Consider the following 115,343-nt stretch of genomic DNA (forward strand, 5'->3'; position numbering starts at 1 on the left):
CTGCTGACCTCTACACCGTTTTCAATCGTCGGTATTTTTGTGTTATCATCGTAGACGAGCTGTACACCTGCATTAACAGTAATGAACTCATTGACTTTCATAAATAGATTGGCGGTATAGTCGATGTCTACATTCTGTGGATTATCCAGGTAGTTGGAATATAACCGTAAAATATTTTCGAAAGACACATTTTCTACGATTGGTGTTTTATAGTAGGCATCCAATGAAGCACCGAATTCGGTTCTCGATTTTTTGCCGTCATCTAAACCGTACAGGGTTTCATCGATATCGGGATTGGTGACAAAGATGAATCGTGCAGCTGCAGGGGATAAGTTGATCTTGAAGTTGTCGGATTCTTTAAATGCAATACCGGGGCCCAGGCTAAGATAGGCCGGCGCAAATCCCGAAGATGTCAATGTTCCGTTACCATCGCCGTCGTACTTGTAGCCCGGGGTAAATTGGGTGTTGAAATTAAGAAAAAAGGTGTAAAGCCATTTCTTATCCATTTCATAGCCCAAAAGAGAGTTGTAAGCAAAACGATCATCGTTTTTACGCCAGTCTGTCTCTTTCTGAAAGGTTTGTCCATAGGCTGCCAATACTTTATTGTCCCAATTCCATTTGTCTTTTTTGTAATTGAAATCATAGTTGAAGATCAGATTGCCGGCAAATGAATTAACGCCACCTGCAGCCCAGTTTGTAAACGAACTTTGGTTGATCAGAAAGGTATTTTCTCCTGTTATTATCCAGTTTTTTGTGGTGTCCTCTTGAGCTGTTGTCGAAGCCACCGCCAGACACAGCGCAGAAAAAGTAATTAATAGTTGTTTTTTCATGTCGCAAAAATAATAAAGTTTTTTAGCTTTACCCGTGCGATGAAAATTAGTCTTATTTGTATAGGAAAAACAGACGATAAGTTTATTCAGGAAGGAATTGATAAGTACCTGAAGCGGCTTAAGCATTATATCGGTTTTCAGCTGGTCGTATTACCGGACATCAAAAACGTGAAGAACCTTTCTGAAAGTCAGCAGAAAGAGAAAGAGGGGGAGCAGTTTTTTAAATATTTAGGCCCGTCTGATCATGTCGTGTTATTGGACGAAAGAGGGAAGTCCTTGCGGTCAGTCGAATTTGCGGGGTATATCGAACAGAAAATGCTGACGAGCGTGCAACACATTGTTTTTTTGATAGGAGGTCCATATGGTTTTTCAGCAGATGTGATCAAGAGAGCCAACGATACGCTTTCGTTGTCCAAGATGACTTTTTCGCATCAGATGGTTCGCCTCTTTTTTGTGGAGCAGGTATACCGCGCATTTACTATCTTGAAGGGGGAACCTTATCATCATGAGTAATTAATCTGTCCTATTTTTATTAAATTTATGAAGAATTAGCATGAATTTTGCATCATTTAGATAAAAGGAGTACATCATGGATATGAATAAATATAAACGCGATTATAAATATAAAAGTGCAGAAGGGGAGGAAAGCGGAAAGAATTTAAAGTGGTTGATTATTATCACGGCCATCATTATTGGAATCATAGCGTATATTTTCAGGTAAAAAATTAAGGCGAATTCGGAGAGAAATCGCCTTAAAATCACACTAACTATTAATATAAAAAGACCTATGGAACTAGGTGCTTTTCGATCCTAAATTACATTTTTCTTTTGATATTCCAAATAATTTATGTAAAATTAGTAGCAGACAATTATTTCTCAAGTAATTTTTGAAAGGTCTGCCACGCGATCTGATCTGTTTTGAATGTCAGATCGTCAGGACGCAGCACCGAAGTTCCCACCAAACGAAAAGCTTCCTGCTTATCAACAAGTATATCCGCGTTAAAATCAAAAGGCTTGTCTTTGATATCCAATTGTACCGTGTTCAAGGCTTTAACCTGGTAGTAGATCGAGAGTATCTGACTGTTATTGAAGCTGGACTTTTCATAAAAATCAGTGGTATATACATGGGTTACGATGTCGATCTCCATGTTACATTCTTCTAAAAATTCGCGTTTGAGCGCATCTATCAACCCCTCACCGTATTCTAATCCACCCCCGGGGAATTTCGTGAAAGACACATTTTGGGTGCGTTCATCACTAATGAGGACACGATCGTATTCATCAACCAGAATACCATAAACTCTTACATTAAATAAATACATGGAATATATAATAAAGAGAGTAAAGCTACATAATTCCACTGTATAATTTAAAGAGATTAATGAATTTATACTTATATTGTAAAAAGTAATTTTTGTATTTTTGCTAAAATTGATTTCCGATAATGTTAGATACGAATTTGAATGTTTCTGCTGATTTGATACCGTCCCGACTAAGTTTTGAAGATTTCCGCCAGATAATTTTGGAGGATTATAAATTGGCGGTGCAAAGCAGAATCGTGAGTTTGATCGGCAGGAAGGAAGTCTTAACCGGTAAAGCAAAGTTCGGTATTTTCGGTGACGGGAAGGAGGTTGCACAGATTGCCTTATCCAAAGTGTTTAACAAAGGGGACTGGCGATCAGGGTACTACAGAGATCAAACGTTGGCCTTTGCAACGGGGATGAGTTCCGTTTACCACCTGTTTTCACAGCTGTATGCAAATCCCGATCTGGAAGCGGATATATCTTCGGGTGGACGCCAGATGGTGTCTCACTTTTCGACACAACAGGTAGATGAGCAAGGGAACTGGAAAAACCAGACGGAGCAGGTCAACTCCGTATCGGACATCTCGACGACGGGAGGGCAGATGTCACGGTCATTGGGTCTGGGACTGGCTTCTAAGTTATATCGTGAAAATTCAGATCTGTCTTATCTCAACTATTTTTCGAATAACGGTAATGAAGTCGTTTTTTGTACCGTAGGGAATGCGTCGACTTCAGAGGGTGTGTTTTGGGAAACGGTCAATGCGGCCGGTGTCAAACAAATCCCGTTGGTTATTTCCATTTGGGATGATGGGTATGGTATCTCCGTGCCGAATGAGATACAGACGACAAAAGCAGATATATCGGAGGCCTTAAAAGGATTTCAACGCGATGAGAATGGGGAAGGCTTCGAAATATTTAAGGTCCGAGGATGGGACTATCCCGGCCTATGTGAAGCCTATGAAAAGGCCACTAAAATAGCACGTGAGCAACATATTCCATGTATTGTACATGTAACGGAGTTGTCGCAGCCGCTGGGACACTCTTCTTCGGGGTCGCATGAGCGGTATAAGAGTACCGAACGACTGGCGTGGGAGAAGGAGTTCGATTGCAACATGCAGATGCGGAGTTGGTTATTGGATGCGGGTCTTGCTACAGAAGAACAGCTTGTAATCCTAGAGCAGGAAGCGAAAGATTTTGTGAAATCCGAACAACGCAGGGCTTGGTCGGATTATCGGAAAACCATTCAGGTCGATTTGGATGAGGCTATACAGATGCTGGAGCAATTTGATCAGGAAGATGTACAGCTTTCGCTACAAACACTGAAATCGATATCAGAACCTTCATTAAAGGAAATATATTCCACCGTGCGTTTGGTGTTACGTGAGCTACGCTTTGTTGATTCACCAGCAAAAGCACAACTTTTGGAATGGTACCGGACCCGTCAGGAGATCAATACCGGCCGGTATAATGATAGCTTGACTTCTCCGTTTGATGCATCAACCTTAGACCTATCCATTACGCCGGAGTACGGCGAAAATCCGAAGATTGTCGATGGGCGGGAGGTGCTGAATGCTTGTTTTGAAGCGAACTTCCGACAGAATGACCGCTTGTTGGCATTTGGTGAGGATGTGGGTAAGATCGGGGATGTCAATCAGGGGTTTGCCGGATTACAAGATAAATTTGGTGAACAACGTGTTTTCGACACTGGTATTCGGGAGTCGGCTATTATAGGAAAGGGCATGGGCTTGGCTATGCGCGGACTACGGCCTATCGCCGAAATACAATATTTGGATTATTTGATCTATGCACTGCCGGTGCTGAGTGATGATCTGGCTTCCTTGAGCTACCGGACCAAAGGACAACAACGTGCACCTTTGATTATCCGTACGCGAGGTCATCGGCTGGAGGGTATATGGCACTCTGGATCGCCGATGTCGGTCATCTTGGGGAGCCTGCGCGGATTGCACATCTGCGTACCCCGGAATATGACGCAAGCGGCAGGTATGTACAATACTCTGCTGAAAGTGAATGACCCGGCATTGGTCATCGAATGCTTGAATGGTTATCGGCTCAAGGAGAAGTTACCCGAGAATGTGGGCGAGTTTACTGTCCCTATAGGGGTTGCAGAATTAATCCGGGAGGGGCAGGATGTTACCGTCGTATCCTACGGCTCTACCTTACGGGTTGTGCAAGAAGCTGCCTTGGAATTGGAGCGAGTAGGCGTGTCGATCGAGGTGATTGATATTCAGTGCCTTTTGCCGTTCGATAAGGAGCATTTGTGCGCACATTCGTTACGGAAAACCAACCGGCTGCTTGTTGTGGACGAAGATTTGCCGGGTGGTGCATCTGCCTATATTCTACAAAAAATTCTGGAAGAGCAAAGTGGTTATTTCTCGCTGGATAGCCAGCCGAGGACGTTAAGTGCCAAAGCACATCGCCCGCCTTACGGATCAGATGGTGATTATTTCACCAAGCCTTCGGTGGATGATGTCGTAGAGATGGTGTATGAGATTATGAGCGATGGTAATCCACAGCGATATCCTGCTATATTCTAACGTCTACCGCTGGGGATAATATCATGTTTTATCGATAAGCTTGCTGTTTGAGCAGGTGATCTGCAATAACAAGAGCAGCCATAGCCTCGACGATAATCACGGCACGGGGTACTACACAGGGGTCGTGTCTTCCTTTACCTGAGATTGTTGTTTCTTCACCGGCCTGATTCAAGGTCTGCTGATCGCGCATAATGGTGGCCACAGGTTTGAACGCTACCCGAAAAGTAATGTCCATCCCGTTGGATATTCCACCTTGTATGCCCCCCGAATAGTTGGTCCGCGTGATGACTTTATCATCTTCATGTGTGAAGATGTCATTATGCGCGGTACCTCTTAATCTGGATCCTTCAAATCCCGAACCATATTCAAAACCGTGTACCGCATTGATGCTCATCATAGCCTTTGCCAGATCAGCATGTAATTTGTCAAACACCGGTTCGCCCAGTCCTACAGGCACATGACGAATGATAGTCGAGATACGTCCTCCGACGGTATCACCGTCTTTGCGTACGCCATCGATAAAAGCGATCATCTCCTGGGCTGTTGCCGGGTCGGCACAACGCACAATATTGCTTTCACGTGTTTCCAGTAGCGTATTTAAATTTGATGAATCCACATTCGGAGCTTCGATGTCTCCAACACCGGAGACATGTGCGAAAATTTCAATACCGTGTTTTTTCAAAAACAGCTTTGCAACAGCACCCGCAGCTACACGGGCCGCTGTCTCCCTGGCTGATGAACGTCCGCCACCCCGATAATCGCGGATGCCGTACTTCATTTGATAGGTATAATCGGCGTGCGATGGGCGGTATTTATCACTGATATGGGAATAGTCTTTGGAACGTTGGTCTTCGTTGGGAATGATGATAGCTATAGGCGTTCCGGTAGATTTTCCTTCAAAAACCCCCGATAGGATCTGAGCGGTATCACTTTCTTTACGCTGCGTTGTGATCTTCGATTGCCCCGGTCTCCGCTTATCCAGTTCGGACTGAATAAAAGCTTCATCGATTTCGATGTTGGAGGGACACCCATCCAGAATGACTCCTATGGCCTTGCCATGTGATTCGCCAAAGGTGCTGATCTTAAATATATCTCCAAATGTATTTCCTGCCATTTTCTTATTTTTAGTATTGCGATGTGCGTATTTCGTATTGCGATGTGCGCCTGCCTGCGGTAGGCAGGTATTGTGATTTATATGGCGAATTATTGAATTAAAAAACCTTGCTGCTGCAGGTGGTCCCAATAGGCCGGATACGATTTTTCGACGACCTGCGGTTCTTCGATATGAACACGGTCAAAGACTAATGCCAAAGGTGCGAAGGCCATGGCCATACGATGATCTTCATAGGTCGCTATGCTTATATGTTCAGGTTGAAACACTTGACTGCTGTCCAAATGATAAACAGCATTGTCTTCCGTCAAGACTGCTCCGAATTTGCCAATTTCATTTTGCAAAGCCGCAATACGGTCCGTTTCTTTGATCTTTAATGTTTCCAGTCCAGTAAAGGATACGTTTTTTCGTAAGGCTGCCGCAACGACGACAACGGTTTGGGCCAGGTCGGGACATTCTTTAAAGTCAAATAAGGTTTTATCTGATGATGCTTCCGTCTTCTTTAAATAGATGCCTTTTTCTTCAAATACCGTTTCCACACCGAAATGCTGCATGATATCTACAATGGCGATGTCGCCCTGAAGACTGTTTTTTTTCAAGCCCGGCAATCGGATTTCTCCGTTCTCCGACAAAGCAACCATAGCATACCAATACGAAGCTGCGCTCCAGTCCGGTTCGATATAAAGCGTTGCTTCTTTTGCCTTTTGCGGCTGTATCTGTATCTGCTGACCGACCCAGTTGTGTTGTATACCTGCTTCGGCGAGCATATGGAGTGTCATGGTGACGTACGGTCTGGATGTTAGCTCGCCATCGATTTCCAGCGTGAGTCCTTTCTTTAATGAAGCAGCGCTCAGTAGCAAAGACGAAATATATTGGCTGCTGATATTGCCTTTTATCCTGACCGTGTCTTTATGTTGAAACAGCTTGCCTTCAATATGTAAGGGTGGAAAACCGGATTTTTTCTGGTAATGTATATCTGCCCCGATTTCTTTCCAGGCATCGACCAATATACCAATCGGACGCTGCTGCATGCGCTCCGTGCCGGTCAGTATAAAGTCGCCCGGCAATAAGTTGAGGTACGACGTCATAAAACGCATCGCCGTACCCGCCGGACCGATATCAATGACAACCTGTCCTTTCCCGGCTTCGTTGGCTGCCGCGATGGCACGCGTCAATAATACCGTATCATCCGCTTCCGACAGATTGGCAATCTGCACTTTCCCCTCGCTTAAGGCTTGGATAATCAGTGCACGGTTGCTCTCGGATTTCGAACCCGTAAGCTGCACCGTGCCCTTGATCTCCTTTGCAGGATGTGTAAGCTTTATGCTCGTTTGGCTCATTATGTTATGCCTCCGTTGCTGTTTTTTCGTTCATGACCTCATTCTGCTTGCGGATAGACTCATTGTGCAATAGCTCTAAATATTTCACGGTGAAATCTTCGCCCAGGTTCAATGCTTTGGCCAGTTGGACTCTTTTTTGAACAATTTCATCCCAGCGTGAAACTTGAAGGATGGTGACGTTATTGTCGCGTTTATATTCACCGATTTTCTCGGCAATCTTCATGCGGTCACCGATTTGTTTGATGATCTGATCGTCCAATTTATCGATTTGCTTACGGAGCTCGGCCAGTTTATCTTCAAACGCCGGATTGTTTGATTCGGCATGGCGAATGGCCAGATTGTCCAATAATTCGGCTAATGCTGCCGGGGTAACTTGTTGCTTGGCATCGGTCCAGGCTACGGATGGATCAATATGGGATTCGATAATCAAACCTTGCATATCCATATCCATCGCTTTTTGTGTGATGTAAGGAATCAACTCCCGGTTACCACAGATATGGCTAGGGTCATTGATGATCGGTAAATCCGGAGCAATTGTTTTTAATTGGATCGCTAAATCCCACATCGGCTCATTACGGAAGGCTGTTTTCTCGAAAGAAGAGAAGCCCCGGTGAATGGCACCTATTTTCTTGATACCTGCACGGTTGATGCGTTCGAGCGCACCGATCCATAAAGATAGATCAGGGTTGACCGGGTTTTTCACCAAAACAGGAACATCTACACCTTGTAGAGCGTCTGCTATCTCTTGTACGGTAAAAGGATTTGCCGTAGAACGAGCGCCTACCCAAAGGATATCTACACCTGCTGCTAAAGCTTCTTCTACATGCTTTGCGGTAGCCACCTCGGTAGCGGTTAGCAATCCTGTTTCTTCTTTCGCTCTTTTTAACCACTGCAAACCGATGTTGCCGATACCTTCGAATTCACCCGGACGGGTGCGTGGTTTCCAAATACCCGCACGCAGTACGTGAACTTTCCCGGTATTCGCCAGCAAATGAGCCGTCGATACCACTTGCTCTTCGGTCTCTGCACTGCATGGACCCGCTATGATTAAGGGTTGGTCGCCTGTATCTATCCAAGAACTAAGCGGAAGGATTTCTAATGAATGTTTCATATCTTATACTATAAATTTGTAACTCTATAACTACGTAACTCCATAACTGTGTAACTACGTAACTCTGTGACCAATTAAACCTTTTCGTTCTTAATATATTCTCCCATGATGCTGAAGTTGACCGTATGTTTCAATACTTTACGGATAGCGGCATCATAGTCGGATTGCTTTTTCCATTCCACATCGACGTAAAAGTCGTATTCATTCCGACGGCCGACGACCGGCATAGACTGGATCTTGCTCAGGTTTACATTTTGCTCTGCAAAACATTGTAAGACCGTAGCGAGAGCACCCACCGCATTTCCGGTCTGAAAAGATAACGATGCCTTATTGGCATTCTTCTGTTCCACCACTTCGTTGGAAAGGATCAAGAACCGGGTTGCATTTTTCTTATGCGTTTCGATACGTTTCTCCAAAATCTGCAAACCATAGGTTTTGGCAGCATACTCACTGGCAATCGCTGCTGTCGTGGTGAGTTTTTCCTCCATAATCTTTTGGGCACAGCCCGCGGTATCCATTCCTTCCTTAACTTCCCAATCCGGGTGGTCGCTCAAGAACTCGTCACATTGACGGATGGCGATCGGGTGGGATTCCACGGTTTTAATGTCACTCAACTTGACTCCCGGCAGGGCGAGCAGATTCTGTTGGATAATCAGATGCACTTCCCCGATGATGTGAAACCGATAATCACGCAAAAGATTATAATTTGGTAAAATGCTTCCCGCAATAGAATTCTCTATGGCCATGACCACGTAATCGGCTTTGCCTTGCTTGAGCATCTCGCAGGTTTGTTTGAACGAACTGCACTCGATGGTTTCGATATCGTCCCCGAAAAATTTGAATGCTGCTTCTTCATGAAAAGAGGCTTTTACACCTTGTATTGCTATTTTAGTACTCATTTGTCTCGTTTTTAGCCATAAAAAAAGTCCCAGATTTTCATCCGGGACTTTTTGTTTATGTATGTATACAAAACCTATCAATCCCGGCTCTTATTCTTAAAATAAAAGAAACCGAAGTAAAAATATGTCGTGTATTTTTTCATGTCTCGAATATTACAGTCCAAAAGTAAGTCTAATATTTTATATCTGCAAGAATATTTTAAAAAATATTGCTTTTTATCATGTTTTTTTTGGCTTAAAATTACTGGATAAAACAAGTGTTTTTGCGTAAAAAAAATCCTGTTTTTTTAAGTGTTTAAGTTGTAAAATTCGTTTTAATCGGCTTAAATGCATTTTTATATAAAAAAATACTCATATTTTGTTTCGTTTTAATGTGTGTTTTTATGTGGTTTTTTTACGTAAAAATATGCTTGAAATACATCTATATTTATTGCTATTTCTTTATTTATTTTGGTGGATAAATGGAAATGCGCGAAACATTTCGTAGAATTGGGGCTATAATGTGGTATGTATTATTCAGTGTTATCTGCAGTGTGACCGTTTCGGTTATCCTTAAGATGGGTAAGCGAAAGGGATTCAAACATTTGCATCTTATTGTATGGAATTATCCGGTAGCTGCTGCGGCAACTTTCTTTCTGCTGTCTCCGGAATTTCCGGATATACCCGTTCGCGATCTACCATGGGGACTTTATAGTGCACTCGCCGTACTTTTGCCGGTTATATTTATATGTATTGCGTATGCGATTGAATTCAGCGGTATCGTAAAAACCGAAGTAGCACAGCGGCTTTCCTTATTTATTCCTTTAATGGCTGCTTTTTTTATTTTCCATGAAGATATTGGATCAGGCAAATTAATCGGTATAGCCGTGGGGCTGTTGGCCATTGTATGTTCGATCGGTTGGAATAAACAAAGGGATAACACATCATCTTCGGGAAAATGGCTGTTTCCGGCATTGGTATTCGTCGGTATGGGTATCATCGATATCCTGTTCAAGAAAGTGGCGCTTTATCAGGAGACTTCCTATGCGTTTTCGATGTTTGTGATTTTCATTTTAGCGATGTTTGTGGCTACAGGAATGCTGCTGTACAAGGTATGGAGGTACAAAGAAGTGATCAAGAAGGGTACGATGGTATGGGGCATAGCGTTGGGACTATTTAATTTTGGTAATATTCTGTTCTATATGAAGGCACATCGGGCTTTACCCGAAAGCCCTTCTGTTGTATTTACAGGAATGAATATCGGTGTTATAGTTGTAGGAGCGTTGGTCGGGCTGGCTTTCTTTAAGGAGAATCTGACATTGTTGAATAAGGTTGGTTTAGCTTTAGCCCTTGTTGCTGTCTTAATTATCGCCTATCTATGAGTTTATTTGAGGATACGTACTTAACGGTAGAGAAGCCTTCGGAAGGAGTGTTTCGGGATAAGGGAAGTAAATTTATTGCCTATGCCTATCCTTTTAAAGGAGAGGCCGGGCTGAAGGACATTGTGGCAAATGTTAAATCCCAACATCCGAAAGCCAGGCATCATTGCTGGGCATACAGACTGACCACGGATCGCTCGGTGTTTCGGATCAACGACGATGGCGAACCTTCGGGTACGGCAGGCAGGCCTATACTGAACGTCTTGTTATCGAAAGATGTAACGAATATACTTGTCGTAGTGGTTCGTTATTTTGGAGGCACCCTGCTCGGCGTGCCGGGATTGATCCATGCCTACAAGACGGCGACACAAGAGGCATTGGACAGTGCAGCGATTGTAGAAAAAACAGTGAACGATATCTATCGTGTAGATTTTGATTATGTGCAGATGAATGATGTGATGCGTTTGGTGAAGGAGGAAAATTTGTCTATCGTCAAGCAACAATTTGATAATACCTGTGTTATTGAATTCGCTGTGCGGCAACAGTATGTAGAAGCAATACTGAAGAAAATGAGACAGATAGAGAATGCCGATATCCGATATTTATATACGTTGTGACGGTATAGCCATCAGTTGGAAAGTCCCTTTCTTGCAGAGTCGAAGCGAAGCAACAAAAACAATAAGATCGTAAAACTCCATAAGGAGGATCCGCCATAACTGATAAAAGGTAGCGGGATTCCGATAACGGGGACTATGCCAATAGTCATTCCAATGTTGATGAAGAAATGAAAGAATAGGATAGAGGCCACCCCATAGGCATATATGCGGGCAAAGACGGTCCGCTGTCGCTCGGCAATATGGACAATGCGCATCAGTAGTACGAGGTACAGTAGGATGAGGACCACAGAGCCCATAAACCCCCATTCTTCGCCGATCGTACAAAAGATGAAATCCGTACTTTGTTCTGGAACAAAATTATACTTGGTTTGGGTGCCCTGTAAGTAACCTTTTCCGAATAACTTTCCAGATCCTATGGCAATTTTAGACTGATTTAAGTTGTAACCCTGTCCTCGGGGGTCATCCATTTTCCCTAATATAATGTCAATACGGTTACGCTGATGAGGTTGCAGGATATTTTCATAAGCAAAATCCACACATAAAATATAAACTGCCGAAGCAAGGTAAAGGAAAATGATTCGGAGAATGTATTTCCGCTTTCGACGCATGAAATAGGCTGCTGCAGCGCAGAGCAACGTTATCCCCGCCACGAGTAGCCATTGGTTGGGAATAAGCAAAGCGAGAACGAAAAGCAAAATAGCCAGTGCAATGAATATTAAAACCGAGTTGCTTACGTAACCTTCCCGGTAAAAAACAAATATCAGTGAAAAGAAGGCCAGTGCTGAGCCTGTATCCGGCTGTAACATGACAAGAAATACCGGCAAAAGAATAATACAACATCCTACCATTAAGGTATTGAGATTCGGTGTTTTATTGGTTTGGGTGTTGAGGTAATAAGCTAACAGTAAACAAGTTGCCAGCTTACCGAATTCGGAGGGCTGCAGCCGGAAGCTACCGAGGGGTATCCATGCCTGGTTACCTCCCACATTGCGTCCGATAACCAAGACAGCTACCAATAAGAGAATAACAAGTATATAGAAGAATGGGGTAGTGGAGATAAAAAAGCGTTGATCGATGATCAGTATGGCGAATCCGATGATGATGGCCGTAAATATGTAGAGCGACTGTTTTCCATAGTTTGTCTCCAGGCTGAACAATCCTGGATGTGCCGGGTCATAGACAGCTGCCCGAATATTAAACCAGCCTATCACACACAATATAAACCAGAGACAGACAGTCATCCAATCCAGATTACCTAAAAAGTTGCTGTGTCTCATTCTAGTCATATTGGCGTCTTATTTGGCTATGATGTACAAGTAGATTAGGCGTATGATCTGGGGATAAAGTATGTTTGTGATCGCTACGTGTGGATGCTGTAGTGCTTACCTTTGTTTCCTGCGATGGTGGTTTTGACAACGTTTTCGGTAATAGGTCAGCATTATAAATACGGTCCTGAATGTACTTCGGAAGTGAAATCGTGTCGTTGATGTATTTCTCAACGAGCATACTGGCTATAGGTGCAGCCCACACCCCGCCGTAGCCGGCATTTTCAACAAATACAGCAATGGCTATCTTGGGATTGACACGGGGGGCAAAAGCAAAGAATACGGCGTGATTTTCCCCATGTGGGTTTTGCACCGTACCGGTCTTTCCGCACATTTCGATGTCTTTTATTTTTGACCCTGCTGCCGTCCCGCTTGATACGGCTCTGCTCATCCCTTCGATGACGGGCTCATAGTGCTTTTCATCTACACCGGCCCAGATTTTTTCGGTAAATTCTTCTTTTACGATCTGCTTTTCTCCGATACCCTTGATGAGGTGAGGACGGTAATAAAAACCTCTGTTGGCCACTATAGCCATGAGATTGGCCATTTGTAATGGTGTTATTCCCAATTGTCCCTGCCCGATGGAAAGTGAGATCGTAAAGCTGGAGCCCCACTTCTCGTTACCGTAATTTTTGGTGTGATAGCTTGCGCTGGGCAGGAAACCTCCTTTTTCACCGGGTAGATCTATGCCGAGGGGAGCACCCAGACCAAATTTTGTCAACCCTTCCCGCCACAGATCATAAGCCTTAGGGCCCGACATTCCTCTCGAATCGATCATTTTTGCATAGACGTGACCGTAGTACGTATTGCACGACCGTTGGATGGATTTCACTAAATCGGTAGGGCCATCCACATGTGTACAGCGCATGATCGCTCTTCCACCGCCATAACGATAACCACCCGGGCAATTGAATATGGTATGCGGCGTGATCACACCTGCTTGTTGCGCTATCAATGCCGATACGACTTTGAAGACCGATCCGGGTGGATAAGAAGCCTGGATGGGGCGGATGAATAAGGGTTTAGTCGGGTCATGTAGGAGTTCCATGTAATTGTTGCCACGTTCTTTTCCGACCATAAGGTTGGGGTCGTATGCCGGACTGCTTACAAACGTCAGGATTTCACCCGTAGAAGGTTCTATAGCGACGACAGACCCCATTTTGTTCTTCATCAACCTCTCGGCGAGGAGCTGCAGATCTTTATCCAGTGAGGATACCAGTCCTTCACCCGACACGGCCAGTGTATCATACTTACCGTCCATGAAGACACCCTTAGGGCGATTGAGCGCGTCTACCATTAGGTTTTTAACACCTCGATGTCCACGTAATAATTCTTCGTAAGAACGTTCTACACCACTAGCACCAATATAATCGCCCGGACGGTAAAAACCGTTGGAACGCTCAATATCCCTATCATTAACTTCCTGAATATAGCCCAGAAAGTGAGCCGCCAGGCTATCGGGATAGCTGCGAACAGTCCGGTTCTGTACATAGAAACCCTTAAATTTATATTGATGTTCCTGAAATCGAGCATACGTTTCAGTAGAAACCATTTTTTCAAAAGGGGAACTCCTGTAGGGAGAATGCGCACGTGCTTTGTCCATTCTTTCCTGAAAATCGTTCCTATCCATATCTAACAGCTGACATAAAAGGGCAGTATCCAAATCCTTAACCTCCCGGGGGGTGACGAGGATATCATATACCGGTTCATTCTGAACCAAGATCTTCCCATTACGGTCGAGTATAATGCCTCGGGCCGGATATACAGCGATCTTGCGTACCACATTGTTATTGGCCGATAAAAGGTAGGAATCATCGATGATCTGTAGGTAAAATAGCCGCGCAACAATGACGATTGCTATCGTGATAAAAATACCCAGAATAACATATTTTCGTTCAAAAAAGCTATTACCCATCCCCTTCGTTAATTTGCCAAACGCGATTTGCGCCGATATGTAATTACACTGATGATAAAAATTAAGATAATGGTGAAGATACTACTCAAAATTGCACCGAACAAGGTGTATGCAAAATTTCTGAAAGAGAAAACTTCGACCAGAAACAAAACAGTGTGGTGGATTAAAGTGCTGAACACCACATATGTTCCAAACCATTTAAAACCCATGTTACCCCAGGATGGGGTAGAGGATGACTCTTGTGCGTCTATATCTAGTGTGATGCGATGAAAAAATATACGGAACCAGGCCAGCATGACACATGCGGCGGCATGTACACCTATGCTGTCGTAAAAGGCATCGACGGTAAGACCGGTGATAAGGGCGATTACGAATAAGGAAAAATTAGAAATCCCAATAGGTAAAAGCAGAATAAATAAGATATAGGGCAGCGGGATGGCTAAATTATAATAACCCATATTTTTGAATAATCCTACTTGTATTAAAATGAGGATTAGAAAGCGTAAGAGGTTAGAAATAAAATTATTATTCATTTTCTTTATGCGATGCTTCTAGTGAAACCTTCTCTTCAGCCAATTTATCTTTTACAACATATACATGGTGCAGTTTTGCAAAATCAGTTGTCAACAATACCCGTATATCTTTAAAGCTTTCGCCCGACGTTACCTCAGGTTCGACGACATGCCCTACTTTAATTCCCTTTGGAAACAGCGTAGAATAGCCAGAAGTAAATATAGGTTGCCCAATACGAATTTTAACATGATTGGGGATGTCTCTAACCATCGCAAACCGCGAATCGGTATTGCTGCCCCATACCAGCGAACCAAAGGCGTCGCTCACACTATCTAAGCTTACCGAAATCCGGATATCCGGATGTAACAGCGAGCGGACCGTACTGAAATTCTCCGACACCTGTTGTACGATACCCACCACACCATTGGATGTAATGACACCCATATTCGGATGTATACCTTCCCGGCTTCCCTTGTCCAGTGTTATATAATTGCTGCGTTGGTGTATGCTGTTGTTCACGACCGTGGCCACGGTGAATGTGTACCGGTCCTGTTCGATGCTATCCACCAAATGCACATGGACAGTGGTGTCAATTGCCCTGAAGTTTTGTAATTGCTTCCTTAAATGTGCGTTTTCCTCCAATAGTGCTTTATTGTCGTCTGCCAGAGCCAGGTAGGCTTTCCAGGAGTTGATCTTTTCAAAATAGGAACCTACAACTACATTCGATGAATTGATGAAGGAAGCGCGTTGAAAATTGTTGTTGCGGATAACTAAGACAATAGAAAACATGAAAAACAGGATAAACAAAAAAAATGCGTTATATCTGACCAGAAAAAGCCAAAGGTTTCTCATATTAAAACAATATGTCGTTTATTCGATAAAATATACAGTAGAGTAAGCCATACTTTGCTCTACTGTATACGTGAATTTTTGTCGGGGTGCCAGCGCTATTGCATCAGGAACTTAAACCTACCAATGTTTTTCAATGCAATACCTGTCCCGCGGACCACTGCACGTAGCGGATCCTCAGCAACGTGTACAGGGAGTTTCGTTTTTGCCTGAATACGTTTATCTAACCCCCGAAGTAAAGCTCCACCTCCCGTAAGGTAAATACCTGTCTGATAGATGTCGGCCGATAGTTCGGGTGGTGTTATCTCCAAGGCTTTCAATATCGCTTCTTCAATCTTGGAAATAGATTTATCGAGACAATGCGCGATCTCCGTATAAGAGACCGTAATCTGTTTCGGAATACCTGTCATCAGGTCTCTTCCCTGTACAGCGAAGTCCTCTGGTGGATCCTGTAATTCAGGCAATGCTGCACCGACTTCTATTTTAATTTTTTCGGCCGTACGGTCACCGATCATAATGTTGTGCTGGCGACGGATATACTGCACGATATCGGAATCAAAATTGTCACCCGCCACGCGGATAGACTGATCACACACAATACCTGACAGGGCGATGACGGCGATTTCTGTTGTACCTCCACCGATATCGATAATCATATTTCCCACAGGCTCTTCCACATCTATCCCGATTCCCACGGCAGCCGCCATCGGCTCGTGGATCAGATAGACCTCTTTTGCGCCTGCTCTTTCGGCCGAGTCACGGACGGCGCGTTTTTCTACTTCTGTAATGCCCGAAGGAATACATACGACCATTCTTAACGACGGGAAAAACCACGATTTCCCACCGTTTACTAACTTGACCATTCCCCGGATGAGGTGTTCTGCAGCGGTAAAATCTGCAATAACGCCGTCCCGTAGGGGGCGGACGGTCTTTATGTTGTCATGCGTCTTACCTTCCATTTGCATGGCCTGCCGGCCAATGGCAATGACTTTATTTGTTGTACGGTCGAACGCGACGATGGACGGTTCGTCGACAACAACTTTATCGTTATGAATTATTAATGTATTTGCAGTACCTAAGTCTATTGCAATTTCTTTCGTAAACCAATTAAATAACCCCATTTGGTGTGTCCTTGTCTTAGATGTGTATTTTATTGCAAACCTAATGAAAAAAAATCGTTTATGGTAAGGTATAAACACAAAAAAACAAGGGCATACAACAGCAGTAGGATATAGGTAAAGCGTGTGAAAATATAGTTAAATCTATGTCGTTGTATTGAAAAATACAGAAGAATGTTGCATTTTTATCGCATGGATTATTCGAGAAGATCTTTTATCAGATCTAGTAGCATGTTGTTGGGTGGTCTTCCTTTAATTTCTATGCAGGTGGGAGCCATAAACGATAAAACGATCCGAGTAGGATTGGTAGGATGCGGTGGAAGGGGTAACGGTGCAGCTATGCAGGCTCTCGCAGCCGATCCGCAGGTGAAGATTATCGCATTGGGAGACATCTTTCCCGATCAACTCATGCGGAGTTTAACGCTGTTGCAACGAAAAGATACAGCCCGGGTAGATGTTCCCGAAAAACGTCAATTCATCGGTTTTGATGCCTACCGAAAAGTTATCGATTCGGGAGTAGACGTCGTCTTGCTTTGTAGTCCGCCAAACTTCCGGCCCGAGCATCTGGACTACGCGGTGCGGGCAGGAAAACATATTTTTTGTGAGAAACCTGTAGCCGTGGACATCCCCGGATTAAAAAGAGTGATGGCGAGTATAGCGCTGTCCAAAACAAAGGCGATCAATTTGGTGTCCGGTTTTTGCTTTCGCTATTCGCAGCCCAATCGTGAAATTGTATCCCGTATACATCAAGGGACGATTGGTGCTGTCAAATCGATCACCACTTTTCGTTATGGCGGAGAGCTGACCTATAAGGAGCGGGATGATAGCTGGTCCGAGATGGTTTACCAACTGAAGAACTGGTATTACTTCCGACGGTATGCTTCGGATATGATCGTCGAGCAGTCGATACATTCTGTGGATTATATGAATTGGATCATGGGTAATAAACTGCCCCTTTCCATAAGTGCTACCGGCGGCCGACAATCCAGACCTTGGGATGGGGTAGGGAACACCTTCGATCATTTTGCTGTAGAATTTGACTATGGTGAAGGTTTGAAAGGGACACACTTTTGCCGGCAGCAGAATGGCACCGAGCCTCGGAATTCGGTCGAAGTCATGGGAACAGACGGTTATGCGGAGGTCAATATTATGAGGAACTACGATATCAAAGGAGCAACACCCTATAGCTATCGCGACCCCATAAACAATATGTACCAGACACAGCACGATGAGCTGTTTGCGGCTATCCGCGATCGACGTCAGGTAAACGACGGTGATTTTATGATCAATTCTACTTTATTGGCGCTATGGGCGAAGCTGTCGGCGTATTCCGGCAGGAGGCTGACCTTAGAGCAGGTTATGAATTCCACAGAGGAGCTCGGCCCGCTGTCGGATAGCTATCATTGGGATATGGCGCCCGACACATTGCCGATTGCAAAGCCGGGGTTGACATCTTTCATCTAATAAATAATGAAGATTAATAGGACTAAAATTAAAATTTTAGTGGTAGGCTGCGGCAATATGGGTGCCTCACATGCGTACGCTTATCACCATATGGATGATTTTGAAATCGTAGGATTGGTGTCACGGGGCGTGAGTAAACAGACGCTTCAGGAGGAATTGGGGTCAGATTACCCCCTCTTTAACAACTACGAAGACGCTTTAAGAGAAAGCCGGCCCGATGCGGTGTGTATTTCTACTTATCCGGATACACATGAGGAATATGCGATCATGGCGATGGAGCATGGTGCACATGTATTTGTCGAAAAACCTTTAGCGGATACTATCACCGGTGCCCGCCGTGTTGTGGAGACAGCAGTGAGGACCCATAAAAAGCTGGTCGTCGGCTACATCCTTCGGTATCATCCGTCCTGGGTCCAATTTATTGGAGAAGGCAGGAAGCTGGGTCACCCCTTAGTCTTCCGAATGAATCTGAATCAGCAAAGTCAAGGATATATGTGGGATGTACACCGGAGCCTGATGAAGAGCTGTAGCCCGATAGTCGATTGTGGTGTGCATTACATCGATGTGATGTGCCAGATGACGGATGCCAGGCCGATAAGTGTTTCAGCGATAGGTGCCCGGCTTACCGATGACATTCCGCTGGATAATTATAATTACGGTCAATTACAAATACGGTTTGACGACGGGAGTGTGGGGTGGTACGAGGCCGGATGGGGACCGATGGTTAGCGAAACTGCCTTTTTTATTAAGGATGTGTTTGGTCCCCGGGGGGCCGTTTCGATCGTCGCGAAAGAAGCATCGCGGTCGGGGCAATCCGACTCGGTAGAAGCACATACCCGCACGGAAGCCATCCGTATACATCATGCCGATATCGATGCCGACAACAGGTTCACAAGGCCCGATGAATGGATTGATCTGGAAGATGAGCCCGATCACCATGAATTGTGCAAAAGAGAGCAACTCTTTTTCTTAGCCGCTATACAGCAGGATATGGATTTAACCAAGTCCATGCAAGATGCGTTAAATAGTCTGGAGATTGCTTTGGCTTGTGATAAGGCTGTTAAAACTGGACAGGTGATACATTTGGAAGAATGATAAAACATTATTCCAGCCATATTTCATCACAGGCAATCATGACCTTTTTTGTGGGGTGAAATCTCCACGATGGTAATGTTGTCAAAGGAAGGGCATATATGCGTACAGCCTGAATATTTTCTTCAGTTACTACTTTGTACGGTATGTTCGTACACGTAAAATCTTCGGTAAAATCTTCAATTTCCCTGCGCATCCGTTCCTCAAAATGTATACCGTCTTTTGATACAAGGATGCGCACTTCTTTTGGAGGAAAAATCCAATGCCGGGCGTCCTGTAAAAAATTGACTTCTATTGAATCTATCCGTGTAGGCTTCGTTAAGGTTATCGTCACATCCATAGGTGTGCCGTACCACATTAGCCAATTATAACTGAAGTCGAGGTATCCCGGAACATGATCGGTCAACGTGTGTGCGCCATTTGCAGGAAATGAAGGATCAAAAGGGTGTTTAATTGAGACCTCAGCCTCGGCAGCTTTATTGATCCGCATCCCTGTTTTAAAGATACCGCGCCATTCTGCCGCATACGCGTTAGGGGATAAGCCTCCTTCCGATAATTCAACAACGCCTAAGTTGTTTGAGTCCTTTACGAAAACATCAACTTTACGTTTAACTTGCGGCCGTACTACCCACGCATCATCCTGCCGTGTGAAGATTCCGTGTTGACGTGGGCCATAAAATCGGGATTGCAGTAAAAATGTATAATCCAGCCCCCGGCTTACGCTACGGACACGTCGTGCATAAAGCGAATTTCCCTCCACGGCGGCTTCCGCTTTTTCCAATACTGTACTATAGCGATCCATCATTTCGGGGCTTAAGAAGTCCTTCCGGTTATCGATAGGGTTGCCATAGATACTGAGTGCAGACAAACGTTGGGGCAATGCTTGTCTGCGCATGCGCAGATAATCTCTTATGAAAGGGGCGGCCTTTCCGTAATACCCTTGTACGAATTCATCTGTTAGGGCTTCCTCAGATTGTTTTGTATGCCACACCAAATGTGCTAAAACAAAGGCATTTAACTCCGCCATATCACTATAAGTGCTACCGCTTCCTTGTATAAATACGCCGTCCACCCCCGCTGACTTCATATAATCCAAGGTTTTCTGAAAAGTTCCCTGAACGGGAAATGGGGCTAAATAATGTGTAAACTGTGTGACGTAATCCCAGACGAAAACGTGCTTACTTTTCTTTTTCCATTCGGCAAGACGTCTCCTGAATGTTTTTGCGGAGGGCTCACTTCCGATGTCATTTCCCCGAAACGCATCGATGGTGCTCAACATGACATACACATTATCTGCTGTATGCAGTGTTTTTGGTGCGTCAGCAGTCTGTAAATACGCCAATGTCGTGAATTTTTTGTCGGGGAAGGCCACTGCTACCCGGTTGACAAAGTGAATTAAAGAACCTTGCGGTCCGTCTTCCTGATCGTCCAGGTGACTGCACAGTTCGCAAGTACAATGTCCGATATCGTCATTTGGGCTAATGGACCAATAGGTAGCCGAAGGATTTTCACGGATTTTTTCTGCAAAGTAGGCTACAGTATGTTCGAAGACCTCCTCATTCGATAGACAGAGCTGTGTAGGCTGTCGTTTTCCGTTGTATAGCGCATAGTATTCCGGGTGTTTCTTAAAATAGGTCGCAGCCGGCAGAATCTTATTAAAAGTATGTCCCCATTCTCCCCATAACTCTTCCAGGTGGTGCAATCCATACCAGTCTAGGTATTCTTGATCCAATTCTATCGGAAAATAAAGCTCCCGAAAGGCAAAATCAGGCTTTGCATCAAGATAGAAGTCGGTGTCAATCCACAGCGTTTTATAGGTGGGAATCCAAGTGTTTTCCTGTCCAATAAACCATTTCCGACCGCCGATTATCTCCCGTACGAAGCGGTACGCCGCATATACGATGCCTTTTCCATTTCCACGTATATACAGGTTGTTGTTTTTTACCGTTAGGGAGTAGCTATCTGGAGTACTGTGCGTTTCTGCGGTAACCTGTTCAAAAATAATTGCTTTATGGCTTTTGCGATCCGACTGTATCGTTAATGTAACACCGGTGCTTTGTGCGATGTATTGCTGTAGAATATTGGCAGCTTTGAATGCCATTGGCGTATGGCTCTCGACATATATTGTATAATCGGTTTTACCATTCCTTATTAAAGGAATCCTCTCGCTGGCCTGTGTTAGTGTAGTCATTAAGCATAAAATGATAACATACTTCAACATACTAGAAATATTTCTTGAGTGACAAATTCAAATCATATTGATTCAGAAAACGACTCTCTGCCACTTTGTAATAACTCCATCCGCCCATAAAGCCTAAGCTCCAGCGGCCCAACTGGTGTTGCCATCCGGCATGGATAGAACGCGAAAGAAAATTAAACCGGTTGTTCAAAAACTGGTATCTTACCTGGTCATCAGGAGAGGTGCCTATATCACCAATAATCGTGACATAAGAACGAGGCTTCTCTTCGTTATAATAATGTCGAAGTGAGAGGGAATAGGCTTGGTTCCAACGATATTCGTCGTGCAGCAGAAAACTACGAAGATAGACAAATACTGTATTCATAGTGTACCCCGCTGACACTACGGCTCCGTAGTTATCCTGTCGATCACTCGAACGGACATATCGTCCGCCTACATCAAAAAGCCATCGGCCAGCTTCTCGGTATAGGCTGTATGCAGCTCGCCATGTGGGAAATACGGACCCGTCCGCCCATGCGATATGATGATAAGCATACATTTTGCTATCATAATTCAACCAAGCGTCAAGCGCCATTTGATATCCCTTTTCGCCGCGTCGATTTCCGTAGTTGAACTGACCGATAAGCATATCGTTTGTACCTATCTGATGTCCGAATTCCACGCCGGAAATAAAGAAATGACCATGCGGACGATCTTGGGCAATCTGTGTATGGTTTAGACCAACATAAAAGTCGTAAGGTAGATTCTCTCGAAATTTTTTAACCATTTTCGTGAATCGGTAGGTTTGAGGGGATGCTTGTTGAAGTTGAAGGGCATAACGCAACGCTTGGGTATAATCCTTTTGAGCCGCGGCTATATTAGTAAGCTGTTCGGTGATAAATAAGGATGTATCTCCTCTTGCTCGGATGGATTCATAGCTCGCCTTTGCCTCCTCATATTTCTTGCCCTGTGTAAATGCACTCGAGCGGAGATATAAGAGACGGATGTCATCTTTCTGTATCGTTTCCATGCTGTCGCTATAGGCCAGCGCTTTTTCCCAAGCGCCGGAGCTAAGCGTTTTCTTCCCTTCCTTGTACAATTGATCCATACGCCTGTCTCTGGTGTTCAGCATCTCCCTCTGGATAAATTCCTGATATCGCTGGTATAGTTCCTGATCTTGAGGGAATTTTTCTTGCGTGGTTTTCCAGATATGTCTGGCTTTTTCATCTGCTTTGGTTGACTCATATAAGTTAGCCAAGGCGATATAAGCATCCCTATAATTTGCATCTTGTGCGATCACTCGTTCCATATAAGGGATAGACCAATCGGGTTGACCTATCTTTTGGTAACTTAATCCTAAAATATAGCTAAAGTCTACATACGAAGGATATTTAGCAAGCACCGTTCGACTCAACGAGATAGCTTGATCAACGTTCCCCATATGTAAATAACCAATAGCCTTTGAAACCAAACTATCCACATTCTGTGTCCTTCCTTCCCATACCACCTGTCCGTGAACTTGCGTTAAAAGTAAGGTCTGTAAAATAAGCCATGTATATAATCTTCTACCCATTTTTTCTATTATTCGTTATTCCTTTCCTTTCCATTTCCCCCCAAGCATGCTTTTTTCCAAAAAGTTCTTGCACATAGCCTTTTAAAGAGCTATAAACAATAAGTGGATGATATAAAAACGGCTCTAAAAATGCAGTTATGCACAAACGTACAATATCTCGCCGGCGATTGTAATACTTAAACACATAATTATCCAATAATATGGAGAAGCTTGTTAAAAATACAGAAAAGACATATACAAAGCCTAACAAGAGAAGGGCCATCTTCGTGTTGATGTGGCCAATACTGATCAGGTAGATATAAATAAAAATGCCAAGCACTTCGACAATAGGTGCAAGGAACTCAAAAATCGTATTGTAGGGGAACACGATCATACCAAATCTCTTATACTCGGGGTTAAAAAATACTTTTCGGTGTGTTCGGATAATCTGCATAAGCCCTCGCGCCCAGCGTACACGCTGACGGATCAGCATTCGTAAGCTATCTGGTCCCTCCGTCCAGCATAGCGTTTGCGGAATATATTTAACTTCATACTTCTGGTTATTATCGCACATGGTTATACACATTCGGGTAATCATTTCCATATCTTCCCCTAGTGATTTTGGATCATATCCCCCCGAAGCGATTAGGATTTCTTTGTCGAATAAACCAAGTCCTCCAGATACATTCGGAATACAATTCAGATAATTCCAACCCATCTTGCCCAGTAAATATGAGCGGATGTATTCCATTTCTTGGAAGCGAGCTAACAGCGGTTCGGGCAATGCAGCTTCTACCAGCGTTCCAGAATCAATATAACTTGAATTAGACATACGCAATGTGGCGCCGACGGCGATGACCCGATTTTGAGCATCTAGCACCGCTTCCATGAGGCGGGTTAATGTGTCATTAGCCAACACACAATCAACGTCGGTGTTTAAGATGTAAGGAAAAGCCGAGACATTGATCCCGGCATTGACAGCATCCGCCTTGCTGCCTCCATTGACCTTATCGACCACTGTCAACCGTTTATGCGAAATATCCTTCGATTTATAGATGCTCTTGATCTCTTTGCAGGGTACGAGATAATCGACCGCAAAGTCTATCGGTATGAGATCAAATTCGTCGATCAGTTTCTGTAAGGTATCATCTTTACTTCCATCGTTCACGATCACTACCTCGTAGCGTGGATAAAATAAGGTCATTAAGGAACGGACGTTATTAACGATCGTTATAGATTCGTTGTACGCGGGTGCTATTATACTGATTCCGGGCGATATTTCTGATTCGACAAGTGTTTGGGGTCTTCTATAAGCTTTTTTTTGGAGATTCTGTCGGATGGACAATAATGACATCCGAAAGAGCATGAGATAAACCAAGAAGAGTAGCATGCAATATATGCCGAAAAAAATATCTATGGAAAGAACGAACTGCTTCATTTCAAGACAACATTAAATGTAGTGGGTGATAGGATGGCTAACATACCGAGTAAGTTTGAGGTCTTCTGGGCTTAGTCTCTTTTCCATGTCTTTTAAAATGGGGTGACTATAGGGGCGTTGCGATAGTAATGATCGAAAGGCATTTTTTTTCAATAGAATTGACGATTGGTCCTGTTCGAAAATATCTGCCAGAAAATGGAGAGAATGCCCTTGACCGAGCCGCCCGATGGCTTTTAAAATTTCTATTTTAAATTTCTCTTTTTCGCATTCATCATACAAGGTGCGTAATCGGGCTTCGCTTCTATAAGCGAGTAGTTTGCCCAATGTATTTATTGCTTTCAACTGTGTCCGTTCGTCTGTAGATGTGTCGATCAACCACCAAAGTGTTTCCTCGTTAAGCTGTTGGAAATGCACCATTAAATTCATGAACAACTTGTTCACAGCAAAGGTTTTGTGTGTGCCCAACCATTGGTGAAACGCATACTCTCCGACATAATCCGTTGCGATTATGCTTTGATAAATATCGATGCTATCCAGTTCACTAATTCCATGAATCATTTTAAATACACGGTCAAAGGCCGCTTCTCCATATACCTGTAATAAATATTTATAGGTGGCGACGCGTACGTCCGTTTTGGGATCTATGAGTAAGTCTTCTACGATTGTATCTTTGATGTGAACTTGCATTAAGGTGAGATCAGAAAGGGATCTTATCGTGGCTGTGGAGTGCTTTGCTGGATGTCGCAACTCGTATTGAGCCTCTCGGTCAAATCCCATTTCATTAAATAAATTACACATGTTCTTTCCTTTTTCCCCTCCTATATTGAATATAAATTCATGCAGGACGCGTCTTACTACTTTGCGAACTATCGGTTTGTGCCATTCGATATCAAGCTTGTCAATCGGGAAATGGTGCGTTACATTTCCTATCAGTACATTTTCGTACACGAAATCCCGAAGTACAGGATATATCTTCGCGTAATAACGCTTGTATCTATAGTCCTGGTAATAGAAAAATGCGATGCCGAGTAGACACATTAACCAAAAGAAAGCACTGAGAAAAAGTGACAGGTATACCAGTGACGGCAATATTGGATCCATTCCGTTATTCAGCATGACCTATTCTTAACCGTACTCGGAAAATTAATTCTGAAGGTGAGATGGGCTTTCTCACATAGTCATTTGCGCCCACTTCAAAGCCTTCTGCAAGACTGTTATCATCCCGATATCCCGAAATAATGATAATGGGAACATCCTTATTAAGGCTTCCTTTACGAATACTATCAATAATCTCGTAGCCGTTTGCATAGGGAAGTGCCAAGTCTGTAATCACGAGGTCAATACGCTCTTTTTCAGCCAGTGAGAGCCCTTCCTTGCCCGATTTAGCTAGTAGTAGATTATACCCCTCTTTCGCTAGAATAAATTGCATTGTACTAATTAGGATTTCATTATCCTCAATAATTAAAATTCTTTTTTTATCTTTTTTCATATTCAACTTCTCCAATCACTGATAGGGGGTAAGCAATAATTGAGCAAATATTCATTTACGGTGTAGGAAAATACCTACAATCTGAAAAATAGACAGCAAAAGGGGCAAAAACACACGTGTCTGTACAAAAAAAATCCTGAAGCGGGAGCTCCAGGATCTTTTACCAAACCAATTATTAACCTAAATTATGAAATTACCTTTATAACGTCAGATCGGTCTGCGATAGTACAGTGTTGATGTTGTTTTAACATTTTTTAACAAAACGAGCTTATGTTGCGGATTTGATCACGGTGGACACAAGCTCGCTTTCGTTGATCGGTTTTGCGATACGCCCATCAAACGCATATGTTTTATTTCGCTCATCCTCCAGTAGCATAGGTTCTGCCGTACATGCAAAAACTTTGATGCTGGACAATGCTGCGTCCGATTTGATTCGTGATAAGATTTCCCACCCGTCTATTCCCGGCATAATCAGATCTGTAATGATCACATCTACGGTATGGGACTGTATAAATTCCCAGGCTTGCGCACTGCTTTGAAAGAAATGGTTACCTTCTTTCCTGTTCTTGAACATCTGTTGCACAAAGAAGATACTGATTCTGCTGTCGTCAATAATGACGATATTCAGATTTTCGGGAAGATCGGCAATTGTTGCAGCATCTGGCTCTATTTTATCTCGTACGATCTTTTCAGTTACCGGTAGCTCAAAGGTAAATGTCGAGCCTATACCGGGCTTACTGGTAAAACTGATTATGCCGCCGATCTGCTCACTAAGAATTTTGGAAATATACAAACCAAGACCAAAACCTGTTGTTTTACTTTTATTCTGGCCGTCTACTCTATAATATTTTCTGAAAACCTGATCTTTTTTAGAATCACTGATACCAATCCCCGTGTCCGTTATATCGACAATAAGTTTTTCTTTATTATTTGCCGTGGAAAAATACGCACGGATATGAACGGAGCCCTTAGGTGTATATTTAATGGCGTTCGTAATCAGGTTGGAAATGACCTGTTTGATACGGAATGCATTGCAGTAGATCTCGATATCTTGTTGCACCTTGTTCTCGTAGGAATATTTCAATCCTTTTGTTTTTGCCTGATACTGATGTAGATTAATGGTGTCTTCGATCACTTGATAAGGGGAGAAATAATCTTGCTTTATTTCCAGAGAGCCTGCTTCCAATTTGCTTAGATTTAAGATGTCATTTATCGTTGTATTAATGACAGAAATATCATTATCAACGGTTTGGATCATCTCTTTATCGATGGTATTTTCCTTATCCGACTTTTTTAACAACGTAATCAGGCCTTTCAGCGAGTTGAGCGGCGTGCGTATTTCGTGACTGATATTAGCTAGGACACTTGTTTTTTCCTCCGCGATCTTTGCGGCATATTCTTTTTCCAGGAAGAGCTTTTTTTCAAAAGACGCCACTTTGATATGGTAATACACAATGAAAACCACCATCAGAAGCATAATGATCAGGGCGGTTACAAGCTGCCAGCCGAATTGTGCAAAATTAGCACGGTATATCGCAAAATCTCGCTCTTCGATCTTTCTGATCTTATCTGTTTCCAATTGTTTCAGGCGATCGAGGCCTGTTTTGAGGTTGTTGAGCAAGGTGTAGTTTGCCAGGACAAGCTCTCGCTCCTTGCTCTGCATTTTTAAGAACTTTTGTCGTAAATGTCTTAGATTTCGACCATACGATCTTTCATTAGCGAGGATGAATTGTTCGATATTGCGGTGAACGATATCCCTTTGTTGGGTATTTAATATCTCATAGGAATGATCGGAAACCAGCGTATCGTTTTTTGTGTTGAAGATGCGTCTAATAAGCCCTTGTTTTTCTTTGATGATCGTATCACGTACCAGGTCTTTATCCGTCGTATCCTGCATGATTTGCCGTATAAGCGAATCGGCATCCTGTATAGAATACGTCCTTGAAGGGGGGGGCTCGGAACCAGCCAACATCTGCAGCGAATCAGAGGCAAATGTGACGAGGTGATCTATATCCTTTTTTAACACGGCAAACTCCAGTGCAAAGGTCTGGTACGACTCGAGATCGAGGCCTCCCTTTACTAAAGGATTATTTTCTATAGGTAGCGAAGCGATGGAATCGACTATTCCTTTTATGGTGTTTAACTTTTCTTTATAAGCGTCAAAACTTTCTTTATTGAAATCTACTGTGTACATCCGGAATAGATTTTCAGCTTCGCTAAAGGTAGAGAATAGATTATATGCACGTTGCGATCCCGAGTAAGTAGTTGAATAAGCGGCACTAAGGCGATCCTCAATACGTTTATATTGAAAATATTGGTAGAGGAATACACCCATAAAAAATAGAAAACAGAGGATGATACTTAGGATAAGAATCCCTCTTAATTTATATGTGTTTTTTTGTTTTGACGCCACAGTTAATTTTTAAAGGGTTGGATCTGTTGGCAAAGATACAGATTATAGATCATAAAAAAATCATTGCCCGAATGCAAAAAATACATCATCTTTGTATCATGATTATTCCATATGTTAGAATTTGTACGGGAAAGCACCTTTAAGGCCAACGATGTTATTTCCAGGGCTTTGAATATCTTAAAAAAGCATTATTTTTCGGTAGCGGGATTGTGCTTTTTGTTGTTTCTGACCAACAATCTATCCACCTTTCTGGCCGGTTATCTCAGCGATTCGGCCTTCGGTTTTGTCAAGCTACCCTTGTTTGCACTTTTTGTGACACTATTTTTTGGCTTACAACTGGTTTTGATTAAGCGAGCGATACTCTTGGCGCAACATATTGAAAACACCCCCTTTCAAAACTATATCCCTACGCCAAAGCAGTTTTTCAACTTTTTATTGGGACTGATTTTATACTCGGTGCTTACAGGAGTCGTATATCTGTTCTGCTCAGTATTGGCTTTGCCCTTGATCTATTTCGGTGTACAGATCGAGACTATTTCTTACGAAATCAATCCGCTACTGACGGGTTTTGTCATGATGTTGCTCTTAATCCGTATTTCTTTCTTTCCTTTTTTTATTTTGGTCAATAATTTTAATATCTTTCGGGCAGCTCGGCTCAGTATCGCGTTTACCAAAGGAAACATGATCAATCTGTTGGTCCTTATGTTGGCCTTGGCATCCGCTTATATGTTGCAGCTGGCGTTTGAATATTTGGGATATAGTATTTTAGCTGCCATATCAAGTGTGCTGAATACTTTCGTCATCATTCCCTCCGTAAGTGTGGTGTTGGCTATAGCCTATATGGACATGATAAGGGAATATAAAGGAAGCGATGACCCCGAATTGTTTAAGAATATATTATAGAAGAGGACATTGAAGAAAAAGAATATAGCCGTTTTAGGATCGACGGGTAGCGTAGGAAAGCAGGCATTAGATGTGGTACGCGCCTTTCCTGATCGGTTTGAAGTATCGGTTTTGACGGCTCATAGTAACGATGCCTTACTGATTGAACAAGCCATTGCTTTTAAACCGGAGGCTGTCGTTATATTAAATGAAAATTTATATGCCCAAGTCCGGGACGCACTGGCGCCTTGGCCGATCCGTGTTTTGTCGGGCGATGCGGCATTGACCGAAGTGGTTACGTTGGAGCAGATTGACATTGTGCTCAATGCAATTGTAGGTTCAGCAGGACTTCGGCCCACGATACAGGCGATACGGAAAGGTAAAGATATTGCGTTGGCCAATAAGGAAACGCTGGTGGTGGCCGGCGAGTTGGTCATGGGGTTGGCGATGGAGCATGGTGTACGCATTTTACCGGTAGACTCCGAGCACTCGGCCATATTTCAATGTTTGGTCGGCGAGGCAAATGCCATTGAGAAAATTTACCTTACGGCTTCGGGAGGTCCCTTTCGGGGCAAAAGTAAAGCCGACTTGTCGGCCGTGACCAAGGAGCAAGCATTAAAACATCCCAACTGGTCTATGGGGGCCAAAATCACAGTTGATTCGGCTTCGCTGATGAATAAAGGTCTCGAAGTGATTGAGGCAAAATGGCTTTTCGGTTTACAGACGGAACAGATTGATGTCATCATCCATCCACAGTCGATCATCCATTCCCTTGTACAATTTGAGGACGGTTCGTTAAAAGCACAAATGGGCCTTCCTGACATGAAGCTGCCTATACAATATGCGTTGACCTATCCGGAGCGTTATCCGAATACCTTCCCCCGTTTTGATTTTTTAAGCTACAAGGCGTTGACATTCGAACAGCCAGATTTGGACGTCTTCCGAAACCTCCGCTTGGCCTACCGGGCATTGGAGGACGGCGGCAACCGTCCTTGTGTGTTGAATGCGGCCAATGAAGTTGCGGTGGCTGCCTTTTTAAGTGATAAGGTGTCATTTTTGGGAATGAGCGATATCATCGAGGAGACATTATGTCAGATAAATAACGCGTATCACCTGGATTTGGATGATTATATAGCCATTGATGCCGAAAGTAGGAGAGTGGCACGGGATTTAATAAAGTAATTTGATTTTAATTTAATATATGGGAACGTTGGTAATGATTGGTCAGGTGATATTGGCCTTGTCGATATTGATTATACTGCATGAGCTGGGGCATTTCATCGCTGCACGCATGTTTGGTATAAAGGTGGAAAAATTTTATTTGTTCTTCGACGCATGGGGTGCGAAGCTATTCAAATTTAACTATAAAGGATGTGAATATGGTATTGGCTGGCTGCCCTTGGGCGGGTATGTCAAGATTGCCGGTATGGTGGACGAGTCCATGGATATGGAACAGCTGAAAGAGGAACCCAAACCTTGGGAATTCCGCTCGAAACCTGCTTGGCAACGGCTTATTGTCATGTTAGGGGGTATTATCGTGAATGTCATCGTCGGTATTTTCGTTTATTGGATGCTCACATTCGCATATGGCGAGCAGGATATCGATAATACCAAGTTGGTGAACGGAATTGTTCCAGGTATTATCGGTAAAGAAATAGGTTTGCAGGCCGGTGATAAGATATTGGCTATCAACGGTAGAGAGGTAGTCAATTATAAAGAGTTATTCTCTGCGGAAGTCTTGATGGGGGACGCGGTCCTTCAGATTGAACGCGCCGGACAGACCGAGGAAGTGACCGTGCCTTCTGATATATTGAATCAGGTAGCGGATCATAAGAAGAACGAGTTTGTAGAACCCCGTTTGAAAATGATGGGTGTGGATTTTATCCAAGATGGTTCTGAAGCGGAAAAGATGGGGTTGAAGCAAGGGGACAGCATTGTGAATGTGGATGGTAAAGCTATGGTGTATTTCGATCAGTTTAAAGAAGCGGTGCAGGAAAAATCGAATCAGACCATTTCGGTCGGCGTCATTCGGGATGGCGAATCCCTGACCTTTGCCGGACAAGTCTCTGAAAATGGGACATTGGGCTTTGGTATAAAGCCAGATCCTTCTATTGTCATGCTTACGCGGACATATAGCTTAGCACAGGCATTTCCGGTCGGTGCCCATAAAGCATTTTCTATTATTACGGACAATATTAAAGGGTTTAGTAAAATCTTTAAAGGTGAGGTACGTGCCGATAAAGCCTTATCGGGGCCGGTGGGTATCGCCAAAATGTTCGGCACGGAAGTCGACTGGTTTCGTTTCTGGAATCTAGTAGGCATGCTGTCCATGGCATTAGCCTTTATGAACCTACTCCCTATTCCTGCCTTGGATGGTGGTCATGTTGTCTTCTTATTGGTGGAGATGGTACAAGGAAAACCGTTGAGCGAGCGCGTGCTGGAGCGTGCGCAGATGATCGGATTTTTTATTCTTATCGCATTGATGATCTTTACCCTCGGGAATGATATTATTAAGTGGTAGGGGCTTTCGTTGGGTTCACCGTTTGAACTATTAAGCTCAAAAAGCAGATTACTTGATCAGAATAAATAAGCAATAACAGCTCTTATCAGGAGAAGAGAGCAAATAAAAACGCTGTAACGAGATAAACATTGTTACAGCGTTTTTATGTAATACTTAGTGGATGTCTTTATTTGTCGATGGTAAGCTTTGCCGTGATTTCTCCCTTTTCATTTTTAAGTAAGAGCGTATTACTTTCTTTGGTGAAACTTTTTGCGTTGTTCATCACATCAAGAAAATCTTGTTCCACTTTCAGGTTAGGACAAGCCATCTGTGTAGCTGTAATATGAGAAAACGTTATGCCATCGGTACCCTTTAGCTCTACATTGCCGCCAAAACCGTTACATCCCATGTTTCCGGAAACACGGTTTTCCTTGTCAAAAACAAGAAGTGGTTTTTTGGAAAAAGTGCTGTCCAGTACTACTGGCCCTCCGTTGAGTTCAACCAGGTTCCACTCCTTTCCGTAAAGATCTGCTACTAGTGTAGTATCGTTTTTTTGCTCAACTGTATCTGTTGCCGATGCGCCAGAAGAAGTTTTGCTCGTGTTGGAATTACAGGCCGCTGTAAATGTAGCCAACGTAATGATAAAAAGGATTTTTCTCATTTGGTATTTATTTAAAGATTATTATTTGTTCAATTTTGAATATATAACCGCATCAATAAATTTCTCATTATAAAATTCACTTTCTTTGAAATGACTGTGATTATTAACGTTATTTTTTTACCTTTTTTAATGCGTCAAGATACTTTTTCTTCACGCCGTTATCCTCTTCCTTTTCGCAAAGGCTTTCAATTTTAGGTAGCAATTTTTTATTGCTATCTGTCTTTAACTTTAATATTTCGGCCAATGCGTAGGCTGTTGCCCAGCGCACAACCGTTCCTGTATTTTCTGCGTTCGGCAAAAGATTATCAATAGGCTTTTCTAATTGTGCAGGAAAAAGTTTGGCTATGTTTCCTATTACTTTAGCACTTTCCCATTTTACTCTTGGCTCTTCATCTTTTAGTGCTTTCGTTACATAGTTAAGCAAATACTCATCTGCAAGAGTTGGATTTTTTTTGGTTGCATATTCTACTGCTTCTATGCAGGTGGCTTTATTAGTTGCTTTTTGTTTTTCGGCATAGGCCAGTAACTCGTCCACAGGGAGTTCGCTATTTAATAGCCATTCTCCGATTGCAGCAACTTTGCCTTTTGCTTTTATCGCTTTATCTTGAAATATTTCGTCTAATGTCATGTTAAAAATTATTATTAAGAGATAAAATTACAAAAAGATTTTAAACGGCCTAATATGGATTTGACGAACAGCAATAGTACACCATTTTGCATTAGCCCCAATCAGTAAAATGTTTCAGTATTATCTTAAATGTTTCTATTGAACAAATAAAGAAGAGAAAAATCCACCCCCCTTTTGAGCTTGCGTGCAGCGACCATGTCCAGCGCTCCGCCGACGATACCGAGGTACATGAAGATGTGGGAGAGCTGGTTATAGTATTGGCACTTGACGGCATCGTACCGGCTGTCGGTCTCGTCACATATAACGGAATGCTGTAAATATACCCAATTTCTTTTATTCCTGCTCCTTGAACTTCTTATATGAATCTAATATATAGAGGCGCATATCTTCGGGTGAGGCGGTCTGGGCAAACTGCAACGTCGGACGGAAGCGCGTCCTGAAGAGTGCTATTTCGTTGTTGTCCAGCGGCACGACAGAGGCAATGAGCCGCGTGGTAAATATCTTATCAATCTTTCTGTTATTCTGCTCTTCCACTAACAGCGCCAGGTTATTTCGGGCTGTTTTCGCCTTCCGTCCGAACAGTCTGGACGGAGATATCCGGATGCCGCCCCGCTGTTGGCTGACATCTACGGCCTTTCCTTCCTGTTGCGCTTTCGCGATTTCGGCAGCCAGCCGGCTGTCCGTGAGTCTTTTTACCAACACTTCATCGATTACAATCGACCTTTCATCCCGTAACATATAGATGCGCCGTACACCTTCTTCATAAATAAAGGCAGTGTCTGTCTGATATCCGGGTAGGGAAAAAGTAAGGTAGTCGTTCAATGTGGCGGCTAAAGAAAAATTGCCCTCGCGATCGGTTTGGGTTTCCTCTTGGGTACGCAGGTTTTTAACCGTCACATTCCAGAGCGGGGCGCTGCTCGACAATTCGTAGACTATGCCACGAAAAGCCTGCGCGAATATGGGGGTATGTCCCAAGGTACCGCAGAGTACAAGGATATAGGGTAGAAGGGTTTTTAGCTTATTTTGCATGCCAGATGTTGTTTTCGGGATTGCTGTCGGGATACACATCCCTTGGGTCTATTTTTACCTGTGTTAATTTTTCCTTGGAATCCAACCGGAAGGTCCAGGACGTATTTCTTTCCCAGACCTGCACGGGAAGTTTGACCGTTATACGCTTGCCGGATTCGGTCGTTGCTTCTACCTCGATGGGCATAGGGAGTTTCTCCCGGTTTTGGACGGTAATACGGGCCCCTTTGCCGGGATCCATGTCGACATAGCTGACTTCGGTGATGGCCTGGTCCATCTGCCAGTTGTGCTGAAACAGCCCGCGCCAGAACCAGCTTAAGTTTTCGCCGGTTTCGTTTTCGATAGTCCGGAAGAAATCGTCAGGTGTCGGATGTTTGTAAGCCCAGTATTGTATGTATTTTTTGAATGCCGCATCGAAACGCGCTCTGCCGATAATTTCATTCCGCAGGAGGTGGAGGGCATAGGCCGGTTTATAATAGACCAAAGCGCCGATGTTCTTTTCACGCATCGCTTGCGGGCTGCTCATGACCGGCTCCAGGGCAGGATTAAAAAGCACCTGCGTCATGCTGTTTTGCTTCCCGTAGGGGAGGTGATATTCACCCTTGTTGAAGTTTTCCGTCGAGATGTCGTTGATGAAGGTATTGAAACCTTCGTCCATCCATCCATGCAGACGTTCATTGCTGCCCACAATCATGGGAAACCAATTGTGCCCAAATTCATGGTCGGTGACGCCCCACAGGTTGCCGGCCTTGGCCTTGTGTCCACAGAAAGAGATAGCGGGATATTCCATGCCACCTACATTGGATGCGACATTAATGGCCACGGGGTAGGGGTATTCAAACCACTTTTGTGAATAATGCTCAATGGAGGCTTTGGTGTACTCGGTCGACCGCTCCCAGGCATTTCCGCCACGGCTCTCTATCGGGTAGGCCGATATGGCCAAGGCAGTTTGGCCGGAGGGCAAGTTTATTTTTGCGCCGTCAATGATAAAAGCAGGCGAGGAAGCCCATGCGACATCCCGTGCATTGTTGAGCTTGTATTTCCACGTCCGCGTTGCGCTTCCCGATGCGTTGCTTGCTGCCTTGATATCGGCCTCATCGCGTATAAGTACAGTTTTATCGGAAGTTTTGGCACTGTTGTATTTTTTCAATTGTGCAGGAGACCATACTTCGGATGGATTGAGGAGTTCGCCGCCCAATACCACCACATGTGATACCGGTGCAGTGATCTCCACCTGATAGTCGCCATAGGGTAAATAAAATTCACCCGGCCCGGTATAAGGTGTGGTGTTCCATCCCGAGACGTCATCAAACACGGCCATCCGCGGATACCATTGGGCGATACTGTAGATTTTCCCATGTGTGGTGTTCAATATCCCCGTCCGGTCGGCACCGTAGGTGGGAATGGTATATTCAAAGTCCATACGGATGATTACACTACCTCCGTTTGCCTGCAGGGGGGACGGTAGTTCGATACGCATCCGGGTGTCGGTTATCGTATATTTTACGGCGTCGTCTGCATCATTGACTTTAATATTGGATAAGGTATATCCACCTTCAAATGCGTTGTTGGCCTGGCCGTACCGGCTTTTTTCCAAGGGTATGGTTGCCTGGCCGATCGATTGGGCGGTAAATAGGTTTTGATCGAGCTGCAACCAGAGAAAATCTAAGTTCTCAGGGCTGTTATTAGTGTAATGTATATTCACCGAGCCACTGATGCGATCTTTTTTATCGTCAAGATTCGCCTTAATGACATAGCTGGCTGAATTTTGCCAATACTGCGGACCCGGTTTACCGCTGGCCGAACGATAGAGCGTGCCGTTGTGGGTATAAAAACCAGGGGCAAATGCTTCGGTATAGCTGTAATTCGTGGTCTGCGCAGATAGGTACAGACCCGAGTATAGGAAGAGAATGAATAATCCTGCTTTTAACTGAAAATAAATGCGCCTCATTATTTTATACTTTATAAAAGTTTTGATGCATAGAGCTGTTCGTCAAACCCTACAATAATAGTTCCAGAGTCGGATTCGATAACCGGCCGCTTAATCATACTGTTGTTTTCAACAAGGGCAGTATTTGCCGACGGGGCGTCGGTCACCGAAGCCTGTTTGTCTGCGGATAACTTTCGCCATGTCGTTCCTTTTTTGTTAAGCAGCTGTTCCCACGCCACTTTTTTCTCCCACGCTTGCAGCTTTGCTAACGTTGCTGGTTCTTTTTTAAAATCATGAAAGACGTAATCCAATTGATGATCGTCCAACCAATCTATAGCTTTTTTTACCGTGTTGCAGTTTTTTATTCCGTATACATGTAACATACGTTAAAGATAAGCGTTAAAGTTAGGATTACAATTAAAAATAATAGAATTATAGCGATAGGATACATAGTGTATTTTTGACACTATGTTTTTGGAAATAACAATTTTTTCTTACCTTTATAACGAATTAAATAAGATATCACATGAGCCTAAAAGATTTTAAAGGTGTACTAACAGGAGATCAGGTACAAGAGCTATTTGAGATTGCGAAGAAGCATCAGTTTGCTTTGCCTGCTGTAAACATTATAGGAACTAACTCGATCAATGCTGTTATGGAAACAGCTAAAGCTGCAAACTCCCCGGTTATCATTCAGCTGTCCAACGGAGGAGCTCAATTTTATGCGGGTAAGTCGTTGAATAACGATGGTTTGAAAGCCTGTGTTTTGGGTGCTGTATCGGCAGCGCAGCATGTACACCTGCTGGCAGAGCATTATGGTGTAGCTGTAATTTTGCATACGGATCATGCGGCCAAAAAGTTGCTGCCTTGGATCGATGGTCTTTTGGATGCAGGGGAGAAATTCTTTGCACAACATGGTAAGCCTTTGTTCTCTTCACATATGCTGGATCTTTCGGAGGAACCTATCGAGGAGAATATTGAGATGTCGAGTAAATACCTGGCTCGGATGAAGCCACTTGGTATGACGGTAGAGATCGAATTAGGCGTGACCGGAGGGGAAGAGGATGGTGTGGATAATTCAGACGTCGATAGTTCAAAATTATATACACAACCGGAAGAGGTCGCTTATGCCTACGAAGAGCTTTCTAAAGTTTCGGATAAGTTTACCGTAGCGGCTGCTTTTGGGAATGTCCACGGTGTTTACAAGCCGGGCAATGTGAAGCTTCAACCGGTAATCTTGCACAATTCACAGGAATATATCCGTGAGAAATTCAATCTTTCTGCGGAGAAGCCGGTAAACTTTGTATTCCATGGCGGATCGGGTTCTTCACCGGAAGAAATTCGTGAAGCGATTTCTTATGGTGCGATTAAGATGAACATCGATACGGATATGCAATGGGCATTTTGGGATGGGATCCGTGGATATGAGGCGAAAAACCGGGATTATCTGCAAGCGCAGATCGGTAACCCGGAAGGTGCTGATGTTCCGAATAAAAAGTATTACGATCCGCGCGTGTGGTTGCGCAAGGGAGAGGAAGCTTTTGTCACCCGCTTGAAGCAGGCTTTTGAGGAACTCAACGCGGTTGACTCCAATAGCAAGTTGTAAGACAATATATATCTTTATAATGGCCCTTTTGACCGTGTGTTGAAAGGGCCTTTTTTGGTGTCATCTTTTTAGAACCCATTAAAAAAACGAAATCCTGAGACGGGGAGTCCCAGGATTTCTACCAAACCAATTATTAACCTAAATATGAAATTATGAATCCTAATTTCACGTACAATTATAACAAATTATATGCCAAAAAAAAAGAAATATGAATGTAACATTTATGTTTTTTATGGTTTTATTGTGTTTCGATATCATTATTTTGATTCTTTTACAAAAAGAAGAAGAGCAAAAGAAATTCCAACGGGCGGAGCTCGGCTTTGAGTTGTTTGATGGCGCGATAAGAAAGGGTACGGCAGGATTCCACACTGACCTCCATGATAGATGCAATCTCTTCGTAGCTGAAATCCATATAATATTTCAGAAAAAGTACTTCACGCTGGCGCTTGGGTAAAGTCTCTATCTGCGCCTTGACCCGTTGTACATTCATACCATCGTGCTCTTTCTTTATCCATTCCAGTTCTGGGCTGGAGGTCCACAACAGTTCTTCCGGCACTTGTGTGACTTCAAATCGATCTCTTTCGTGCTTGGCGTGTAACAGGCGTCTTCTCAGCGAGGAAAATAAATAGAATTTCACCTGTACATCCTTTGCGATATTGGAATTGTTAAAGAGACTTACAAAAAGGTCGTGAATACAGTCCAGCACGGTCTCCTTGTCCGAATGGTATTTTATACCGAATGCAAAAAGATCATCGATATATTCCCGATATATCGTTTCGAAAGCACGTTCATCACCATGTATAAAATCTATCCAAGACATTGTTATCTATCTATAGAACTATTTGATTGCAATGTATCGCTTTCGTGTTATCTTCATGTTAAGATGCCGTAAAACTATACATCATAATTTAGTTACTCAAAATTAGGTAAAATGCTTCGCAATCACTAATACAGCATGTTAAAAGAGCGCGTATATGCGGTTAAAAATAAACAAAAATGGATAATAATCCATAAAAAAACCTCCCCGAAATAGCGAGGAGGTTTAATGTTTTAAAAAGGTATTGCCGATTTATCAATCGTATTGAAAAATGGCAATTACCGGAAGATGGTCTGATGCATATTGTCCGGTCATGGAAACACCCGATACGAGCGTAAAGGCTTGCTTTGCCAAGGCATTGAAAGCGACAAAGTCAATGGCCTTATTCGGTTTGTTTACCGGAATTGTAAACGGGCAAGGGCCCATACACGAAAGCGAAAACTCTTTCTTGAGTTCGATCATTTCTTCTGAATCCGGTGTTGCGTTGTAATCTCCACCGATAAATAAAGGCTTGTTGATGTTTTTACTCAATTGATTGAGGAACTGGGCCTGCTCGAAACGAATTGCTGCCAAATCAAAATGGGTTGCACCAAATTCAAAGGTCTTTCCATCGGGTAGCGTTACCGTAGCCAAAGCGATACTCCGTTGTTCACCGTCTGGTGCCGGTGCCGCCGGTAGATCAAGTTTACGTTTATTACTCAATGGATATTTACTTAGAATGAGGTTTCCGTATTCACCACCCTTATAGTCTATAGACTTCGAAAAGTAATATTCCATATCCAGAAGCTCGGCCAGCTTCTTTGCCTGATCGATCTGATCTTCTGGGTTGGGCGAACGTGTTGTGTTCACGTCCACCTCCTGTAAGGCAATTACCTCAGCTTTGCTCTGTTTGATCACCGCTGCAATGTTATTGAGGTTGATCACCGACGGAGGTGCGGGGGCCGCTGGATCGGCAGGCGCACCGTGATGTATATTATACGTCAGGAGCGTTATTCTCTTTTTTTGTCCATCCGGTTTGGGATCTTCGCCTGATCCACTGCAGCAGGTAATTACCAAAAGCGCTAGAGCACTTATACTCATTAATCCTTTTCTCATTCTCATATATTTATTCTTCTAGTTTTATTTTAATTTCTGCTGTTGTAGGGAACATACCGAGTGGAGTCTCGGGATCTTTAAATGCTTCCAGGGTTTTTGAGACAATCAACAAATCGTTTGGGTCCTGATAGGTAATATAATCATATGTACCTGTGGGATTAGCTTTAGGTGAATTAAACGCACAACCTGTACTCGCACAAGCGTATTTAAAACTACCTTCTATATAGGTTAAAGCTGCTTGGGGTGCCGTCCACTGTTCATTGAAGTTTCCGACAAAAATAACAGGATCTGTTAATTCCTCCGTCACGCGAAGAATGTCTATGGCTTGTGACCTGCGATCGTCGGCATTCGTTTCCAGTTCGGTGCCCGCGAAATATAGATATAAATCCTCCTCGACTTCCACTTTAATCATGGCTAACATACGTTGTTCTCCTTGCCCCGCTACATAAGTCAGATCCACGCCAAGTTCTTCCGTAATCGGAAACTTAGATAGCACGGCATTACCAAATTGTCCGCCACCATAATCACGGCCTTTGAAGAAGAGGTTCATCCCCAAAGCATCAGCAACCTCTTGTGGTCGATCTACACCGCCGGCACGGGTCGTCTTACTGTCCGCCTGTCTTAAAAACAGCAAGTCCGGATCATACGCTTTGATGACGTCTATCGTGGGTTCTAAAAGATGTCCATTTTGTCGTATTGCAAAATTGACCGACATGACCTTCAATGTTTTGGTAGGCCCAGTATATTCATTCGGATCGAGGAATTCGGTAGGTGTGACATCCCAATCTCCTGCGTCGAACGACTCCCGGCACGAATGCATAAAAAACGTTAATGTAAATATACCAATTATTGCAAAAAATATCTTCTTCATAACTTTAATAGTTAGGGTTTTGTTCCATGTTAGGGTTCGTACTTGTTTCCGTCTCCGGTATAGGCCACAGAGACTCCCGATCGCTGTCGTAGGTACGCATTTGAACCTCCACGATCTCGCCTGTCGTTGGGTTGGTCGCACCATAGACCTGCCCATTCATCACATCTGCGGCTATACCCCAACGACGGATGTCGAAATAACGCCAACCTTCGAAGGCCAGCTCTGCTTGTCTCTCCCGACGGATGAATTGCCGCATACGTTGCTGTGAGTTATAACGAACATCCGCTGCATCTATCAAAGGCATAGCTGCCCGTGAGCGAACCTCGTTGATGGCGTTGAGTGTTTCGGTGTCGCTCCATTCATTGAGCTCGATCTTCGCCTCGGCAAAGGTCAATAATATCTCGGCATAGCGGATAATCATAAAGTCAAGCTCGCCCGATTTTGATTGTTGATCCCGAGAATCGATGTACTTTTTGATCCAGTAGCCTGTGGCTGTGGATTTGGTCAACCCGATTTTGTCGGCAGGACTATAGAAGGGATCAAGGACATATTGGCCCAGGAACTTTTCATTCGGTACAAAGACAGAAGCAGAAAGCCGGGGATCTCTATTGTTCTTGTAATTGGGCTCTTTACGGTAGATCGCCAACGAATCTGGTCCCAGTTCATATATCGTCTTACCTTGCCGTGTTTCCCAATTATCGACTACCGTATTGGTGGGTGAAAGGTAGGTCTCCCCGCCAATGCCGTATGGCGCAAAAGAAGTCCAGGCGTTGGCCGCACCTTGCTCCTTGAAGAAGATACGCTCTTCGTTCAATTCGCCCGTATAGCTGAACAGTTCGCCGTAGCTTGCTGCCATATTGGAGGTGTTTTTCCATAGCTTATATACTTTCGAATCGATAATTTTTTTCGCGGCTGTTTTTGCCAGTTCGTAGTCTTTTTTATACAGACCCAACCGGGATAGTAATGCCCAACAGATGCCGCTGGTAATCCGTGTTCGATCCGCATTGGTATAGGTAGGCGGTAGCAACTCGGCACATAAGGTCAGTTCATCGACGACGAAGTCGTAAACCTGACTTTCCGGTGTCCGGGCTTGGTTGTTCTCTTCCGGATTTAATGAGCTGGTAAGTAAGGGGATATCACCGAATACCATCATGAGTTCCATGTGGTAATAAGCTCGTAATGCACGTGCTTCCAGTTTCATTCTTTCCTTTAATGTTGCATCGGCAAATACCCGGTCAACATTTTCCAAAAACCGGTTGGCACGACGGATACAGATATAATCATCTTGCCACAGGGATTGAGCGACGCCCCATCTACTGGTCGCCAAACCTCGGGTAAAAGCATCGTAATCGCCTTTAAATTCACCGCGCTGTACGGCTTCGTCACTTAACCCTGCATAGTACATGATATTACGGCCCGAAGACCCTCCGGGAATTCCGGCATATACGGTAGCCAACGCGTTATAAGCGTCAGTTTCGGTATTCCACCACTGTTCGTCCGACACACCGGTCGGGCTGTCAATCGTCAGGAATTTTTCGCAGGATACCTGCGTTATTCCTGCTAAAAGGAGACTGTATAGATATATTCTGATTTTATATATTGCTTTCATAACTTTCCGTATTAAAAATTAGCAGTTAACCCAACAGTAAACGTTTTCATGATGCCATATGTCCAGGATCCACCCTGCGATTCGGGATCCGCCATTTTTACGCCGCTGAATAGGAACGGATTTTGAGCATTCAGGTAAATACGGGAACTCTTGATACCATATTTGTTCAACAACGTGTTGTTTAATCGATAACCGGCCTGAATAAATTTCACACGCATATAGCGGGCATTGAACAGCCAATAGTCACTGATAAATACATTTGTTCCCGGTGTAGTTTTGATTCGTGGGTAAATGGCGTCTTGATTGTTTTCACGCCAAGAATTTGCAGCTCTATAGGTGGTCGGAATCCCTCCTGAAGCACTCATATTGAGGGGATGCCAGAGGTAGCCACTGGACTTTCCACCTAAATTCGCGGAATAGTCGTGATTACCTGCGCCCTGTAACAAGACCTCAATATCGAAGTTCTTGTAGTTCACACTGAAGTTGGCGAAGTAGTTGAGTCTTGGTGTGGGATCGCCGATGATCTGCTGGTCATCATCGTTAATCACGCCGTCATCGTTTAGGTCTTTATAGTTGATATCGCCGGGGCCTTGGCTGTCATTGACTAAAAGTACATTAGCTCTGCCGTATTCGTCAAAGTTTGAAAGTTGCAATATGCCGTCTGATACGTAACCATAATAACTACCTAAAGCATAACCCTCGCGTTGCCGGACTATACCGCTTTCTCCGAAGACACCACCTGCCAGTTCAAGGATCTCATTCTTATTGTACGTAATACCCGGTCTTATGGAAAAAGAAAGGTTTGGATTAACCTGCTCGTTGTAGGTAATCTGTGCTTCCAAACCTTTATTGGATATCTTGCCTGCATTTAGCCTGACAGACCCTAATGCACCCGACGGCGGTACCCGAGGTAACATCAGCATATCCGTCGTTAGCTTGTCGTAATAGTCGAAGGTCAAACCAAATTTATTGTTGAAGATGGACAGGTCAAATCCCAAGTCGGTAATACGCACTTTTTCCCAGCTGATATCCGGGTTTCCCCACGCGCTCTCGGTACCATTAGTAGCGCTGATTAAGTTTTGGTATTGGTAATAACCAATGTTTTCATTACCCAGATGACCATAAGATGCTCTAATTTTTAAATTGTTGACAGCTGGTATGTTGAAGAAACTTTCATTATGGATATTCCATCCGACAGCTACGGAAGGAAAATAACCCCATTTTTTATTCGGCCCAAATTTGGACGAACCGTCCGCACGGAAGGCCACTTCGGCAAGATAACGGTCGTCGTAGGAATAATTGATCTTCGTATAGGCGGAAGCTAAAGCCGACATGTCCCAGTAGCCCTCGTTAAATCGCTCCACCGAGAAGCCACCTAAAGCGAATATGTAATGTTTATCCAAGCGTTTGGTGTAATCCAACGCCCCGCTGGCGTACAGGTAGGTGTCCCGTTTGTCGGAATAGGAATTTCGTTGTACGGTCCAAGTTTGAACAAGCTGCTTACTGTAGTAATCAAAAAAGTAGAAATTGTCTCGTTCTTGCCGATACACATCACTATTGAGCCTATAGCTAAACTGTCCACTTAGGTTGAGGTTGTCGGTAACCGTCCATTTAGGTTGCAAGTTGATCGTCGCCTGATCGTATTGATACCCAATATGCCCGCCGACTTCGGCATAGGCGATGGGGTTTACGATGTCGGCATAGCGCCCGTATATGGTCGGCCAACCTTCTTCAGCTGGGTATTTGGGTAAAACGTTAGGCGGAAGCCGATAGAGGTCATCCAACATCCGTATACCGCCGTTACCCAACCCCCGATTAGGGTATAAGGTGTTTCGTCGGATACCCAATACATCCAAATTGACCAAAAATTTCTTGGAAAGTGACACTGTGGTATTCGCCCGCAAGTTAAAGCGATCCATCTTGTTGACGGGCAACATGCCTTTTTGGTACATATAATTTCCGGTTACGGCAAAACGTGCTACATCATTACCACCGCTCAAGGCTAGGGAATGCGAGGTCAAAGGCGCATATTCATCAATCAGTTCCTTCGTCCAATTGGTATTGGGGTAATTGATGGGATCCTCACCGGATTCGGTTTTTCGTATTTGCTCGTCGTCGTAAAGTACCGATCCCCCAGACGCCAGAGAGGCATAGTTATAGGTGCGCATGTAGGTGGGGGCATCGACGAATTCAGGCAATATGGTCGGACTTTGGAAACCGTAATAGCCATCATATAACACATTAATCTGACCGGCCTTACCTCGTTTGGTGGTAATCAGAATAACGCCGTTGGCTGCTCGGGCACCGTATATCGCTGCTGCGGCCGCATCTTTGAGGATCGTCACACTTTCTACGGTCACGGGATCGATGTGGTTCATATCCATGGGAATTCCATCGACCAATACCAGAGGATCGGAGCTATTCATCGTCGATATGCCTCGTATTTTGATGGTAGCGGCATCACCACCGGGTAACCCGGAACCCTGCTGTACGGTCAATCCCGTCACACCTCCTTGTAGGGATTGGGAGAGGTTGGTGATCGGTTTATTCGCAATATTGGAGCTAACGTCCAAACTGGCCACAGAACTGGCGATGTGCTTTTTTTGCATCTCGGTCATCCCCACGACGACAACCTCTTCCACATCAGAGATGTCTTCTTGGAGAGATATCGTCAGATTGCTCTCGTTGCTGTTGACGAATACCTCACGGGAATGATAACCTATCGCGGAAAACACGATATACGCACCTTTAGGAGCAGTCACCGTATAATACCCACCGCTGCCGGTTATGCCTAATGTTGCTCCGCCCTTAAGGGATATATTTACATTTTCCAGCGCTACAGGGGGTTCGGCGACATTAAACACACGCCCCTTAATGGTGATATCCTCCTGGATGTCGACAGTGGGTTTAATGGATTCTTTTTTTATTGCTTTTTTAGGATTGGGAACAATGGTGATCTGACCATTGAATTCCTTAAAGTCTAATTGATGTTTGGGTAGCTCCCGTTCCAAGAGATCCTTTAATTGTATATCTTTCTCATTTACTGATATTCGTTTGTGATTGACAATGTTTTCTGAGAAAAGTAAGGCCACATCGACCTGTTTTTGTAAGGTTTCAAAAAACTCTTTTAAGGGCGCATTTTTCAGTTTGACGGTGACGCGTTGGGGGAAAGCCATCGTCGATATGGACAGAAAAACGCCGGTAAGTAAGACTACTGAAATTCTCATAACATACCTAATTCGTGACAATAACTGTTTCTTAACAAAAAAACATTGTCTTATGTCTCTTATTTTCATATTTTAGATCGATTTTAAATTATGCTAAATGATTTAATCTTGAAAATCAGAAGGGGAGTGGCGACTCCTCTTCTTCTTTTTTTCCTTTGTACATGTGTTATATTTATTCTTTTTGAATGATAGATACCTCCTTTTCTTTTAATATAATAGCGTAGTTTCTTAACTCATATATGCTGCTTAGTGAAGTAGCGATGTCTACACCGACATTCAGGCGTCCGGAATAACCAATATCCATGTTATAGACTTCCTCGTCGGCATTGATCGTTACGTTATATATACGCTCTATGCGCTTGAGCAGGTCACGCATTTTGACGTTTTTCAAAGCCAGTTGCTTTTTCGTCCATAACATGTCGTCGCCTGCGGTGTTTCTGCTGATGTGAACCGTATTATTTTGGGAGTTGACCGCAATACGCTCGCCTGGCTTCATGGTGATGGATTTAAATTTCTTTTGTGGACTGTTCAGTTCTACTTTTCCGCTGAGCAGTTCGATGGAAAAAATAGCATCGTCTTCGTAAGAACTTGTGTTGAAGGAAGTCCCCAATACCATAATATCGGCCTTTGCTGTTCGTGCGGTAAATCGGCTGCCGGTATGTTTAATATTAAAAAAGCCCTCCCCATTAAGATATACTTCGCGGTCGTCTTGAACCATATTGCTGTTGAATGTCAAATAGGAACCGGCGTTCAACCAAACTGTTGAGCCATCTGGAAGTAGGACTTCCTGACGTTTGCCGTAAGGAACATATATGGTAGAATAGTGGCTATCATCACCTTTGGCTTGGATAGATAGCTTGGTGTCTTCCGGTACTTCTTTGGCATATAAAGATTTTAAAGCGAGGCTTTTTTGTGCGATGTCCAATGAGGCAATCTGTATGGTGTTATTTTCGACAAATGCTTCCCGGCTGCGTCGGGCAATTTCCTGAATATCCGGTATGTGGTTCTCATCTGCGCGATGGATAAAGAGGAACGTCAAGCCTAAAAGGAGTACGGCTGCAACGGTAGAGGATCGCCAGAGAAGCCTGAAAACACGCTTACGTCTAACATCCTTCATAATCGCGGTATAGAGCTGTTCTTTTTCAGAAGTAGCTAACGTGGAGTCTCCTCTTATGTCGAAAATATCTTTTAAATTCTTTTTTGATCTGTCCATAACTTGGCGTTGTTATAGATATAGAGCAAAAAAACAGCAGACATAGACATTTTTTTTGCATAAATTTGGGACATGCAAAACCCAGCTGTAAAAGCCGTTTTTTTCGATATTGACGGTACGCTTTTAAGTTTCCAGACACATGAAGTGCCTCCTTCCACCGAAGAGGCTATAGCAGAGCTCCAGGCAAAAGGAATAAAGGTGATCGTGTCGACGGGTCGCTCCATTAATAGTATAGACCATGTCCGGTATTTAAACTTTGACGGGTATATCACCTTCAATGGTGGATATTGTGTAACCAATGCGGGTGAAATCCTTTTGAAGAAAGCCATGGATCCGAGGGATATACAGTCGATACTGGATTACGCCGACCGGCAACCGTTGAGTTTCTCCTTTATGTCGGAAAAGGAAATCACAATACACGACGTCACACCGGAAATCGCGGGCATGTATGCCCATCTCAACTTGCCGGTTCCCAAACTTGTCGATATCAATAACGTCGAGGTAGATAGTATTTTGCAGGCCAATATTTTCTTGGGCCCCGAAGATGAAGAGGAGTTTATGCGGAATGTGATGCCAAACTCTGTAGCATCCCGATGGACACCTTTATTTGCGGATGTCAATCCGGCGGGACAGAGTAAGAAGGTGGGGATTGATATGTTCTGTGATTATTTTGGTGTAGATATTCATGAAACGATGGCTTTTGGCGATGGTGGAAATGATATTACGATGCTACAACATGTACATATAGGCGTCGCTATGGGGAATGCCAACGCCGAGGTCAAGGAAATCGCAGATTTTATCACTGATGATGTAGACAATGACGGTATCTGGAATGCGTTAAAGCATTTCGAGGTGATATAAAAAAAGCGCCATCTCCGAAAGATGGCGCTTTTTTCTCTTATTGTCTTTGTCTTTTATTCGACCACACCTTTGATCGTCAATATCTTTACAGGTGTTTTTGTGTTTGATTTTACAGTGAATGATTTTGTAAATGGTCCTGTTGCTGAAGATGCATTGAACGTTACTTTGATGGTGCCCTCGCCACCTGGTTTTATAGGTGTTTTTGAGTAATCAGCGACCGAGCATCCACACGATGGGGCTACTTCAGACAGGATGATAGGGGCATCTCCGACATTTGTAAATTTAAATTCGTAGGAGGCAGGCTTATTTTGAGGAATCTTGCCAAAATCATGGGTTTCTTTCTCAAATTTAAACTCGCCGATTGCGCTAGACATGGCTGCTAATGTGATAAAAGCAACTAAAACTGTGGCTATGCTTACTAATTTCTTCATTTTATTTTGATTTACGTATGCTATGAATGTTATTCAATATATATGCCAAATGTACTTAAAATCTATTGGTATACTATTTTTTTAGCGAATTGTTCACAAGATTTTTACACTTTGGAGGCTGGAAGCTTTATATAATACCCTCTTTCAACAAGTCCTGAATGTGTATGATCCCTGTATAAGTTCCCTTATTGGTAACCAATAGCTGAGAGATATTATGTTCCCGCATCAGATGTAGGGCATTCACAGCAAGCTCCGATTCTTCTATACTTTTGGGTGCTTTGGACATAATATCACCGGCGGTGAGAGCCACGATTTCTTCGTTGTTTTCCAACATCCGTCGGATATCGCCATCCGTGATAATTCCGACGATTTCTTCGTTGTTTAAGACGGCTGTCGCGCCGAGCCGGAACTTGGTGATGGTGATGATGGTCTGTCGCACCTTATCTTCCGGATGGACATGAGGACGGCCGTTCATCGCGGAGAGGTCGGAGACCTTAAGGTAAAGTTGTTTCCCCAATGCGCCTCCCGGATGGTATAATGCAAAATCTTGATCGGTAAAATGTCGTGCTGTCTGTAAGCATACGGCCAATGCGTCTCCCATGGTCAGTTGCGCTGTGGTACTCGTCGTGGGAGCGAGATTATTGGGACAAGCCTCCCGTTCGACGGAAGTATCCAGGATAAAATCCGCCTGCTGTGCCAGAAAAGATGTTGTATTGCCCACCATGGCGACCAACGTATTTTTGCGTTGTTTAAGAAACGGGACAAGGACTTTTATTTCTGGCGTATTGCCACTTTTGGATAAAGCGATGATGAGATCCTCCTGCTGGATGATACCTAAGTCACCATGGATGGCGTCGGCGGCATGCATAAAGATCGCTGGCGTACCGGTGGAATTTAAAGTAGCCACAATCTTTTGCGCAATGATCGCACTTTTTCCTATACCGGTTACAATAACCCGCCCGTTCAGGTGTAAGATGGATGTAACGACTTCCGCAAAATCGTCTGTCAGTCGGTTGATTAATGCCAGAATAGCTTGGGCTTCTAACCGTAAAACCTCCTCTGCTTCTTTTTTAATGTCCAAATTGCTTTTCACAGAAATTATCCTTATTTTTATATGATATTACAAAAGTAAGTTTTTTGAGTGTTAGATAAGTTAGATTTCTTCCAAATTTTGCCCTTAAACTGATGGAAATAGAGAAAAGTTTGTATGACAACCTTCAGGAATTTTTTGGATTCGATACATTTAAAGGCGATCAAGAAGCAATTATTACCAATATTCTAAATAAGAAGGATACATTTGTTATCATGCCAACTGGGGGAGGGAAGTCGATATGCTACCAGCTTCCGGCGTTAATGAGTGAGGGTATAGCGATCGTTATTTCTCCATTGATCGCTTTGATGAAGAATCAAGTGGATCAATTGCGTGCTTTCGGCGGATCAGATAGTATCGCGCATTTCCTCAACTCTTCGTTGACAAAAAGTGAGATCAGCCGTGTGAAAACAGATGTGACATCCGGTAAGACAAAATTACTATATGTGGCACCGGAATCGCTTGCCAAAGAAGAGAATTTTCAATTTTTGAAAAGCATCAATGTGTCTTTTGTGGCGGTAGATGAAGCGCACTGTATTTCAGAATGGGGACATGATTTCCGTCCGGAATACCGTAAGATCAGGCAGGTCATTAACGGCATAGATCCGAATATCCCGATCATTGCGCTGACAGCAACGGCGACGCTAAAGGTACAGTCTGATATTCGTAAGAATTTACAGATGAACAATGCGACGTTGTTCAAGTCGTCTTTCAACAGATCCAACCTGTATTATGAGGTGAGACCGAAGACGAATGTGGTGAAAGAGATTGTGCGGTTTATTAAAAACCACGCCGGAAAGACAGGGATCATCTATTGCCTGAGCCGCAAGAAAGTAGAAGAGATTGCAGAGGTGTTGAATATTAACGGTATTAAAGCGTTACCTTATCATGCAGGCCTGGATGCCAAGACCCGTGCGGACACACAGGATAAGTTCCTGATGGAAAATGTAGAGGTAATTGTGGCAACTATTGCCTTCGGAATGGGGATCGATAAACCGGACGTCCGGTATGTGATACACCATGATATTCCGAAGTCAATGGAAGGTTATTATCAAGAGACCGGCCGTGCCGGACGTGACGGCGGTGAGGGTATCTGTGTGGCTTTTTATTCCAAAAAGGATATTGAAAAGCTCACTAAGTTTATGAAAGACAAGCCGGTGTCCGAACGGGAGATCGGTACACAGATACTGAAAGAGGTCATTGATTATTCGGAGTCAGCGGTATGTCGACGTAAGCAGATATTGCATTATTTTGGTGAAAAGTTTGACGAGACGGGGTGCAATAATATGTGTGACAATTGCCGGGCAGAAAAAACTTATTTCGATGCAGAAGAATCTTTGCTGAGTGTACTCAACTTTATAAAAAAAGAAGGGCCGAAGTTTGACGATCATCACATTATAAACGTGTTGATCGGACAGAATAATCAGCCTATTTCCTCGTATAAGCACGATACGCATCCTTTATTCGGCAGCGGGAAGGAGGAGGGCGTCAATTACTGGAACTCGTTGATTCGGCAGGCGGAGTTGGCAGGTTTTGTTAAAAAGGATATCGATCATTACGGTCTGTTGCAGTTGACCGATCTCGGTGGGAAATATATAAACAATCCTTACGGCATACGGTTTATTCTGAATAGACCGCTGGAAAGCGATAATGAGGATACAGCCGAAGATGCAGCACAGGGAACGGGAGCATTGGATAACGAGCTGCTGAAAATGCTGAAGGACCTGCGGAAAAAAATAGCTAAACAGAAATCGCTGCCGCCTTTCGTTATTTTTCAGGATCCGTCATTGGAGGAAATGTGTACGCATTATCCGATTACTACGGATGAAATGAAGCAAATCCATGGTGTAGGAGCGGGGAAGGCGTTGAAGTTTGGAGGACCGTTCATTGCGTTGATTAAGACATACGTAGAGGATAATAACATCGATCGTCCGCAGGATATGGTGGTCAAATCAACCGCCAATAAGTCGGCTTTGAAGGTGTCTATCATTCAGAATATTGACCGCAAGATCGGTTTAGAGGATATTGCATCTTCCAAGGGTATTACCTACGAGGATTTACTGAAAGAGGTCGAGTCTATTGTGAATTCAGGAACCAAGTTGAATATCGGATATTTTGTCGATGAGATGATCGATCAGGATCGGCAGGATGAAGTCTATGATTATTTTAAATCGGCAGAAGAAGATTCGATAAAGGCCGCTTTAAGCGAGCTAGGGGAAGAGGATTATACCTATGAAGATATCCAATTGATGCGTATTAAGTTTATGTCTGAATTGGGCAATTAAGGGACACATGATTGATACATATTTATCAAAAATAAAAAACGGAAACTCCGGTCAGTTTTTTCTGATGGCCGGGCCTTGTGCGATAGAGGGTGAGGAGATGGCTCTACGTATCGCCGAGCGCATCGTAAGCATAACGGATAAGCTCCGCATACCTTATATTTTTAAAGGATCTTATCGAAAGGCGAATCGATCTAAGGCGGATTCGTTTACGGGGATAGGGGACGAAAAAGCGCTCCGGATTTTGGAAAAAGTCGGCCGTGAATTTGATATGCCTACGGTTACGGATATACACGAAAGTCAGGAAGCCGCCATGGCAGCAGCCTATGTGGACGTCTTGCAGATTCCAGCTTTTTTATGCCGGCAGACCGATCTGCTTATTGCTGCTGCAAACACGGGGAAGGTGGTGAACATTAAAAAAGGCCAGTTTTTGTCGGCTGAGTCGATGCGGTTTGCTGTCGATAAGGTAAAAGAGGCCGGTAATGAAAAGGTGATATTGACCGATCGGGGCAATACTTTTGGGTACCAGGACCTGATCGTGGACTTCAGGGGAATACCGATAATGCGCTCATTTGCTGTGCCCACGGTGATGGATTGTACGCATTCTTTGCAACAGCCGAATCAAGCTTCTGGGGTTACCGGCGGGAAACCGGCGCTGATCGAGACGATAGCTAAAGCTGCTATCGCTGTGGGGGCGGACGGCTTGTTTATAGAGACACACCCTGATCCAAGTACGGCAAAATCAGATGGGGCAAATATGCTGCATCTGGATTTGTTGGAAGACCTGTTGATGAAGCTTACCCGGGTAAGGGCGGCTATCCACGAATAATCGGTACAGTCAGTTGTATGTTTTATGGTGATAGAACAAGAAAGCAAACCCAGAATTTCCGTTGTATTTATAGCTAAGATCGTTATATTCATTTTGTTGGGGGCGTTGGTTTATTACAGAGATATTCCCAAAGGCAGTCTATTATACCAGATCTTAGTTGGAATAAATTCCTTTTTAGTTCCCAGTTTAATTGTATCTGTCGTGCGTGTTGTTATCATTTCGGTGTACCGGGCACGTCACATCAGAGGGTCCGTCAGGGGGAATTTTGTTTTGGGAATAAACCGTCTGACGGCTATGTTGAACGTTATTTTCCTGATTGTAGGGTTCATGCTGGCCATGGGTGTCAATCCTTTAGATTTCCTGATGAGCCTGACGTTTGTCGCCATGGCTATCGCCGTACTGTTCAGGGACTATATCACGAACATGTTGAGTGGGCTGTTTGTGATGTTTTCGGAACAATTGTCGGTTGGAGATCGCGTGCGCGTAGGAGAGCATGAAGGCCGCATTGTGGATGTTACATTTGCGCATATTGAAATACAAAATGAAGAGGACGATATTGTCATGGTGCCGAACAACCTCGTTTTCAATAATCCCATTGTCAACCTATCGGCCCATCGCTCACATCTGGTTGCGGTAAAATTTGAATTGCCGTTACAATCCAGCCTGACCGTACAGCAGTTGGAAGATGAGGTGCGCAAGGTGCTCAATAACCATCCGCATATCGGTGGGAAAGACGAAATCAATCTGGAGGTCGTGGAAATAGGAAAGGATTATGTGCGGTATAGAGTGGAATTGTATGCCACGCGGAGTAGTAACCGGCAGCATCAGGAATTGGAGAACGAACTGCTGCGGCATATCCTCTTAGTGGAAAAAGAGCAGTTTAAATCCTCCTGACTTTAATATCTTCTACAAAATGGTTAGAACCTTTGTATAATATGAGATCTGCCCGGTATTTGGTAGGGAGGATGTTGTCATGCAGATTGGGTTTGTTAATTTCGTTCCATATCTGATTCGCTTTTATCCGGCTTTCTTCGGTCGATAGATCCGCATACTTGTGGAAGTATGAACTTGGGTTTTGGAATGCGGTAACCCGGAGTGACTCGAACCGATTGATGTACCAGGTTAGTATATTTTTTTCCAAAGCATCCACATAGATCGAGTAATCAAAAAAGTCGGAAACGAACATCTTGTTGCTGTTGGGCGACCGTTGCGAATTGACTTGTAAGACATTGATCCCTTCGATGATTAAAATGTCCGGATTGTGAATGATCAATTTCTTGTTGGGCAGTACATCGTACTCAAGATGAGAATACAAGGGAACACTGAGCGATTTTTTGCCCGATTTTACAGCAGAAAGAAAATGGAGAAGCTTTTTGGTATCATAGCTTTCCGGAAAGCCTTTTTTGTTGAGTAGGCCCCGTTGGACGAGTGTTTTATTGGGATATAGAAATCCGTCTGTTGTTACCAGTTCGACAGTCGGTTTGTAAGGCAACATGGACATAACCCTTCGCAGCACACGTGCGGTGGTGCTTTTTCCAACCGCTACCGAGCCCGCGATGCCGATGATGAAGGGTAATTTTTGTTGGTTTCTCTGAAAAAAAAGATGGCTGTCGTTTCGTAAAGTGTTGTAATTTTTGATATGTAGCGCCAACAGATGGGCTAGCGGAAAATAGATGTCTTCGATTTCGTTGATCGTCAAAGGTTCGTTGAGGGCATGGAGTTGTTCCAGGTCGCGGGGACCAAGATTATGGTTAAAGTGTCCGTTCAGGCTTTTCCATTCTGCTCTGGAGAATCCCTGAAAAGGACTGCTTAGGGTCTGCTCCTCTAATATTGACATCATGCGCGATTGTTAAAGTGCCCCCAAACTTATATAAAATGTGTCGTATTTACGGTAACGTGAAGCAAAAAAATCAATTGTCCAACAGCCCTTCAATGATGAGTGTGCCCGTTGCCGGATTGGTGGCCAAGGGAACATTCCATAAATCGCATATACGCATAAGCATCTGAATATCCGGCTCGTGTGGGTGTTTTCCTAAGGGATCCCGGAAAAAGATAATTCCGTCGACTTTTCCTTCAGCAGCTAATGCTGCGATCTGCGCGTCCCCGCCTTTTGGTCCACTTAATTTTAATTCCACGTCCAGACCTGTTTGTTGAATATAAGACCCGGTTGTACCCGTGGCCAACAGCTTGGCTTTTTTTAAGTATTCCAGATGGTCTTTAACAAAGGCCACCATTTCGGCCTTTTTACCGTCATGTGCAATTAAAGCAATAGTTTTCATCTATATACGTGTATTTATATCAACCAAAAAATAAATAAGCCAGCAATATAGCCGCTATTAATCCGACCAGATCGGCAATCAGACCACAGGTCAGCGCGTATTTTGTGTTTTTAATGCCGACTGAGCCGAAATAAACGGCTAGTACATAAAATGTTGTTTCGGATGAGCCTTGGATAATACTAGCCAGTCTTCCCTGAAAAGAGTCGACGCCATAGGTCTGCATCACATCGACCATCAGGCCACGGGCACCGCCGCCACTGAGTGTTTTCATCAGTCCTACGGGTAATGCCGGTATAAAACGCGTATCCAGTCCGAGAGCTGCCGCGAGGCTGCCGATGCCGTTTACAATATAGTCCATACAGCCTGTGACGCGGAACGCGCCGATAGCCACCAGAATAGCAATGAGAAAAGGTATAATCATGACCGAAGTGGTAAACCCCTCTTTTGCCCCATCAATGAAAGCGTCGTATACATTTATTTTTTTTGCTGCACCGTATGCGATAAAGAGTATGATGATCGAAAAAATAAGCAGCCCGCCGATAAGTCCGGTTATCGTTTGCATTTCGTCCGGTGGAAGTCCCTGTAAACCAAAATACAGCAGACACATCAGCCCTACAAATATCGCGAAGAAGATCAATACAGGCAGCTTCAGGAGGTTGATGCGCTGATAAATAGCGACAGCGATCATACCGGCTGTAAAAGATATAAACGTTCCGATGAGTGAGGGAATAAATATATCCGCCGGGTTTGCAGCCCCGCTGGCCATCCGCAACGCAATTACAGAAGTGGGGATGAGGGTAATCCCTGCGGTATTCAATACCAAAAACATGATTTGTGCGTTCGTAGCCGTGTTTTTGTCGGGGTTAAGCTCTTGAAGCTCCTTCATCGCTTTAAGTCCTACGGGAGTGGCCGCATTATCCAACCCCAACATATTGGCGGAGAAGTTCATAATGATGGAACCGTTGGCCGGATGTCCTTTCGGTACGCCGGGAAATAATTTGCTGAAGAAGGGACTGACTCCTTTAGCAAAAACCGAAATCATACCGGCCCTTTCGCCGATTTTCATAATGCCGAGCCAAAAGGTCATAATGCCGATCAGGCCGAGTGAAAGTTCAGCCCCCGTTTTTGCGCTGTCAAACAGCGTATTAATGAGGTCAGAGAATATTTCAGTGTTTCCAAAGAAGATGAGCTGGACAAGGGCAACGATAAAAGCAATAATAAAAAAGGCTATCCAAACGTAATTTAAAGCCATACAGTTTCCATATATTTTATGTAAATGTAAGATTTATGCCGGATTGTTACAACCTATAGCCGTATTAATGTATGATCTATTTTAATGATTTTTTTGATTATCATTGTTTTTGTTAATATTTCAGAATATCATTATATTTGATGATATAACAACAATGCCATGCATGTCATTATCATAGGAGATGTCGTAAATTCCAGACACGCCGATGCTGACCGTTGGTTGCCGGTTCTGGAAGAAGCCTTAAAACGTTATGCGCAAAAATTTGATATATTCAGAGGCGATAGTTTTCAGGCGGAGCTGCCCGTGGCAGACTGTTTCAAGTTTGTGTTTTATGTGAAAGCGCGCATACGGTCCTTAGCTCCTTTAGACGTGAGGTTAGGGATCGGGATAGGAGGGGTTGAATATGAAGACGACAGTATACGAAAATCGAATGGATCGGCATTTGTATATGCAGGCGAAGCGTTCGACGCGTTGCGTAAAGACCTGGTGATGTTGCGGAGCCCCTGGCCTGAATACAATGAGCCGGTGAATATTATGATGGATCTGGCTATGGAATTGAGTGATAAATGGACGGTCAATATGGCGGAAAGCGTCGCGATAGCATTGGAAAATCCCGAGGCCAGCCAAAAGGAGTTGGCTGATCTGCTGAAGCGCAAATATCAAAGTCAGGTCAGTACCGAGCTGAGCAAAGCCCATTTTGCACAGCTATCGAAAGTCATGGATTACTGTACACAAGAATTAATAAAGCGATGTTAGTCTTATTTCTTAAACTGCTGCTGGCCCACATTGTCGGCGATTTTGTTTTACAAACAAAAAAGCTCGTTATCAAGCGGCGGGAAAATGTATTTTACCTGCTTTTACATGTCTGTATCCATGTTATTCTATTAGGTATCGTGTTTTTCCAGAATCTTTCCGCAAGCTGGCCCTATATGATCTTTATTGGTTTTGCACATCTCGCTATCGATAGCATGAAGATCGTATGTGAAAAGAAATGGCCATCAAATCCGGTTTTATTTTTCCTGGCAGACCAATTTCTACATATGCTGGTTATCCTTACGGTAGTAGGCCATATATATGAGATACCGTTGGAGCGTCTGACAGTTTTTATGTCCGCCAAGTTTTTGGCCTATACGGTAGCTTTACTGCTTACGGTGGTGGTAAGTCCGATATTGCTGCGTGTTTTCTTTAGTAGATGGAGCAAGGAGCATGTATTGCATGGCAAGAAAGAGGAGACGCTCTTGGATGCCGGCTTACTGATAGGTGTGATGGAACGCCTTATTATCGTCTTATTTATTCAGCTTGGTTTTTTGTCCGGCATTGGTTTTTTGTTGGCTGCCAAATCTATTTTTCGGTTTGGAGACCTGAATAATGCGAAAAATACAAAATTTACAGAATATGTGCTGGTGGGAACATTTGCCAGCTTTCTGATCGCCATTATTATAGGGTATGCCTTGCGCCTCACATTAAAATACTGCTAACGGTTGTAGTTACTTAATACGGCCTGCACGGAATATAATCGGGAAATTAACCTTGCGGAATTCTGCTGCTCCCCATGCCTGTTTTAAATCCGCTTCAATATCGTCGATAGGGTTATGTCCTTTTGTGTCCATGAAACTTTTTACGGCAGACCAGGTGTGGAGATAACCGATGAGGCTATCGTAACTCCATAGTTTGATGTTGGTGATTTCGGGTGTTTCCAGCTCCCGGAATGGGAAAGGGATGGTCTGGTACCTGTCCTCGATATATTTTCGCTCAAAACTCCAGTACTCACCGATAATATCGGTATATAGCGCACGTACCACGGCATCCACCTCGGGTGTAATATTATTTAACTCGTAACCTATCAAGGCGATAATACTATTTGGCTTGGCCACACGCCTGACCTCTTCATTGAACTTTTCAAAATCGAACCAGTGGACGGCCTGTGCCACCGTGATCAGATCAAAGCTGTTGTCATCAAAGTTCGTGCTTTCCGCCGGTTGCAGGGAATAAGAGATGTTGTCTGCCGGGTGTGCATGGCGAAGCTGAGATTGGCTGATGTCAGTTGCCTCTACCTGTGAAAAAGTCTGGGCCAACTCGCGTGCAACCTGCCCGTTGCCTGTGCCACAATCCCAAGCCTTTTGTTTTTCCTTTAATAAGGGATAGAGAAAGTCAAAGATAGTTTGCGGATAATCGGGACGAAATCGGGCATATTTGTCGGATATGGTCGAGAAGTAATCTTTCATAACGCAATATCTTTCCATAAAACTAATGAAAAGAAACGAAGCGGCCTAAATAAAATAAAAACTTTTTAGGATATATGTATCTTTATATCAACTAAATCAGGTTGTAGATGTATTGGATTGAGATTCCATCCGCATATTTAGAGAAGGATGCTATTCAGCTGGTAAGCTTACCCGAAAAAACTTTTTGTTTGGTTTTTTATGAGGGGGCCTATGTCGCTTTTTCCCGCAAATGCCCGCATGCAGGAGCACCATTGGCTGAAGGATGGTGTGAAGGTCGGTTTCTTGTCTGTCCGTATCATCGGCAGAAATTTGATCTGGAAACAGGGAAGGGTTTGGCCGGACAAGGCAATTATATCGATATATATCCCACGAAAAAGGATGGAGACAAATGGTATATTGGTGTGAAACCTACTTTTTTACAGCGAATTGCTCACTTATTCTCCAATAAGTCATAGCTTACACACGTTCTGATTTTCATTTATTCCTATTTTTCTTTGTTATATTCTCATATATAACCTTGTTTTGATTATTGTTTTCTAATATTTTGTATTTTTTTATACAAAAATTTCATTTTATTGCTGTAATTTTTATTTATTTGTAATGTTTAATTATAAAATGAATAAAAAAATATGAGTTTGTCTGGAAAAAAATCATTCATTCCTATCATTTTGATGATTGTTGTTGTTTTTATTGCGATGTTTTGTTCTGATTTACCGGAATTGAATGATAATAATGAATATAATGCTGCTGATATTGCCTGGATGTTAGCCTCTACGGCTTTGGTGTTGATTATGACACCGGGTCTGGCCTATTTTTATGGCGGTATGGTGAAAAAGAAAAATGTAATTTCGACCATGTTACAGAGTTTCATCTGTATGGCCGTTGTTGCGGTGGTGTGGGTGGTATTTGGATTTTCTTTGGTGTTTGGCGAATCAATTGGAGGAGTCATAGGAGATCCCACCACGTATTTTATGTTTAACGGCGTTTTGGATGGGAAACCCTGGAGCGGAGCACCCACTATTCCGTTTACGTTGTTTGCTATGTACCAATTGAAGTTTGCCATTATTACGCCGGCGTTGATTACCGGAGCTTTTGCCGAGCGGATACGTTTTACCTCGTACGTGCTTTTTATCTGCCTGTTTTTTGTTTTTATCTATGCGCCCCTGGCACATGCGACCTGGCATCCCGATGGGATTTTATTCCAGATGGGGGTGCTTGATTTTGCGGGCGGAACTGTAGTACATATGTCTGCCGGCCTTACCGCTTTAGCTTCCGCTATCTATCTTAAGCAGGGTAAGGATTTCAAGGAACATACACCTGCCCGGATTACATACGTCTTGCTGGGGACAGGTATGTTGTGGTTTGGATGGTTTGGCTTTAATGCAGGTTCAGCGTTTGGCGCTTCTCAATTGGCAGCTACTGCCTTGGCAACCACATCTACGGCTTCTGGCGCGGCTGCATTGACCTATATCTTCTTTGATGCGGCACGAGGTATCAAGCCCTCCGCTATGGGGGTATGTATAGGTGTTGTCGTCGGTTTGGTAGCGATTACACCCGCTGCGGGTTTTGTCACGGTGCCTCATTCATTGGTCATTGGAGCTGTCGCGGCTGTTATCAGTCGCCTTTTGATCGACTGGCGGACAAAATCGAAGCTGGACGATACACTGGATGTATTTCCGAGCCATGGGGTCGGTGGTATGGTGGGCATGGTGCTCACGGGCGTGTTTGCCCATCATAACATTAATGAAGCAGTAGAGGTGAATGGTTTGTTCTACGGCGAAACACAACTTTTTGTAGCACACCTTATTGGCTTAGTCGGTGCATCGCTGTTTACGCTTGCCATGGCGTTTATCTTACTGAATATTACCGATAAAATATCTACACTACGTGTTACGGAAGAGGATGAAGCGTTAGGGCTGGACCTTTCTCAACATGGAGAAAAGTTGTAAAATGATAGTCGGGTGATTATTATTGTTTAAACAATTTTTGTACCTTTGTGGCATCAATTCAAGCTATGAGTGACGCTATAAAACACGAGTGTGGTATTGCACTTATCCGACTATTAAAACCCCTCTCATATTACCAGGAAAAATATGGCACCCCTTACTACGGTATCAATAAATTGTATCTCCTTATGGAGAAACAGCACAACCGTGGTCAGGATGGGGCGGGTATTGCAACCATAAAATTTGACGTTAAGCCCGGAAACCGATATATCAGCCGTTATCGCGCTATGGGATCTTCTGCTGTTGCCGATATTTTTGAGTATGTGCAGAAGAAATTTGCATCGGTTAATAAGGCTTTTCCCCGGGAGTCAAAAGACACAAAATGGCTGAAAGATAATGTAAGCTTCACGGGAGAAGTACTTTTAGGACACTTACGGTACGGCACGCATGGCAAGAATAGTATTGAAAGCTGCCATCCTTTTCTGAGGCAGAACAATTGGATGACAAGGAACTTGGTTGTAGCAGGTAATTTCAACATGACTAACGTTGATGAGCTGCTGCAACAACTTTATGACCTGGGTCAACATCCCAAGGAACAGGCCGATACGGTCACTGTTCTGGAAAAAATCGGCCACTTTTTGGATGACGAAAATCAAGAGCTGTTTGACCAATTCAAAAACGAAGGTTATTCGAATATCGAAATTTCGGCACAAATAGCCCAAAATCTCGATGTGGCGAAGATATTAACGCGCTCGGCGAAGACATGGGACGGTGGATATACCATTGCCGGAATTTTTGGTCATGGCGATGCTTTTGTCATGCGTGACCCTGCAGGTATCCGTCCGGCATTCTATTATCAGGATGATGAGGTATTAGTGGTGACTTCTGAACGACCTGTTATCCAGACTGCGTTCAATATACCGGTGCGCGCCGTGAAAGAAATCAAGCCCGGACATGCCTTAATCGTAAAGAAAGATGGCACGATTACGGAAGAGATGTTTAGACAGCCCGTGGAACAGAAATCCTGTTCTTTTGAGCGTATTTACTTCTCCCGGGGATCGGATGCCGATATTTACAAGGAACGTAAGTCGCTAGGTCGCCTATTATGTGATCAGGTACTGAAATCGGTCGACCATGATATTGAAAATACTGTTTTTTCTTTCATTCCGAATACGGCGGAGGTATCCTATTACGGTATGATGGAAGGGGTAAGTCAATATGTCCGGGATTATCAGAAAGAGGTATTGCTTAAGCGCGACGAGAAGATATCTGATACAGAACTGGAGAAGGTTTTGAATATTCACCCGCGATTTGAGAAGCTCAATGTGAAGGATGCGAAGTTGCGGACGTTTATTACGCAGGATGCTGACCGCCAGGATATGGTACAGCATGTCTATGATACCACTTATGGGATTGTGCGCAATGATCAGGACACTATTGTCGCCATTGATGATTCGATTGTCAGAGGTACGACATTGAAGCAGTCTATATTGACCATTCTTGATAGACTCCATCCCAAGAAGATCGTTATTGTTTCATCGGCCCCACAGATCCGATATCCGGATTGTTATGGAATTGACATGTCCCGCATGGGCGAATTTGTCGCATTTGAGGCGGCTATCAATCTTTTGAAGCGCCGAGGGATGTCTCATATTATCGATGAGGTTTACCAAAAATGTGTAGCTTCGATCACTAAACCGAAAGACGAGATCGAAAATTACGTGAAAGAAATCTATGCACCTTTCACCGACGATGAAATTTCTGTAGAGATCGCTAATATTGTTCGCCCGCACCATTTAAATGCGGAATTGGAAGTTATATTCCAGACCTTGGACAATCTGCACATTGCTTGTCCAGACCATAAAGGAGACTGGTACTTCTCGGGGAATTACCCCACAGCGGGAGGTAATAAGGTCGTTAACAAAGCCTTTATGAATTGGATGGAAGGTAAGAATGTACGGGCTTATTTCAGTGTCTAAGAACTGGCATTGCCGGCCGGATCATCTTTAGGAATTTCCTCGCTTTCATTTATTTCCTTGTAGGTGACTTCCGTTTGCGGATCGTTATTTTCTACCTTGGTTTTGACATCGACTTGGATTTTCTTTTTATTACGAGGTAGACGTACGATGCCCCATCTCATGAGCAGTTCCTGTGTCGCATTTCGTTTAAGGTGCTCTTTCTCCGGTTCGCCGATCAAGAAGCCAAAGGCCTGCATATTTGGAATGGCGTCGAAAAGAACTTTTAACGTGGCGATAAAAGGTAATGCCAAGATTAGGCCGGCGAGTCCGAAAAGCATACCTCCCAGTAAGATGCCGATAATCGCCATAAGCGGGTTGATGCTAACTTTGCTTCCGACGATGTTCGGGGTAATGATATTTCCCTCCAGAAACTGAACCACCTGAAACCACGCAACGACTCCTATAGCGTACCATGCACTATCTTTGACGGCCAATGCAAATAGGGCAGGCAGGATAGAACCGATAGCAATCCCGATATAAGGTAAAAGCATGAGGAGGGAGGCTAATGTGCCGAAAAACCAGGCATAATCGATGCCCATAGCCATCAGGCCGACGGTATTTAATACGGCAACAATACCCATCACAGTGATCAGTCCGACGAGATAGCTTTGTACCACGTTATATATTTTATTCAATACCTCATTGACTTTTTGCTGGGGTGTCGATTTGAAAGCCCGGAAGAAGAATTCCCGAAAGAAATCGCGGTAATAGAGCATAAAAAAGCTATAGAGCGGTACTAAAATGGCGCTGGCCAACATACTCCCGATAGAGCCGAAAGTTGCTGTGATGACGCTACCTACATTTTCCAGTGATTTATTCCCCTGTTCGCGAAGTTTGTCCAGCACCTGGTTTTTACCTATGCCGAACTTTTCATAGAGCCATTCTTGTCCGCCATCAAGCACGGACAGTACCTTGCTGGTGATCGCTGTCGCATCTTTGCCGATGATAATACTTTGGTGTACAATAAACCATAATATAGCCGAGATGATGGCTATGGCGATCGTCACGGACAACAAGGCTGAAAGCGCTCGGCCTAAGCGTATACGTTCGAAAAACCGCGCCAAGGGAAATAGAGAGATGGAAATCAATGTGGCAAACAACAGGGGTAATAGCACACTCTGCGAAAGATACATCAAAGTCAAAATCAATACCAACGCAAATAAGCTGGAGGCTAGATCAAGTGCATAACTTTTTTTTGGCGATTGTTTTTCCATAACCCAAGTGTTTAAAGGTTTTTTTTACACTCCAATATACGATAAATTTAATAGAACAGAAATCTATAGTTATTACACAAGAAATTTTTGCCGCGCCAGTTCCGAGCAAAATAGGGTAGTAGCCACAGCAACATTCAGCGATTCGGCCTGACCGATACGTGGTATCGTGACTTTATGATCGACTTTCTTCAGCAGGCTTTTACGGATTCCGTTGCCTTCGTTCCCCATGATAATCAGTCCCTCCTTGCCGAAATCCGTAGCATAAATCGACTGCCCGTCCAACAGTGCTGCAAAAACCGGAATATCGATGGTCTGTATAAAGGCTTCAATGTCCATATAGTGTACGCTTACCCGCGCGAGAGAACCCATGGTCGCCTGCACAACTTTGGGGTTGAACACATCGACAGTATTCGTTGAACATATAATCGTGTCGATGCCGAACCATTCTGCTGTCCGGATAATCGTGCCGAGATTCCCGGGATCCTGCACATCATCGAGAACGATGCTGTGGCGACCTTTCAGGTTGGCGCTATCGAGATGTCCGGTCGGAGCGGGGAGCTCGACCAAAGCCAGTGTACCCTGGGGATTTTTCAGGCTGCTCAGTTTGCTGAACGCTGTATCTGAAACGATTTCACATTTTATATTTTGAGGTATTTTATCCAACTTTGTATGCGCCTCAGCGGTCGAAAAAATTTGTTGTACCTTGTAAGCGGAATGTATAAATTCAGCTACTGATTTTATGCCCTCTACGACAAAAAGCCGGTGCTGTGTGCGGAATTTTTTATGCTGTAGGGATTTTATAAGGCTGATTTGAGCTTTTGACAACATAAGATGAATGACTGGATACCGTAGTTTATTATTTTTTACAAGTATAGGGCTTTTCTTGCTGATTTTTACATCATGTCGATCGGCAAAATATGTAGAGGACGATCAATCGCTTGTAACAGATATTGATTTAGAAGGCGTACCTACGGGATTGAAAGAGCAGGTCATGCAGTATGTATCCAACGAGATACGCCCGAACTCGGTATTAAATTTATCCATCTATAATATTTTCAATACGAAGGACGGCCGCTATAAAAAAGAAAAAATCCGTCAGGTAGGCGAGCCGCCTCATATCTTGGATTCGTCTTTAGTTGATCTCTCCAATACCCAGATACAACGGTTTTTGCAAACCAAGGGTTTCTTCAACGCCCAAGTGCAACCTGTTGTCACGACAAAAAAGAAAAAATCGAAGATTACTTTTCAGGCCACCTTGGGCGACCCGTATTATATCGGTACTGTTCACTATAATTTTGAGGATAAAAAGATAGGAACGGTGTATGAGGAGAAAGTGAAGCCTCATACCGCTATCGTCCAAGGCGAGCAGTATGATATGCAAAAGCTACTTATGGAGCGGGAGAACCTTTTTCTATCGGCTAAGAACTTGGGGTATTTTGACTATCTCCGCCAATATATGCGCATCGGTGTGGATACGAACCAGGTTAAGAATCAGGCAGACCTATCCATGACTATTTTGAAACCTGATTCGATAGACCAACAGGTTTATACGATCAATGATGTGTCGCTGACTATTCAAAAGCCGAATACGCTTTCGGGGGCATCCGTGCCGGAATACGATTCGACCGTTCGGGTTAATTTTCAGGATGAAACGGGTCATTTTAGGTTACGGCCTATCGCCCGCTATATGTTCTTACGCTCTGGTGAGCGTTATAGTTTGCGGAATGAAAATATCTCTTATGATCGGCTGTATGAAATGAACGGTTTTCGAAGTGTGCGAATCAACTACGAGAAAGCGGAAGACAATGTGTTGAATGTATCTTACGAATTGATACCCCGATCGGTGATGGCCAATCAGATGGAGGGAGAGTATACTTTCAGTTCGGGTATGAGCGGTTTTAATGTCGGTAATACGTTTTCGCACCGCAATATCTTTGGCGGATCGGAGCTATTGGAAATCAAACTGCGGTACGGTGTTTTGTTCGACCCCCGACTTGAAGGAGACTTGTCCCAAAAGATATTTAACAACGATTTTCAGGTCGGTGTAAATTTGGTGGTACCCCGACTGCTTTTGCCTTTTGGTATGCATAATGCCGGTGAATATGGTCTTCCCCGTACGACATTGTCCTCCAGCCTGCAATTGTTTAACCAGGATCAGACCTATTCCAACCGGTATTTTATTAATACGTTAAACTATTCCTGGTGGCAGTCTCCATCCTTGCAACACAGTTACACGCCATTGGTCCTGGAATATCGCTTGGGCCGCTTGGATGATGCGTTCAAGCAAAGTCTGGAGGATGAAGGGTACACGTTGTACGTCCGGTCGAACGATAGGGAGTATTTTGGATTAGGGTCGCAGTATGCCATGACGTGGAATGCTGCTAAGTTGTTGAAGCTGGAAAATTTCTCTTATTTTAAAGGTTCGGTAGATGTCAGTGGCAATACCTTGGGGGTGTTGAGTAGGCTGTTTAATTTTCCGGAAAACAGCTCCGGTGAGAAGCTGTTGTTTAATGTGCCCTACCTCCAATATGTTAAAGGTGAAGTAGATTACAGGTGGTATCAATATTTTGACGGCCATCGGCAGTTTGTCCTGCGCTTTAACGGAGGGGTAGCTGTACCTTATGGCAACAACTCCAACCTTCTTATTTTTGAAAAGAGCTTTTTTGCCGGCGGAATGAACGGGATACGTGCGTGGCAGGCGCGGACTTTAGGGCCTGGAAATTATAATAGAGAGGTGGTAAGGGAAGAATTGCGGTTGAACTTGCGGAACTTAGATCAGCTGGGGGAGATCAAACTGGAGGCTAATATGGAATATCGGTTCCGGATATTAAATAACTTCTTCGGGGCGAAGATGAATGGAGCAACCTTTGTCGATATGGGCAACGTCTGGCGGCTTAGACCGGACGTGTTGAACCCCAACGGCGAGTTTCAGATCAACCGTCTTTTCAACCAGATTGCGGTAGGCAGTGGCTTCGGATTACGTTTTGATATGGATTACTTTGTGTTGCGGCTGGATGCAGGGGTAAAGATTAAGGATCCGCAGTTCGAAGGTAGTGAACAATGGGTCGCAAAATACTGGTTCCGCTCCAAGGATTTCAAGGCTGACTATTTTCTCAGCCACCGCCCCGATAGGTATAATTTCATCCAATATAATTTCGGTGTAGGGCTGCCTTTTTAACCGATAAAATTTTTGAGCGTATGGAAAGCGCTCTCCAAGAGCTGGGCGAGTGACAGCCCCTTCGAATAAGCGAAATACGCATAAATCAAAGCCAGCACGACAAAGGTCATCAGAAAGCGTTTGAACATATAAGCAACCAGTAAAAGCACAGCCGGAATAAGCAAGAGCAATAATCCGCTGATTTTTATAGGAGTGATCTCTTTGTCGGTTTTGTACAGAAAATAGAACTTGCTTATCGAGGTCTGTTGATTTTTGTGCTTAAAAAAAGCAAATGTTGAACCGTTGATTGGATGTGCAGGTACAGCCACACCGTCGTGAAAAGCCAGGCTTTGTTCAAAGCTGTTTATGCTGAATTTGAACGTTCCGTTGATGTTTTCGTTGACATTTTCTGCCGAATCCACCGCTATGATGGCAATCTTTCCATTGGCCGTCAGATTTTCTTTCACGATAAAGTTTTCAATACGCTGGTATTGTCCCCACGTCAATATAGGGAATGTCCATGTTATAAAATACAGTAGGAATCTTAACCTTGTCATAATTTCTACTGCAAGTATACTAATATTTTATTTTTATACGGCACTATTATAATTGCATATAAAGGGATTTTTCTCTAAGTTTGTGCTATCAATATATATTTTGAATACAATGGAAAATACGATAGTTGAAAGACAGCCCCGCAAGACAGAGAATAATGCTAATCAGACCCATTATTATGTTTCTTTGACGGTCGCGATTGTAATCGGGATAATTGGGGTTTTTATACGCTTTGTGCCGGACTGGTTTCCTGCATTGGATCAATGGACCTTTGCATTTTCGCTTATTGCCAATGTCATGATGATTGTCGGGGCTTTTATGGCTTTTAAGATTGTATTTGCCGTCTTGGGCTTTGGTAAGAAATAATTATACATCCTCAGTATAGATCAGAAAGCATCACAAAAGAAACTGTGATGCTTTTTTAATTAAAATAAATGTCCTGCCATGGCGACACCACAGGAATTTCTAGAACACGTCAAACTAAGTTTGGAAAACGACAGTTTTATTAAATTGTCTCTTGGGAACTATCGGGGTGCCGAAGCAGAATTAAAGAATGTGTATGTCAAACCTGTGCTCATCAAGCGGGAGTTACGGTTGTCTTTTGTCTACCGGTATCAGCGTCGGGATGTGACGAAAAATTATACTGTGTCGGAGGGATTGGCACATATTGACGACCTTCTGCAAACGGATGGTTTTCGCGTAGCTACCTTGTTTGCGGAAGATGAGGATCGGATATGTCAGCACCAGAGCGGTCATAAATGGTCGATATATATCCAAAAGCCTTCGGCAAAGAAACCTCATACCCTCGCTCATGACCATCATAAAGAGCGGAAGATAACATCCACAGAGAAACCTTATCTACATGCCTTGCGGTTGACTGACGCCGAAGGGAAGGTTTATAAAAACGCCCAGGATAAGTGGAAGCAGATTAATCATTATATAGAGATATTGAGTAGCACGCTACAGGAGCTGCCCGCGAAGGACGAACTCCGTGTCGTGGATATGGGGGCGGGGAAAGGCTATCTGACTTTTGCCTTGTACGATTATCTCCATAACCAACTGAATAGACAGGCCCGGGTAGAAGGCGTCGAGTACAGGCAAGATCTGGTCGATCTATGTAATGCCATTGCTGTGGATTCACACTTGGATAAGTTACAGTTTAGTCCGGGTACGATTGAAGACTATGCTGTCGCTGGCGATCTGGATGTTTTGATTGCCCTGCATGCCTGCGACACCGCAACAGATGATGCGATTTACAAAGGTATTACGAATTATGCCGGCCTGATTGTCGTGGCACCCTGTTGCCACAAACAAATCCGGCGTGAGCTGGAGCGGACGAAGGCTAAAAACGATCTGGATTTTATGACAAAATACGGGATATTTTTAGAACGGCATGCCGAGATGCTTACCGATAGTATACGTGCGCTATTGCTCGAATATAGCGGATACCAGACCAAAGTGGTGCAGTTTGTTTCGGATATGCATACGCCCAAAAATGTAATGATTATAGCTGTTAAAAAAAATCCTCCCAGTGATCACCGGAAGGACGAAATTTTAATGAAATTGCAATCCCTAAAAAGCTATTTTGGGATTGGATATCATCATTTGGAAAGATTAATGAAGTTATAGTACGTAATTTTTGCAGACCTTATGAAATATGTAAAGGATATTCTTTTATCAATAGATCAGCAGGAATCTTCAATAAATCACTGAATTTACGGATCATGTTGAGTGATAAAGCTTGTTTATAATTCAGCACCTTGCTTACCGTCCCCTTATCTCCATAGGCTGAAGCGAGTTCTTTTGGATTATAGCCAAATTCCTCCATTCTGATTTTTATGAGCTCTATCGGATCTACTTCTGGTAAAATGGATGTTTTCTCTTCGTAATCGGATATCAATTTAACTAAAAGCTGTAACTCTTTATACTCTTTTGCTCCTTTTTCACTATACTTAATTTCCTCGTATCTCTGCAAAGCATCTTGATATTCTTCTTCCGATTCAATTAAAAACCACATTTTCTTTTTCATAACTATACGTTTCAAATGTACTTAAATTGTTGATGCGTCTATATTATCATATTCACTGTGTGTTCCGATGAAACGAACATCGACCAGCGCCAGATCAAAATTTACTTCGACAATCAATCGGTACTTATTTCCGACAATCTTAAAGCGCGCCCTTTTGCCTTTGATTATTTTCGCTTTCGGAAAGCTATCGAGTATATCTTGATTTTTCTGCCAATGTGCTCGTTTGGTCACGATCTTCCAAGTGGAGACACTTTTGCTGGCATCCGAATGTTTCTTAATAAATATGCTCAGTTTCCTCTCATTGATAATAATCATACATCTACAAAAATACAAAAAAAAGTTGGTGGTTTGCCAACTTTAAAAAATGTTTTACGAATGGTATATTAAGACTGCTTCGATATCCCTTAATAATTATACTTTTCGACCGATTTAATTTGATTATTACCCTCGGTAAAGACCAATGTAGGTTGATAGCTATCCGCTTCTTCCGGTGACATGTTGACGAACGATAAGATATGCACCGTGTCACCGACCTTCGCATGTAATGCTGCGCCACCATTCATGCACACTTCGCCACTACCTCTTTTTCCAGGTATGACGTAAGTCATGATGCGGCTTCCGTTTATCGCGTTGTTAATATATACCTGTTCGTATTTTTTGATACCAGCGGCGTCCAATAAGTCAGCATCGATGGTAATCGAGCCGTTATATTTTACGTTTGCCTCAGTAACCACTACCGTGTGGATTTTTGCTTTTAATAATGTAACTTCCATGGTTTAAGAGTTATTTAAATATTGAGCGGGAGGAATAGAAGCTTCTATTTCCCCGGTCAGGTCCAATTGTTTGAATACATATGTATTTCCGTGTTGCAATATAGTAAAATGCTTGCAGCTAAAATCAGGTGTAAAGGCATAGGATTTGTCCCTGTCAAAATCTTGTGGACACTTGGCTCGTGTCTGATACAGTACCTCTCCGGCAGTCGAATAGCAACTTACGGTCATGTTTTCCGCATTATGCTCCGCATAAAGCCAGACACCTTCACCGATCCCGCCCAACCACTGCGCCTTTGCTGGTAATCCTGAAGGGCGTACAGGTTCGCCCAGATAACCTACAGTATGTTTTCCATCCGTAGGAGAGGATAGCGGTGTTTTCTTAGTACGTAGATTTTCCCGGATAAGATTCCACTGAAATCGTAGCGAAGCCCACCTACCCATCTTCCATTGCGACAGGATTCTTTGTTCGTAACAGTAGATATAGCCATCCGGCGATGCATTGACGATATTACTTGTTGGGCTGGCTTTTACACATTCGGGATACAATATTTTCCGTATTCGGAAATCTTTGGGATCCATCGCATGCGTAAGCGCCTGGGCCACATAGCGGGAACAGCTATTGTTATTTGCTGCGAGCGCACCGTATAGGATCGGGCCTTGCCGTACAATATTTTCCGCATAATCCACTGCTTTTTTGAAGGATATGCCCTGTACCGGAACAAACAGTAGACGTCCGCCTCCGTGTGTGGCTGTTTCCATGCCAGACAATTCCTGTAAAATATCCAAGAGATTTGTAATTTCTCCCGTAGCGGGATCGATATCTGCCCGAATACTTATCCGCAGGCGTGGATCGAAATCTTGCGATCGGGCGCGTCCATATCCACGTGGGCAGATATACCGGCCGAAATCGAAGTAACGTATTTCTCCGGTTTTCCTTTCGATGAGTAAAATAGCCGCATGCCCGACCTTAAAGTGTAGATCTTTCACAATACCACATTTCTGGAGTAAGGACATCCATGCCTCGTCACCGTATGCTGTTTGATCTGGCCAGGCTAAAGGTAGCGCTATGTCGTTATACAATTCCATAGCTTGATTCCGTATGCGGCAGGTCGGGGTATAGCACTTGTTTGTAGCGTTCGCCATGATCGGCAAATAGAAGGACGACTATGGCGTCTTTTCCAAACGTATGTTGTTGTATATGTGTTTCCAGCCCAGCAAGTACAGCAGCACTGGAGAAACCGATAAGCTCCCTTTGCTGCTTATAGTACGATAATGCGTTATGTTTACTTTCCTCGAGGTCGACTTGATAGATCATATCCACATGAGCGGCATCAAATACCTCAGGAACGAATGTACGGCCTATGCCTTCAATTCTTTCCATGGGGATGTCATCGACGGGAAGACAACCGTATTTGAAGTAATGGGAAAGTACCGACCCTTTCGGCTCGATGCCACATATCTTTATTTTCGGAGTTTGCTGTTTTAGGAATTTTCCTGTGCCTGAAATAGTTCCTCCTGTGCCTATACCTGCAAAAAAGTGTGTGATTTTACCCGCGGTCTGTTGCCAGATCTCCGGTCCTGTAGTTTCAAAATGTGCCTGCAGGTTGGCCTGATTGCAATATTGATTGGTATAATAGGCGTTTGTATGCTTCTGTGCATATTCCTGTGCCCGATATTGGGTTGATTGTGGGTCCAACATGCCGTGGGAATTTTCACAGATCTCTATACATGCCCCATATCGCTTTAGCATATCCAGCTTTTCACGTGAACAGTTCTTGGAGACAAAAACTTTCGCTTTATACCCCAGTTCACCCGCCAGACGGGCTATACCGATACCGGTGTTTCCGCTGCTTGCTTCGACAAAGGTACCCCCCGGTTGGATTTTCTTCTGCGCGATGGCTTCTTTTACCATATACCAAGCCGGTCGATCTTTGGACGACTTACTCAGATTGCAGAATTCCTCTTTAATATATATAGTGCATTGGTATTTTTCTGAAAGATAAGTGTTTTTGCGAAGTGGAGTGTTGCCTATAGTTGATAACTTCAAATTTTTCGTTTTTTCGTTCCCGTGTCTACTATTTCTGTCTAATATAGAAAACGTTTTTTTTATTTAAAAATTGTGTTAATCCACTTCCAGTTCGAGGATTTCTTCCGCCAGGGTCTCCCATTGTTCCTGTAAGTGCTCATATTCAGCCTTTTTTGAATTATAGTTCCGTGTGGTTTCCTGTAGTTTGACTGCATCAGAAAAAATTTCCTCCTTTGCCAATTGTAACTCCAATGCTTTGATTTCCGACTTAATATCCGCTATCTGCTGCTCCAGTTGTGCCAGTTCCCTGTTTTTCTTTTGCAGGAGCTTACTTTTATCCGCTGCCGGATCCAGTTTTTCCTTTTTAGGCTCTTCTTTCACCACTTTCTTTACCGGAGCTTCCGTTGGTTTTACGACCCGTTTAGCATTCCAGATCTCATATTCCTCATACGTTCCCGGATACTCCTTGATTTCTCTATTTTCGATAAACCAGATTTTGTTGGCCACATGGTCTAGGAAGTAACGATCGTGCGAAACGACGATAAATGTACCTTCGTATTGCTGCAAAGCCTGTATTAATATATTGACCGAAGCCATGTCCAAGTGGTTGGTCGGCTCATCGAGTACCAGAAAATTGGCGTCTGCCGTCAGCGCTTTCGCTAAGGCTACCCGTGATTTTTCACCACCGGATAATACCTTAATCTTTTTGAACGCATCATCACCGCTGAACAGGAAGCAGCCCAATAGCGATCGGAGCTCCGTTTCCGTATGTTTTGGTGCAAAAGTCTGCAGCTCCTGTAAGATCGTGTTTTCCAGATGCAGCGCTTCCAGCTGGTGCTGGGCAAAAAAGGTCTGGGACACATTATGTCCTTTCGTGTTTTTCCCGTCAAACTCCTTATCCGCATCGGCGATGATCCGCAATAGGGTCGACTTTCCTTTACCGTTGGCCCCGATCAAGGCAATTTTGTCTCCCTTTTCAATCAACCCGTCAGTCTGTTCCAGAATATCCAGATTAGGGTAAGATTTGGATATATTTTCCAGTGTCACCACATGCCGTCCCGAAGGTTTGGAAAACTTGAAGCTGAAGTTGACTTCAGGATTGTCATCATCCACATCATCAACCTTTTCCATACGGTCTAACGCTTTAATGCGCGATTGTACCATCTTGGCCTTTGACGCTTTTGCACGGAAACGTTCAATCAGCCTTTCCTCTTGTTTGATCTTCGCCTGTTGATTTTTAAACTGGTTGCCTTGGATTTCTTCACGGAGTGCCTTTTCCTCTAAATAAAATGAATAGTTTCCCGCATAGAGCGTCAATTTTCCCCGCTTAGACTCCACCGTTTTATTGATGATACGATCCAGGAAATACCTGTCATGCGATACAATTACGATTGCGCCTTCAAACGCCTGTAGGTAGTTTTCCAACCATTTGATAGAAGGTAGATCCAAGTGGTTGGTCGGCTCATCGAGCAACAGGATATCCGGTGTTTGTAATAGTATACGTGCCAACATCACCCGCATACGCCAACCCCCCGAAAATGTCGCCAGAGGACGTTGCTGTTCGTCTTCCGAGAAGCCCAGTCCGGCTAATATTTCATGGGCCCGAAATTCAATATTATAACCATCGAGCGCCTCAAATTCCATCTGTTTATCGCTCAGTTTGTTCAATATTTCGTCCGAATAATCGGTCTCCATTTTTTTTAAAAGATCGTTGATTTCGCTATGCAGCTGATTTTGGCGAGCGAAGGCCTCCATAGCGACATGGAGAATACTCTTGTCCGAGTGGTACGACAAAAGATCTTGGTTGAGGTAACCCAATTTTAAGTCCTTGGCCATAGATATGGTTCCCGATGTGGGGCCATATTCGCCTACAATCAGTTTTAATAAGGTCGATTTTCCCGTACCGTTGGCACCGATCAATCCCACTTTATCACCGGGTTTGATATGCCAGTTTGCTTCGTCGTATAAGGCCCGTGAGCCAATCTCAAATGTTAAATTATTTATCGAAATCATTTCGGTGCAAAAGTAGTAAAATTATTTAGTTGTCGGTAGTCAGCGATCAGTAGTCCGTGATCTCCAAATTATCGTATTAAATCATTTTTAATTTTTGATATCTTTGTTTTTTGATTTTATAAGATGTACAAACTCGTTAAACCGATTTTCTTTTCGATGAATCCTGAGCAGGCCCATCATGTGGTGACAGGAGGAATAAAAGCCCTGACAAAAATATGGGGCGCAAAATCCCTACTGCGGTCTATCTATACTGTAGATGATCCACGATTGACACGTGAAGTTTTTGGTCTGACGTTTAAGAACCCGGTGGGCTTGGCGGCAGGCTTCGATAAGAATGCCGAATATATCGACGATATGGCGAAGTTTGGCTTCGGCTTTATTGAGATCGGTACGGTGACTCCCCGTCCTCAGCCCGGCAACGACAAGCCTCGTATGTTCAGGTTAGTCTCCGATGAGGCACTGATCAATCGGATGGGCTTCAACAACCAAGGCGCCGATGTCGCAGCAGGTCGGCTACAATTCCTGAAAAATAAGGAAGGTGTGATTATCGGCGGAAATATCGGGAAGAACAAGATGACGCCTAACGAGGAGGCGGTGAACGATTATATATATTGTTTTCACGCCCTGTACGACCACGTTGATTATTTCGTCGTGAATGTCAGTTCACCCAACACCCCGGGCTTACGGGATTTGCAGGAGAAGGAACCCTTGATGCATATTCTGCATACCCTTCAAGAGCTCAACCGGGCAAAGCCTACAGCCAAACCTATCTTGTTGAAGATTGCTCCCGACCTGACCGATAGCCAGCTGGACGATATTATCGAAATCGTGACAACGACGCAGATTGCGGGCGTCATCGCGACGAATACCACGATCTCCCGGGATGGGCTACAGAGCGATGCTCATTTGGTTCGCGAAGCCGGAGGTGTCAGCGGTCGACCCTTGACTGCGCGGTCGACCGAAGTGATCCGTTATCTGTCCGAAAAATCCAATAAGGCTTTTCCTATCATCGGGGTGGGAGGTGTACATTCGGCGGAAGATGCCTTAGAGAAGCTTGATGCCGGAGCTGCGTTAATTCAGCTGTATACCGGTTTTATCTATGAAGGGCCTGGGCTGATCGGGGATATATGTAAGGCGATATTAAGGAGGTAAGGGGAAGGGCTCTGTCTATTGGATTTTCAAGATCCAAACAAACCACCTATTTTCCCCGAATCTGGTTTCTGAGGTATAAATAGATCTGTGCCTATCGCTTTATTTAGCCGTTCGATAAAATGTGCAGCAAGGAGGGGCGACTCGACTTCGACATTCTGATGGATAAAGAAATACAGCTGTTGCAGACCCACTTCTTTCCACTCGACAATCCGCTCGATCCAATCTTCCAGCCGCGTATAATCTGTGGGGTGATTGGCACCGACATACCGTACAAAAGCCGTGGGTGTTGTCAGACGCATGTGCATCATATCCCGCCGTCCGGCAGTGTCCACCAGCACATTTGTTTTATTCGTGTCTTCCAACAGCCGATAGTATTTTTCTGCAATCTCTTTATTGGAAAACCATTCTTCATTGCGTACCTCTACGGCAAGCGGATAGCCTTTGGGAAAATGTGTTAAAAAATCCGCCAGACGATCAAAGTAATTGGGTTTGAAGTTGTCGATCATCTGTAGGAATGCCATACCCAGCTGCTCCTCGAAAAGAACGGTGGCATCGACGAATGCATGGACCTTTTCGTCGGTATTCAGCAGTCGGCTATAGTGGCTGATAGACTGGGGTATTTTGGGAAAGAACTTGAAGTCGGCAGGTGTTTTCGATTTCCACGTTTCCACCTGTTGCTTGGAGGGTGAATTGTAAAAAGTGGCGTTGAGCTCAATGGCATTAAACTGCCTGGAATAGTAGCTCAATTCGTCTTTAGTACCTCTTGGGTAAAAACCTTTGAGATCAGTTTTGTTCCACTTGGCGCAACCCACATAGACCTCCATAGACTTATTGTTCTTTTTGCTGCGCAATAATGCTAAGGTCTCCGGTGCTGTTGGCGGAATGCGAAAATCGATTGTTGACGGATCGTCTACTTTTCCAAACTTCATGGTATTACTTTTTTAATCTCCTTTTTTACTTGTACATTTCTTCCCGTTGTGCCTGTACCACTTCTGAGTTGATATACTCGTCGTACGTCATGAGCTTATCGATGATACCGTTTGGAGTCAGCTCGATGATACGGTTGGCTACAGTCTCGGTCAGCTCGTGGTCACGTGAGGTGAACAGGATAGAACCACGAAAGTCTTTCATACCGTTGTTTAGTGCGGTGATCGACTCCAGATCCAAGTGATTGGTCGGCTCATCAAAGATCAAAAAGTTGGCGCCTTGCAACATCATTTTCGAAAACATACAGCGCATCTTCTCTCCACCGGAGAGTACAGACACTTTTTTCATCACTTCATCGCCGGAGAACAACATTTTCCCGAGGAAGCCGCGGATAAACTGCTCATCGGCTTCAGGCTTGGAGGTATAGTTGCGCAACCAATCGATTAAATTTTCGTTGTTACCGTCAAAATATGAAGCGTTTTCGATAGGCATGTCCGTCGGAGTGATGGTAATCCCCCATTTGTAATCCCCCGAAAAATTGGTGTCACGTCCCGTGATGATATCGTAAAATGCAGAGGTGATCAGATTGCTTTGTCCCAGGACGGCAATCTTGTCTCCTTTATTGATCATGAAGGATATATCCTTAAAATATACCTCGCCATTCACCGTTTTGCTCAACCCTTCGACTTGCAAAATCTGGTCGCCCGGTTCTCTGTCCATCTGATTGAACATGATGGCCGGATATTTCCGGTTGGAAGGCTTGATCTCATCGATATTGATTTTGTCCAACGCTTTTTTACGTGAAGTCGCCTGTTTGGACTTGGAAGCATTGGCTGAGAAACGACGGATAAACTCCTGCAGTTCCTTGATTTTGTCTTCCATCTTCTTATTTTGGTCTGTACGTTGTTTTAACGCCAGTTGAGACGACTCATACCAGAACGAATAGTTACCTGTATAGATGGACATCTTGCCAAAATCGATGTCGACAATATGTGTACATACGGCATCGAGGAAGTGACGGTCGTGCGATACGACCAATACAATGGCTTCATAACTGGCAAGGAAATCTTCCAGCCACGCGATGGTGTTGATGTCCAAATCGTTGGTCGGCTCATCGAGGATAAGGATATCGGGGTTGCCAAAAAGAGCCTGCGCTAACAACACGCGGACTTTTTCGTTACCATCCAGCTCTTGAACCAACTTGTAATGTGAATCTTCTTTGATACCGAGGTTGCTTAGTAAGGTCGCAGCGTTGCTCTCAGCGTTCCATCCATCCATTTCGGCAAATAAGCTTTCCAGTTCGCCGGCCCGTTCACCATCTGCATCCGAAAAATCTTCCTTCATGTAGATGGCATCTTTTTCCTTCATGACCTTATAGAGTTCTTGGTTGCCCATCATCACGGTTTCGATAACCGTAAATTCGTCGAATTCGTAGTGATTTTGCTTCAGTACTGACATCCGCTCGCCCGGCGTGAAGGCGACAGACCCAGTAGTGGGATCAATATCTCCCGAAACGATTTTTAAAAAGGTAGACTTACCTGCACCATTGGCGCCGATAATACCATAACAATTGCCTGGAGTAAATTTTAAATTGACGTCTTCGAATAGGACACGTTTGCCAAAACGAAGGGATAGATTGGATACATTAATCATGGCGCAAAGATACGGTTTATTGTCGAAAATGAGAATTGGGGAACAAGACTGCCATGCTTATAAGCTTGACGGCAAAATGACATTAAGTTGAAACGAAGACAGACTATTTTTAAATTTCTGTCGTTATACTTGTAAAATAAACCTGGAAAAAATTAAGTACTGAAATGGGCTTACTTCAAAAGGAATTATTTGGTGCCTGGCGATTACTTTCCTATATCGAAATTCCGATAAATGGAGGGGATTCGTACTTTCCCTATGGGAAATCACCGAAAGGTATTTTATTGTATAATCCCGAGGGATTTATGTCTTTACATATTTCGGCGTCGGAAGAAATCCAACTGCTGACGGAAGGCCACCAGTTGGATCGGGATGAAAATACGCGACGGGGAACACCGGCTTTTGTAGCGTTTAGCGGTGCATATACGGTGGATAGTAAATTGGCTTGTGTCAACTATTTTATCGAAACAGCATTATACCCCGCTTGGGAGGGGACAAAGCAAGTCCGGAAGCTCTCTTTCGAGGGGAATACGCTCTATCAGAAAACGATGGAGCCTGTGATGTCGGAAGGGGAGATGGTGCATGCACACATGACTTGGGAACGTGTAGATCAGGAACAGGGAGAGGAGATCCTGTTAACGAAAATAGGACACGACCTTTCGTTGTCGTATCCTGCTTTCCTGAAGGAAGAGTAAAACTACTTCTTCATGATAAATTTTTGATCTCCTTCGACAATAATATGGATGAGATCTTTTTGCCGCAGGCCTTTTGTTGCTGTATCCCATTTTTTGCCACTCAGGCCGGTACTGTCTTTTATAGCCGTCAGAGAATTTTGTTCTTCGGTCAGCTGTCCTAAGATCAGTTTCTCATCGTCCGTTAATTCTATTGCATTTTCTTTTTTCTCCGGCCGCATCTGCGGGAAGAATAACACTTCTTGGATGGATGCATTGTTGGTCAGGAACATAATCAACCGATCCATGCCGATACCCAATCCGGAGGTCGGTGGCATGCCGTATTCCAACGCGCGCAAGAAGTCCTGATCGATAAACATGGCTTCATCATCGCCTTTTTCGGAGAGACGCAGCTGATCTTCAAAACGCTCACGCTGATCGATGGGATCATTGAGCTCTGAATAGGCGTTGGCAACTTCTTTGCCACAGACCATCAGTTCAAAACGCTCGGTCAGTTCGGGGTTGCTCCGATGTTTTTTAGTCAAAGGCGACATCTCAATCGGGTAGTCGGTAATAAAAGTAGGCTGAATGAAGTTGCCTTCACATTTTTCACTAAAAATCTCGTCGATGAGTTTGCCTTTTCCCATGGTATCGTTGACGTCTATACCCATGCCTTTGGCAGCAAGTCGAATTTCTTCCTCTGATTTTCCCGAAATGTCGAAGCCTGTAAACTGCTTAATGGCTTCTGTCATTGAAATGCGCGGATAGGGGGCCTTAAAGTCTATCTTATGCTCGCCGAATACCGCTTGGGTAGTACCGTTTACAGCGAGGGCACAATGTTCCAACAGGTGCTCGGTAAACTCCATCATCCAATTGTAGTCTTTATACGCCACGTAGATTTCCATGGCGGTAAACTCGGGATTGTGGGTGCGGTCCATTCCTTCATTACGGAAGTTTTTGGAAAACTCATACACACCATCAAAACCACCGACGATCAAACGCTTCAGATAAAGCTCGTTGGCAATCCGTAAATATAGGGGAATATCCAGTGCATTGTGATGCGTCATGAAAGGGCGTGCTGCTGCACCGCCGGGAATAGCTTGCAATACGGGTGTCTCGACCTCCATGTAACCTGCGTTGTTGAAAAACTCACGCATAGCATTGAAGAGCTTTGTCCGTTTGACGAATATCTCTTTGTTGCGGGAATTGACAATGAGGTCGACATAGCGCATTCTGTAACGTTGCTCCGGATCGGTGAACGCATCGAAGGTCTTGCCGTCAGCTTCTTTGACGACAGGCAAGGGGCGCAAGGATTTGGCCAGTACGGTTAGTGTATTGGCGTGAATAGAGATCTCACCGGTCTGCGTCGTGAAGACATAGCCGTCTATGCCGACAATATCGCCGATATCTAATAGCTTTTTGAATATGGTATTGTATAAAGTCTTGTCTTCACCGGGACATAGGTCGTCTCGTTTGATATACACCTGTATACGTCCGGTCGAGTCCTGTAATTCGATGAAAGACGCATTGCCCATGATACGCCTGCTCATAATACGTCCGGCAATACGAATGGCTTTATAGTTTAGCTTGTCTCTTTCGTAATGTTCTAATATGTCGGCAGCCGTGACGTTGACCTCAAATTCGTCGGCAGGGTAAGGGTTGACGCCCAGATCAATGATGTGCTGAAGATTTTGTCTGCGTTGTTGTTCCTGTTCGGATAATACGATACTCATATTGTATATTGATGAATCAAAGTGCAAACTTAAAAAAAAAAGAGGAAAAGTGTAGGGAATGTTTTGGAATATAGCTTTAATAAATTAACTTTGCACCTCGATTGTTGAATATATAGTAATCATAGATAAAATGAAAAAAGATTTGCATCCATCAAACTACAGATTAGTCGTATTTAAGGATATGTCCAATGACTATGCTTTTTTGACAAAATCATGTGTAGACACGAAAGAAACAACGACTTGGGAAGATGGTAATGAATATCCATTGGTAAAACTGGAAATTTCACATACATCGCACCCATTCTATACCGGTAAGATGAAGTTGGTCGATACTGCTGGACGTATCGATAAATTCCGTAGCCGTTATAACAAGAAATAAGACGATAAAAAAAATTATTGTTGAAAGATATCCCGATAACCAGTTTATCGGGATTTTTTGTGGATAGCGTTTTTATTTTATATTTGCTCTTGTATAGAAGATGTTAGTATTTAGATTTTAGCCTGCCTGCGGTAGGCAGGTATTTAGATATTGGATATTTTCTTGTATTGTCGTTATGTATATAAGCGAAATTACAGCCTATACGCCCAAGGTGAAAGAAGCGGTTGACCTCTTTTTAAAACAGCTGGTCAGTCGGGATATCGCCCTCACAGGCACCTTCCTGAAGGAATTAATCGGCTCGCCAAACAGCCGTCTATTTTGTGCTGTAGATACGGGAGGACATTATGTGGGTATGGTTACAGTGGGGACCTACCTGTCGCCAACGGGCAGAAAGGCCTGGATAGAGGATGTGGTGGTCACGGAGGCGAGCCGAGGGCAGGGAATAGGCGAAGCATTAACAAAATACGCTATAGATTTTGCCCGGAAGCAAGGAATACAGGCGCTCATGCTTACGTCAAACCCGACCCGGGTTGCGGCAAATCGTCTGTATCAAAAGTTAGGATTTGAGCGACGGGAAACAAACGTATACCGAATGACTTTTGAGGGGAAGGAAAACTAAACACAAATTAATTGTATTGAGAAACTAAATTTTAAAACATAAATAGTAATCATGAGCCGTAAAAATATTGTAGCAGGCAACTGGAAAATGAATTTGAATTATGAAGAAGGGGTAAGCCTTTTTTCGGAGATTGTGAATATGGTAAACGATGAGGTCGTCGGTAACCAGGAGGTTGTCGTGTGTAGCCCATTTATCCATTTGAACAGTATCACTAAGCTAAGCACAGGTAATAAGGTGTCTGTAGGCGCCCAGAATATACATCAGGCAGCGTCGGGTGCATATACAGGAGAAATCTCTGCCGCACAGGTAAAATCGGTAGGTGCAACGTATGTGATCCTGGGACATTCTGAACGTCGTGCTTATTTTGGGGAGACTGACGAGCTGCTGGCGCAGAAAGTAGACGCTGCATTGGAGCATCAATTGAAACCTATATTCTGTATCGGTGAGACGAAAGAAGAGCGGGAGTCGGGTAGCTTCTTTGCCGTGCTTCAGGCACAGTTGGAAAAAGGTCTGTTTCACTTGGATGCAGCCGAGTTTGCACAGGTTGTATTAGCGTATGAACCGGTGTGGGCCATCGGCACAGGACTTACGGCATCTCCGGAACAAGCGCAGGAGGTACATGCATTTATCCGTGCGACGCTCGCGAAGCACTACGGTGAGGATGTCGCGGAAAGCACAACCATACTCTACGGTGGAAGCTGTAATCCATCCAATGCAAGTACGTTGTTTGCGCAAAAGGATATCGATGGTGGTTTGATCGGCGGCGCTTCGTTGAAATCGCGTGATTTTGTCGATATCGTCAAAGCCTTTAATCAAGCATAAGTATGAAATACTCAGCTGTACATTTTCATACGACAGCTATCGAGGAATGGCAAAAGGATCTTTTAGTGGCTGAACTAGCGCATATAGGTTTTGATACATTTGAAGATACAGAACATGGTTTCGATGCCTATATTCCTTCGGCTAATCTAGATTGGTCTGCGCTGGAGACCGTGTTATTGGCACAGGTGAAAGGCTATCACGTGGAGTATAAGATAGAGGATATCGACGAACAGAACTGGAATGCGTTATGGGAAAGTAACTTCAATCCGATTTTGGTCGACGATACCTGCTATGTGCGAGCAACATTTCATGAACGTAAACCCGAGTATCCTTATGAAATTGTCATCGATCCCAAGATGTCTTTCGGGACGGGGCATCATCAGACGACATCCATGATGTTGTCTTTTATTTTGGAGAATAATTTTCAGGATAAGCGGGTCTTGGATATGGGGTGTGGTACAGGCATATTGGCGATACTGGCCAGTATGCGTGGTGCAGTATCGGTGTTGGCAGTGGATAATGATTCGATATGTGTGGAAAGTGTACAGGAGAACAAGCATCGCAATGCCATTTCTAATATCGAGGAAAAATTGGGCTCCAAAGAAGTCTTGGTGGGGGGACGTTTCGATTCTATTCTGGCAAACATTAACCGGAATATTTTGTTAGACCAAATGGAAACCTATGCAGACTGTCTATCGGGTGGGGGTGAACTGTACATGAGTGGATTTTATGTGGAGCAGGATTTGGATATATTGCGAACAGAATGTGAGCGTGTTGGATTTAGGTATATTGAAAATAAGGTGTTGGACGGTTGGTGTGCGGCAAAGTTTATTAAAGCATAGTAAATGAAAGTTCATTTTATTGCGATAGGTGGTAGTGTGATGAGTAATCTGGCGATCAATTTGGCAAAATTGGGACATCAGGTTACCGGATCGGATGATCAGGTCGTCGAACCGTCGAAGACTAAACTTCAGGAGGCCGGACTGCTACCTGATCCCATCGGTTGGTATCCCGACAAGGTGACTGATGATCTCGATGCTGTCATACTGGGCAAGCATGCCGAAGCAGATAATCCCGAACTGTTAAAAGCCCAGGAGCTGGGGGTCAAGATTTATTCCTTTCCTGAATTTATCTACGAGCAGAGTATTGATAAAATACGGGTCGTGATTGCTGGTACCTATGGGAAGACCACAATCGTTAGCATGATCATGCATGTTCTTAAAAAGCTCGGTCGGGAGTTTGATTATCTGATAGGCTCCAAGCTGGAAGGGTTTGATTCTTTAATTAAACTGACTTCCCGTGCACCCATTATGTTGATCGAGGGAGATGAGTTCTACGCCTCGTCGATAGATAGGCATGCTAAATTCCATTATTATCATCCCAATATCGCATTGATCAGTAATATTCAGTGGGACAACTTTAAAATGGTCATCTCCGAAAAAGAATACCATAAGCAGTTTGAGCGCTTTATTGATACCGTCGTTCCGAAGGGTACGTTGATTTATAATAAAGATGACCAGAATGTCGTAGCCATTGTGGAACAGACAAAGGACTGTAAAATCAACAGGCACGGGTATAAGATGCCACAGTATACCATCAATAAGGGGGTGACGTATATTCATGTCGGCGACGAAGAGGTGCCGCTCCGCATCATCGGAAAACATAACTTATCTAATATCGCTGGCGCGTATACCGTATGCGAATGGTTAGGCGTTAAGCGGAATGATTTTTATGAAGCCATTAGTGATTTTAAGAGTTCCATCCGATATTTGGAGTTTGTAGCGAGTGCCAATGGAAGTGTGGTGTATCAGGACTTTGCACATACACCTTCCAAGTTGAAAGCGAGTATACGTGCGGTCAAAGAACAGTTTCCGACATCAAGCCTGCTCACGATTATAGAGCTTAATCCCTACGAAGTTGTTGAAGAAGAGTTTGTCTCCCGGTATCAGGATAGTATGAATGAATCCGATTGGGCGGTCGTTTTTATGAATAAAAACAGCATCAAGGAAAGAAATATTTCATTGGATCATGTCATTGCTCAGGTGAAGCAGATTTTCAATCATTCGAATATGATGGTTTTGACCGAGATAGATACCTTATATCATTTTTTAGAAAACTTTGATAGTACAGGATTCAATATGCTTTTTATGAGCTCGAATCATTATAGTGAGCTGAATATGCTCACTTTTGCAGACAAATTTTTGCAAGAATATATATAAAATAGCTTAAAAATTTGTTGAAATATTTTTTTTAATTTACTTTTGAAGTAAACAAAAGTTTACCCATGAACGCTTTAGGAAAAAAAATTAGATTATTGAGACACCAAAAAGGTTGGAGTCAAGAAGATGTGGCGAAGCGATTGGATATATCCATTCCTGCATTTTCAAAAATTGAAACAGGTATTACAGATGTAAATCTTTCGAGGTTAAACCAAATTTCAAAATTATTTGGTTTGTCTTTAGTGCAGCTGATGTCTACAACGGATAGTGAAGAGGAGAAAGAAAAAGCTGATGAGCTTGCCGAAATGGCCAAGAGACTGCAATCCCGTGATGCAGAAGTTATCGACTTGCAGAAGAAAGTTATCGATTTGTACGAACAGTTGCACAAAAGATAACACTGCGAAAAAACAACATCAATGTAAAGTACCTCAAGAAGTCTGTCTGAAATGTTTTATTAAAACTTTTGGACAGACCTCTTTGTGCTAAATTTTAGAAATCATCATCGTCGTCGTCGTCATCAAAATCATCAAAACCGTCAAGAGAATCAATTTCTAAATCGAAATCATCATTAAAATCATCATCTGCATCATCCTCAGGGCCGTTGAAATTGATTAATTTTTCATCAATTTCCAACTTTTCAATTGTGGCATCCATTATAATTTCCTTTTCTTTCTATTGTTAATACCTACGTAAAATTAGACAAGAAAATCAATACACAAAACTTTTTTTTAAAATTATTGCTTTGTATCTCAATGAGTTGTGGACAGTTGTCCTATTCTATATTTTCTCCTATCGTATTTTCTTCGTTGATAATGTCTTTGAGCTGAGGCAGATCTTTGACACTATTGATGCCGAAATGATTCATAAACTGTTCGCTCGTGGCATATAGCAGGGGTTTACCTATTGTCTCGGCTTTCCCCACAATCTTAATCAGGTTTTTTTCCAGAAGACGTTGGATGGAGTAATCGCAGTTGACACCTCGTATTTGCTCGACTTCGAGCTTGGTAATGGGCTGGCGATAGGCGATAATGGACAGTGTTTCCAGTGCAGACTGACTTAGTTTCCTTTTGTCCTTGTGGGCCTGCAATTGTCTTACCGCTTCATGATATGTTTCTTTCGTCAGGAACTGATATTTATTGTTGAACTGAGTCAGCGCAAATACCATATCCTCGCTTGCATATTTCGCGTCGATTTTGGCAACGAAGGAAAGGACTTCTTCTTTGTTGATGTGGATAAGTAGTGCATCCTGAAGTACCTGCTTGATTTCTATCGCTGAAATACCGTCTTCGGATGCAAAAATCAGGGCTTCAATATTGAGCTGGATATCTTTCATCTCACACTAATAGTTGATAACTTGTTCGATCATACTCTCGGGTGTTTCTCTAAACTGATACGTCTGTGTACGTAATTGCGGTTCGAACCCAGCCTCTTGTATCGCATCCTGTATAGACTTGGACGTGAACCGATGTGGAGCACCTGCTGCGGAGACCACATTTTCTTCGATCATGATGGACCCGAAATCATTTGCGCCGCTATGTAGACAGAGTTGCGCAACCGCCTTTCCAACGGTGAGCCATGAAGCTTGAATGTTTTTGACATTGGGCAACATGATGCGGCTTAAGGCAATCATCCGGATATATTCATCTCCTGTGACCGTGTTGGAAATGCCACGTAAACGCTTGAGCAAAGTGCCATCATCTTGAAAAGGCCAAGGAATGAAGGCAATAAATCCATAGTGGTCTACAGGTTTCTCACTTTGCACTTCTCTGATCCATACCAAATGCTCGAAGCGTTCTTCGATGGTTTCGATATGTCCAAACATCATCGTAGCGGAGGTAGGTAAGTTGATTTTATGGGCTGCCCGCATGATGTCAAGCCATTCCTGTCCGCCACATTTGCCCTTGGAGATCAACCGCCGGACGCGGTCGTTGAGTATTTCGGCACCAGCACCGGGTAGGGAGTCCATTCCGGCTTCCTTTAGCGTGCGAAGTACATCGATATGAGTCATCCCCTCCAGCTTAGCGATGTGTGCAACTTCGGGAGGGCCTAAAGCATGTAGCTTTAATGTGGGATACAGCTCTTTTAGCTGTTTAAAGAGATTGGCATAGAAAGAAATACCTAAGTCGGGGTGATGCCCACCTTGCAACAACAATTGATCGCCGCCATAGGCGAAAGTTTCCTCTATCTTTTTTTTATAAGTGTCAATGTCGGTGATATAGCTTTCTTCATGCCCCGGACGTCGGAAGAAATTGCAGAACTTACAATTGGCGATACATACGTTCGTGGTATTGACATTCCGATCGATCTGCCAGGTTACTTTTCCGTGGGGCACCTGAATCTTGCGAAGTTCGTTGGCTACATAAGCTAGATCTGCTGTAGCAGCATGGTGATATAGGAAAATGCCTTCTTCTCTCGACAGGAAGTCAAAATTTAGCGCGCGTTCCAATAAAGCATGAGTATCCATTAGGACAAAGATACGTAATTACTAAAAGAAGAACATCAATATCGAAGATATTATCACCAATATCTGAATGATCCGTTTGAAATTTTGCTCGGGAAGTTTTTTAATGACTTTTATGCCGGTGATACCTCCGAGGATAATAAAAGGAATGGCCATAAGATTCAACAGCAGACCTGCCCAGGTGACATTCTCCCAGATGAAGACCTGTAAAGGTATTTTGATATAATTCAATATCATGATAAACCATGCTCCCGTGGCGACGAAGGTAAACTTGTCCATCTTCCGGCTCAGGAGGTAAACAGAGAGTGCCGGGCCGGCTGCATTGCCGATCATGGTTGAAAACCCCATAATAAATCCGAAGATGGGTGCGTACCATTTGCCATTGGATAGCATTTCTCTATGACTGTCCTTTACCCCTTCCATCCAGAACATGATACCAATTCCAAAGAGAATGCAGGATGCCATGATGATTTTGAAAGCTTTATCATCAATAAATTTTCCGACAGCAAGGGCCAGCAACAGTCCCAAAAGAGCGATCGGAAGTAGCTTGAGAACTTCCTTCCAGATCAGTTGCTTGCGGTAATAGATCACACTCATCAAATCGGACATCGCTAATAGAATGAGTACAATACCGGTCGATTCTTTAGCGCCGAAAAGAAAAGCAAATAAGGGAATGGCCAGACTTCCTACATTTTGAATACCTGTCTTGGAGAGGCCCATCAAAAAAGCACAGAAGAAATAAAGTATCCACGCTATCGGAGAATGTAGTAAATGTAGTGCGTCGTGTAACATGAGGACCTTTACTTACAATGTGATAACGCCTTTTTTACGGCCTCGTGCGAGTAAATGCTGTCGGATTGGCCGAACGTGGTAGTAACATACGTTAGTACATAGGCAATATCCAAATCTGTCAACTTGTTGTTTCCGGGCATAGGCTGGTCATATTGCTGTCCGGATACTTCAATCTTTTCATGAAGTCCGTGACGTACAATACAGCTGAGTTTTTCTCTGTGGAGGGCAAAGAAATTATTGTCTGTCAACGGCGGGTAAAGTTTAGCCAACCCTTCGCCTTTGGCGCCATGACAATTCTGGCAATGGTTTCTGTATACCTTCTGGCCGTTGACTGCGTATTGTGCCATTTGTATGTCTACGTTGGATTGACAGGCAGAAAGATAGGACATCGCCCCGATGAGTAAGGCAATTGCGAACAGGCTGTATGCTTTTGGCTTTAGGCTGTAAGCGCTCATTGCTATATTATTTTTCTTTCAAAAGAACAGCAATGTCTTGCAGCAACTGCTGGATGTGTTCTTCATTCGTGCCGTCGTAGGTACCCCGGATATGTTTATTCGCATCGACCAATACCAAAAATCCCGAATGGTCATAGCCGCCGGGGGCATTTTCGTCTTCTGCCGTATAGATCAGATATTTGTCCGATATACCGTAGATATCCGCTTTGCTGCCCGTTACGAACTGCCATTGCTCGTTATCCACGCCAAGGTTGTTCGCATATTTTTTTAGAACTGCCGGTTGATCATACTTAAAGTCAATGCTATGGGACAAGAAGCTGATCCGTTCGTCGTTTTTATATTTTTTATACACTTCCAGTACATTGCGCTGCATCGTAGGGCAGATGCTGGGGCAGTGTGTGAAAAAGAAATTCGCCACGTAGATCTTGTTGTCGAAGAATTTGTCGGTAATCAACACACTATCCTGATTTAAAAACTGAAAACCCGGAATGGTGGGGTAGATAGTGTCCCGGACGGTTTGTCCATCGACGACTTTCTCCACAATATCAGGTTCGCCGATAATAGGTAGTTTTTGCTGTTCAGATTGGCAGGAAGCGAATACTAACCCGATCAGCACCACGAATGCAGCCCTACTTTTTTTTAACATAACGTGAAAGTGTTAGCGTGACGAGGATAGTTTTTTATAATGTTCGGAAGCAGCAACATCTTCAAATTGCTTCTTCATAGCTTTAACCTTGTCGACTTCTGCTTGTTGATAAGCCACATCGGTGCTATCTGCAACATATTCATGCATCCAGGTCATCATGTTATCCGTAGCTTGTTCCAAATCCTGCTTTAATTGTACCAACTCCTCATGTGTTGTCGTTGTATCACGGAGCATGGAGTCTATTTTTACCGTGGCCTGATCAAAACTGGCTATGTGTGGCATGATGTCATCATGTAGTGCAATGGCCTCCTGCGCCAATTGCTGGCCTTTAACAGCCTCTTTTGTTGCGGGAGATTGACATGCCACTGCTATCAAAAGCAAAGAAAGACTACCTGTATAAAATAACTTTTTCATCATATTCTTTATTTACGTTGTTACTGGAGCTAGTTTTTTCTTTCTATTCCGTAGGGAAAAAGTAAGATCCCGGATATAAATCTCGTTGTGTGACAGGGCACACAGTATACCATTCTTGTCAAAGATCTCTGTGATAAAGGTTTTGATTACTTTTCCTTCGTTCAGAATCGTCTGATAGGCTTCTTCAATATCTTTATCACTTAATCGTATGGAAAAATAGAGGTTGGTATGTCCGGGTTTAATGTAATCTATTTTTGCCGATTTTAACCAGGCTACGGTTTTTTTCATTCCCTTGGATTTGAAGATCTGATCCAATAGGATGGGATGAGCTGGATCGAGCGCGGAAAATATCGTGCCGCCGAAGACTGTTTTGTTGGCATTGATATTCAGGGAGCTTTTATGAATCTTAATATCCATTCCCTTAAAACCATCCAACACACGTTTGACCCATATTCGTTGAAAGAAAAAAGGAGGATAAAAACGAAGCGCCCATTTTAAGGCCGTAGGATTAAAATTCATGCCACAAAAGTACAATTTTATTGAAATTAAATGTCGAAAGATTTGTCAATATGTTGTATAAAATGAAAAACTAACTTAAATTGAGCCGATTTTTATTCAAAACCATGGAATCTAAACACTCGAACCGTGCGTGGTTATTGGTCTTTGTAGCCTCTTTAGGATATTTTGTCGATATCTACGATCTGATTATATTTTCAATTGTCCGCATACAATCTTTCCGCGACATTGGCGTACCGGAGGAACTTATGCGTGTAAAGGGTGAATATGTGCTGAATATGCAGATGGGCGGACTGCTGATAGGAGGGGTAATCTGGGGAATACTTGCCGATAAATTCGGGCGTCTGAAAGTGCTGTTCGGTTCTATTCTCTTATATTCCTTGGCTAATATATACAATGGTTTTGTACAAGATGTGACGATGTACGGTGTTATCCGCTTTATAGCCGGCATCGGGCTTGCCGGTGAACTGGGAGCAGGTATTACATTGGTTAGTGAGACAATGGGTAGAGGCAAAAGGGGATATGGAACCATGATTGTTGCCGGAGTGGGCGTGTTAGGAGCTATCTTGGCTTACTATATATCCGAATGGTTTGATTGGCGTACCGCGTATTTTGTAGGAGGAGCTATGGGCCTATTGCTCTTGTTACTCCGCATAGGTACCTTTGAGTCGAAATTGTTTCATCATGTCACACAACAACAGGTTTCCAAAGGTAGTCTCCGTCTGCTTTTTACCAGTAAAAAGAGAATATTACGCTATATCTATTGTTTGTGTATCGGGCTGCCCATCTGGTTTGTGGTCGGGGTTCTGGTGACACAAGCACCTGAAATCGGCAGGGCCCTGGGCGCGGAAACCGTACTCAGTGCGGGCAAGGGGGTAATGTTTACCTATTTAGGTATTTCGTTGGGTGATTTTTTTGCGGGTCTCTTGGCGCAAGTGTTGAAGTCGCGAAAGAAAGTGGTGTTTCTCTGTCAGCTGATGATTGTTATCTCCTCGGTTTGGTACCTCAACAGTACAGGAATCACAGAAACGACGTTCAATTGGCTCGCGTTTTTTATGGGATTGGGTGTCGGATACTGGGCCACCTTTGTAACGATCGCGGCAGAACAGTTTGGTACGAACCTTCGGGCAACCGTAGCGACGACAGCGCCCAACTTTGTGCGCGGAGCGTTAATCCCGTCGACTTTGTTGTATGGTTACCTTGTTCAACAATGGGGGATTATAGAAGCCGCTTTGATTACACTTCTTTTGCTTACAGCTATCGCGGTGTTTGCACTCACGCAGTTGGAAGAAAGCTTTGACAGAGATTTGAATTATCTGGAAGAATAGAAAGAATTATTTGTTGGGGCATTTTTTGCAACGTTTGCCCTTTTTATATTTTTTACAGCATTTTTTCAGTACACAACACGAAAAGCAACCAAACGGATTAACTCCTTTTGGAAGTTCTTGCAACTCATCTACGCCGGGGCAGGACGACCACTCACTTTCCTTCATGGTCACAAAGATAGTTATTTAGAATTAATTCAAATAATAGTGGTGTAAAAATTAAATCACTATTCTTCCAAAGGAGCGCCATAATTGAGTTCGATCAAAAAACGCCGGTCGAGCAGTCCGAGAGTCGTGGCTACCGATTTTGATAGCACGACGATGGCATCATGTGTGTCTTGATTGTCGCCGAACTTGCCGACGACTTTCGCGAACGTCACGCTTTTATTCATCGGATTTGTAATTTTAAGAATGGTTCCTATGGGAGCCGTTTTGTGTAGGGCTAGGCTTGTTTGACCATCGCCTAAGCTATCCATCCAAGTGCCGATGCCACGTTCTTTCCGCTCACGGATACCATATCGATTGGGTTTAAAGTCAGAGAGGTCAATGGACTGATGTTCTTCAATGACCAAGGGTTCAGGCGTAGCGACTTGTTCTACTTCCTGTGGGCTATTATTTGGGATTTTAAGAATTTGACCTTCGCGGAGGTTGTCCGAAGTGAGGTTGTTCGTTTGTTTTATAGCATTTACCGATACATCAAACCGTCGGGAGATGGCAAATAGTGTTTCTTTTTTGCCGACAATATATTCCGTAAAGATATCCTGCTCCACTTGTGGTGTGCTTTGGTTTTCCTGGGGCGTATCGGGCGTCTCCGGAACAGTTAACATAACCGTAGCTACTTTGCCGCGAGGTATTCTGACCGTATCACCAATGCGCAGGTTTTTTTTATTGTTGGCCTGCATAATATCTTTGACCGGAACGCCGTACGTACGGCTAAGCTGATAATATGTTTCCTGAGGAGCCAATTTGTGGATGACAAAGCGATCGTTGTTTATGATTTCGTTGCCGATAGAGTCCGGCGACAATCCGTGTGTCCTATTGTTATCTGAAGCGAGTGAGGTAGCAGTGCCGGAAAAGATGATGCCAAGAACGAAGAAAGAAAAAAGTTGAATAAATTTAATCATAACATGCAATTATACTAAATACGTTATAATTTCCTGTTTAGTATTTGATAAAAAGAAAATATATCGTTCGACTTGGAAAAAGGGCTGAGGGATTAATCGGTTTAAATTTTCAAGAACTACTTTTGTGTCAAGTAGTTCATTTTTAGTGGATAATGATAGAATTAAGTTATATTTATTTGCTGCTGCAAGATGGTACGCCCAGATGTAAACGTCATCCATCGGGAGTAACCAGACCTGGTCAACAAAAGGTATTTCACGTATAAATGCGGGTAGGTTGGCGGTGTAAGCTATGGGATAGTGGATATGGGAAACGGGATAGCTATAGTCGTTCCTTTTGCTTTGTGTAATCTGTCCGGTAGCGATATCAATCTGGAAAACTAATCCACCCGGGATAGAGCGGTGTCTGGCTAAAAGTATGCCTTGATATACTTCCTGCAAGACATACTCCATGGCTGTTACGATCGTTCGGTTTGTTGGATAATGTATAATACAGATACCCGCTTCGATAGGCGAAGAAGCTCCAAATCGCTTTAGGACCAAGAATTCGCCTTGGATAGCTTCCAAAGTCCATTCCTTTTCTTTGGTCGTCACTTCATCATCGCGTATATTGCCATCAAAGTCCAACACGGAAAAATGAGGAATAGTCGTTTCAGGGTCGCGATATTCAATAGCCATACGATTATGCGCACAATCCACTTCTATTTTCCAGATCGGAAAAGGAAAACTTTTCTCAAATGCTTTATTAATCGTATATTTATTCACCATAGCGGATTAGAAATGACTTTATACAAAATTACAAAAACCATTTTATTTTTAGCTCTTGTCATTTTTGCTGGAGAAACGGTTTACGCGCAGCGTATTTATAAAACAGAATTAAAGGAAGATGTGGGCCCCAATGCGTGGCGTGTGCTAAAGAATTCGTACAAAGCTGCCCAAGAGGATAAGGCCGATTATTTTTTCGTCGAGATGAATACTTTTGGCGGGGCCGTTAATTTTGCGGATTCGATTCGCACATTGTTATTGAATGCGGAGATGAAAACGATCGTGTATATCAATAATAATGCGGCTTCTGCGGGAACGTTGATTTCGTTAGCATCGGATTATATTTATATGCATGCAGGATCGTCCATCGGAGCCGCTAGTGTAGTCAATCAGTCGGGAGAAATTATGCCGGAGAAGTACCAGTCGTACATGAGAGGGCTCATGCGGGCGACTGCGGAAGCAAAAGGGCGTGATCCTAAAATGGCTGAGGCTTTTGTTGATCCATCGGTCTCGCTTCCGGCTTATAAAGAAGAGGGGAAGGTATTGACATTTACGGCTTCGGAAGCGGTAAGGGCAAATTTGGCTAAAGCAGAGGTGAAAAGTGAAAGTGAGATATTTGCCGATCTTCAGTTGTTGACACCGACTGTTGTGAAACATGAACTGACATGGGTTGACCATATCATTGCCTTGCTCATCAATCCTATGGTCAGCGGTTTGCTTATTATGGGCATTTTGGGTGGTATTTATTTTGAGTTGCAAACACCGGGTATCGGGTTTGCGCTTGTTGTAGCCCTTGTATCGGCAGCGTTGTTTTTTGCACCCTTGTATTTGCAAGGGTTGGCAGACAATTGGGAAATTTTATTATTTGTCATCGGTGTTTTATTGCTCGCTGCCGAGATTTTTGTGATACCAGGTTTCGGCGTTGCAGGTATACTGGGAATCATATTTGTGCTATGTGGACTGTCATTTTCGATGTTGGCAAATGATTATTTTGATTTTAAACTATCTAAACCGGGCTTATTGATGAATTCCTTTTTAATCGTTATCGGTGCTATGGTGTTGTCCATTGTCCTGATGGTTGTGTTTGGCCGAAATCTAATGCGTTCATCCGCATTCAAAAGATTGGTATTGCAGGATGAGCAACGCTCAGATACCGGCTATACTTCTTCTGTGCCAAAAATTAATCTGTTGAATAAGCAAGGAATTGCCAAGACAGTCTTGCGCCCGTCGGGTAAGATCGAAATTGATGGAGTATGGTATGATGCCGTAGCTTTAGATGGTTTTATCGATGCCGGGGAGCAAATTTATGTGGAGAAGCACGAAAATTATAATTTATTTGTGCGAAAGGTTAGTGACAATTAACCAACAGATAGTAACAGTGTCCGGTTACTGCTGTTGAAGGTGTAAATTTAAAATGGTATTGTTAGTCCTCGACTACCACCAAGTCGTCTCCATCATAAAGCCATTCAGCAATGTCCAGGATGAAGTCTAAATTTACAATTTCTAAATCTTTAATCATTGTATTTCTATTTATACCAAAGGTACACTTCATCTGTTATTTGCATATAAACAGGATGTTAAGTTTGTGTTAAGCACTATGGTGTTAACCGTCGAAACCCGCCACTTCATTAATGCGTGGAATGCTACTTTTTGGCGCCATGTGCTTCAGACGTTTCAATTTCTTTCTCGCACGGATGATGCGCATTGTTCTGGAATCTTTGTATAAATTCCAGTTCATAAGCAATACGGATAACAGAACGATGATGAGCCCGCCTATCTGAATGCCGGTAACCTGATGATCGGTAAAAAGGTGTGCGAGCAACAAGGCAACGATAGGATTGACATATGCATAGGTGCTTACTTCGGTGGCTGGGCGAACCTGCAACAACCAAATATAGCAACTGAATGCCAGGATAGATCCCATAATGACCAGATAAAACATCGCCGCCCAATCGAAAGCATACACTTCTTTGAATTCGAAATGATGATATTCGCCATTGAATAAGGCGATCAACGAAAAAGCTGTACCTGCGGTGACCATTTGCCAGGCCGTCTTGACGATTACATTCAAAGGTTTTCCCTTTTTTTGAACCGTGGACTTTCCTTTTTCCAGTGCATACTTCGCATAGAGAGAACCAAATGTCCAACCGATGGTGCCAATTGTTAATACGCTCATGGCAATAACTTTTTGCGTAGAAGGTGCCGTCGCCTCCGTCCCAAAAATTTGTTCGGAGAATAATAAGATGACGCCCGAGAATCCTAAAATTAATCCAGTCAAAGTAGGGACACTCGAAAAGTTTTCTTTCCATTTGCGCTTATCGAAGATGACAAACCATATAGCTGTTGCTGCGGAAAGTATAGACACGATTCCACTGGAAATATATTGTTCAGACCAGATGACAGCCGCCATATCTACGAATAGCAGAAGGAAACCAATAAACATGGCCTGACGAATTTCTCTTTTATTGAACAGCCGGTACCCTTTAAGGGCACAGTAGCCCATCAGGACTCCGCCAGCTATAATAAAACGAATAGAGCCGAGTACGAATGGAGGAAACGACCGTAATGCTTTTTCGATGAAAAAGAAAGTCGATCCCCATACGATATAGACCACGAGGTAGGCCAATAAAATGTGTATCAGTGCGGTTTTATTTTGAGGCATTTTGATCTTTCGTGGGTATAACTAACTTTTGTTCTTCTTTGACGGTTTCGAGGACAATCGTTGTACGTGTAGATAGGATACCTTCGATTTTCCCCAAGGTATTGCGCATAAGATCTACTAATCCCGCTGCATCACGGGTTCTTACTTTGATTAAGTACCCGTCATCGCCTGCGATATCATGCACCTCCTGTACCTCTGGAATATCAGCCAATAGATGACCGATACGTTGCTCACCTATAATATCTGATGTTTTAATAAAGATAAAAGACAATAGCGTCTGCTCCAATGCCTGTACATTGATCTTCGCATTGTACTGTAAGATCACTTCTTTTTGTTCGAGTTTTTTTACCCGTTCGAGGATGGCAGAAGGTGCCATGCGTAAGTCACGCGCAATATCGGCATTGTTCGTTCGGGCATTATTTTGCAGAATGCGCAGGATCTGATAATCGATATGATCTAAATTGATATCTATTTCTTTCATAATTCTGCAAAATTAATATAATTATGAATATTGTTCAACATAATAGTGTAAAATACGAATATTATTCTGATATAAGTGTGTGGAATTCGTGTTGATTTAAGTAAGGGTCATTTTGACTATGGTAGTATTTTATGGATAATATAAAATATTGGATCGGAGTATCACAAATGCTAAAATTAATGGTTAGTTTTGTTGCTTTCAATCTAATCAATATGTCAGCGACCTTAGATAAACTATCGTCAACGTTAGCAGGTAAACTCTATTTTGATCCCCATAATCCAAAGCATAAGGCTAATCTCATTGCTTATTCTTCTGATGCCTCTGTATACCAGGAAGAACCTTTAGCCGTTGCTATTCCATACCATAAAGAAGACTTATTGCAACTTGTAGCTTATGCCAACAAAGAGGGTATAACCTTAATTCCGCGCACGGCCGGCACATCACTTGCAGGGCAGGTCGTAGGTCGTGGAATGGTTGTCGACGTTTCGAAACATTTTAATCAGATTATTGAGCTGAATGTAGAGGAACAGTGGGTGAAGGTGCAGCCCGGTGTCATTCGGGATGATCTGAATGCTTATCTAAAATCCTATGGCTTGATGTTCGGCCCAGAAACCTCCACCGCGAGCCGGGCCATGGTCGGGGGGATGATCGGTAATAATTCTTCGGGATTGCATTCCATTGTTTGGGGAGATACCCGCCAAAATCTCATTTCGGCCCAGGTGATACTCGACGATGGTTCGGAGGTCCTCTTTGAAGCACTTGATCCGCAGGCATTGTTTGCGAAGCTGGCTAAGAATGACCGGGAAGGCGAGATTTACCGCGCATTGAATACGTTGGTTACAGACGACGAGAATCGGCGTGTCATACAATCGGGTTATCCCAAAAAGAATATTACCCGGCGTAATACGGGGTATGCTTTGGATATCCTTGCGGAGGATATGAACGCATTTAATCTATGTCATATTCTGGCGGGTTCTGAGGGAACCTTGGGATTCATTACAGAAGCGAAGCTTAAACTAAGACCGCTGCCGCCGAAAGAGATCGGACTATTGTGTATTCATTTTTCGGATATGGTCGAATGTATGCATGGCAATGTCGTTGCTTTATCACATCGGCCCGAGGCATCGGAGTTGGTCGACAAATATATATTGGACTTTACGAAAGGTCATCCGACTTATCAGTACAACCGTTTCTTTATTGAGGGAGATCCGCAGGCCCTCCTTATGGTAGAGTTTCGTGCGGATACGGTGGAGGAGATAACCGCAAAAGCTTCTGCCTTGAAAGCTGACCTCATAGCCCGAGGATTGGGATATGCCTATCCTTGGATAACCGGCGCAAAAGAGACTGCATTAGTTTGGGATGTGCGGAAGGCTGGGTTGGGGTTAATACGTAACCTTCCGGGAGATCGGCAACCGGTTAACCTCATTGAAGATTGTGCAATAGACCCGTCAGATCTGCCCAATTATGTGGCCGATATACAACAACTATTACGCGACGAAGATGTACATGCTTCTTATTATGCACATGCCGGGGCAGGGGAATTGCATATCGAACCTTTTATTAATCTGAAGACTGCGGAAGGCAAACAGCAATTCCGTTCTATTCTCGAAAAGACGACGGACATTGTACTGAAATATAACGGTTCACTGAGTGGCGAGCATGGTGACGGCCGGTTGCGTGGCGAGTTTATCGGGAAGGTGCTCGGCGAACGAGTCTACGCACTGTTGCAACAGGTGAAAGCGATATTTGATCCCAAAGGGGTATTTAATGCGGGTAAGATTGTCGATACACCGCCCATGGACACCTCGTTGCGCTACGATCAGGTGACAGATGGAAAGACGATTCAGACTTATTTTGATTTTACAAAAGAGGAAAGCATATTGCGGCTTGCCGAAAAATGTTCAGGCTCTGGCGATTGTCGTAAAACAGAAGTCACTGGTGGTACGATGTGCCCGTCTTTTATGGCTACACGTGATGAAAAGGATACGACAAGGGCGCGTGCGAATATGTTACGTCAGTTTTTGACGAACTCCACCAAGCAGAACCGCTTTGACCATGAAGAAATCAAAGAAGTGATGGATTTGTGTTTGAGCTGTAAGGGTTGTAAGACGGAATGTCCGTCGAGTGTCGATGTGGCAAAAATGAAAGCCGAGTTCCTGCAGCATTATTATGATGCGAATGGTGCACCGTTCCGATCGAAACTGATTGCAAATTTTACGAAATCACAACAGCTGGGGTCTCTCGTTGCTCCGTTGTACAATTTTTTTGCACAGAATCCGGTATTCTCCACGTTGATCAAAAGAATCGTTGGTTTTGCACCTCAGCGTTCTTTACCGAAGGTGCACCATACCACGGTCAGAAAATGGTACGCGAAACAGCAGCAGATTGGAGATTTTAAGAAAAAAGTATACCTCTTTTGTGATGAGTTTACAAATTACAATGATACAGCAATCGGAATAACGGCCATAAAATTGTTGAACGCGTTGGGCTATCAGGTCATCATACCTGAACATGCCGAAAGTGGACGAACATATCTGTCTAAAGGCTTCGTCAAGGAAGCGATGAAGTTGGCTGACCGGAATGTTCGTGCATTGAGCCCACTAATCACGGAAGATACGCCATTGATCGGGATAGAACCTTCAGCTATTCTAACATTTAGAGATGAATACCTAACGTTGACGGATAAGGCACTTCGGGATGATGCTCAGCGGTTGGCAAAATATTCGTTTTTGATTGATGAGTTTATCGTGCAGGAGATAGCCAAAGGAAATATCCGGGAAGAACAGTTTACACAGGAGAGCAAGCATATTAAACTACACGGACATTGTTATCAAAAAGCCTTTCATTTGGTTGGATTCACGGAGAAGATGTTGTCGTTTCCGACAAATTACAAAGTGGAGGTTATTCCATCGGGCTGTTGTGGTATGGCGGGATCCTTTGGGTATGAGAAGGAGCATTACGACGTCTCCATGAAAGTAGCCGAACTGGTTTTGTTACCAAATTTGCGGCAAACTGACCAGGAGACGGTTGTGGCAGCAGGAGGTACTTCTTGCCGCCATCAGATCAAGGATGGTTTAGGGCGAATGTCGTTCCATCCGGCAGAAATTTTATATCATGCACTTGCCAAATAAAAATGTTATATTCGATGGTTGTTTTACATTTAAAACTATAAACCATGAAATTAAGAAAAACAGTATTGGGGTTGGCATTGGGAGCCGTTGTATTATACGGTTGCCAGAATAGTTCCACGAAGACAGGTGCTGCCGATAAACAGACACCGTCCATAGAGAAATTAACAAACTATCCTGAGGCGGATAAGCAACAGCTTTTTTTCCGGATGGTGGATGAGGTGCAGACCGATTCGTCCGTGATATATACCGTAAAGTCGACTTTTGAGGATGATACCGTTGGGTTAAAAGTAGAAGTGCTAAAAAACATTCAGCCCGGAATCAATGGTTCGGGGCAAGTAGATACCGACAAAGGGTTTGTCACAGGCGCTATTAAGTTGTCTTCAGCCGGGGAGATGTCCGATAATTTTGTAGAAGCACTCGGAAAAATGTTTAAACTCCCTAGCGAGGGAAAAATGACTTCTGCCGCGTTGCTACCTACCGTTTTTTCTTCGAACAAAGATAGTGTTGATCTGAGTAAAAATGGTACGTATAGCTTTAAATTATTTTTTGAAAACCAGCAAGGCGAACCTGCAGAAGTGTTTGCCAACTTAGATACGTACCGTAAATCTTTCGAAATGTCCGAAAAAGATTCGACGTTTCGTGTACAGTTGTTATCCGCTTTTGAGGGAAGGTAAGCTAAACTAAACTTCGTATACGTATATTCTTTATTGGAGTCTATAGAATAAAATCCTTATTTTTACACGCAAAGTAGTAAGTATTTTAACGCAAATTTGATCAATAAATGATATTTATACGTATGAAACATTTGTTTGGCAGTTTATTTTTACTGTTAATTGCAAGCCTATCGTTTGCAGCAAAGGTAGACACCGTAGAAGTCTATTCTGCTGCCATGAAAAAGAAAATAAAGACCGTTGTCATATCCCCGGAGAACAACAGTACCGACCGTATTCCGACTTTGTATTTGCTCCATGGTTTTGGAGGGAATTATTCCAACTGGGTGTTACGCGCACCTCATATCAAAAATTTGGTTGATCAATATAACTATAGAGTCGTGTGTCCTGACGGTGGGCATGGGAGCTGGTACTGGGATATTCCAGGCAATGCGGACTGGCAATACGAGACGTTTGTCAGCAAGGAACTTATTTCTTTCGTGGAACAAAATTACCCAGCGCGTCAGGATCGGAACGGCCGAGCGATTGCCGGATTAAGTATGGGTGGACATGGCGCATTGTATCTGGCTATTAATCACCAAGATACCTATGGTGCAGCTGGGAGTACAGCAGGTGGTGTGGATATTCGGCCTTTTCCGAATAACTGGGATATGGCCAAAAGACTGGGCCCTTATAGTGCTAATAAATCCATCTGGGAATCGCATACTGTCATGGAGCTGCTGCATCTTATCGAACCGAAGCAGTTAAAATTATTTATCGATTGTGGTACGGATGATTTCTTTTATGCCGTAAATCAAGAACTTCATAAAAAGTTGACTTATATGAATGTTCCGCATGCTTTTATGAGTATGCCGGGTAAACATAATTGGGACTATTGGAGACAATCTATCGTGTTTCAAATGGCCTTTTTTAATGATTTTTTTCATACTTCGTAGTATGCGGATGAGGCTCTCATGAGGTTGTTTCTCTTTTTTCTTTTTCTAATCTGTCATGGGACTACAGCGTTTGGTCAATCGCCTGTTCCTATTAGCGGGTATGTCAAAAGTGCCAGAAGCGGTGAGCTGTTGATAGGTGCTACTGTTGAGGCCGTAGGCGCTTCTATTAAAGTCAGTAGCAACAACTATGGTTATTTTGTGCTGGAGGTGCCTCCTTCGAGCAAGATGCTACGTGTGGGGTATTTAGGTTATGAAGACAAATTCGTACAGATCGACAGCATCAAAGCGAATCGCTTAAATATTGAGCTCATACCCTTGGACAATTTATTGGAGGAAGTAGTCGTCTCCGGAAAAAAGGAAAACACCAATGTGTCAAGTCCGCAGATGGGTGCTTTGGCTTTTACTATGGAGGAGGTGAAAAATATTCCTGTAGTGTTTGGGGAGAAAGATATATTGAAAACTATTCAACTGTTGCCCGGTGTGGGGAAAGGGGGAGAGGGCTCTTCTAATTTCTATGTCAGAGGTGGTGGAGGTGACCAAAATCTGATTTTGCTGGATGAAGCGACAGTCTACAATGCTTCCCATCTCATGGGCTTTTTTTCAACATTCAATTCGGATGCGATTAAGGAAATGGAGCTGTTTAAAGGAGGGATACCGGCACAGTATGGTGGACGGATATCTTCTGTTATTGATATCCACATGATGGATGGAAATAACAAGCGATTTGCAGCTGAGGGCGGTGTAGGTCTGATTGCTTCTAGACTGAAGTTGGAAGCGCCTATTGTTAAAGATAAAAGCTCTTTCATGATCAGTGGAAGGAGAACCTATGCTGACCTATTTCTGAAGCTTTCATCGGATGAAACGGTCAACCAAAGTAAGTTGTATTTCTACGATCTGAACGCGAAGATGAATTACCGCTTTGATGATAAAAATACCCTTTATCTGTCGGGGTATTTCGGAAAGGATGACTTGGGGTATGGCGATCTATTCAGTTTTGACTGGGGAAATGCAACGGCTACAGCGCGTTGGAATCGTGTCATTAATGACAAACTGTTTAGCAACACTTCATTGATTTATAGTGATTTTACCTATCATGTCGATGTATCCAGTGATGAAAGTGTTTTCCAGATAGCCTCTAAGATCGAAAACTTTAATCTGAAGGAAGATCTGACCTATTATGTCAACAATACGAACAAGATCCGTTTTGGTTTCGACGTTTTAAAACAACGCGTATCTCCCGCGAGTATAAATACCGAAGGCAATTCGTCCGTCAACTCGGTTGATATAGAAGCGCGTCAAGGCATCGAATTAGCCGCTTATGGTTCGCATGAATGGCAGCCGTTGCCGTGGTTATCGATGATTTATGGCCTGCGGATAACAGATTTTATGGTCGAAGGGCCGGGGACGTTTTATACTTTTGACGAGGAGGGTGATCCTATCGCAGAGCATCGCCATGATCGGGGGATAATTACCCATCATTTTAATCTTGAACCTCGTCTATCCTTATCGTTGTTATTGGACCGGCAACAAAGTATTAAAGCTTCTTTCAATCGAATTACCCAAAACCTGCATCAACTGACGAACACGACTTCCTCTTTACCAACCGATCAATACGTACTAAGTAGTATCAATATCAAACCGCAGTATGCCGACCAGGTAGCTTTGGGTTATTTTAGAAATTTCAATTCGAATGCATATGAAATGTCCGCTGAGGCGTTTTATAAATATATGGGCAATCAGATTGATTTTCGGAATGGAGCAGACTTGCAGGCCAATAAGTTTTTGGAAGGAGAGCTGTTGTTTGGACAAGGGAGGGCATATGGTCTGGAACTGTTCTTACGTAAAGTGAAAGGAAACTTCAATGGGTGGATAAGCTATACGCTTGCCAAGAGCGAGCGGCAGTTTGGCCAGATCAATGACGGCATGTGGTTTAATGCCCGACAAGATCGGACGCATGATATTTCCGTGGTTGGTTTGTATGAACTCAGTAAGAAATGGACGCTGGGCGCTACATTTGTCTATTATACCGGTAATGCCATTACCTTCCCCAGTGGGAAATATCAGGTTGATGGAAAGACGATGTTCTATTACACCGAACGAAACGGCTACCGTATGCCAGATTACCATCGTTTAGATTTGTCAGCGACCTATGAACCACGGAAAAGAGATGGACAGTTCGGTTCCAGTTGGTCCTTCGGGCTATATAATGCATATAATAGGAAGAATGCATATATCATCGATTTTAGGGAAAATGAGCATAATCCGAATGCTACTGAGGCCTATAAGGTAGCACTTTTTGGTGTCATTCCGTCGGTGACGTGGAATTTTAAATTTTAAGGCTATGAGGATTTCAATGTATTGGTTTTCCGCCTTTGTTTTTTTTGCAATTTCCTGCGAAGAGATCATCCATGTAGATCTGAATACGGGTAATCCGCGTTATGTTATAGAAGCCGATTTAAACAATCTGTCCAACGAACAGACGATACGCATCTCTCAAACTGTATCGTTTGATAATGACCAGCCAAGTAAACCTGTGGATGAAGCAGAGGTCATGGTCATCGGAGACCGAGGTCGGATTTATTCTTTTATTTCGACTGGAGCCGGGAATTATAAAAATATGAATTTTACGCCTACACCGAACAATGATTATCAGTTGTTGGTGCGAATAGATGGTGAAGAGTTTACGGCCAGAGAGACGATGCGGGAACTGGTTGATGTAGATTCTATAGGTTCCTTGGAAGAAACCATATTTAACGAAATCAATTATTCGGTGCTTATCAAGTTCTCAGACCCGCCGCATCAGGACAATTATTACAAGTATCTTGTTTCCCTAAATCAACAACCCTTCAAATTCTTACAGGCTTTCAGTGATAAATATAATGACGGACTGTATGTTACCCATCAATTATCTGACTTTAATAAACCCTTTGCATTAGGAGATTCTGTTCTCATCCGGCGGCAGATGATCAGCAAACCGGTTTATGACTATTGGAATCAGATACAAATGTTGAATCCGGGAAGCGCCGCTCCCGGTAATCCGAAATCGAACATCTCTAACGGAGCATTTGGTTACTTCAGCGTGAGTAATACCAAGGAATACGGTATCACCATACGCGAATACACCCCATTAAAGTTGGGAGAATAAAAACCCTTCCTTACGCCATTTATCGAGCGCTAATGGGAGGGCATATTTTAATCGCGGAAAAGCTTTGATGTTGTCGTGAAAAACAATAATCGATCCGTTTGTACTGTTGTTGATCACATTTTCATAACATTTTTCGGGGGATATGTGTGTATCATAATCGTAAGATAAAACATCGCAGTAAATAATGTCATAGTAGTCATGGAGGTGACGAAGCTGTCTCCGTTTTGCCTGTAGATATGGGGGACGAAATAAATGTGTGCCCGTAAGTGTGTTGCATTTTTGAATATTGTCATAATAAATCTGATCCGGATGATGCCATCCACTTAAGTGATTGAACGTGTGATTGCCGATCTGATGTCCCTCACGCTTTATGCGCTCAAAGATATCCGGATATCGCTCAACGTTTTCGCCTACACAAAAGAAAGTAGCTTTTGCGTCGTATTGTGCGAGCACATCTAATATCCAGGGTGTGATCTCCGGAATAGGCCCGTCATCAAACGTCAGATAGAGTACCTTCTCTTTTCGGGACTTATGCCAAGTCACTTGTGGATATATCCAATGCAGAAAAAATGGAGGTTTCACAAAATTCATCTTGCAATATTAAATTTTATTCTGCAAATTTAAATAAATTTCATGAAAAGATTTTTTACCTATTTCGGATTTACCAAAGCGGAGAGAAGAGGTTTTTCTGTTCTTGTTCTGCTGATTTTTAGCATGTTTCTTCTTTCTGCGGGGTATGGCTATTTGAAAAAAGAACGGGCGATGACCTACAGGCTCGTTTATTTGGAAAATAATGTGGAAGAAACTCCCAGCTTGACAGCGTTTGATCCGAATAACCTCGCTGTTGAACAATGGAAGGATATGGGCTTTTCAGAAAAGCAGATTGCAGTCATTAAAAATTACGAAGCCAAGGGAGGAAAGTTTTATAAAAAAGAAGATGTGGCTAAAATATATTCCATATCGAACGAAGAGTATGCCCGGATTGAACCCTATATCGTGATTAAAGGAGAGAATAAGGAGCGACCTATGGTGTATAGGAAATCTGCTGCTCAGAAGAAAGATCAAAAAGAGAAGAAAAAGCGGATAAAAGAAATTGTACATATCGAACGGATTGATATTAACGGATCAGACACGACAGATCTAAAAACACTCCGAGGTATAGGGTCCGTGTTGGCAAAACGTGTTGTGAAATACCGTGATGCTTTAGGTGGGTTTCATGCCATATCTCAGATTGGAGAGGTGTATGGCATCTCTGAAGAGGTTTTTCAGATGATCCGACCGCAGCTCCAAGTAGGCGAAAACGGGGTGAAAAAGTTGCATCTGAATACGTGCACAAAACAACAGTTGGCCCGGCATCCCTATATTTCTTATAAGCAGGCTTCTCTTCTTGTTAATTACAGGACGCAACACGGACCGTTTGCCGATTTGGAAGATTTGCAAAATATTTCTGTGCTTGGTGATGATTTTTTTCGTAAAATTGAGCCTTATATTCAATTTTAATAGATGCTTATAGACAAACTTCGTTCAACCATTCGCGATATTCCCGATTTTCCGCAGCCCGGCATCGTGTTTAAGGATATCACGCCTATATTGAAAGATCCTGAATTATGCAACGCTATCGTAGAAGAATTTGCTAGCCAATTGGACGGTATAGCTATTGATGTTGTTGCAGGGATCGAGAGCCGAGGTTTTTTATTTGGATTGATGCTGGCATCACGTTTAGGTCTTCCCTTTGTGCCTATCCGCAAGCAGGGAAAACTACCGTACCAAACTATTGCTGAAGGTTATAAGCTGGAATATGGACAGGCTATTATTGAAGTGCATGCCGATGCCTTCGAGAAGGGTGACAAGGTGCTGATACACGATGATCTGTTAGCAACAGGAGGCACCGTTGTTGCCGCTTCCAAGTTGGTGGAACGTACAGGAGCTCAAGTTGCAGGCTTTTCTTTTTTGATAAGTCTGGATTTCTTACATGCAAAAAGCCGTCTTAGGCGGTTTAGTGAAGATATTATTACATTGATAAATTATTAGTTTTTTATGGATTGGTTATTAGACCCTCAGATTTGGATTTCCTTTTTAACATTGACAGTTTTAGAAATTGTCCTAGGTATCGATAATATTGTTTTTATCTCTATACAAAGTGCAAAGTTACCTGTCGCGCAACAGAAGAAGGCGCGTAGGATAGGACTTGTCCTCGCTTTAGTGATGCGTGTTGCTTTGCTGTTCTCCATAAAATGGGTCATGGGGCTCACGGCACCGCTAATAGATTTCACGACATGGTTCAATATCACGAATCAAAAAGTTGCCCAATATCTGATATTGTCGGGGAGAGATTTGATTCTATTTGTAGGTGGACTTTTTCTGATCTACAAGAGTACGACAGAAATCCACCATAAAGTAGAGGGGCACATTGACGTTAGTACCTTAGGTAAAAGAGTAGTCTCTTTTACAAACGTAATCATACAGATATTAATATTAGACATCGTGTTTTCTTTAGATTCGGTTATTACCGCTGTAGGTATGGTCGATCAGATCGGCGTTATGATCGCTGCTGTAATTGTTGCTGTAGGTATTATGTTGATCTCTGCGGAATCCATTAGTAAGTTTGTCAATGACTACCCTTCTGTAAAGATGTTGGCTTTAGCATTTTTGTTGTTAATCGGAGTTTCTTTAACAGCGGAAGCCTTCGATCAACATATTCCCAAAGGATATATTTACTTTGCGATGGCGTTTTCGGTGTTAGTTGAATTTCTAAATATTCGTTCCGAAAAGAAAGCTTTGAAGAAGTTGCAATAAAGCGAGAAAGGGGCGATGGCCCCTTTCTGTTTATTCGAGATATTTTTGATGCGTTTTATTCGAAATACTCTTTGATACGTTCGAAAAACGATTTCTCGCTTTTACCCGGTTGGGGTTTGAAGTTTGCTGAACCTTTAAGTTGTTCCAAAATTTCTCTTTCTTCAGCAGAGACCGCTTTGGGTGTCCAAACATTCACGTAAACCAGTTGATCTCCTTTGTGGTAGGAATTGACTTCAGGAATACCTTTACCTTTTAGGCGCAGTATTTTGCCACCTTGCGTTCCTGGCTCAATTTTTATTTTAGCCTTTCCATCAATTGTCGGGATTTCTACACTTGTTCCCAGAGCCGCATCTGCAAAGTTGATGTATAGGTCGTATATAACATTTATACCGTCTCTTTTAAGCGACTCATGCGGGACTTCCTCCACTAAGATAATGAGATCCCCTGGGATACCTCCACGAGGTGCAGCGTTCCCTTTGCCGCTCATGGACAACTGCATGCCTTCACTCACGCCCGCAGGAATGTTGATAGATAAGGTCTCTTCGCCGCGAACCAAGCCCTCACCCTTACAAGATGTGCACTTTGCCGTGACTTCCACTCCCTCACCGTTACAAGCAGGGCAAGTGCTGGTTGTCTGCATTTGGCCTAAAATAGTATTAGTGACCCGTCGTACCGAACCACTTCCCCCACATGTTGAACAGGTGTGATAGGATGACTTATCTTTTGCGCCCGTGCCATCACAAGTTGTACAGTGAACTAATTTATTAACCTTAACTTTCTTCTCTACTCCCTTGGCGATTTCGGCCAATGTGAGTTTTACTTTGATGCGAAGGTTAGAGCCTTTCTGTACACGACGTCCTCCCCGGGAACGGCCGCCGCCGCCAAAAAAACTTTCAAATGGGCTGCCGCCACCAAAGATATCCCCAAACTGGCTGAAGATATCTTCCATGTTCATGCCGCCGCCGCCAAACCCTGATGCTGAATTTCCGGCATGACCAAATTGGTCATAACGCGCCTTTTTATCCGGATTGCTTAATATCTCATAAGCTTCCGCAGCTTCCTTAAAGTTTTCTTCGGCTTCTTTATCACCCGGATTTTTATCAGGATGATATTTGATAGCTAACTTGCGATAAGCCGATTTTATTTCGGCTGCCTCAGCTTGGCGTGGAACGCCCAGAACGTCATAATAATCTCTTTTTGACATGTTATACGACTTATTTTCCAATCACTACCTTCGCGAAACGAATGACCTTGTCATTCAACAGGTATCCTTTTTCTACGACGTCAATTACCGTGTTTTTTTGTTCTTCGGATGAAGCAGGTATAGTTGTTATGGCTTCCTGAAAATCTGCATCAAATGGCTGGCCGATGACATTCATTTCTTTTAATCCCTCTTGTTCCAAAAGCTTCCTGAATTTCGTATTGACCAGCTCGATGCCCGTTTTTACACTTTCTACATCTTGTGCGGAGGCCATGGCAGTCAATGCCCTGTCCAGATCGTCTAAAACAGGTAGCAGTTTTGAAATCACTCCTTGACCCGCCGTCTGAATGAGCTCAATACGCTCCTTAGTTGTTCTCTTTTTATAATTATCAAACTCAGCAAATAAGCGGGTGTATTTGTCGTTTGCTTCCGCCAGCTGTTGATTAAGAATTTCTTCTGTAGAAAGCTCCGTTTCCGAAGCATTCGTCTGTTCCAGATTTTCCTCTTGCGTGTTTTCTTGTTCGTTCATCTTCACCCTATTTTTATTTTCAATCTCTTATTTATATCTATTCACCCCAAAACTGGGACGATATTACGATCATATACCTGCAACTTTGTAACCTCTTAGCAACAATTTTGCCATTATAAAATATCCGACACCTTGTCAGTATTTCCGAAGGAAACACCTACAAAATGTCGGATTGAAATGTTGTATGTCAGCTTTAAATACTTACTTTGTCATGTAGTGCGCCATCCGCAGTTTTGATAATCCGGGCCGGCATATTGCGGATGATTTGATAATCATGTGTTGCCATGAGTATCGCCGTACCTGCAGCTGCAATATCCCGAAGTAACAATACGATTTCTTCCGAAGTTGCAGGATCCAGGTTACCCGTAGGTTCATCCGCTAAGATGATTTCCGGATCATTTAGTAATGCCCTTGCAATCACAATACGTTGCTGCTCACCGCCCGAAAGTTCATGCGGCATTTTGGTCAGCTTAGAACGGAGCCCAACTTTCTCCAAAACATCCAAGATTCGATTTTCGATCAATCCTTTATCTGTCCAGCCCGTTGCCTTCAGTGCGAACTCTAAGTTTTTTTGTATACTACGGTCATTTAAGAGATGAAAGTCCTGAAATACAATGCCCAGTTTCCGACGTAGGAAGGGAACCTCATTTTCTCGCAATTTCTTTAAATCGAACCCTGCAACAAGGCCTTCACCGTTAGCAATATACAGATCGCCATAAATAATCTTAAGTAGACTGCTTTTTCCACTTCCGGACTGGCCAATAAGGTATAAAAATTCCCCTTTAGCAATTTCCAGATTGACATGTGATAAAACCAAATGTTTCTGTTGGAATATATCTACGTTTTTAAGTCGTATTACAATATTTTCTACCATTTTAGATATCTATTTTCTTAATTTGACCAAACGGAAGGTCTTTGACGATCTGCATGATGTATTCGGTCTTGTCAGCTAACCCAATTTTATCCAGGGATTTATCAGGTCGATCTACCCTAAAATATGCCAATAGAGTAAAAGTGTCGTCGCGCAATTGTACGTAGTCAGGGATTTTGGCAACGCCTTTTACTTTGATGACATACATGATAACAAAGTTAGAATTTTTCTGACTATTTAACGATTTTTATATAAAAACTCAAGTGTGTTGACGCCATCTGCATAGTCACCAAGGGTGGGGCACTGACTTTCACCAGGCAACACGCACGGGACTTCGATGGCCAAATCATTTTTGCACACTACACATTGGATTAATTCTTTCTCAAGGTTGATACGATCGACGACATCTTTTAAATCCTTGTATTCCTCATAATGTAAAACCGCCAATGGAGATGTTAACGAAGTGTCTTCTTTTAACAAAAGAAAGCCATTGTCATAATGCTTGTTTTTATTAATGAGATATACCGATTTATTATAATCATAGTTGTTGTTGTATTTAAAATGATCCTTTAGGTCGCTTTTTTCCTCTATAGCCTCAAAAAATAGAGAAATATTGTATCCTTCGGGAAAATACAATTTAGAGACAGATCTACATCCCAACCCAAAATAATCAAAAATGTCGTTACCCAGGAGAACCAGTTCCTCTTTAGTTTCCATTCCTGTCAGCACAGCTATCGAGTTTCTGTTTTTGCGGATAATATGCGGTTTTTTGCCAAAATAGTATTCGAAATAGCGGGCGGAGTTATTGGATCCGGTTGCGATTGTCAAATCATAACCCCCTAATTTCTCTACAAATTGAATTTGCTCTTGAAAGGCAGGTTCAATTTGGACAAGTTGTTGGAGTACATATTCCGTCAAACCAGCGTCATCCGACGAGACTTTTATCTTCGCCGTGAAACCCATTACCAAGGTACAAAGTATATCATGAAATCCTACAAGTGGGAGATTGCCTGGCAGAATCAATCCTACCGATTTGTCCGTTGTGAAATTGGGGTACGGTTCCAACCATCGTGTCAGTTTATCTTCAGTGAGGTTGATTGCAAGGGCATGAAACTGTTTTTCTATATTTTCAGCAGTGTACCAAGGGTTCCGGTTCTGCGTACCGACAACAAACTCCATCGTTTCCAAATCCCTTTTTTCAAACCATTTACCGAGTTTAGCAAATGCCAGTATACGTTGTTCCCGTGTCAAAATATTCAATTTAGAATTGTTCTGATAATTATTTACTTTATCTTTGCAGTGTCATATAAGGAGAAATTCTACTAGATTTGTATACTTTTTTTATGAAAGTAAAAAATCAATATCTACCTTTGGACTACAAAAATAGTTTAATTATTATATTATTATAATTGCGAGGTTATAAATGGCAATAAAAATTACAGACGAATGCATTAACTGCGGGGCTTGCGAGCCGGAATGCCCAAATAATGCAATATACGATGCGGGTGTGCCATGGCGGTTTTCTGACGGGACGGCTTTGAGTGGCGTGATTGATTTTGGAGAAGGTGTGACCATAGATGCTTCGGCTCCCCAGGAGGCAATTTCGAACGAGGTATATTATATTGTATCCGATAAATGTACCGAGTGCGTAGGTTTCCATGATGAGCCTCAATGTGCCGCAGTATGTCCGGTAGATTGTTGTATAGAAGATGAGGATATTGTTGAATCGGAAGAAGAATTGCTAGCTAAAAAGGCATGGTTACATGCCGAATAGATTTTTAGTTCATTTATTATTTAAAAAGCCCGGATTTTCCGGGCTTTTTTGTTGTGTTATAAACCAATTTTTATACTTTTGTTGCACTAAAATAAATAAGTAAATCTAAATCTATAATGTCTAAGAGGAATATTAGCCTAGTCACCCTTATCACGATTACATTAGCAGCGATAATTACGTTATTTTATGAATTTGATATTTTAGGGGTTTCACCTACGGTCATGTTTGGTGTCCGTTGGATCACCGCCATAGTATTAGTGTTGAATGCCGTTATGCGAAAGAATTTGACCACATGGATATTAACGTGTCTGGTACTTGGTGTCTTTGTAGGATTAGACTTTCCGGATCTGGCGATTTCTTTACATCCGCTTAGCCAAGGCTTTATTAAGTTGGTAAAGACTATTGTTGGCCCTATTTTATTTGCAACATTGGTCTTTGGAATTGCAGGCCACTCTGATCTGAAGTCCGTTGGTCGTATGGCCTGGAAATCGATGTTGTACTTCTTTAGTGCAACGACATGTGCCATTTTTATCGGCTTGATCGTGATCAATATCACAAAAGCGGGAGTAGGCGTTGATATTGAACACATGCCTCATGAAGAATTGCCACAGACCTCAGCAGTGAGTGATACGGACCAAAAGGTTTTGTCGCATATCTCGGAAGACGTCCATTGGATTTATAAGTTCAATACATTTATTCGTGATTCCTTTCCGGAGAACTTCGTGAAATCCGTGCATGAAAATAAAGTTTTACAGATTGTTATTTTTGGTGTGATCTTCGGGATAGGTTTAGCAATGGTTGATGAGAAAAAACGAAAGCCACTGATTGATTTTACGGAGAGCTTATCCGAAGCCATGTTCAAGTTCACCCATCTGGTCATGCTGTTCGCACCGATAGGTGTGGGAGCAGCGATGGCGTATACCGTGGGTCATTTGGGGGTCGATATTCTCAAAAATCTGTTTATGCTCTTAATGAGCTTATATATTGCCTTACTCGCATTTTTATTCCTTGTATTGATGCCAGTAGCCCTGTATTTAAAAATACCGATTAGAAAGTTTATTACAGCAGTCAAAGAGCCGGTTTCCATCGCTTTCGCAACGACAAGCTCAGATGCCGCGTTGCCGAAGGCAATGGAAAATATGGAGAAATTTGGTGTTCCGAGAAAGATCGTTTCTTTTGTGATCCCAACGGGCTATAGCTTCAATTTGGATGGTACATCGCTATATTTATCCTTAGCCTCCATCTTTGTAGCACAAGCCGCTGGTATGCATTTGGATATAGGACAGCAATTGTTAATTGCTTTCACTTTAATGATAACTTCGAAAGGCGTAGCTGCTGTTCCCCGTGCCTCGTTAATTGTATTGATCGCGACAGCGGATCAATTCGGTCTGCCTACCTTTGTTATTGCAGCGATATTAGGAATCGATGAGCTAATGGATATGGCCCGTACTTCGGTGAATGTCATCGGTAACTGTCTGGCAACGGTCGTAGTTGCCAAATGGGAAGGCGAATTTGATGATCAGGCCCCCTTTAGCGAATCTTTTCAAGAAGAAGTAACGGGTTAGCATCTAATATATAGAAATGAAGATTAAAAGGGCCTCTTAATAAGAGGCTTTTTTTATTTGTAACAAAAAACACACTCAATCGTTTTCGGTGTTTATGCAAACGATTGAGTGGCTGACGCCGCCCTTGTTATTCTATTATTTGAGTAGTTTTAGACAGTAAAGATTGTTTGTAATTAAGTTCATAACTTTATACAAAAGCAATACATATATGATAAACCTGAATTTTTTAGTTACACTTTTCGCCACCTTTGCTTTATGGGGGAGCTCGAAATTAGCTTCTGCCCAGCATATCGGCATCATTCCACAACCTCAATCTGTTACCCTGGAAAAAGATTCACTCGTCTTTAAAGGATCCTTAAATATAGCAGGTGCCGAAAATGTCTCCGTAACGACATTGCAATATTTAAGAACGAACCTGTTGAACCGCTTTCAGTTTTATACGCGGCATCATAATACCGAATCATCCGTTATCGTTTTTAAACAGATAAATCGGGGCAAAGATAAGACGAATGATGAGTACTATGAGTTGACTGTCGATCAGAAGGGTATAACGGTTTATGCAGCAAGTGAAAAAGGTTATTTTAATGCTGTCAGCAGTCTATTACAGCTGTTTCACTTTTACCACAGCAAGGCCGGAATCAAGGTCCCCTATATGACCATCAAAGATAGCCCCGCATATGCTTGGAGAGGGTTTATGCTGGATGAATCCCGTCATTTTTTTGGAAAGGAAAAGGTGAAACAGCTTCTGGATTGGATGGCGTATTACAAGCTTAATAAGTTTCATTGGCATTTGACAGACGAACCAGCCTGGCGGATGGAAATTAAACAATACCCGTTTCTGACATTAGTGGGTGGGGTCGGCAACTATCTCAATCCATTGGCGCCAGCAAAATATTATACACAGGCCGAAATTGCTGAAATCGTAGCGTATGCAGGGGCGAGGCAGATTGAAGTAATCCCCGAAATAGATATGCCTGGGCATGCAACAGCGGCCAATAGAGCCTATCCGCAATTTAGTGGCGGTGGGACAAAAGATCATCCTGATTTCACCTTCCATCCCGGAAAAGAGGGAACATACACGTATTTAGCCAACATTCTGAAGGAAGTTCACATTCTTTTTCCAAGTCATATGATTCATCTGGGTGGAGATGAGGTCGCTTTCGGAAGTAAAGCCTGGGATCAGGATGAGGATGTCCAACGATTGAAACAAAAATTCGGATATAGCACAAACAAAGAAGTCGAAGCTTATTTCATGCGTCGTATGGCAGACAGTTTATATCACCTCGGTGCGAAGCTTTTGGTGTGGGACGAAATGGCAGAAGTCGGACTTCCGAAAGACAAAACTATTCAATATTGGTGGAGGCACGACAAAGTTTCTCAATTGGAGCTATGCCTGAAAAATGGCTATGCCACCGTGCTTTGCCCACGACTTCCTTTCTATTTTGACTTTGTACAAGATGAGAGTCACCGTTTCGGTAGAAAATGGAATAAAGATTTTAATGGGTTGGAGCGTGTCTATAATTATGATCCGGAGATCTATAAGGCGAAGGAACTTTATGAAGGGCAGATACTGGGTATGCAGGCCAATTTATGGACAGAGCGTATACACAATGAACAGCGTTTTGATTTTATGGTTTTTCCACGGATAGCCGCATTGGCAGAAGTTGCCTGGACGAAAAAAGATCGTAAGGATTACGAGAACTTCAAGACGGTGTTAAAAAAACATATCCAACTTTATCAATCAGACGGTATCTACTATTACGACCCTTTTAAAAATACGAACAGCGAACCTAAAGTTCAGGTTTCCAAACAGCAATATATCGATAACCCCGAATAAGATTAATCAGATGAGAAGTTTACTAAAATATACATTGATGGCTACTGCGGTAGTCGTCGGGACACAAGCAGTGCAGGCCCAGTGGACGGGACCCAAAAAGAAACCGGAGACCCAGATCGAGTTGAAATACGGTCCCATCACACCTCCACATCGTACGGATGTGAATATGGAGGCCTTTCGGAATTATGGTTTAGGTCAATTTATCCATTGGGGTGTATACGCCATTCCTGGAAATGAATGGAATGGTGTAAGCGCCCGGGGTGGTGCCGCAGCATCAGAGTGGATCCGTGCCTGGGGTGGACCAAACAGACCGGAGAATTGGGCCAACATATACGACAATCTTTATAAGCAGTTTAACCCGAAAGATTTCGATGCGAAACGTTGGGCGAGACAGACAAAAGAAATGGGAGCGAAGTACATGATCTTTACGACAAAACATCACGATGGATTTGCCCTGTGGCCTACGAAGTATTCCGATTACAATATCACCAAATCGCCTTATAAAAAGGATATCGTCAAAGAAGTGGTCGACGCCTATACGGCTGAAGGAATTGACGTGTACCTGTATTTTTCGGTTTTGGAATGGAATAACCCGAACTATATGGGGAAAGCACCGAAGACAGCAGAAGAAAAGCAACGATTTGATAAATTTTTGCAATATACCCGTAATCAGTTGTTAGAGCTGCTTGAAAATTATCCAGCGATAAAAGGTTTTTGGTTTGATGGAACATGGGATGCTTCCTGGAAGGGCGCTTATGATTTTACGTATAAGTTAGAGAAAGAACTTCGCGAGAAACACCCGGGATTGGTAATAGGCTCACGATTCCGTAATGATGAGCATGGTGCGCGGCATTTTGATTCGAACGGGCGTTTATTGGGTGATTATGAGCAAGGTTGGGAAAGAAAATTACCTCAACAGTTCGAATGGTTGGACGGAAATGATTGGGATGCCGTGATGACCATACCGCCGAATGGTTGGGGCTATATGAAAGATTGGTCAGGGCTGTATACGAAAACCACAGATGATATTTTGGATATGCTGATGCATTCGGTATCGATGAACGGTAATCTGGTGCTGAACTTTGGGCCCGATGGCGATGGTAATATGCATCCGGGTGAAGACAAGCTTGCCGAGGAGATCGGCGCATGGATGAAAGTAAACAGCGAAGCTGTATATGGGGTTAGGCATGCTGACTTACCGGTGTCCAAATTAGGTTATTATACCAAAAAAGATAGTATTTTGTATTTAACGGTCTTTAATCGGCCGGTGAACAATATTGCACGTATTGCGATTGCCAAGAAAGCTAAGACGGTTCCCGTGTCAGCAACAATTTTGGGTACAACAACGAAGCTGGAAGTGAAGCACTCCGATATTGGTCTGGACTTGGATAAGAATACGTATTATGATGTGATACTCCCGGATGATTATAAAAGTACACGTGCTTTTGTCATTAAAATACAGCTGAATGCACCGCAATCCAAGTCAGAAAAACTGATGGATGCAAAAATGTAGTTAATAAGCTAAATCATGAAAAGGATTGTTTTTGTTTTTTTTCTCCAA

The 115,343-nt window shown here is 43.3% G+C and carries 111 protein-coding genes (2 of these 111 only partly in view); 46 read left to right on the plus strand and 65 right to left on the minus strand.

Annotated elements, in window-relative coordinates:
• Positions 1 to 830 carry the 5' portion of a DUF3078 domain-containing protein gene (locus tag G5B30_RS05425; protein WP_165318951.1) on the minus strand. 58 nt of this gene lie to the left of the window's left edge, so only the first 830 of its 888 coding nucleotides appear in the window; it begins with the start codon at positions 828 to 830; the stop codon falls past the left edge of the window.
• A 39-nt stretch (positions 831 to 869) separates the two neighbouring features.
• On the opposite strand from G5B30_RS05425, the gene rlmH reads away from it, so the two are divergent.
• On the plus strand, positions 870 to 1,343 hold the full coding sequence (rlmH, locus tag G5B30_RS05430) for a 23S rRNA (pseudouridine(1915)-N(3))-methyltransferase RlmH (RefSeq protein WP_165318952.1): 474 nt from the start codon (positions 870 to 872) through the stop codon (positions 1,341 to 1,343).
• Between the two features lie 76 nt (positions 1,344 to 1,419).
• Positions 1,420 to 1,551 carry a hypothetical protein gene (locus G5B30_RS17450; RefSeq protein WP_262886585.1) on the plus strand — a complete coding sequence of 44 codons (132 nt, stop codon included), beginning with the start codon at positions 1,420 to 1,422 and terminating at the stop codon, positions 1,549 to 1,551.
• Positions 1,552 to 1,699: 148 nt separating this feature from the next.
• On the opposite strand, the gene G5B30_RS05435 is transcribed toward G5B30_RS17450, so the two are convergent.
• Positions 1,700 to 2,152, minus strand: coding sequence for an NUDIX domain-containing protein (locus tag G5B30_RS05435; protein WP_165318953.1), 453 nt, complete (start codon positions 2,150 to 2,152; stop codon positions 1,700 to 1,702).
• A gap of 122 nt (positions 2,153 to 2,274) precedes the next feature.
• Between G5B30_RS05435 and G5B30_RS05440 the strand changes: the two genes are divergently transcribed.
• The gene (locus tag G5B30_RS05440) at positions 2,275 to 4,689 is read left to right on the plus strand and encodes a thiamine pyrophosphate-dependent enzyme (RefSeq protein ID WP_165318954.1); all 2,415 of its coding nucleotides are present in this window, start codon (positions 2,275 to 2,277) and stop codon (positions 4,687 to 4,689) included.
• Between the two features lie 28 nt (positions 4,690 to 4,717).
• Here the strand turns inward: G5B30_RS05440 and aroC are convergent, their stop codons facing one another.
• The 4 genes from aroC to G5B30_RS05460 form a co-directional block, all read right to left on the minus strand.
• On the minus strand, positions 4,718 to 5,803 hold the full coding sequence (aroC, locus tag G5B30_RS05445; protein ID WP_165318955.1) for a chorismate synthase: 1,086 nt from the start codon (positions 5,801 to 5,803) through the stop codon (positions 4,718 to 4,720).
• Positions 5,804 to 5,892: 89 nt separating this feature from the next.
• Positions 5,893 to 7,140 (minus strand): 3-phosphoshikimate 1-carboxyvinyltransferase, encoded by a 1,248-nt coding sequence (aroA, locus tag G5B30_RS05450; RefSeq protein ID WP_165318956.1) that lies wholly within the window; start codon positions 7,138 to 7,140, stop codon positions 5,893 to 5,895.
• 4 nt (positions 7,141 to 7,144) lie between these two features.
• Positions 7,145 to 8,251, minus strand: coding sequence for a chorismate mutase (locus G5B30_RS05455; RefSeq protein WP_165318957.1), 1,107 nt, complete (start codon positions 8,249 to 8,251; stop codon positions 7,145 to 7,147).
• Positions 8,252 to 8,325: 74 nt separating this feature from the next.
• Complete coding sequence (locus G5B30_RS05460) at positions 8,326 to 9,150, minus strand: prephenate dehydratase (RefSeq protein ID WP_165318958.1); 825 nt, start codon at positions 9,148 to 9,150, stop codon at positions 8,326 to 8,328.
• Positions 9,151 to 9,650: 500 nt separating this feature from the next.
• On the opposite strand from G5B30_RS05460, the gene G5B30_RS05465 reads away from it, so the two are divergent.
• Both G5B30_RS05465 and G5B30_RS05470 read left to right on the plus strand, forming a co-directional pair.
• A complete protein-coding gene (locus G5B30_RS05465) occupies positions 9,651 to 10,511 on the plus strand; it encodes an EamA family transporter (RefSeq protein WP_165318959.1) in 861 nt (286 codons plus the stop codon).
• Positions 10,508 to 11,125 (plus strand): YigZ family protein, encoded by a 618-nt coding sequence (locus G5B30_RS05470; RefSeq protein ID WP_165318960.1) that lies wholly within the window; start codon positions 10,508 to 10,510, stop codon positions 11,123 to 11,125. The genes G5B30_RS05465 and G5B30_RS05470 overlap by 4 nt, the downstream gene beginning before the upstream one ends.
• 11 nt (positions 11,126 to 11,136) lie before the next feature.
• Here G5B30_RS05470 and rodA read toward each other — a convergent pair whose 3' ends face one another.
• The 5 genes from rodA to G5B30_RS05495 all read right to left on the minus strand — a co-directional run bounded on the left by rodA (position 11,137) and on the right by G5B30_RS05495 (position 16,848).
• The gene (gene rodA, locus G5B30_RS05475) at positions 11,137 to 12,411 is read right to left on the minus strand and encodes a rod shape-determining protein RodA (protein ID WP_165318961.1); all 1,275 of its coding nucleotides are present in this window, start codon (positions 12,409 to 12,411) and stop codon (positions 11,137 to 11,139) included.
• A complete protein-coding gene (gene mrdA, locus G5B30_RS05480; protein WP_165318962.1) occupies positions 12,404 to 14,365 on the minus strand; it encodes a penicillin-binding protein 2 in 1,962 nt (653 codons plus the stop codon). Before mrdA ends, rodA begins: the two co-directional genes overlap by 8 nt.
• Positions 14,366 to 14,373: 8 nt before the next feature.
• Positions 14,374 to 14,898, minus strand: a complete 525-nt coding sequence (locus G5B30_RS05485) for a rod shape-determining protein MreD (RefSeq protein ID WP_165318963.1) — start codon at positions 14,896 to 14,898, stop codon at positions 14,374 to 14,376.
• A complete protein-coding gene (mreC, locus tag G5B30_RS05490) occupies positions 14,891 to 15,730 on the minus strand; it encodes a rod shape-determining protein MreC (protein WP_165318964.1) in 840 nt (279 codons plus the stop codon). The genes G5B30_RS05485 and mreC overlap by 8 nt, the downstream gene beginning before the upstream one ends.
• 95 nt (positions 15,731 to 15,825) lie before the next feature.
• Positions 15,826 to 16,848, minus strand: a complete 1,023-nt coding sequence (locus G5B30_RS05495) for a rod shape-determining protein (protein ID WP_165318965.1) — start codon at positions 16,846 to 16,848, stop codon at positions 15,826 to 15,828.
• A 171-nt stretch (positions 16,849 to 17,019) separates the two neighbouring features.
• Here G5B30_RS05495 and G5B30_RS05500 point away from each other — a divergent pair, with 171 nt between their 5' ends.
• Positions 17,020 to 18,309 carry a Gfo/Idh/MocA family protein gene (locus G5B30_RS05500; protein WP_240903108.1) on the plus strand — a complete coding sequence of 430 codons (1,290 nt, stop codon included), beginning with the start codon at positions 17,020 to 17,022 and terminating at the stop codon, positions 18,307 to 18,309.
• 6 nt (positions 18,310 to 18,315) lie between these two features.
• Complete coding sequence (locus G5B30_RS05505) at positions 18,316 to 19,404, plus strand: Gfo/Idh/MocA family protein (RefSeq protein WP_165318966.1); 1,089 nt, start codon at positions 18,316 to 18,318, stop codon at positions 19,402 to 19,404.
• Between the two features lie 7 nt (positions 19,405 to 19,411).
• Here G5B30_RS05505 and G5B30_RS05510 read toward each other — a convergent pair whose 3' ends face one another.
• The 6 genes from G5B30_RS05510 to G5B30_RS05535 form a co-directional block, all read right to left on the minus strand.
• Positions 19,412 to 21,592 (minus strand): DUF4838 domain-containing protein, encoded by a 2,181-nt coding sequence (locus G5B30_RS05510; protein ID WP_165318967.1) that lies wholly within the window; start codon positions 21,590 to 21,592, stop codon positions 19,412 to 19,414.
• Positions 21,593 to 21,623: 31 nt separating this feature from the next.
• Positions 21,624 to 23,153 (minus strand): YaiO family outer membrane beta-barrel protein, encoded by a 1,530-nt coding sequence (locus G5B30_RS05515; protein ID WP_165318968.1) that lies wholly within the window; start codon positions 23,151 to 23,153, stop codon positions 21,624 to 21,626.
• The gene (locus G5B30_RS05520) at positions 23,146 to 24,570 is read right to left on the minus strand and encodes a glycosyltransferase family 2 protein (RefSeq protein ID WP_165318969.1); all 1,425 of its coding nucleotides are present in this window, start codon (positions 24,568 to 24,570) and stop codon (positions 23,146 to 23,148) included. The genes G5B30_RS05515 and G5B30_RS05520 overlap by 8 nt, the downstream gene beginning before the upstream one ends.
• 12 nt (positions 24,571 to 24,582) lie before the next feature.
• On the minus strand, positions 24,583 to 25,686 hold the full coding sequence (locus G5B30_RS05525) for a hypothetical protein (protein ID WP_165318970.1): 1,104 nt from the start codon (positions 25,684 to 25,686) through the stop codon (positions 24,583 to 24,585).
• Positions 25,676 to 26,059, minus strand: a complete 384-nt coding sequence (locus G5B30_RS05530) for a PleD family two-component system response regulator (protein WP_262886586.1) — start codon at positions 26,057 to 26,059, stop codon at positions 25,676 to 25,678. Before G5B30_RS05530 ends, G5B30_RS05525 begins: the two co-directional genes overlap by 11 nt.
• Before the next feature lie 268 nt (positions 26,060 to 26,327).
• Entirely contained in the window at positions 26,328 to 28,394 is a 2,067-nt protein-coding gene (locus G5B30_RS05535; RefSeq protein WP_206367025.1) for a hybrid sensor histidine kinase/response regulator, read from the minus strand.
• A 189-nt stretch (positions 28,395 to 28,583) separates the two neighbouring features.
• On the opposite strand from G5B30_RS05535, the gene G5B30_RS05540 reads away from it, so the two are divergent.
• Genes G5B30_RS05540 through rseP form a run of 3 tightly spaced genes read left to right on the plus strand, consistent with a single transcriptional unit; the run spans position 28,584 to position 31,875 of the window.
• Positions 28,584 to 29,375 (plus strand): hypothetical protein, encoded by a 792-nt coding sequence (locus G5B30_RS05540; protein WP_165318973.1) that lies wholly within the window; start codon positions 28,584 to 28,586, stop codon positions 29,373 to 29,375.
• Between the two features lie 9 nt (positions 29,376 to 29,384).
• On the plus strand, positions 29,385 to 30,536 hold the full coding sequence (locus tag G5B30_RS05545; RefSeq protein WP_165318974.1) for a 1-deoxy-D-xylulose-5-phosphate reductoisomerase: 1,152 nt from the start codon (positions 29,385 to 29,387) through the stop codon (positions 30,534 to 30,536).
• Positions 30,537 to 30,555: 19 nt separating this feature from the next.
• Positions 30,556 to 31,875 (plus strand): RIP metalloprotease RseP, encoded by a 1,320-nt coding sequence (gene rseP / locus G5B30_RS05550; protein ID WP_165318975.1) that lies wholly within the window; start codon positions 30,556 to 30,558, stop codon positions 31,873 to 31,875.
• Positions 31,876 to 32,041: 166 nt separating this feature from the next.
• On the opposite strand, the gene G5B30_RS05555 is transcribed toward rseP, so the two are convergent.
• From G5B30_RS05555 to G5B30_RS05575, 5 genes are all read right to left on the minus strand, one after another.
• A complete protein-coding gene (locus tag G5B30_RS05555; protein WP_165318976.1) occupies positions 32,042 to 32,515 on the minus strand; it encodes an META domain-containing protein in 474 nt (157 codons plus the stop codon).
• Positions 32,516 to 32,624: 109 nt separating this feature from the next.
• Positions 32,625 to 33,143 (minus strand): HEAT repeat domain-containing protein, encoded by a 519-nt coding sequence (locus G5B30_RS05560; RefSeq protein ID WP_165318977.1) that lies wholly within the window; start codon positions 33,141 to 33,143, stop codon positions 32,625 to 32,627.
• A gap of 333 nt (positions 33,144 to 33,476) precedes the next feature.
• Complete coding sequence (locus tag G5B30_RS05565) at positions 33,477 to 34,172, minus strand: carboxypeptidase-like regulatory domain-containing protein (protein ID WP_240903109.1); 696 nt, start codon at positions 34,170 to 34,172, stop codon at positions 33,477 to 33,479.
• Positions 34,162 to 36,120 carry a M1 family metallopeptidase gene (locus tag G5B30_RS05570; RefSeq protein WP_165318979.1) on the minus strand — a complete coding sequence of 653 codons (1,959 nt, stop codon included), beginning with the start codon at positions 36,118 to 36,120 and terminating at the stop codon, positions 34,162 to 34,164. Before G5B30_RS05570 ends, G5B30_RS05565 begins: the two co-directional genes overlap by 11 nt.
• A gap of 11 nt (positions 36,121 to 36,131) precedes the next feature.
• The gene (locus G5B30_RS05575; RefSeq protein ID WP_165318980.1) at positions 36,132 to 36,482 is read right to left on the minus strand and encodes a Spx/MgsR family RNA polymerase-binding regulatory protein; all 351 of its coding nucleotides are present in this window, start codon (positions 36,480 to 36,482) and stop codon (positions 36,132 to 36,134) included.
• 143 nt (positions 36,483 to 36,625) lie between these two features.
• On the opposite strand from G5B30_RS05575, the gene fbaA reads away from it, so the two are divergent.
• Positions 36,626 to 37,705: a class II fructose-bisphosphate aldolase gene (fbaA, locus tag G5B30_RS05580; RefSeq protein ID WP_165318981.1), complete on the plus strand. Its 1,080-nt coding sequence runs from the start codon at positions 36,626 to 36,628 to the stop codon at positions 37,703 to 37,705.
• A 271-nt stretch (positions 37,706 to 37,976) separates the two neighbouring features.
• On the opposite strand, the gene G5B30_RS05585 is transcribed toward fbaA, so the two are convergent.
• The 6 genes from G5B30_RS05585 to G5B30_RS05610 all read right to left on the minus strand — a co-directional run bounded on the left by G5B30_RS05585 (position 37,977) and on the right by G5B30_RS05610 (position 46,537).
• On the minus strand, positions 37,977 to 38,525 hold the full coding sequence (locus G5B30_RS05585; RefSeq protein WP_165318982.1) for an RNA polymerase sigma factor: 549 nt from the start codon (positions 38,523 to 38,525) through the stop codon (positions 37,977 to 37,979).
• A 252-nt stretch (positions 38,526 to 38,777) separates the two neighbouring features.
• A complete protein-coding gene (locus G5B30_RS05590; RefSeq protein WP_165318983.1) occupies positions 38,778 to 39,617 on the minus strand; it encodes an endonuclease/exonuclease/phosphatase family protein in 840 nt (279 codons plus the stop codon).
• Between the two features lie 10 nt (positions 39,618 to 39,627).
• Positions 39,628 to 40,488 carry an endonuclease/exonuclease/phosphatase family protein gene (locus tag G5B30_RS05595; protein WP_165318984.1) on the minus strand — a complete coding sequence of 287 codons (861 nt, stop codon included), beginning with the start codon at positions 40,486 to 40,488 and terminating at the stop codon, positions 39,628 to 39,630.
• Between the two features lie 4 nt (positions 40,489 to 40,492).
• Positions 40,493 to 42,097, minus strand: a complete 1,605-nt coding sequence (locus tag G5B30_RS05600) for a RagB/SusD family nutrient uptake outer membrane protein (protein ID WP_165318985.1) — start codon at positions 42,095 to 42,097, stop codon at positions 40,493 to 40,495.
• An 11-nt stretch (positions 42,098 to 42,108) separates the two neighbouring features.
• On the minus strand, positions 42,109 to 45,324 hold the full coding sequence (locus tag G5B30_RS05605; RefSeq protein ID WP_240903110.1) for a SusC/RagA family TonB-linked outer membrane protein: 3,216 nt from the start codon (positions 45,322 to 45,324) through the stop codon (positions 42,109 to 42,111).
• A gap of 172 nt (positions 45,325 to 45,496) precedes the next feature.
• On the minus strand, positions 45,497 to 46,537 hold the full coding sequence (locus tag G5B30_RS05610) for a FecR family protein (RefSeq protein ID WP_165318987.1): 1,041 nt from the start codon (positions 46,535 to 46,537) through the stop codon (positions 45,497 to 45,499).
• Positions 46,538 to 46,609: 72 nt separating this feature from the next.
• On the opposite strand from G5B30_RS05610, the gene G5B30_RS05615 reads away from it, so the two are divergent.
• Positions 46,610 to 47,398, plus strand: coding sequence for a Cof-type HAD-IIB family hydrolase (locus tag G5B30_RS05615; protein ID WP_165318988.1), 789 nt, complete (start codon positions 46,610 to 46,612; stop codon positions 47,396 to 47,398).
• Positions 47,399 to 47,451: 53 nt separating this feature from the next.
• Here G5B30_RS05615 and G5B30_RS05620 read toward each other — a convergent pair whose 3' ends face one another.
• Positions 47,452 to 47,829, minus strand: a complete 378-nt coding sequence (locus G5B30_RS05620) for a DUF1573 domain-containing protein (protein WP_165318989.1) — start codon at positions 47,827 to 47,829, stop codon at positions 47,452 to 47,454.
• Positions 47,830 to 47,956: 127 nt separating this feature from the next.
• Positions 47,957 to 48,922, minus strand: a complete 966-nt coding sequence (locus G5B30_RS05625) for an SIS domain-containing protein (protein WP_165318990.1) — start codon at positions 48,920 to 48,922, stop codon at positions 47,957 to 47,959.
• A gap of 92 nt (positions 48,923 to 49,014) precedes the next feature.
• Between G5B30_RS05625 and recQ the strand changes: the two genes are divergently transcribed.
• From recQ to G5B30_RS05640, 3 genes are read left to right on the plus strand one after another with little or no spacing between them, the layout of a single operon-like run.
• A complete protein-coding gene (gene recQ / locus G5B30_RS05630; RefSeq protein WP_165318991.1) occupies positions 49,015 to 51,204 on the plus strand; it encodes a DNA helicase RecQ in 2,190 nt (729 codons plus the stop codon).
• A gap of 7 nt (positions 51,205 to 51,211) precedes the next feature.
• Positions 51,212 to 52,030 carry a 3-deoxy-8-phosphooctulonate synthase gene (kdsA, locus tag G5B30_RS05635; protein ID WP_165318992.1) on the plus strand — a complete coding sequence of 273 codons (819 nt, stop codon included), beginning with the start codon at positions 51,212 to 51,214 and terminating at the stop codon, positions 52,028 to 52,030.
• A gap of 24 nt (positions 52,031 to 52,054) precedes the next feature.
• Entirely contained in the window at positions 52,055 to 52,924 is an 870-nt protein-coding gene (locus tag G5B30_RS05640; protein WP_165318993.1) for a mechanosensitive ion channel family protein, read from the plus strand.
• Here G5B30_RS05640 and coaA read toward each other — a convergent pair.
• The 3 genes from coaA to G5B30_RS05655 all read right to left on the minus strand — a co-directional run bounded on the left by coaA (position 52,911) and on the right by G5B30_RS05655 (position 55,561).
• Positions 52,911 to 53,870, minus strand: coding sequence for a type I pantothenate kinase (gene coaA, locus G5B30_RS05645; protein WP_240903111.1), 960 nt, complete (start codon positions 53,868 to 53,870; stop codon positions 52,911 to 52,913). The genes G5B30_RS05640 and coaA overlap by 14 nt on opposite strands.
• Before the next feature lie 70 nt (positions 53,871 to 53,940).
• On the minus strand, positions 53,941 to 54,309 hold the full coding sequence (locus G5B30_RS05650) for a methylglyoxal synthase (protein ID WP_165318994.1): 369 nt from the start codon (positions 54,307 to 54,309) through the stop codon (positions 53,941 to 53,943).
• A gap of 19 nt (positions 54,310 to 54,328) precedes the next feature.
• Positions 54,329 to 55,561 carry a nucleoside recognition domain-containing protein gene (locus G5B30_RS05655; protein ID WP_165318995.1) on the minus strand — a complete coding sequence of 411 codons (1,233 nt, stop codon included), beginning with the start codon at positions 55,559 to 55,561 and terminating at the stop codon, positions 54,329 to 54,331.
• A gap of 159 nt (positions 55,562 to 55,720) precedes the next feature.
• On the opposite strand from G5B30_RS05655, the gene G5B30_RS05660 reads away from it, so the two are divergent.
• A complete protein-coding gene (locus G5B30_RS05660) occupies positions 55,721 to 56,317 on the plus strand; it encodes a hypothetical protein (protein WP_165318996.1) in 597 nt (198 codons plus the stop codon).
• Positions 56,311 to 57,039 (plus strand): DUF3307 domain-containing protein, encoded by a 729-nt coding sequence (locus G5B30_RS05665; RefSeq protein WP_165318997.1) that lies wholly within the window; start codon positions 56,311 to 56,313, stop codon positions 57,037 to 57,039. Before G5B30_RS05660 ends, G5B30_RS05665 begins: the two co-directional genes overlap by 7 nt.
• A gap of 9 nt (positions 57,040 to 57,048) precedes the next feature.
• On the opposite strand, the gene G5B30_RS05670 is transcribed toward G5B30_RS05665, so the two are convergent.
• Positions 57,049 to 57,786 (minus strand): class I SAM-dependent methyltransferase, encoded by a 738-nt coding sequence (locus tag G5B30_RS05670; RefSeq protein ID WP_165318998.1) that lies wholly within the window; start codon positions 57,784 to 57,786, stop codon positions 57,049 to 57,051.
• 107 nt (positions 57,787 to 57,893) lie between these two features.
• Between G5B30_RS05670 and G5B30_RS05675 the strand changes: the two genes are divergently transcribed.
• The 3 genes from G5B30_RS05675 to G5B30_RS05685 all read left to right on the plus strand — a co-directional run bounded on the left by G5B30_RS05675 (position 57,894) and on the right by G5B30_RS05685 (position 61,711).
• The gene (locus G5B30_RS05675) at positions 57,894 to 58,241 is read left to right on the plus strand and encodes a Rieske (2Fe-2S) protein (protein ID WP_165318999.1); all 348 of its coding nucleotides are present in this window, start codon (positions 57,894 to 57,896) and stop codon (positions 58,239 to 58,241) included.
• Positions 58,242 to 58,415: 174 nt separating this feature from the next.
• On the plus strand, positions 58,416 to 59,735 hold the full coding sequence (locus tag G5B30_RS05680) for an ammonium transporter (RefSeq protein WP_165319000.1): 1,320 nt from the start codon (positions 58,416 to 58,418) through the stop codon (positions 59,733 to 59,735).
• Positions 59,736 to 59,800: 65 nt separating this feature from the next.
• On the plus strand, positions 59,801 to 61,711 hold the full coding sequence (locus G5B30_RS05685) for a class II glutamine amidotransferase (protein WP_165319001.1): 1,911 nt from the start codon (positions 59,801 to 59,803) through the stop codon (positions 61,709 to 61,711).
• Here G5B30_RS05685 and G5B30_RS05690 read toward each other — a convergent pair.
• Together G5B30_RS05690 and G5B30_RS05695 are read right to left on the minus strand one after the other, a co-directional pair.
• Positions 61,708 to 62,964 carry an AI-2E family transporter gene (locus tag G5B30_RS05690; protein ID WP_165319002.1) on the minus strand — a complete coding sequence of 419 codons (1,257 nt, stop codon included), beginning with the start codon at positions 62,962 to 62,964 and terminating at the stop codon, positions 61,708 to 61,710. The genes G5B30_RS05685 and G5B30_RS05690 overlap by 4 nt on opposite strands.
• Before the next feature lie 72 nt (positions 62,965 to 63,036).
• The gene (locus tag G5B30_RS05695; RefSeq protein WP_165319003.1) at positions 63,037 to 63,792 is read right to left on the minus strand and encodes a TrmH family RNA methyltransferase; all 756 of its coding nucleotides are present in this window, start codon (positions 63,790 to 63,792) and stop codon (positions 63,037 to 63,039) included.
• A gap of 7 nt (positions 63,793 to 63,799) precedes the next feature.
• Between G5B30_RS05695 and G5B30_RS05700 the strand changes: the two genes are divergently transcribed.
• Positions 63,800 to 66,142, plus strand: a complete 2,343-nt coding sequence (locus tag G5B30_RS05700) for a BamA/TamA family outer membrane protein (protein ID WP_165319004.1) — start codon at positions 63,800 to 63,802, stop codon at positions 66,140 to 66,142.
• Here G5B30_RS05700 and G5B30_RS05705 read toward each other — a convergent pair.
• Entirely contained in the window at positions 66,139 to 66,678 is a 540-nt protein-coding gene (locus G5B30_RS05705) for a hypothetical protein (protein WP_165319005.1), read from the minus strand. The genes G5B30_RS05700 and G5B30_RS05705 overlap by 4 nt on opposite strands.
• Positions 66,679 to 66,787: 109 nt before the next feature.
• Here G5B30_RS05705 and G5B30_RS05710 point away from each other — a divergent pair, with 109 nt between their 5' ends.
• Both G5B30_RS05710 and G5B30_RS05715 read left to right on the plus strand, forming a co-directional pair.
• Positions 66,788 to 67,042, plus strand: coding sequence for a hypothetical protein (locus G5B30_RS05710; protein ID WP_165319006.1), 255 nt, complete (start codon positions 66,788 to 66,790; stop codon positions 67,040 to 67,042).
• 78 nt (positions 67,043 to 67,120) lie between these two features.
• Positions 67,121 to 68,305 (plus strand): class I SAM-dependent methyltransferase, encoded by a 1,185-nt coding sequence (locus G5B30_RS05715; RefSeq protein ID WP_165319007.1) that lies wholly within the window; start codon positions 67,121 to 67,123, stop codon positions 68,303 to 68,305.
• Positions 68,306 to 68,324: 19 nt separating this feature from the next.
• On the opposite strand, the gene G5B30_RS05720 is transcribed toward G5B30_RS05715, so the two are convergent.
• The 6 genes from G5B30_RS05720 to G5B30_RS05745 form a co-directional block, all read right to left on the minus strand.
• On the minus strand, positions 68,325 to 68,705 hold the full coding sequence (locus G5B30_RS05720; RefSeq protein WP_165319008.1) for a type II toxin-antitoxin system HigA family antitoxin: 381 nt from the start codon (positions 68,703 to 68,705) through the stop codon (positions 68,325 to 68,327).
• Positions 68,706 to 68,726: 21 nt separating this feature from the next.
• Complete coding sequence (locus G5B30_RS05725; RefSeq protein ID WP_165319009.1) at positions 68,727 to 69,020, minus strand: type II toxin-antitoxin system HigB family toxin; 294 nt, start codon at positions 69,018 to 69,020, stop codon at positions 68,727 to 68,729.
• A gap of 89 nt (positions 69,021 to 69,109) precedes the next feature.
• On the minus strand, positions 69,110 to 69,478 hold the full coding sequence (gene panD, locus G5B30_RS05730; protein ID WP_165319010.1) for an aspartate 1-decarboxylase: 369 nt from the start codon (positions 69,476 to 69,478) through the stop codon (positions 69,110 to 69,112).
• A gap of 3 nt (positions 69,479 to 69,481) precedes the next feature.
• Positions 69,482 to 70,564 carry a DUF6695 family protein gene (locus G5B30_RS05735; RefSeq protein WP_165319011.1) on the minus strand — a complete coding sequence of 361 codons (1,083 nt, stop codon included), beginning with the start codon at positions 70,562 to 70,564 and terminating at the stop codon, positions 69,482 to 69,484.
• Positions 70,551 to 71,525: a PLP-dependent cysteine synthase family protein gene (locus G5B30_RS05740; RefSeq protein WP_165319012.1), complete on the minus strand. Its 975-nt coding sequence runs from the start codon at positions 71,523 to 71,525 to the stop codon at positions 70,551 to 70,553. The genes G5B30_RS05735 and G5B30_RS05740 overlap by 14 nt, the downstream gene beginning before the upstream one ends.
• Positions 71,526 to 71,600: 75 nt before the next feature.
• A complete protein-coding gene (locus G5B30_RS05745) occupies positions 71,601 to 73,517 on the minus strand; it encodes an ABC-F family ATP-binding cassette domain-containing protein (RefSeq protein ID WP_165319013.1) in 1,917 nt (638 codons plus the stop codon).
• Between the two features lie 123 nt (positions 73,518 to 73,640).
• Here G5B30_RS05745 and G5B30_RS05750 point away from each other — a divergent pair, with 123 nt between their 5' ends.
• Entirely contained in the window at positions 73,641 to 74,669 is a 1,029-nt protein-coding gene (locus G5B30_RS05750) for a quinone-dependent dihydroorotate dehydrogenase (RefSeq protein WP_165319014.1), read from the plus strand.
• Positions 74,670 to 74,695: 26 nt separating this feature from the next.
• On the opposite strand, the gene G5B30_RS05755 is transcribed toward G5B30_RS05750, so the two are convergent.
• Both G5B30_RS05755 and G5B30_RS05760 read right to left on the minus strand, forming a co-directional pair.
• On the minus strand, positions 74,696 to 75,598 hold the full coding sequence (locus G5B30_RS05755; protein WP_165319015.1) for a DUF72 domain-containing protein: 903 nt from the start codon (positions 75,596 to 75,598) through the stop codon (positions 74,696 to 74,698).
• A gap of 25 nt (positions 75,599 to 75,623) precedes the next feature.
• Positions 75,624 to 77,249 carry an ABC-F family ATP-binding cassette domain-containing protein gene (locus G5B30_RS05760; protein WP_165319016.1) on the minus strand — a complete coding sequence of 542 codons (1,626 nt, stop codon included), beginning with the start codon at positions 77,247 to 77,249 and terminating at the stop codon, positions 75,624 to 75,626.
• Between the two features lie 164 nt (positions 77,250 to 77,413).
• Here G5B30_RS05760 and G5B30_RS05765 point away from each other — a divergent pair, with 164 nt between their 5' ends.
• Complete coding sequence (locus G5B30_RS05765) at positions 77,414 to 77,941, plus strand: lipocalin-like domain-containing protein (RefSeq protein ID WP_165319017.1); 528 nt, start codon at positions 77,414 to 77,416, stop codon at positions 77,939 to 77,941.
• A 2-nt stretch (positions 77,942 to 77,943) separates the two neighbouring features.
• On the opposite strand, the gene lysS is transcribed toward G5B30_RS05765, so the two are convergent.
• Positions 77,944 to 79,650 (minus strand): lysine--tRNA ligase, encoded by a 1,707-nt coding sequence (gene lysS, locus G5B30_RS05770; protein WP_165319018.1) that lies wholly within the window; start codon positions 79,648 to 79,650, stop codon positions 77,944 to 77,946.
• Positions 79,651 to 79,780: 130 nt separating this feature from the next.
• Here lysS and G5B30_RS05775 point away from each other — a divergent pair, with 130 nt between their 5' ends.
• From G5B30_RS05775 to G5B30_RS05800, 6 genes are all read left to right on the plus strand, one after another.
• On the plus strand, positions 79,781 to 80,029 hold the full coding sequence (locus tag G5B30_RS05775; protein WP_066753631.1) for a type B 50S ribosomal protein L31: 249 nt from the start codon (positions 79,781 to 79,783) through the stop codon (positions 80,027 to 80,029).
• 175 nt (positions 80,030 to 80,204) lie between these two features.
• The gene (locus G5B30_RS05780; RefSeq protein ID WP_165319019.1) at positions 80,205 to 80,648 is read left to right on the plus strand and encodes a GNAT family N-acetyltransferase; all 444 of its coding nucleotides are present in this window, start codon (positions 80,205 to 80,207) and stop codon (positions 80,646 to 80,648) included.
• 51 nt (positions 80,649 to 80,699) lie between these two features.
• Positions 80,700 to 81,470, plus strand: a complete 771-nt coding sequence (gene tpiA, locus G5B30_RS05785) for a triose-phosphate isomerase (protein ID WP_165319020.1) — start codon at positions 80,700 to 80,702, stop codon at positions 81,468 to 81,470.
• 2 nt (positions 81,471 to 81,472) lie between these two features.
• Positions 81,473 to 82,312 (plus strand): 50S ribosomal protein L11 methyltransferase, encoded by an 840-nt coding sequence (gene prmA, locus G5B30_RS05790; RefSeq protein WP_165319021.1) that lies wholly within the window; start codon positions 81,473 to 81,475, stop codon positions 82,310 to 82,312.
• Positions 82,313 to 82,315: 3 nt separating this feature from the next.
• Complete coding sequence (locus G5B30_RS05795; protein ID WP_165319022.1) at positions 82,316 to 83,689, plus strand: Mur ligase family protein; 1,374 nt, start codon at positions 82,316 to 82,318, stop codon at positions 83,687 to 83,689.
• Positions 83,690 to 83,754: 65 nt separating this feature from the next.
• Positions 83,755 to 84,084 (plus strand): helix-turn-helix domain-containing protein, encoded by a 330-nt coding sequence (locus G5B30_RS05800; protein WP_165319023.1) that lies wholly within the window; start codon positions 83,755 to 83,757, stop codon positions 84,082 to 84,084.
• 94 nt (positions 84,085 to 84,178) lie between these two features.
• Here G5B30_RS05800 and G5B30_RS05805 read toward each other — a convergent pair whose 3' ends face one another.
• From G5B30_RS05805 to G5B30_RS05840, 8 genes are all read right to left on the minus strand, one after another.
• A complete protein-coding gene (locus tag G5B30_RS05805; RefSeq protein WP_165319024.1) occupies positions 84,179 to 84,343 on the minus strand; it encodes a hypothetical protein in 165 nt (54 codons plus the stop codon).
• Between the two features lie 118 nt (positions 84,344 to 84,461).
• On the minus strand, positions 84,462 to 85,022 hold the full coding sequence (gene scpB / locus G5B30_RS05810) for an SMC-Scp complex subunit ScpB (RefSeq protein ID WP_165319025.1): 561 nt from the start codon (positions 85,020 to 85,022) through the stop codon (positions 84,462 to 84,464).
• A gap of 6 nt (positions 85,023 to 85,028) precedes the next feature.
• Positions 85,029 to 86,153, minus strand: a complete 1,125-nt coding sequence (locus G5B30_RS05815; RefSeq protein WP_165319026.1) for a CofH family radical SAM protein — start codon at positions 86,151 to 86,153, stop codon at positions 85,029 to 85,031.
• A gap of 21 nt (positions 86,154 to 86,174) precedes the next feature.
• Positions 86,175 to 86,942, minus strand: a complete 768-nt coding sequence (locus tag G5B30_RS05820; RefSeq protein WP_165319027.1) for a sulfite exporter TauE/SafE family protein — start codon at positions 86,940 to 86,942, stop codon at positions 86,175 to 86,177.
• An 8-nt stretch (positions 86,943 to 86,950) separates the two neighbouring features.
• Complete coding sequence (locus G5B30_RS05825) at positions 86,951 to 87,397, minus strand: c-type cytochrome (protein ID WP_240903112.1); 447 nt, start codon at positions 87,395 to 87,397, stop codon at positions 86,951 to 86,953.
• Positions 87,398 to 87,404: 7 nt separating this feature from the next.
• Positions 87,405 to 88,043: an SCO family protein gene (locus G5B30_RS05830; protein ID WP_165319028.1), complete on the minus strand. Its 639-nt coding sequence runs from the start codon at positions 88,041 to 88,043 to the stop codon at positions 87,405 to 87,407.
• A 12-nt stretch (positions 88,044 to 88,055) separates the two neighbouring features.
• Positions 88,056 to 88,460, minus strand: a complete 405-nt coding sequence (locus G5B30_RS05835) for a transposase (protein ID WP_240903113.1) — start codon at positions 88,458 to 88,460, stop codon at positions 88,056 to 88,058.
• A 9-nt stretch (positions 88,461 to 88,469) separates the two neighbouring features.
• Positions 88,470 to 88,976, minus strand: a complete 507-nt coding sequence (locus G5B30_RS05840; protein ID WP_165319029.1) for a DUF4442 domain-containing protein — start codon at positions 88,974 to 88,976, stop codon at positions 88,470 to 88,472.
• A gap of 104 nt (positions 88,977 to 89,080) precedes the next feature.
• Here G5B30_RS05840 and G5B30_RS05845 point away from each other — a divergent pair, with 104 nt between their 5' ends.
• The gene (locus G5B30_RS05845) at positions 89,081 to 90,301 is read left to right on the plus strand and encodes an MFS transporter (RefSeq protein ID WP_165319030.1); all 1,221 of its coding nucleotides are present in this window, start codon (positions 89,081 to 89,083) and stop codon (positions 90,299 to 90,301) included.
• 224 nt (positions 90,302 to 90,525) lie between these two features.
• Here the strand turns inward: G5B30_RS05845 and G5B30_RS05850 are convergent, their stop codons facing one another.
• Entirely contained in the window at positions 90,526 to 91,422 is an 897-nt protein-coding gene (locus G5B30_RS05850; protein WP_165319031.1) for a LysM peptidoglycan-binding domain-containing protein, read from the minus strand.
• A 9-nt stretch (positions 91,423 to 91,431) separates the two neighbouring features.
• Positions 91,432 to 92,187, minus strand: coding sequence for a hypothetical protein (locus tag G5B30_RS05855; protein ID WP_165319032.1), 756 nt, complete (start codon positions 92,185 to 92,187; stop codon positions 91,432 to 91,434).
• A 12-nt stretch (positions 92,188 to 92,199) separates the two neighbouring features.
• On the opposite strand from G5B30_RS05855, the gene G5B30_RS05860 reads away from it, so the two are divergent.
• Positions 92,200 to 93,546: an NfeD family protein gene (locus G5B30_RS05860; RefSeq protein WP_165319033.1), complete on the plus strand. Its 1,347-nt coding sequence runs from the start codon at positions 92,200 to 92,202 to the stop codon at positions 93,544 to 93,546.
• A gap of 61 nt (positions 93,547 to 93,607) precedes the next feature.
• On the opposite strand, the gene G5B30_RS17455 is transcribed toward G5B30_RS05860, so the two are convergent.
• Genes G5B30_RS17455 through G5B30_RS05870 form a run of 3 tightly spaced genes read right to left on the minus strand, consistent with a single transcriptional unit; the run spans position 93,608 to position 95,327 of the window.
• The gene (locus G5B30_RS17455) at positions 93,608 to 93,736 is read right to left on the minus strand and encodes a hypothetical protein (protein ID WP_262886587.1); all 129 of its coding nucleotides are present in this window, start codon (positions 93,734 to 93,736) and stop codon (positions 93,608 to 93,610) included.
• Positions 93,737 to 93,787: 51 nt separating this feature from the next.
• Positions 93,788 to 94,846 (minus strand): EamA family transporter, encoded by a 1,059-nt coding sequence (locus G5B30_RS05865; protein ID WP_165319034.1) that lies wholly within the window; start codon positions 94,844 to 94,846, stop codon positions 93,788 to 93,790.
• Entirely contained in the window at positions 94,833 to 95,327 is a 495-nt protein-coding gene (locus tag G5B30_RS05870) for an Lrp/AsnC family transcriptional regulator (RefSeq protein ID WP_165319035.1), read from the minus strand. Before G5B30_RS05870 ends, G5B30_RS05865 begins: the two co-directional genes overlap by 14 nt.
• Before the next feature lie 212 nt (positions 95,328 to 95,539).
• On the opposite strand from G5B30_RS05870, the gene G5B30_RS05875 reads away from it, so the two are divergent.
• The 5 genes from G5B30_RS05875 to G5B30_RS05895 all read left to right on the plus strand — a co-directional run bounded on the left by G5B30_RS05875 (position 95,540) and on the right by G5B30_RS05895 (position 103,209).
• Entirely contained in the window at positions 95,540 to 98,458 is a 2,919-nt protein-coding gene (locus tag G5B30_RS05875) for an FAD-binding and (Fe-S)-binding domain-containing protein (RefSeq protein ID WP_165319036.1), read from the plus strand.
• A 44-nt stretch (positions 98,459 to 98,502) separates the two neighbouring features.
• Positions 98,503 to 99,132, plus strand: coding sequence for a hypothetical protein (locus G5B30_RS05880; protein ID WP_165319037.1), 630 nt, complete (start codon positions 98,503 to 98,505; stop codon positions 99,130 to 99,132).
• Positions 99,133 to 99,254: 122 nt separating this feature from the next.
• Positions 99,255 to 100,064, plus strand: a complete 810-nt coding sequence (locus tag G5B30_RS05885; protein WP_165319038.1) for an alpha/beta hydrolase — start codon at positions 99,255 to 99,257, stop codon at positions 100,062 to 100,064.
• Between the two features lie 18 nt (positions 100,065 to 100,082).
• Complete coding sequence (locus G5B30_RS05890; protein WP_165319039.1) at positions 100,083 to 102,401, plus strand: carboxypeptidase-like regulatory domain-containing protein; 2,319 nt, start codon at positions 100,083 to 100,085, stop codon at positions 102,399 to 102,401.
• Between the two features lie 4 nt (positions 102,402 to 102,405).
• Complete coding sequence (locus G5B30_RS05895) at positions 102,406 to 103,209, plus strand: DUF4249 domain-containing protein (protein WP_165319040.1); 804 nt, start codon at positions 102,406 to 102,408, stop codon at positions 103,207 to 103,209.
• On the opposite strand, the gene G5B30_RS05900 is transcribed toward G5B30_RS05895, so the two are convergent.
• Positions 103,192 to 103,800, minus strand: coding sequence for a polysaccharide deacetylase family protein (locus G5B30_RS05900; RefSeq protein WP_165319041.1), 609 nt, complete (start codon positions 103,798 to 103,800; stop codon positions 103,192 to 103,194). The two genes, G5B30_RS05895 and G5B30_RS05900, sit on opposite strands and share 18 nt — an antisense overlap.
• A gap of 42 nt (positions 103,801 to 103,842) precedes the next feature.
• Here G5B30_RS05900 and G5B30_RS05905 point away from each other — a divergent pair, with 42 nt between their 5' ends.
• Genes G5B30_RS05905 through G5B30_RS05915 form a run of 3 tightly spaced genes read left to right on the plus strand, consistent with a single transcriptional unit; the run spans position 103,843 to position 106,005 of the window.
• Positions 103,843 to 104,709 (plus strand): helix-hairpin-helix domain-containing protein, encoded by an 867-nt coding sequence (locus G5B30_RS05905; protein ID WP_165319042.1) that lies wholly within the window; start codon positions 103,843 to 103,845, stop codon positions 104,707 to 104,709.
• A 3-nt stretch (positions 104,710 to 104,712) separates the two neighbouring features.
• Positions 104,713 to 105,240: an adenine phosphoribosyltransferase gene (locus tag G5B30_RS05910; RefSeq protein ID WP_165319043.1), complete on the plus strand. Its 528-nt coding sequence runs from the start codon at positions 104,713 to 104,715 to the stop codon at positions 105,238 to 105,240.
• Between the two features lie 6 nt (positions 105,241 to 105,246).
• A complete protein-coding gene (locus G5B30_RS05915) occupies positions 105,247 to 106,005 on the plus strand; it encodes a TerC family protein (RefSeq protein ID WP_165319044.1) in 759 nt (252 codons plus the stop codon).
• A gap of 55 nt (positions 106,006 to 106,060) precedes the next feature.
• Here G5B30_RS05915 and dnaJ read toward each other — a convergent pair whose 3' ends face one another.
• The 5 genes from dnaJ to G5B30_RS05940 all read right to left on the minus strand — a co-directional run bounded on the left by dnaJ (position 106,061) and on the right by G5B30_RS05940 (position 109,866).
• Positions 106,061 to 107,209, minus strand: a complete 1,149-nt coding sequence (dnaJ, locus tag G5B30_RS05920) for a molecular chaperone DnaJ (RefSeq protein WP_165319165.1) — start codon at positions 107,207 to 107,209, stop codon at positions 106,061 to 106,063.
• Between the two features lie 10 nt (positions 107,210 to 107,219).
• Positions 107,220 to 107,735: a nucleotide exchange factor GrpE gene (locus tag G5B30_RS05925; RefSeq protein ID WP_165319045.1), complete on the minus strand. Its 516-nt coding sequence runs from the start codon at positions 107,733 to 107,735 to the stop codon at positions 107,220 to 107,222.
• 193 nt (positions 107,736 to 107,928) lie between these two features.
• Complete coding sequence (locus tag G5B30_RS05930) at positions 107,929 to 108,609, minus strand: cell division ATP-binding protein FtsE (protein ID WP_165319046.1); 681 nt, start codon at positions 108,607 to 108,609, stop codon at positions 107,929 to 107,931.
• Position 108,610: 1 nt separating this feature from the next.
• Positions 108,611 to 108,814 carry a fructose-6-phosphate aldolase gene (locus G5B30_RS05935; RefSeq protein ID WP_165319047.1) on the minus strand — a complete coding sequence of 68 codons (204 nt, stop codon included), beginning with the start codon at positions 108,812 to 108,814 and terminating at the stop codon, positions 108,611 to 108,613.
• A 29-nt stretch (positions 108,815 to 108,843) separates the two neighbouring features.
• Positions 108,844 to 109,866 carry an acyl-CoA reductase gene (locus G5B30_RS05940; RefSeq protein WP_317164326.1) on the minus strand — a complete coding sequence of 341 codons (1,023 nt, stop codon included), beginning with the start codon at positions 109,864 to 109,866 and terminating at the stop codon, positions 108,844 to 108,846.
• Positions 109,867 to 110,029: 163 nt separating this feature from the next.
• Here G5B30_RS05940 and G5B30_RS05945 point away from each other — a divergent pair, with 163 nt between their 5' ends.
• From G5B30_RS05945 to G5B30_RS05965, 5 genes are all read left to right on the plus strand, one after another.
• Complete coding sequence (locus tag G5B30_RS05945; protein ID WP_165319048.1) at positions 110,030 to 110,380, plus strand: 4Fe-4S dicluster domain-containing protein; 351 nt, start codon at positions 110,030 to 110,032, stop codon at positions 110,378 to 110,380.
• 116 nt (positions 110,381 to 110,496) lie between these two features.
• Positions 110,497 to 111,945 carry a dicarboxylate/amino acid:cation symporter gene (locus tag G5B30_RS05950; RefSeq protein ID WP_165319049.1) on the plus strand — a complete coding sequence of 483 codons (1,449 nt, stop codon included), beginning with the start codon at positions 110,497 to 110,499 and terminating at the stop codon, positions 111,943 to 111,945.
• 208 nt (positions 111,946 to 112,153) lie between these two features.
• Entirely contained in the window at positions 112,154 to 113,782 is a 1,629-nt protein-coding gene (locus G5B30_RS05955) for a beta-N-acetylhexosaminidase (RefSeq protein ID WP_165319050.1), read from the plus strand.
• Between the two features lie 10 nt (positions 113,783 to 113,792).
• The gene (locus G5B30_RS05960) at positions 113,793 to 115,295 is read left to right on the plus strand and encodes an alpha-L-fucosidase (protein ID WP_165319051.1); all 1,503 of its coding nucleotides are present in this window, start codon (positions 113,793 to 113,795) and stop codon (positions 115,293 to 115,295) included.
• A gap of 15 nt (positions 115,296 to 115,310) precedes the next feature.
• Positions 115,311 to 115,343 carry the start of a sulfatase gene (locus G5B30_RS05965; RefSeq protein ID WP_165319052.1) on the plus strand. 1,278 nt of this gene lie beyond the right edge of the window, so only the first 33 of its 1,311 coding nucleotides appear in the window; the start codon lies at positions 115,311 to 115,313; its stop codon lies beyond the right edge, outside the window.

This window comes from Sphingobacterium sp. SGG-5 (genome assembly GCF_011043525.1).
In the GTDB taxonomy this organism is placed as follows: domain Bacteria; phylum Bacteroidota; class Bacteroidia; order Sphingobacteriales; family Sphingobacteriaceae; genus Sphingobacterium.

Coding starts and splice junctions, on each gene's coding strand:
- rlmH (WP_165318952.1), top strand. CDS start 870: ATGAAAATTAGTCTTATTTGTATAGGAAAAACAGACGATAAGTTTATT.
- G5B30_RS17450 (WP_262886585.1), top strand. CDS start 1,420: ATGGATATGAATAAATATAAACGCGATTATAAATATAAAAGTGCAGAA.
- G5B30_RS05435 (WP_165318953.1), bottom strand. CDS start 2,152: ATGTATTTATTTAATGTAAGAGTTTATGGTATTCTGGTTGATGAATAC.
- G5B30_RS05440 (WP_165318954.1), top strand. CDS start 2,275: ATGTTAGATACGAATTTGAATGTTTCTGCTGATTTGATACCGTCCCGA.
- aroC (WP_165318955.1), bottom strand. CDS start 5,803: ATGGCAGGAAATACATTTGGAGATATATTTAAGATCAGCACCTTTGGC.
- aroA (WP_165318956.1), bottom strand. CDS start 7,140: ATGAGCCAAACGAGCATAAAGCTTACACATCCTGCAAAGGAGATCAAG.
- G5B30_RS05455 (WP_165318957.1), bottom strand. CDS start 8,251: ATGAAACATTCATTAGAAATCCTTCCGCTTAGTTCTTGGATAGATACA.
- G5B30_RS05460 (WP_165318958.1), bottom strand. CDS start 9,150: ATGAGTACTAAAATAGCAATACAAGGTGTAAAAGCCTCTTTTCATGAA.
- G5B30_RS05465 (WP_165318959.1), top strand. CDS start 9,651: ATGTGGTATGTATTATTCAGTGTTATCTGCAGTGTGACCGTTTCGGTT.
- G5B30_RS05470 (WP_165318960.1), top strand. CDS start 10,508: ATGAGTTTATTTGAGGATACGTACTTAACGGTAGAGAAGCCTTCGGAA.
- rodA (WP_165318961.1), bottom strand. CDS start 12,411: ATGACTAGAATGAGACACAGCAACTTTTTAGGTAATCTGGATTGGATG.
- mrdA (WP_165318962.1), bottom strand. CDS start 14,365: ATGGGTAATAGCTTTTTTGAACGAAAATATGTTATTCTGGGTATTTTT.
- G5B30_RS05485 (WP_165318963.1), bottom strand. CDS start 14,898: ATGAATAATAATTTTATTTCTAACCTCTTACGCTTTCTAATCCTCATT.
- mreC (WP_165318964.1), bottom strand. CDS start 15,730: ATGAGAAACCTTTGGCTTTTTCTGGTCAGATATAACGCATTTTTTTTG.
- G5B30_RS05495 (WP_165318965.1), bottom strand. CDS start 16,848: ATGGGGTTATTTAATTGGTTTACGAAAGAAATTGCAATAGACTTAGGT.
- G5B30_RS05500 (WP_240903108.1), top strand. CDS start 17,020: ATGTTGCATTTTTATCGCATGGATTATTCGAGAAGATCTTTTATCAGA.
- G5B30_RS05505 (WP_165318966.1), top strand. CDS start 18,316: ATGAAGATTAATAGGACTAAAATTAAAATTTTAGTGGTAGGCTGCGGC.
- G5B30_RS05510 (WP_165318967.1), bottom strand. CDS start 21,592: ATGACTACACTAACACAGGCCAGCGAGAGGATTCCTTTAATAAGGAAT.
- G5B30_RS05515 (WP_165318968.1), bottom strand. CDS start 23,153: ATGGGTAGAAGATTATATACATGGCTTATTTTACAGACCTTACTTTTA.
- G5B30_RS05520 (WP_165318969.1), bottom strand. CDS start 24,570: ATGAAGCAGTTCGTTCTTTCCATAGATATTTTTTTCGGCATATATTGC.
- G5B30_RS05525 (WP_165318970.1), bottom strand. CDS start 25,686: ATGCTGAATAACGGAATGGATCCAATATTGCCGTCACTGGTATACCTG.
- G5B30_RS05530 (WP_262886586.1), bottom strand. CDS start 26,059: ATGAAAAAAGATAAAAAAAGAATTTTAATTATTGAGGATAATGAAATC.
- G5B30_RS05535 (WP_206367025.1), bottom strand. CDS start 28,394: ATGGGTGTATTCCTCTACCAATATTTTCAATATAAACGTATTGAGGAT.
- G5B30_RS05540 (WP_165318973.1), top strand. CDS start 28,584: ATGTTAGAATTTGTACGGGAAAGCACCTTTAAGGCCAACGATGTTATT.
- rseP (WP_165318975.1), top strand. CDS start 30,556: ATGGGAACGTTGGTAATGATTGGTCAGGTGATATTGGCCTTGTCGATA.
- G5B30_RS05555 (WP_165318976.1), bottom strand. CDS start 32,515: ATGAGAAAAATCCTTTTTATCATTACGTTGGCTACATTTACAGCGGCC.
- G5B30_RS05560 (WP_165318977.1), bottom strand. CDS start 33,143: ATGACATTAGACGAAATATTTCAAGATAAAGCGATAAAAGCAAAAGGC.
- G5B30_RS05565 (WP_240903109.1), bottom strand. CDS start 34,172: ATGCAAAATAAGCTAAAAACCCTTCTACCCTATATCCTTGTACTCTGC.
- G5B30_RS05570 (WP_165318979.1), bottom strand. CDS start 36,120: ATGAGGCGCATTTATTTTCAGTTAAAAGCAGGATTATTCATTCTCTTC.
- G5B30_RS05575 (WP_165318980.1), bottom strand. CDS start 36,482: ATGTTACATGTATACGGAATAAAAAACTGCAACACGGTAAAAAAAGCT.
- fbaA (WP_165318981.1), top strand. CDS start 36,626: ATGAGCCTAAAAGATTTTAAAGGTGTACTAACAGGAGATCAGGTACAA.
- G5B30_RS05585 (WP_165318982.1), bottom strand. CDS start 38,525: ATGTCTTGGATAGATTTTATACATGGTGATGAACGTGCTTTCGAAACG.
- G5B30_RS05590 (WP_165318983.1), bottom strand. CDS start 39,617: ATGAGAAAAGGATTAATGAGTATAAGTGCTCTAGCGCTTTTGGTAATT.
- G5B30_RS05595 (WP_165318984.1), bottom strand. CDS start 40,488: ATGAAGAAGATATTTTTTGCAATAATTGGTATATTTACATTAACGTTT.
- G5B30_RS05600 (WP_165318985.1), bottom strand. CDS start 42,097: ATGAAAGCAATATATAAAATCAGAATATATCTATACAGTCTCCTTTTA.
- G5B30_RS05605 (WP_240903110.1), bottom strand. CDS start 45,324: ATGAGAATTTCAGTAGTCTTACTTACCGGCGTTTTTCTGTCCATATCG.
- G5B30_RS05610 (WP_165318987.1), bottom strand. CDS start 46,537: ATGGACAGATCAAAAAAGAATTTAAAAGATATTTTCGACATAAGAGGA.
- G5B30_RS05615 (WP_165318988.1), top strand. CDS start 46,610: ATGCAAAACCCAGCTGTAAAAGCCGTTTTTTTCGATATTGACGGTACG.
- G5B30_RS05620 (WP_165318989.1), bottom strand. CDS start 47,829: ATGAAGAAATTAGTAAGCATAGCCACAGTTTTAGTTGCTTTTATCACA.
- recQ (WP_165318991.1), top strand. CDS start 49,015: ATGGAAATAGAGAAAAGTTTGTATGACAACCTTCAGGAATTTTTTGGA.
- kdsA (WP_165318992.1), top strand. CDS start 51,212: ATGATTGATACATATTTATCAAAAATAAAAAACGGAAACTCCGGTCAG.
- G5B30_RS05640 (WP_165318993.1), top strand. CDS start 52,055: ATGGTGATAGAACAAGAAAGCAAACCCAGAATTTCCGTTGTATTTATA.
- coaA (WP_240903111.1), bottom strand. CDS start 53,870: ATGATGTCAATATTAGAGGAGCAGACCCTAAGCAGTCCTTTTCAGGGA.
- G5B30_RS05650 (WP_165318994.1), bottom strand. CDS start 54,309: ATGAAAACTATTGCTTTAATTGCACATGACGGTAAAAAGGCCGAAATG.
- G5B30_RS05655 (WP_165318995.1), bottom strand. CDS start 55,561: ATGGCTTTAAATTACGTTTGGATAGCCTTTTTTATTATTGCTTTTATC.
- G5B30_RS05660 (WP_165318996.1), top strand. CDS start 55,721: ATGCATGTCATTATCATAGGAGATGTCGTAAATTCCAGACACGCCGAT.
- G5B30_RS05665 (WP_165318997.1), top strand. CDS start 56,311: ATGTTAGTCTTATTTCTTAAACTGCTGCTGGCCCACATTGTCGGCGAT.
- G5B30_RS05670 (WP_165318998.1), bottom strand. CDS start 57,786: ATGAAAGATTACTTCTCGACCATATCCGACAAATATGCCCGATTTCGT.
- G5B30_RS05675 (WP_165318999.1), top strand. CDS start 57,894: ATGTATTGGATTGAGATTCCATCCGCATATTTAGAGAAGGATGCTATT.
- G5B30_RS05680 (WP_165319000.1), top strand. CDS start 58,416: ATGAGTTTGTCTGGAAAAAAATCATTCATTCCTATCATTTTGATGATT.
- G5B30_RS05685 (WP_165319001.1), top strand. CDS start 59,801: ATGAGTGACGCTATAAAACACGAGTGTGGTATTGCACTTATCCGACTA.
- G5B30_RS05690 (WP_165319002.1), bottom strand. CDS start 62,964: ATGGAAAAACAATCGCCAAAAAAAAGTTATGCACTTGATCTAGCCTCC.
- G5B30_RS05695 (WP_165319003.1), bottom strand. CDS start 63,792: ATGTTGTCAAAAGCTCAAATCAGCCTTATAAAATCCCTACAGCATAAA.
- G5B30_RS05700 (WP_165319004.1), top strand. CDS start 63,800: ATGACTGGATACCGTAGTTTATTATTTTTTACAAGTATAGGGCTTTTC.
- G5B30_RS05705 (WP_165319005.1), bottom strand. CDS start 66,678: ATGACAAGGTTAAGATTCCTACTGTATTTTATAACATGGACATTCCCT.
- G5B30_RS05710 (WP_165319006.1), top strand. CDS start 66,788: ATGGAAAATACGATAGTTGAAAGACAGCCCCGCAAGACAGAGAATAAT.
- G5B30_RS05715 (WP_165319007.1), top strand. CDS start 67,121: ATGGCGACACCACAGGAATTTCTAGAACACGTCAAACTAAGTTTGGAA.
- G5B30_RS05720 (WP_165319008.1), bottom strand. CDS start 68,705: ATGAAAAAGAAAATGTGGTTTTTAATTGAATCGGAAGAAGAATATCAA.
- G5B30_RS05725 (WP_165319009.1), bottom strand. CDS start 69,020: ATGATTATTATCAATGAGAGGAAACTGAGCATATTTATTAAGAAACAT.
- panD (WP_165319010.1), bottom strand. CDS start 69,478: ATGGAAGTTACATTATTAAAAGCAAAAATCCACACGGTAGTGGTTACT.
- G5B30_RS05735 (WP_165319011.1), bottom strand. CDS start 70,564: ATGGAATTGTATAACGACATAGCGCTACCTTTAGCCTGGCCAGATCAA.
- G5B30_RS05745 (WP_165319013.1), bottom strand. CDS start 73,517: ATGATTTCGATAAATAATTTAACATTTGAGATTGGCTCACGGGCCTTA.
- G5B30_RS05750 (WP_165319014.1), top strand. CDS start 73,641: ATGTACAAACTCGTTAAACCGATTTTCTTTTCGATGAATCCTGAGCAG.
- G5B30_RS05755 (WP_165319015.1), bottom strand. CDS start 75,598: ATGAAGTTTGGAAAAGTAGACGATCCGTCAACAATCGATTTTCGCATT.
- G5B30_RS05760 (WP_165319016.1), bottom strand. CDS start 77,249: ATGATTAATGTATCCAATCTATCCCTTCGTTTTGGCAAACGTGTCCTA.
- G5B30_RS05765 (WP_165319017.1), top strand. CDS start 77,414: ATGGGCTTACTTCAAAAGGAATTATTTGGTGCCTGGCGATTACTTTCC.
- lysS (WP_165319018.1), bottom strand. CDS start 79,650: ATGAGTATCGTATTATCCGAACAGGAACAACAACGCAGACAAAATCTT.
- G5B30_RS05775 (WP_066753631.1), top strand. CDS start 79,781: ATGAAAAAAGATTTGCATCCATCAAACTACAGATTAGTCGTATTTAAG.
- G5B30_RS05780 (WP_165319019.1), top strand. CDS start 80,205: ATGTATATAAGCGAAATTACAGCCTATACGCCCAAGGTGAAAGAAGCG.
- tpiA (WP_165319020.1), top strand. CDS start 80,700: ATGAGCCGTAAAAATATTGTAGCAGGCAACTGGAAAATGAATTTGAAT.
- prmA (WP_165319021.1), top strand. CDS start 81,473: ATGAAATACTCAGCTGTACATTTTCATACGACAGCTATCGAGGAATGG.
- G5B30_RS05795 (WP_165319022.1), top strand. CDS start 82,316: ATGAAAGTTCATTTTATTGCGATAGGTGGTAGTGTGATGAGTAATCTG.
- G5B30_RS05800 (WP_165319023.1), top strand. CDS start 83,755: ATGAACGCTTTAGGAAAAAAAATTAGATTATTGAGACACCAAAAAGGT.
- G5B30_RS05805 (WP_165319024.1), bottom strand. CDS start 84,343: ATGGATGCCACAATTGAAAAGTTGGAAATTGATGAAAAATTAATCAAT.
- scpB (WP_165319025.1), bottom strand. CDS start 85,022: ATGAAAGATATCCAGCTCAATATTGAAGCCCTGATTTTTGCATCCGAA.
- G5B30_RS05815 (WP_165319026.1), bottom strand. CDS start 86,153: ATGGATACTCATGCTTTATTGGAACGCGCGCTAAATTTTGACTTCCTG.
- G5B30_RS05820 (WP_165319027.1), bottom strand. CDS start 86,942: ATGTTACACGACGCACTACATTTACTACATTCTCCGATAGCGTGGATA.
- G5B30_RS05825 (WP_240903112.1), bottom strand. CDS start 87,397: ATGAGCGCTTACAGCCTAAAGCCAAAAGCATACAGCCTGTTCGCAATT.
- G5B30_RS05830 (WP_165319028.1), bottom strand. CDS start 88,043: ATGTTAAAAAAAAGTAGGGCTGCATTCGTGGTGCTGATCGGGTTAGTA.
- G5B30_RS05835 (WP_240903113.1), bottom strand. CDS start 88,460: ATGATGAAAAAGTTATTTTATACAGGTAGTCTTTCTTTGCTTTTGATA.
- G5B30_RS05840 (WP_165319029.1), bottom strand. CDS start 88,976: ATGAATTTTAATCCTACGGCCTTAAAATGGGCGCTTCGTTTTTATCCT.
- G5B30_RS05845 (WP_165319030.1), top strand. CDS start 89,081: ATGGAATCTAAACACTCGAACCGTGCGTGGTTATTGGTCTTTGTAGCC.
- G5B30_RS05850 (WP_165319031.1), bottom strand. CDS start 91,422: ATGATTAAATTTATTCAACTTTTTTCTTTCTTCGTTCTTGGCATCATC.
- G5B30_RS05855 (WP_165319032.1), bottom strand. CDS start 92,187: ATGGTGAATAAATATACGATTAATAAAGCATTTGAGAAAAGTTTTCCT.
- G5B30_RS05860 (WP_165319033.1), top strand. CDS start 92,200: ATGACTTTATACAAAATTACAAAAACCATTTTATTTTTAGCTCTTGTC.
- G5B30_RS17455 (WP_262886587.1), bottom strand. CDS start 93,736: ATGAAGTGTACCTTTGGTATAAATAGAAATACAATGATTAAAGATTTA.
- G5B30_RS05865 (WP_165319034.1), bottom strand. CDS start 94,846: ATGCCTCAAAATAAAACCGCACTGATACACATTTTATTGGCCTACCTC.
- G5B30_RS05870 (WP_165319035.1), bottom strand. CDS start 95,327: ATGAAAGAAATAGATATCAATTTAGATCATATCGATTATCAGATCCTG.
- G5B30_RS05875 (WP_165319036.1), top strand. CDS start 95,540: ATGTCAGCGACCTTAGATAAACTATCGTCAACGTTAGCAGGTAAACTC.
- G5B30_RS05880 (WP_165319037.1), top strand. CDS start 98,503: ATGAAATTAAGAAAAACAGTATTGGGGTTGGCATTGGGAGCCGTTGTA.
- G5B30_RS05885 (WP_165319038.1), top strand. CDS start 99,255: ATGAAACATTTGTTTGGCAGTTTATTTTTACTGTTAATTGCAAGCCTA.
- G5B30_RS05890 (WP_165319039.1), top strand. CDS start 100,083: ATGAGGTTGTTTCTCTTTTTTCTTTTTCTAATCTGTCATGGGACTACA.
- G5B30_RS05895 (WP_165319040.1), top strand. CDS start 102,406: ATGAGGATTTCAATGTATTGGTTTTCCGCCTTTGTTTTTTTTGCAATT.
- G5B30_RS05900 (WP_165319041.1), bottom strand. CDS start 103,800: ATGAATTTTGTGAAACCTCCATTTTTTCTGCATTGGATATATCCACAA.
- G5B30_RS05905 (WP_165319042.1), top strand. CDS start 103,843: ATGAAAAGATTTTTTACCTATTTCGGATTTACCAAAGCGGAGAGAAGA.
- G5B30_RS05910 (WP_165319043.1), top strand. CDS start 104,713: ATGCTTATAGACAAACTTCGTTCAACCATTCGCGATATTCCCGATTTT.
- G5B30_RS05915 (WP_165319044.1), top strand. CDS start 105,247: ATGGATTGGTTATTAGACCCTCAGATTTGGATTTCCTTTTTAACATTG.
- dnaJ (WP_165319165.1), bottom strand. CDS start 107,209: ATGTCAAAAAGAGATTATTATGACGTTCTGGGCGTTCCACGCCAAGCT.
- G5B30_RS05925 (WP_165319045.1), bottom strand. CDS start 107,735: ATGAACGAACAAGAAAACACGCAAGAGGAAAATCTGGAACAGACGAAT.
- G5B30_RS05930 (WP_165319046.1), bottom strand. CDS start 108,609: ATGGTAGAAAATATTGTAATACGACTTAAAAACGTAGATATATTCCAA.
- G5B30_RS05935 (WP_165319047.1), bottom strand. CDS start 108,814: ATGTATGTCATCAAAGTAAAAGGCGTTGCCAAAATCCCTGACTACGTA.
- G5B30_RS05945 (WP_165319048.1), top strand. CDS start 110,030: ATGGCAATAAAAATTACAGACGAATGCATTAACTGCGGGGCTTGCGAG.
- G5B30_RS05950 (WP_165319049.1), top strand. CDS start 110,497: ATGTCTAAGAGGAATATTAGCCTAGTCACCCTTATCACGATTACATTA.
- G5B30_RS05955 (WP_165319050.1), top strand. CDS start 112,154: ATGATAAACCTGAATTTTTTAGTTACACTTTTCGCCACCTTTGCTTTA.
- G5B30_RS05960 (WP_165319051.1), top strand. CDS start 113,793: ATGAGAAGTTTACTAAAATATACATTGATGGCTACTGCGGTAGTCGTC.